This window comes from Stenotrophomonas mexicanensis, assembly GCF_032911605.1.
GTDB lineage: Bacteria > Pseudomonadota > Gammaproteobacteria > Xanthomonadales > Xanthomonadaceae > Stenotrophomonas > Stenotrophomonas maltophilia_A.
The window spans coordinates 1-86,199 of sequence record NZ_JAWJTG010000013.1 but is presented as its reverse complement, the minus strand read 5'-3'; the positions used below and the strand labels follow the sequence as shown (position 1 = coordinate 86,199).

Annotated in this window: 85 protein-coding genes; 55 read left to right on the top strand and 30 right to left on the bottom strand. The window is 66.8% G+C overall.

Annotated features, from left to right (window positions below; genetic code table 11):
* Positions 1-183, top strand: a 183-nt coding sequence (locus R1L06_RS08060; protein WP_317217393.1) for a hypothetical protein, incomplete at its 5' end; no start/stop codon positions are given.
* Here the strand turns inward: R1L06_RS08060 and R1L06_RS08055 are convergent.
* Complete coding sequence (locus tag R1L06_RS08055; protein WP_317217392.1) at positions 170-1,501, bottom strand: Nramp family divalent metal transporter; 1,332 nt, start codon at positions 1,499-1,501, stop codon at positions 170-172. The genes R1L06_RS08060 and R1L06_RS08055 overlap by 14 nt on opposite strands.
* A gap of 116 nt (positions 1,502-1,617) precedes the next feature.
* Between R1L06_RS08055 and mntR the strand changes: the two genes are divergently transcribed.
* Complete coding sequence (gene mntR / locus R1L06_RS08050) at positions 1,618-2,088, top strand: manganese-binding transcriptional regulator MntR (RefSeq protein ID WP_006372477.1); 471 nt, start codon at positions 1,618-1,620, stop codon at positions 2,086-2,088.
* Between the two features lie 67 nt (positions 2,089-2,155).
* Here mntR and R1L06_RS08045 read toward each other — a convergent pair whose 3' ends face one another.
* The 3 genes from R1L06_RS08045 to fabR all read right to left on the bottom strand — a co-directional run bounded on the left by R1L06_RS08045 (position 2,156) and on the right by fabR (position 5,780).
* Positions 2,156-2,704, bottom strand: coding sequence for a thioredoxin-like domain-containing protein (locus tag R1L06_RS08045; protein ID WP_317217391.1), 549 nt, complete (start codon positions 2,702-2,704; stop codon positions 2,156-2,158).
* Entirely contained in the window at positions 2,694-4,847 is a 2,154-nt protein-coding gene (locus tag R1L06_RS08040) for a TonB-dependent receptor plug domain-containing protein (RefSeq protein WP_317217390.1), read from the bottom strand. The genes R1L06_RS08045 and R1L06_RS08040 overlap by 11 nt, the downstream gene beginning before the upstream one ends.
* Before the next feature lie 276 nt (positions 4,848-5,123).
* Positions 5,124-5,780 (bottom strand): HTH-type transcriptional repressor FabR, encoded by a 657-nt coding sequence (gene fabR / locus R1L06_RS08035; RefSeq protein WP_005409961.1) that lies wholly within the window; start codon positions 5,778-5,780, stop codon positions 5,124-5,126.
* A 92-nt stretch (positions 5,781-5,872) separates the two neighbouring features.
* Here fabR and R1L06_RS08030 point away from each other — a divergent pair, with 92 nt between their 5' ends.
* Both R1L06_RS08030 and R1L06_RS08025 read left to right on the top strand, forming a co-directional pair.
* Positions 5,873-6,943 carry a ferredoxin reductase gene (locus R1L06_RS08030; RefSeq protein ID WP_317217389.1) on the top strand — a complete coding sequence of 357 codons (1,071 nt, stop codon included), beginning with the start codon at positions 5,873-5,875 and terminating at the stop codon, positions 6,941-6,943.
* Between the two features lie 11 nt (positions 6,944-6,954).
* The gene (locus R1L06_RS08025; RefSeq protein WP_088026244.1) at positions 6,955-8,103 is read left to right on the top strand and encodes a fatty acid desaturase family protein; all 1,149 of its coding nucleotides are present in this window, start codon (positions 6,955-6,957) and stop codon (positions 8,101-8,103) included.
* A 5-nt stretch (positions 8,104-8,108) separates the two neighbouring features.
* Here the strand turns inward: R1L06_RS08025 and R1L06_RS08020 are convergent, their stop codons facing one another.
* From R1L06_RS08020 to R1L06_RS08000, 5 genes are all read right to left on the bottom strand, one after another.
* The gene (locus tag R1L06_RS08020) at positions 8,109-8,444 is read right to left on the bottom strand and encodes a tetratricopeptide repeat protein (protein ID WP_032129997.1); all 336 of its coding nucleotides are present in this window, start codon (positions 8,442-8,444) and stop codon (positions 8,109-8,111) included.
* Positions 8,444-9,019: a flavin reductase family protein gene (locus R1L06_RS08015; protein WP_110712570.1), complete on the bottom strand. Its 576-nt coding sequence runs from the start codon at positions 9,017-9,019 to the stop codon at positions 8,444-8,446. The genes R1L06_RS08020 and R1L06_RS08015 overlap by 1 nt, the downstream gene beginning before the upstream one ends.
* Positions 9,016-9,645 (bottom strand): superoxide dismutase, encoded by a 630-nt coding sequence (locus R1L06_RS08010; RefSeq protein WP_049462787.1) that lies wholly within the window; start codon positions 9,643-9,645, stop codon positions 9,016-9,018. The genes R1L06_RS08015 and R1L06_RS08010 overlap by 4 nt, the downstream gene beginning before the upstream one ends.
* Before the next feature lie 284 nt (positions 9,646-9,929).
* On the bottom strand, positions 9,930-11,453 hold the full coding sequence (locus R1L06_RS08005; protein ID WP_317217387.1) for a thioredoxin family protein: 1,524 nt from the start codon (positions 11,451-11,453) through the stop codon (positions 9,930-9,932).
* Between the two features lie 119 nt (positions 11,454-11,572).
* Positions 11,573-12,022, bottom strand: a complete 450-nt coding sequence (locus R1L06_RS08000) for a GNAT family N-acetyltransferase (RefSeq protein WP_065723495.1) — start codon at positions 12,020-12,022, stop codon at positions 11,573-11,575.
* A gap of 66 nt (positions 12,023-12,088) precedes the next feature.
* Here R1L06_RS08000 and R1L06_RS07995 point away from each other — a divergent pair, with 66 nt between their 5' ends.
* The 9 genes from R1L06_RS07995 to R1L06_RS07955 all read left to right on the top strand — a co-directional run bounded on the left by R1L06_RS07995 (position 12,089) and on the right by R1L06_RS07955 (position 23,176).
* Positions 12,089-13,024, top strand: coding sequence for a TIGR03571 family LLM class oxidoreductase (locus R1L06_RS07995; RefSeq protein ID WP_317217386.1), 936 nt, complete (start codon positions 12,089-12,091; stop codon positions 13,022-13,024).
* 125 nt (positions 13,025-13,149) lie between these two features.
* Complete coding sequence (locus tag R1L06_RS07990) at positions 13,150-13,461, top strand: DUF3817 domain-containing protein (RefSeq protein ID WP_049401317.1); 312 nt, start codon at positions 13,150-13,152, stop codon at positions 13,459-13,461.
* Positions 13,462-13,615: 154 nt separating this feature from the next.
* Complete coding sequence (locus tag R1L06_RS07985) at positions 13,616-14,812, top strand: MFS transporter (protein WP_032129990.1); 1,197 nt, start codon at positions 13,616-13,618, stop codon at positions 14,810-14,812.
* Positions 14,809-16,002: an isochorismate synthase gene (locus R1L06_RS07980; protein WP_317217384.1), complete on the top strand. Its 1,194-nt coding sequence runs from the start codon at positions 14,809-14,811 to the stop codon at positions 16,000-16,002. The genes R1L06_RS07985 and R1L06_RS07980 overlap by 4 nt, the downstream gene beginning before the upstream one ends.
* Positions 15,999-17,651 carry a (2,3-dihydroxybenzoyl)adenylate synthase gene (locus R1L06_RS07975; protein ID WP_317217383.1) on the top strand — a complete coding sequence of 551 codons (1,653 nt, stop codon included), beginning with the start codon at positions 15,999-16,001 and terminating at the stop codon, positions 17,649-17,651. The genes R1L06_RS07980 and R1L06_RS07975 overlap by 4 nt, the downstream gene beginning before the upstream one ends.
* Positions 17,651-18,283, top strand: coding sequence for an isochorismatase family protein (locus R1L06_RS07970; protein WP_317217382.1), 633 nt, complete (start codon positions 17,651-17,653; stop codon positions 18,281-18,283). The genes R1L06_RS07975 and R1L06_RS07970 overlap by 1 nt, the downstream gene beginning before the upstream one ends.
* A complete protein-coding gene (locus tag R1L06_RS07965; RefSeq protein WP_317217381.1) occupies positions 18,283-18,540 on the top strand; it encodes a phosphopantetheine-binding protein in 258 nt (85 codons plus the stop codon). The genes R1L06_RS07970 and R1L06_RS07965 overlap by 1 nt, the downstream gene beginning before the upstream one ends.
* Positions 18,537-22,427: an enterobactin synthase subunit F gene (locus R1L06_RS07960; RefSeq protein ID WP_317217380.1), complete on the top strand. Its 3,891-nt coding sequence runs from the start codon at positions 18,537-18,539 to the stop codon at positions 22,425-22,427. The genes R1L06_RS07965 and R1L06_RS07960 overlap by 4 nt, the downstream gene beginning before the upstream one ends.
* Entirely contained in the window at positions 22,418-23,176 is a 759-nt protein-coding gene (locus R1L06_RS07955; RefSeq protein WP_317217379.1) for a 2,3-dihydro-2,3-dihydroxybenzoate dehydrogenase, read from the top strand. The genes R1L06_RS07960 and R1L06_RS07955 overlap by 10 nt, the downstream gene beginning before the upstream one ends.
* A gap of 113 nt (positions 23,177-23,289) precedes the next feature.
* On the opposite strand, the gene R1L06_RS07950 is transcribed toward R1L06_RS07955, so the two are convergent.
* The 6 genes from R1L06_RS07950 to R1L06_RS07925 form a co-directional block, all read right to left on the bottom strand.
* Positions 23,290-24,747 (bottom strand): esterase-like activity of phytase family protein, encoded by a 1,458-nt coding sequence (locus tag R1L06_RS07950; protein WP_317217377.1) that lies wholly within the window; start codon positions 24,745-24,747, stop codon positions 23,290-23,292.
* 21 nt (positions 24,748-24,768) lie between these two features.
* Positions 24,769-27,087: a TonB-dependent receptor gene (locus R1L06_RS07945; protein WP_317217376.1), complete on the bottom strand. Its 2,319-nt coding sequence runs from the start codon at positions 27,085-27,087 to the stop codon at positions 24,769-24,771.
* Between the two features lie 330 nt (positions 27,088-27,417).
* Positions 27,418-27,855, bottom strand: a complete 438-nt coding sequence (locus tag R1L06_RS07940) for a DUF2894 domain-containing protein (protein ID WP_345784961.1) — start codon at positions 27,853-27,855, stop codon at positions 27,418-27,420.
* Entirely contained in the window at positions 27,785-28,423 is a 639-nt protein-coding gene (locus R1L06_RS07935) for an OmpA family protein (protein ID WP_046986176.1), read from the bottom strand. The genes R1L06_RS07940 and R1L06_RS07935 overlap by 71 nt, the downstream gene beginning before the upstream one ends.
* Positions 28,420-30,684 (bottom strand): DUF802 domain-containing protein, encoded by a 2,265-nt coding sequence (locus tag R1L06_RS07930; RefSeq protein ID WP_317217374.1) that lies wholly within the window; start codon positions 30,682-30,684, stop codon positions 28,420-28,422. Before R1L06_RS07930 ends, R1L06_RS07935 begins: the two co-directional genes overlap by 4 nt.
* Positions 30,685-30,694: 10 nt before the next feature.
* Positions 30,695-31,348: a DUF3348 family protein gene (locus tag R1L06_RS07925; protein WP_317217373.1), complete on the bottom strand. Its 654-nt coding sequence runs from the start codon at positions 31,346-31,348 to the stop codon at positions 30,695-30,697.
* Between the two features lie 144 nt (positions 31,349-31,492).
* On the opposite strand from R1L06_RS07925, the gene R1L06_RS07920 reads away from it, so the two are divergent.
* Complete coding sequence (locus tag R1L06_RS07920) at positions 31,493-32,410, top strand: M14 family metallopeptidase (protein WP_032129976.1); 918 nt, start codon at positions 31,493-31,495, stop codon at positions 32,408-32,410.
* Between the two features lie 71 nt (positions 32,411-32,481).
* Here the strand turns inward: R1L06_RS07920 and R1L06_RS07915 are convergent, their stop codons facing one another.
* A complete protein-coding gene (locus R1L06_RS07915) occupies positions 32,482-32,697 on the bottom strand; it encodes a hypothetical protein (protein WP_317217372.1) in 216 nt (71 codons plus the stop codon).
* Positions 32,698-32,744: 47 nt separating this feature from the next.
* Between R1L06_RS07915 and R1L06_RS07910 the strand changes: the two genes are divergently transcribed.
* Positions 32,745-33,437 carry a hypothetical protein gene (locus R1L06_RS07910; protein ID WP_032129974.1) on the top strand — a complete coding sequence of 231 codons (693 nt, stop codon included), beginning with the start codon at positions 32,745-32,747 and terminating at the stop codon, positions 33,435-33,437.
* Positions 33,438-33,533: 96 nt separating this feature from the next.
* A complete protein-coding gene (locus tag R1L06_RS07905; RefSeq protein WP_317217371.1) occupies positions 33,534-34,289 on the top strand; it encodes a DUF3307 domain-containing protein in 756 nt (251 codons plus the stop codon).
* A 49-nt stretch (positions 34,290-34,338) separates the two neighbouring features.
* Here R1L06_RS07905 and R1L06_RS07900 read toward each other — a convergent pair whose 3' ends face one another.
* From R1L06_RS07900 to R1L06_RS07870, 7 genes are all read right to left on the bottom strand, one after another.
* Positions 34,339-34,731, bottom strand: a complete 393-nt coding sequence (locus R1L06_RS07900; RefSeq protein ID WP_032129972.1) for a diacylglycerol kinase — start codon at positions 34,729-34,731, stop codon at positions 34,339-34,341.
* Positions 34,732-34,813: 82 nt separating this feature from the next.
* A complete protein-coding gene (locus R1L06_RS07895) occupies positions 34,814-35,440 on the bottom strand; it encodes a hypothetical protein (protein ID WP_317217370.1) in 627 nt (208 codons plus the stop codon).
* A gap of 49 nt (positions 35,441-35,489) precedes the next feature.
* Entirely contained in the window at positions 35,490-36,026 is a 537-nt protein-coding gene (locus tag R1L06_RS07890) for a Cif family virulence factor (RefSeq protein ID WP_317217369.1), read from the bottom strand.
* 72 nt (positions 36,027-36,098) lie between these two features.
* Entirely contained in the window at positions 36,099-36,446 is a 348-nt protein-coding gene (locus R1L06_RS07885) for an RcnB family protein (protein ID WP_049423027.1), read from the bottom strand.
* A gap of 161 nt (positions 36,447-36,607) precedes the next feature.
* Positions 36,608-37,639 carry an ACR3 family arsenite efflux transporter gene (arsB, locus tag R1L06_RS07880; protein WP_293794649.1) on the bottom strand — a complete coding sequence of 344 codons (1,032 nt, stop codon included), beginning with the start codon at positions 37,637-37,639 and terminating at the stop codon, positions 36,608-36,610.
* Between the two features lie 14 nt (positions 37,640-37,653).
* Positions 37,654-38,157, bottom strand: a complete 504-nt coding sequence (locus R1L06_RS07875; RefSeq protein WP_317217368.1) for an arsenate reductase ArsC — start codon at positions 38,155-38,157, stop codon at positions 37,654-37,656.
* A gap of 15 nt (positions 38,158-38,172) precedes the next feature.
* Positions 38,173-38,502, bottom strand: a complete 330-nt coding sequence (locus R1L06_RS07870) for an ArsR/SmtB family transcription factor (protein ID WP_317217367.1) — start codon at positions 38,500-38,502, stop codon at positions 38,173-38,175.
* A 17-nt stretch (positions 38,503-38,519) separates the two neighbouring features.
* On the opposite strand from R1L06_RS07870, the gene arsH reads away from it, so the two are divergent.
* On the top strand, positions 38,520-39,248 hold the full coding sequence (arsH, locus tag R1L06_RS07865; RefSeq protein WP_317217366.1) for an arsenical resistance protein ArsH: 729 nt from the start codon (positions 38,520-38,522) through the stop codon (positions 39,246-39,248).
* Positions 39,249-39,368: 120 nt separating this feature from the next.
* Here arsH and R1L06_RS07860 read toward each other — a convergent pair whose 3' ends face one another.
* Positions 39,369-40,217, bottom strand: coding sequence for an aspartyl protease family protein (locus R1L06_RS07860; protein ID WP_317217365.1), 849 nt, complete (start codon positions 40,215-40,217; stop codon positions 39,369-39,371).
* A gap of 397 nt (positions 40,218-40,614) precedes the next feature.
* Between R1L06_RS07860 and R1L06_RS07855 the strand changes: the two genes are divergently transcribed.
* From R1L06_RS07855 to R1L06_RS07840, 4 genes are all read left to right on the top strand, one after another.
* Positions 40,615-45,273 carry an RHS repeat-associated core domain-containing protein gene (locus tag R1L06_RS07855; protein WP_317217364.1) on the top strand — a complete coding sequence of 1,553 codons (4,659 nt, stop codon included), beginning with the start codon at positions 40,615-40,617 and terminating at the stop codon, positions 45,271-45,273.
* A 94-nt stretch (positions 45,274-45,367) separates the two neighbouring features.
* Complete coding sequence (locus R1L06_RS07850; RefSeq protein ID WP_125895737.1) at positions 45,368-45,787, top strand: hypothetical protein; 420 nt, start codon at positions 45,368-45,370, stop codon at positions 45,785-45,787.
* A 180-nt stretch (positions 45,788-45,967) separates the two neighbouring features.
* Positions 45,968-46,357, top strand: coding sequence for a hypothetical protein (locus R1L06_RS07845; RefSeq protein ID WP_180838515.1), 390 nt, complete (start codon positions 45,968-45,970; stop codon positions 46,355-46,357).
* 10 nt (positions 46,358-46,367) lie between these two features.
* Positions 46,368-46,703, top strand: a complete 336-nt coding sequence (locus R1L06_RS07840) for a DUF6984 family protein (RefSeq protein ID WP_049444665.1) — start codon at positions 46,368-46,370, stop codon at positions 46,701-46,703.
* A 45-nt stretch (positions 46,704-46,748) separates the two neighbouring features.
* On the opposite strand, the gene R1L06_RS07835 is transcribed toward R1L06_RS07840, so the two are convergent.
* Positions 46,749-47,123 carry a hypothetical protein gene (locus R1L06_RS07835; protein ID WP_317217363.1) on the bottom strand — a complete coding sequence of 125 codons (375 nt, stop codon included), beginning with the start codon at positions 47,121-47,123 and terminating at the stop codon, positions 46,749-46,751.
* Between the two features lie 566 nt (positions 47,124-47,689).
* On the opposite strand from R1L06_RS07835, the gene R1L06_RS07830 reads away from it, so the two are divergent.
* Positions 47,690-48,019, top strand: coding sequence for a hypothetical protein (locus R1L06_RS07830; RefSeq protein WP_317217362.1), 330 nt, complete (start codon positions 47,690-47,692; stop codon positions 48,017-48,019).
* Here R1L06_RS07830 and R1L06_RS07825 read toward each other — a convergent pair.
* Positions 48,013-48,417, bottom strand: coding sequence for a ribonucleotide reductase subunit alpha (locus R1L06_RS07825; protein ID WP_125426583.1), 405 nt, complete (start codon positions 48,415-48,417; stop codon positions 48,013-48,015). The genes R1L06_RS07830 and R1L06_RS07825 overlap by 7 nt on opposite strands.
* Positions 48,418-48,611: 194 nt before the next feature.
* Here R1L06_RS07825 and moaA point away from each other — a divergent pair, with 194 nt between their 5' ends.
* From moaA to R1L06_RS07730, 19 genes are all read left to right on the top strand, one after another.
* On the top strand, positions 48,612-49,592 hold the full coding sequence (moaA, locus tag R1L06_RS07820; RefSeq protein WP_008265266.1) for a GTP 3',8-cyclase MoaA: 981 nt from the start codon (positions 48,612-48,614) through the stop codon (positions 49,590-49,592).
* Positions 49,593-49,600: 8 nt separating this feature from the next.
* Positions 49,601-50,596 (top strand): bifunctional molybdenum cofactor biosynthesis protein MoaC/MoaB, encoded by a 996-nt coding sequence (gene moaCB / locus R1L06_RS07815; RefSeq protein ID WP_317217361.1) that lies wholly within the window; start codon positions 49,601-49,603, stop codon positions 50,594-50,596.
* Complete coding sequence (locus R1L06_RS07810) at positions 50,596-51,849, top strand: molybdopterin molybdotransferase MoeA (protein ID WP_317217360.1); 1,254 nt, start codon at positions 50,596-50,598, stop codon at positions 51,847-51,849. The genes moaCB and R1L06_RS07810 overlap by 1 nt, the downstream gene beginning before the upstream one ends.
* Positions 51,849-52,109, top strand: a complete 261-nt coding sequence (locus R1L06_RS07805) for a MoaD/ThiS family protein (RefSeq protein WP_006371550.1) — start codon at positions 51,849-51,851, stop codon at positions 52,107-52,109. Before R1L06_RS07810 ends, R1L06_RS07805 begins: the two co-directional genes overlap by 1 nt.
* Before the next feature lie 3 nt (positions 52,110-52,112).
* Entirely contained in the window at positions 52,113-52,613 is a 501-nt protein-coding gene (locus R1L06_RS07800; RefSeq protein ID WP_110712542.1) for a molybdenum cofactor biosynthesis protein MoaE, read from the top strand.
* Positions 52,614-52,751: 138 nt separating this feature from the next.
* The gene (mobA, locus tag R1L06_RS07795; protein WP_317217394.1) at positions 52,752-53,300 is read left to right on the top strand and encodes a molybdenum cofactor guanylyltransferase; all 549 of its coding nucleotides are present in this window, start codon (positions 52,752-52,754) and stop codon (positions 53,298-53,300) included.
* Complete coding sequence (locus R1L06_RS07790; protein WP_317217359.1) at positions 53,297-53,662, top strand: hypothetical protein; 366 nt, start codon at positions 53,297-53,299, stop codon at positions 53,660-53,662. The genes mobA and R1L06_RS07790 overlap by 4 nt, the downstream gene beginning before the upstream one ends.
* Positions 53,663-53,807: 145 nt before the next feature.
* Positions 53,808-55,226: a NarK family nitrate/nitrite MFS transporter gene (locus tag R1L06_RS07785; RefSeq protein WP_317217358.1), complete on the top strand. Its 1,419-nt coding sequence runs from the start codon at positions 53,808-53,810 to the stop codon at positions 55,224-55,226.
* 72 nt (positions 55,227-55,298) lie between these two features.
* A complete protein-coding gene (locus R1L06_RS07780; protein WP_317217357.1) occupies positions 55,299-59,042 on the top strand; it encodes a nitrate reductase subunit alpha in 3,744 nt (1,247 codons plus the stop codon).
* Positions 59,042-60,586 (top strand): nitrate reductase subunit beta, encoded by a 1,545-nt coding sequence (gene narH / locus R1L06_RS07775; protein WP_317217356.1) that lies wholly within the window; start codon positions 59,042-59,044, stop codon positions 60,584-60,586. The genes R1L06_RS07780 and narH overlap by 1 nt, the downstream gene beginning before the upstream one ends.
* Positions 60,586-61,266: a nitrate reductase molybdenum cofactor assembly chaperone gene (narJ, locus tag R1L06_RS07770; protein ID WP_317217355.1), complete on the top strand. Its 681-nt coding sequence runs from the start codon at positions 60,586-60,588 to the stop codon at positions 61,264-61,266. Before narH ends, narJ begins: the two co-directional genes overlap by 1 nt.
* Positions 61,263-61,970 carry a respiratory nitrate reductase subunit gamma gene (narI, locus tag R1L06_RS07765; RefSeq protein WP_099553434.1) on the top strand — a complete coding sequence of 236 codons (708 nt, stop codon included), beginning with the start codon at positions 61,263-61,265 and terminating at the stop codon, positions 61,968-61,970. Before narJ ends, narI begins: the two co-directional genes overlap by 4 nt.
* Positions 61,971-61,973: 3 nt before the next feature.
* Positions 61,974-62,900: a peptidylprolyl isomerase gene (locus R1L06_RS07760; RefSeq protein ID WP_317217354.1), complete on the top strand. Its 927-nt coding sequence runs from the start codon at positions 61,974-61,976 to the stop codon at positions 62,898-62,900.
* Entirely contained in the window at positions 62,897-64,228 is a 1,332-nt protein-coding gene (locus tag R1L06_RS07755) for an MFS transporter (protein ID WP_317217353.1), read from the top strand. Before R1L06_RS07760 ends, R1L06_RS07755 begins: the two co-directional genes overlap by 4 nt.
* Positions 64,229-64,370: 142 nt before the next feature.
* Positions 64,371-65,585, top strand: coding sequence for an oxygen-independent coproporphyrinogen III oxidase (locus R1L06_RS07750; protein WP_317217352.1), 1,215 nt, complete (start codon positions 64,371-64,373; stop codon positions 65,583-65,585).
* Positions 65,586-65,596: 11 nt separating this feature from the next.
* Positions 65,597-66,373: a helix-turn-helix domain-containing protein gene (locus R1L06_RS07745; RefSeq protein WP_317217351.1), complete on the top strand. Its 777-nt coding sequence runs from the start codon at positions 65,597-65,599 to the stop codon at positions 66,371-66,373.
* A gap of 19 nt (positions 66,374-66,392) precedes the next feature.
* Positions 66,393-67,136: a molybdate ABC transporter substrate-binding protein gene (gene modA, locus R1L06_RS07740; RefSeq protein WP_049423005.1), complete on the top strand. Its 744-nt coding sequence runs from the start codon at positions 66,393-66,395 to the stop codon at positions 67,134-67,136.
* Between the two features lie 3 nt (positions 67,137-67,139).
* A complete protein-coding gene (modB, locus tag R1L06_RS07735; RefSeq protein ID WP_006371078.1) occupies positions 67,140-67,823 on the top strand; it encodes a molybdate ABC transporter permease subunit in 684 nt (227 codons plus the stop codon).
* Positions 67,813-68,481, top strand: a complete 669-nt coding sequence (locus R1L06_RS07730; protein ID WP_317217350.1) for a sulfate/molybdate ABC transporter ATP-binding protein — start codon at positions 67,813-67,815, stop codon at positions 68,479-68,481. The genes modB and R1L06_RS07730 overlap by 11 nt, the downstream gene beginning before the upstream one ends.
* Before the next feature lie 249 nt (positions 68,482-68,730).
* Here R1L06_RS07730 and R1L06_RS07725 read toward each other — a convergent pair whose 3' ends face one another.
* The 4 genes from R1L06_RS07725 to R1L06_RS07710 all read right to left on the bottom strand — a co-directional run bounded on the left by R1L06_RS07725 (position 68,731) and on the right by R1L06_RS07710 (position 71,971).
* Positions 68,731-70,260, bottom strand: a complete 1,530-nt coding sequence (locus R1L06_RS07725; RefSeq protein ID WP_317217349.1) for a diflavin oxidoreductase — start codon at positions 70,258-70,260, stop codon at positions 68,731-68,733.
* Entirely contained in the window at positions 70,257-70,685 is a 429-nt protein-coding gene (locus R1L06_RS07720) for a PAS domain-containing protein (protein ID WP_317217348.1), read from the bottom strand. Before R1L06_RS07720 ends, R1L06_RS07725 begins: the two co-directional genes overlap by 4 nt.
* 228 nt (positions 70,686-70,913) lie before the next feature.
* Positions 70,914-71,228 carry an AzlD family protein gene (locus R1L06_RS07715; protein ID WP_097047835.1) on the bottom strand — a complete coding sequence of 105 codons (315 nt, stop codon included), beginning with the start codon at positions 71,226-71,228 and terminating at the stop codon, positions 70,914-70,916.
* Between the two features lie 11 nt (positions 71,229-71,239).
* Positions 71,240-71,971, bottom strand: coding sequence for an AzlC family ABC transporter permease (locus tag R1L06_RS07710; protein ID WP_014037422.1), 732 nt, complete (start codon positions 71,969-71,971; stop codon positions 71,240-71,242).
* Between the two features lie 127 nt (positions 71,972-72,098).
* Here R1L06_RS07710 and R1L06_RS07705 point away from each other — a divergent pair, with 127 nt between their 5' ends.
* From R1L06_RS07705 to R1L06_RS07640, 14 genes are all read left to right on the top strand, one after another.
* Positions 72,099-72,563: an Lrp/AsnC family transcriptional regulator gene (locus R1L06_RS07705; RefSeq protein ID WP_005409896.1), complete on the top strand. Its 465-nt coding sequence runs from the start codon at positions 72,099-72,101 to the stop codon at positions 72,561-72,563.
* Between the two features lie 477 nt (positions 72,564-73,040).
* The gene (locus R1L06_RS07700; RefSeq protein WP_317217347.1) at positions 73,041-73,721 is read left to right on the top strand and encodes a TonB C-terminal domain-containing protein; all 681 of its coding nucleotides are present in this window, start codon (positions 73,041-73,043) and stop codon (positions 73,719-73,721) included.
* A gap of 16 nt (positions 73,722-73,737) precedes the next feature.
* Entirely contained in the window at positions 73,738-74,268 is a 531-nt protein-coding gene (locus R1L06_RS07695; protein ID WP_032128154.1) for an RNA polymerase sigma factor, read from the top strand.
* 69 nt (positions 74,269-74,337) lie between these two features.
* Entirely contained in the window at positions 74,338-75,318 is a 981-nt protein-coding gene (locus tag R1L06_RS07690; protein ID WP_317217346.1) for a FecR family protein, read from the top strand.
* Positions 75,319-75,376: 58 nt separating this feature from the next.
* A complete protein-coding gene (locus R1L06_RS07685) occupies positions 75,377-75,928 on the top strand; it encodes a hypothetical protein (RefSeq protein WP_317217345.1) in 552 nt (183 codons plus the stop codon).
* A 144-nt stretch (positions 75,929-76,072) separates the two neighbouring features.
* On the top strand, positions 76,073-76,633 hold the full coding sequence (locus R1L06_RS07680; protein ID WP_317217344.1) for a hypothetical protein: 561 nt from the start codon (positions 76,073-76,075) through the stop codon (positions 76,631-76,633).
* 57 nt (positions 76,634-76,690) lie between these two features.
* Positions 76,691-77,128 (top strand): type II secretion system major pseudopilin GspG, encoded by a 438-nt coding sequence (gene gspG / locus R1L06_RS07675; protein WP_317217343.1) that lies wholly within the window; start codon positions 76,691-76,693, stop codon positions 77,126-77,128.
* Positions 77,129-77,137: 9 nt separating this feature from the next.
* A complete protein-coding gene (gene gspK, locus R1L06_RS07670; protein ID WP_317217342.1) occupies positions 77,138-78,043 on the top strand; it encodes a type II secretion system minor pseudopilin GspK in 906 nt (301 codons plus the stop codon).
* Complete coding sequence (gene gspL, locus R1L06_RS07665; RefSeq protein WP_317217341.1) at positions 78,040-79,203, top strand: type II secretion system protein GspL; 1,164 nt, start codon at positions 78,040-78,042, stop codon at positions 79,201-79,203. The genes gspK and gspL overlap by 4 nt, the downstream gene beginning before the upstream one ends.
* Positions 79,200-79,727, top strand: coding sequence for a type II secretion system protein M (locus R1L06_RS07660; protein ID WP_032128120.1), 528 nt, complete (start codon positions 79,200-79,202; stop codon positions 79,725-79,727). Before gspL ends, R1L06_RS07660 begins: the two co-directional genes overlap by 4 nt.
* Positions 79,724-82,105 carry a type II secretion system secretin GspD gene (gspD, locus tag R1L06_RS07655; RefSeq protein ID WP_317217340.1) on the top strand — a complete coding sequence of 794 codons (2,382 nt, stop codon included), beginning with the start codon at positions 79,724-79,726 and terminating at the stop codon, positions 82,103-82,105. Before R1L06_RS07660 ends, gspD begins: the two co-directional genes overlap by 4 nt.
* Positions 82,102-83,535 carry a type II secretion system ATPase GspE gene (gene gspE, locus R1L06_RS07650; RefSeq protein WP_317217339.1) on the top strand — a complete coding sequence of 478 codons (1,434 nt, stop codon included), beginning with the start codon at positions 82,102-82,104 and terminating at the stop codon, positions 83,533-83,535. The genes gspD and gspE overlap by 4 nt, the downstream gene beginning before the upstream one ends.
* Positions 83,536-83,542: 7 nt before the next feature.
* Positions 83,543-84,742: a type II secretion system inner membrane protein GspF gene (gspF, locus tag R1L06_RS07645; RefSeq protein WP_317217338.1), complete on the top strand. Its 1,200-nt coding sequence runs from the start codon at positions 83,543-83,545 to the stop codon at positions 84,740-84,742.
* Positions 84,743-84,959: 217 nt separating this feature from the next.
* Complete coding sequence (locus R1L06_RS07640; RefSeq protein ID WP_317217337.1) at positions 84,960-86,153, top strand: substrate-binding domain-containing protein; 1,194 nt, start codon at positions 84,960-84,962, stop codon at positions 86,151-86,153.
* The last annotated feature ends 46 nt before the right edge of the window (positions 86,154-86,199 follow it).

Here is an 86,199-nt window from a genome sequence, read left to right as displayed (position 1 = left end):
TCAGGGGACGGCGCCGAACTCGCTGCGCTCAAACATCGGCGCCTCTTCGCCCCTGATTCCCCTGCGATGCTCGGCTCGCTCAAGGCGGACTGGAAGGTCAAGATCAACCGCAAAAGCATCCACGCATGGCGTGGATCTACTGGGGCAGGACCGACCCCGGCAACTGGCATCACCCGCCGCTGAAGGTATCCACCAGCAGCTTCACGTTCAACACCACGATCACCAGCGCGATCACCCAGGCGATCGCGCCCAGCCAGCGCGGCGCCACCAGCGCCCCCATCGTCACCTTGTCGGTCACGATCCGCACCAGCGGGATGATTGCGAACGGCAGCTGCATCGACAGCACCACCTGGCTCAGCACCAGCAGCTTCACCGCGCCCTGGTCGCCGAACAGCATGATCACCACCACCACCGGAATGATCGCCAGTGCGCGCGTGATCAGCCGACGCAGCCACGGCGGCAGGCGCAGGTGCAGGAAACCTTCCATCACGATCTGGCCGGCCAGCGTCGCAGTCACCGTCGAATTCAGGCCGGAGGCCAGCAGGGCGACGGCAAACAGCGTCGCTGCCACGCCCACGCCCAGCATCGGCGCCAGCAATTGGTGCGCCTGCTCGATGTCTTCCACATCGAAACGTCCATTGGCATGGAACACCGCCGCCGCCAGGATCAGGATGCTGGCGTTGATGAACAATGCAAGGGTCAGCGCAATGGTGCTGTCGGTCACCGCCCAGCGCAGCGCGCTGCGGCGACCTTCATCCGTGCGCGGGTAGGCGCGGGTCTGCACGATGGACGAATGCAGGTACAGGTTGTGCGGCATCACCGTGGCACCGATGATGCCGATCGCGATGTACAGCGCGTGCGGATCGGTCACCACCTGCGCACGCGGAATGAAGCCGCCCAGTACCGCCATCACCGGCGGCGCAGCCATCGCGATCTGCACCACGAAGCAGGCGAAGATCACCATCAGCAGCGCGATCACGAAGGCCTCCAGCGCACGGAAGCCGCGGTTCATCAGCAGCAGTACCAGCAATGTGTCCAGGGCGGTGATCACCGCGCCCCACAGCAGTGGCAGGTCGAACAACAGCTTCAAGGCGATCGCGGTGCCGATCACCTCGGCCAGGTCGCAGGCGATGATCGCCGCCTCGCACAGCGCCCACAACGCCAGGTTCACCGGCTTCGGGTATCGGGCACGGCAGGCCTGGGCCAGGTCCATTCCGGTGGCGATGCCGAGCCGCGCCGACAGCGCCTGCAGGATCACCGCCATCAGGTTGGAAATGAGGATGACCGACAGCAGCAGGTAGCCGAAGCGCGAACCGCCGGCGAGGTCGGTGGCCCAGTTGCCCGGGTCCATGTAGCCGACCGAGATCATGTAGCCCGGGCCGAGGAAGGCCAGCAGGCGGAACCACCAATGGCCCTTGTCGGGCACCGCCACCGAGGCGTTGAGCGCACCCAGGCTGGCCGGAGTGGAGGCCGAAGGGTCGCGGGGTGCCAGGGTGTTCATGGCTCCGAATATAGCTCCTGCTATAGTCATTAGCAATGTGAAACAATCGTCTTTATCGCGTTACTGGTCCAGAATTCAGGTTCAACACCGGAACAACCGGAAGGACAGGCGCAGGCGTGGGCAAGACCGACGATTCGACATCGCTGAAAAGCACCCCCTTGATCGAGGCCGAGCGCCAGGTCGAGAGCTTCCGGCAAGTGCGCGAGGCGCACCGGATGGAGCTGGTGGAGGACTATGTCGAGCTGATCTCGGACCTGCTGGCCGACGGCGGCGAGGCCCGCCAGGTCGACATCGCCACCCGCCTGGGCGTGGCCCAGCCCACTGTGGCGAAGATGCTGCGGCGGCTGGCCCGGGATGGCTGGGTGGTACAGCGGCCGTACCGCGGCGTGTTTCTGACCCCGGAAGGCGAGGCGCTGGCGCATGCCAGTCGCCAGCGTCATCAGACCGTGGAGCGCTTCCTGCTGGCGCTGGGCGTGGACCCGGATACCGCGCGGCGCGATGCCGAGGGTATCGAGCACCATGTAAGCGAGCAGACGCTGGCGCTGTTCGAAGCGTTCGTGCGCAAGGCCGAGGGCGAGGCGCCGTAACGGTAGCGCCGGGTCATGCCCGGCGGCTGTTCGCGCGGTGATGGAATGAGTCGAGCGTGGCTCGACTCTACAGATCGGGCGGACAATGGGCCTGCTGCTGCGCACACGCCTGCTTCGCCCATTCCTTCAACACCGGCTGCAGGCCTTCATAACGCCGGCCGTGCCAGCCATTGGCCAGCACGGCGCCGTCGGCATCGATCAGCACCAGATTCGGCGGTGCCAGCCCCGCCAACGCCTGCAGTGCCGGCATGCGCGCGGCGCGGCGCGGGTCCAGCACCGGCCACGGCATGTCCTGCGCGTGCATGTAGCGGCGCAGCGCGGCCTCGCTCTCGTCCAGGCTGACGTACACCACTTCGGTGTCGGCGCCGGCCTCGCGCAACGCATCACGCACGCTGCGCAGGGTGGGTACGAAAGCATGGCAGGGCGCGCACCAGTCGGCGCCGAAGTACAACGCCACCAGCTTCGGTGGCGATGACCATTGCATCGGCCGCAGCGAGCGCTGTTCCGGCCGCATCAGCGAGGCGGAGACCTGCGCATGCAGGTCCGCAGCCATCGCCGGTGCGGCCAGCAGCACGGCACAGGCCAGCAACAATGCTCGTAGTGGCTTAGAACGCATAGCGCAGGTTGACGTACCACGAGCGCGCGAAACGCGGCCCGTAGACATAGTCGCTGTCGCGCAGCGCGCCCACTTCCAGGTCCTTCTGGCGCTGGTCGAACACGTTCTTGACGCCCGCGGCCACCGACACTTCCTGCTGCGCCTGCGCGCCCAGGTGACGATGCCAGCGCGCACCCAGGTCGGTCACCAGGAATGAACGCGTGCGGTGCAGTTCGCCCAGCCGGTTGTTCAGCACCGACATCGGGCCGGTGTGGCGCAGTGCGACGAAGGTCTCCCACGGTTCGGCCGGCATCCAGCTGAGCTGTGCCAGGCCGGTCCAGCGTGGGGTCTTCAGGTAGTCGCGGCTTTCGATCACGGTGTCGCCGCCGTCGCCGGTGTCGTCGAAGATGCGCTGCGGTTCGCGGAAGCGCGAGCGGTACCACGAGGCACCCGCGGTCAGGCGCCACTGCGGCGACGGCTGCCAGCCGAGGTTGGTTTCCGCGCCCAGCACATTGGAACCGGACGCGTTGTAGCGCAGCTGGCTGAGCTGGCCGTCATCGCCGCGCTGGATCTCGCCCAGTGCGAAGGTGTCGCGGATGCGCGCATACGAGGCGGTGGCATCCCAGCTCCACACCGGATTGGCCGGGTCCGAGCGCCAGTCGAAGCCGAACAGGGTGGTCAACGCGCGCTCTTCCTTCAGGCCGTCGGTGTTGCGCACGCGCACCTGTTCGCCACCCAGCGTATCGACATGCACATCCTCGACGAAGATTTCCGGTGCACGGAAGCCGGTGGCAACGCCTGCCCGCCACTTCAGGTTGGGCGTGGCCTGCCAGGCCAGCGCGATGCGCGGCGAGAACACCGCGCTGTCCAGCTCCGAGCTCTTGTCCACGCGCGCACCCAGCACCAGGTCGACGTTGTCGCGCAGGCTCCACTCGTCCTGGATGAAGGCGCCGAGGTTGTGGAAGGTGGCATCTTCCAGCACCGCCAGCCGCTGGCCGTCACCGCTGCGGTTGTCGTCGCGCAGCGCCTCGTGCTTGTACTGCACGCCGAAGGCCAGCGCGTGCGCGCCCAGCCGCCAGTTCAACTGGCTGTCGATGTAGTGCAGCGGGTTGTGGGTGCGGCCGTACTGGCGCCACGAACGCGAGGCCGCGCTGCCGGCCACGTTGGGGTCCAGCTGCGACGGGTCATAGCCCGGCGCCGACGGATCGGTGACCACGTCGCCCAGGCCGCCATAGAAGCTGTCGCGGTCGATGTCGGCGAAGGCATAGGCCAGGCGGAAATCGACGTCGGCATTGATCTCCTGGTCCCACGACACGCTGCCGCGCCGATACTTCGTATCCAGCGATTCGGCGATGTTGGCCAGGTACTCGGGCTGGTCCAGGCGGTTGCCGCCGCGGCGGGTTTCATCGGTCACCTGCAGGTCCAGGCGCAGCCGCGTGCCCGGCGTGGGCGCATACCAGGCCTGCAGCCCGCCGACCTTGAGGTTCTTGCGGGTGACCTCGGTGTAGCCGTCGCCGTTGTAGTCGATGCCGCTGTTCCAGTTGCGCTGGGCAATCACCGACAGCCCGGCGTCGGCGTCCTTGGCCACCAGGTCGAGGCGCACGTCGGCGTTCTTCTGCGGCGTACCCTTCAAGACATCCACGCCGGCCTGCACATGGCCACCGCTGCGCGCCGGCAGCGGCGGGATCAGGTTGATCACTCCGGCCACCGCGCCCGGGCCGTACAGTGCCGAGCCGCCGCCCTTGACCACTTCGATGCGGTCGACGAACCCGGCCGGAATCTGTTCCAGGCCGTACACGCTGCCCAGCGTGGACAGCAGCGGGATGCCATCGAACAGCAACTGGTTGTAGGCGCCGGGCAGGCCCAGCAGCTGTACCTCGCTGGTGTTGCAGTTCTGGCAGTTGCTTTCCACGCGCAGGCCATTGATCAGCTCTGCGGCACGCGAGAAGTCGGTGGCCGCGCGCAGCGCGATGTCTTCCTTGCGCAGCACTTCGGTGCGGATCGGGACATCGGACAGCAGGCGTTCGCTGCGGGTGGCGGTGCTGACTTTCACCTGCACCCGATCCAGTTCGGTCGGTTTCGGGGTGGCTGCCACTGCGGGCAGTGGCAGGGTGAGGGCAATGGCGGCAGCCAGTGGCAGGCGGCGAAGGAGGGAAACGGGCATGAGGCGTCGTCCTTGGGGAGGGAGGGCGGCGAGGGCGACCTGGCTGGCGCATATGAAAGCAGTGGCTTATCAATATAGCAATAGCTATATAACGAAGCCGCAGCAATTTGACGAGGAGCAGCCATCCAGATGGATCATGGAGTTGTTATAACATTACATACAACAGCCGCAACCCTGCCGGTGGTCATGCACGGAGGATGGCGTTGCCGTGCGGCGCAGGGAGACGGGGTCAGAGCCCTTTCCTTTGGAAAGGGATCCGCCCCTGGGAGCGGATTGTCAGCCGCGGCGGAACGCGGCGGGGGTACGGGCGCCGACGATGATCATGCGGATCATCGTGGAGATCTGTTCGACCAGCTCCGGATCCTTCTCCGGTGGCAGGTCCATGGCGGTGGCACCCATCGCGAACACCAGCCGGGTGATGGCCTTGGCTACCAGTTCCGGGGCATGCAGTACGGCGCCATCCAGTGCGGCCAGGCGCACCAGGTCGTGCTGCAGCTCTTCCTCGAAATAGTGCAGCTCGCGTTCGACCGCGTGCTTGAAGTCGTCCGAGCCGACTGCGCCCTCGCGCAGCAGCACGTGCAGCAGCTTGTCGTCGGCGCGCAGCTGTTCCATGAAGGTCTCCACCGAGACCCGCACCACGCTGGTGGCGGTGGAGGTGGCGCGCTGCCGGGCCTCGCCGATGATGGTGCGCAGCGAGCGGCCGGCCGCATCGATCAGCGCCACGGCCAGTTCGTCCATGTCGCGGAACTGCCGGTAGAAGCTGTTCGGCGCGATGCCGGCCTCACGCGCCACTTCGCGCAGGCTGAGCGTGGACAGGCTGCGGTGCGGCCCGATCAGTTTCAGGGCGGCTGCCAGCAGATCCTCACGGCTCACCGTACGGCGGGCCGGGCTGTTGGCATCTTCGGGCGTCGACAAAGCGGTGGCGGCGGCCATGGGGGTTCCGGTGGGGCGAGGCTGAATCATACCCAATCCGGTTCAATATACACATGTATACACAGGTGTATGTGCGCCCGTATAGTGCGCCTATGAGCGCTGTCGTCCGTCCGTCCCTGTTCTCTCCATACCGCTGGGTCTCGCCGTCGCTGTTCGATTTCTGGGCGGGCCAGCTCAATCCCCTGTGGACCCTGCGCGAGCCGGTGGCCCGCCTGGTCCGGCGCGAGCCGGCCGGGGAGGGCGCGGCGACCCTGGTCCTGCGCACCAACCGGCACTGGGCCGGCATGCGTGCCGGCCAGCACGTCACCCTCGGCGTCGAGATTGAAGGGCGCCTGTGGCAGCGTAGCTACAGCCCCACCGCACTGGGGCGGCGCGAGCTGGCGATCACCGTCAAGGCGATCGATGGCGGCCGGGTCAGCCAGCACTTGGTGAACCATGCACAGCCGGGCGAGCTGTTCCGCCTCGATGCCGCCTTCGGCGAATTCCATATGCCGGCTGCGGCGCCGGTGCTGCTGCTGGCGGCCGGTAGTGGCATCACGCCGATGCGCAGCCTGCTGCGCGACACCTGCCAGCGTCCGCTGGCGGCGCCGGTGGACCTGTTCTACTGGGAGCGCGCCGCTGCCCATCTGCAGTTCCGTGATGAACTGCAGGCGCTGGCCGCAGCGCATCCGAACCTGCGCGTGCACCTGCTGACCACCCGCGAGGGTGAGGTGCCGGCCGCGCGTATCGATACCCATGATCTGCAGGTGCCCGGCGATGACACGCCGTTGGCGCAGCGCCATGTGCTGGCCTGCGGCCCGGACGGCTTCGTTGCCGCCGCGCGTGAACGCCTGGCACATCAGGTGGCCGGCTTCCAGGCCGAAGCCTTCACCCCGCCGGCGCCGCTGCGCGATGCCAGCAGCGAAGGTGAGGTGTCGCTGACGCTTGCGCGCAGTGGTCGCCAGCTGAGCGTGCCGCGTGGCCGCTCGCTGCTGGAAAGCCTCGAAGCCCATGGCATCAAGCCCAAACACGGCTGCCGCATGGGCATCTGCAACAGCTGCTCCTGTGACCGTGTAAGTGGTGCGACCCGCCACCTGCGCACCGGCGACCTGCAGTCCGAAACGGCGCAGCCGGTACGGATCTGCGTGAGCGCACCGACCACCGACCTGACCCTGGATCTCTGAGGACGCCTGCCATGACCCGCGCTACCGACCGTGCCCTGAGTACTGCCGAGATGCATGCCTTCGGTGAGGAGCTCGACGCGATCCGCGACCGTGTGATCGGCAGCCTCGGCGCCTCCGATACCCGCTACATCCGCCGCGTGGCCGCCGCCGTGCGCTGGTTCGGCGTGGGTGGCCGTGGCCTGCTGTTCCTGGCGGCGTTCTCGCCACTGTTCTGGATGCCGCTGCTGTGGCCGGCCGCGATCACCGGCACGCTGCTGCTGGCGCTGTCGAAGATCCTGGAGAACATGGAGCTGGGCCACAACGTCATGCACGGCCAGTTCGACTGGACCGGCGACCCCAAGCTCAACGGCAACACCTACGAGTGGGACATCGTTGCCACCGCCGACAACTGGCGCAAGACCCACAATTTCCGCCACCACACCTACACCAACGTGCGTGGCATGGACGATGACATCGGCTACGGCCTGCTGCGCATCTTCCCGGAACAGCGCTGGAAGCCGTTCTACCTGCTGCAGCCGATCATCGCGCCGATCTTCGCGCTGCTGTTCCAGTGGGGCGTGGCCGCGCAGGACCTGCGCCTGGGCCGTTGGCTGAAGGGCCGCATCAGTGGCCGTGCGATGTGGATGCAGACCCGCCCGGTGGCGCGCAAGATGCTGCGCCAGGTTCTGAAGGACTACGTGTTCTTCCCGCTGCTGGCCGGTCCGTTCTTCCTCACGGTGATGCTGGGCAATCTGGTCGCCAACGGCCTGCGCAACATCTGGACCTATGTGATCATCTTCTGCGGCCACTTCACCGCTGAATCGGAAACCTTCCCGAAGGAGTGCCTGCGCAATGAGTCGCGCGGTCACTGGTACCTGCGCCAGCTGCGCGGTTCGTCGAACATCAGTGGCGGTTTCCTGATCAACGTGCTGTCGGGCAACCTCAGCCACCAGATCGAGCACCACTTCTATCCGGACCTGCCGGCCAATCGCTATGCGGCCATCGCCAAGGAAGTGAAGGACATCTGCCGCCGCTACGGCCAGCACTACAACAACGGCTCGCTGCCGCGCCAGTTCGGCCAGGTGGTCTGGCGCATCCTGCGCCACGCGTTCCCGAGCAAGCCGCGCCGCCTGCCGATGTCGGACATCATGTCCGCACCGGCATCGGCCAACGCGGGCTGATCGACTCAGCCCGCTTTCGCCAGATCCGCCTGCTCGCGGTCCAGGCGTCGCAGGAACACCTGCATTTCCTTGCGTGCCTGCTGGTCGCCCTTGCTGCCGGCCACGCTCAGCCCGCGTTGCCACGCTTCGCGCGCCGCCTGCGGCTGGCCACTGGCCAGCCAGGCCTTGCCCAGCAGCTTCCACGCCGCCGAATACTGCGGATCAAGGACCACGCAACGGCCCAGATGGGTGGCCGCGCGCACCGGGTTGCCGGCATCCAGCCAGCCCTTGCCCAGGCCGAAGCGCAGCAGTGCGCCGTCCTTGCCGCTGGCCAGCATGCATTCCAGAGCCTCGATGTTCATCAGCGCACCTCCACCAGCAGCTCGGCCGGTCCCGGCTGGAAGCGGCCGCGATGGAACAGCAGCGGTGCGCCGCCGTTCTCGTGCACTTCGATGATGCGGCCGGCCAGCAACAGGTGATCGCCCACCGGCCACTGTGCGTGGCGGGTACAGGTGAGATGCGCTACCGCACCGGCGATGCGTGGCGGGGCGTCCTCGTCGTCATCCAGCAATGCCAGGCCGTCGAAGCGGTTGCGTACCTGCGGATCGGCAAAGCGCCGGGCCAGTGCTTCCTGGTCGGCGGCCAGCACGCTGATCGCAAAGCGGGTGGCGCGCTGGAAGGTGGACAGGCTCTGCGCGTGCAACGCCAGGTTCCACAGCACCAGTGGCGGCTGCAATGACACCGGCACGAACGAATTGATGGTCAGGCCGATGGGGTTGCCCTGCGCATCGCGCGCGCAGACGATGGCCACGCCGGTAGGAAAGTGGCCGAGCAGCCGCCGCAGGGCACGCGGCGGCATCTCGACCGACGGCACCGGGGCCGGGGCGGGGAAGACCCCCGCCCACGGCCCGGCGTACGGCAGTGTCTCGCCGCTCATGAGGCCCGGGCCTGGCGGTAGCGCCGGCCGACCTCGGCCCAGTTGATGATGTTGAAGAACGCACCGATGTAGTCCGGGCGGCGGTTCTGGTAGTGCAGGTAGTAGGCGTGTTCCCAGACGTCCAGTGCGAGGATTGGGGTATTGCCGGACAGGCCGACCGTTGCACCCATCAGCGGGCTGTCCTGGTTGGCGCTGCTTTCAACCTTCAGGCGGCCGTCGCGATCGCTGGTCAGCCAGGCCCAGCCACTGCCGAAGCGGGTCTGCGCGGCCTTGGTGAAGGCCTCCTTGAAGGCATCGAAGCCACCCAGATCGCGGTCGATGGCGGCGGCCAGCTCATCATCGGGCGTGCCGCCGTTGGCGCTGAGCACGGTCCAGAACAGGCTGTGGTTGGCGTGGCCACCGCCGTTGTTGCGGACTGCGCCACGCTGCGCCTCGGGCACTGCATCGAGGTTGGCGATCAGCGCCTCGACCGGCTGCTCGGCGATGCCGGCCTGCTCGATGGCGGCATTGAGGTTGTTGACGTAGGTCTGGTGGTGCTTGCTGTGGTGGATCTCCATCGTGCGCGCATCGAAATGCGGCTCGAGGGCGTCATAGGCATAGGGGAGCGGGGGAAGCGAGTACGACATCGAGGCAATCTCCGTGGGGAAGGCCAAGGGGGCTGGCCGTGGGGAGACTGTTATCGCACCTCAACATTGGTTGAGGTCAATAGATCAAGAGGTCAAGACGGAGGCATGGTAGTGCCGGCCGCTGGCCGGCATTCAGCGAAGGTCGGGTAGCCGGCCAGCGGCCGGCACTACCAGAACCCGCTTTCCGAACCCTCACCGGCGCGCTGATGCGCTGCCCCCGCCCCCTCCCACACGGATCAACAAAAGCGCCGGCAGGCGAACCAGCCGCCAGCGCTTTCATCAACTCAACTCAACCAGTCCTTGCACGCACCATCCACCTGGTCACCGCAGGCCTGCTGCATCCGCTGCTGCAGCCGTGCCAGCGTCTCCGCACCCTGGTGCTTGCCGCTCCACGCCTTCAACTGCCCGGCAAGTCGCTCGAAGCGCTGCCGGGTACGCTGGTGGTAACCCGACGGCTGCGCCTCCAGCTCGGCGATCAGCGACGCGGTCGCCTGCTCGATGCGCGGTGCATCGTCCGGCGCCAGCTTCAGCAGGCCTTCCACGTACAGCACGCCCCATTGCACGCGGGTGGCCGGGCCCTGTGCACCGTCGTAGGCGCGCTTCAGCCACTCCAGCGCACCGGCGGTGTCGCCGCGCTGCTCGGCCAGTTCGGCCAGCTCGGGCATGTAGTAGTACGGCTGTTCGCTGCGCTTCAGCTCGGCCAGCAACAGTGCCTCGGCACCCGCGTCGTCACCTACCTCGCGCAATGCGTACACCGCGCTGCTGATCGTGGCCTGGCGTGCATGCGCATCGGTGGCGGCGGCATCGGCAGCGGCCACGCGCTGCTTGACCCGCTCGACCAGCGCCGCGGGCAGTGCGCCCTTGGGCTGCTGCTGGCGGGCCAGCGATACTTCGGTCAGCGCACGCGACAACGCGTCGTCGGCGCGATCACCGCGCTCGGCATCGGCGCGCTCCAGTGCAACCAGCAATTGCTGGCCCAAGGTGTTGGACGTGGCCGGGCCTGCACTGGCCTGCTTGACCAGCTGCACGCCTGCGTAGCCGAGCAATTCACGATTGCGGCGCACTTCCGCCGGTTGTGCCAGTACGGCCTGCAGCAGCTCGCGCACTTCGGTGGGCGAGGCATCGGGCTTCTCGGCTGTGGCCAGAAGAGCCAGCAGGGCGAAACGGCGCTGCAGGGCGGCGTCGGGTGCCGCCCTGGACAACTGGCGCAGCACGTCCTGGCTCCTGCGCTCGCCGGCCAGGCGGTTGGCGTCCACTTCCCAGCCATAGTCGCCCAGCACCTGCCAGTCTTCGGCGGCCAGTCGGTCCGGCGTTGCCAGCGCGGTGGCCAAGGTGGCCGCAACAGCACTGCGGCGGCCAGCGGCGACGGTCAGTGCCCGGGTCAGTTCGGCGGCGTCATTGCCACCGGCGACGCGGGTGATTTCGTTGCGCTGTGGGTCCAGCACGATCAGGGTGGGATAGCCGCGTACGCCGAAGCGTTCGCCCCAGGCCTGCGCACCTTCCTCATCGCCGTCCAGATAGACCGGAACGAATTTGCTGGTCAGCGCGATGAAAGCCGGGTCCTTGAACAGGCCCGCCTTGAGCTGGTTGCACGGCGGGCACCAGACGGCACCCCAGTACAGCAGCACCGGCTTGCCGCTGTCGGCGGCTTCGGCGAAGGCATCGTCCACATCGCCCTGGCGCCAGGCGATGGCGGACGCCGGCGCGGGTGCCTCGGCGGAGTTGGCGGTGGATACCGGGGCCGGGGTGCAGGCGCTCAGCGCCGAAGCCAGCAGCAACACGGAAAGCGCGACGCGCATCGGCAGCATCTCGAAGGGCAGGGTGACAGACCATTGTAGGAACCGCCGGGGAGCCTGCTGATTCAGTTTGCTTATGACAGGCGTGCCGCAGGGCATGACGCCCACCGGGCATTGCCGGGCGGATGCCTTCAGGCCGCTGCCCGCACCATCTGCTGGTACACCAGCCCGTTGATCTCGCCGACCTCGCCATCCAGCACGAAGCCATAGCGCAGGTAGGTAGGCACTGCATTGAGCGAGGCGCGCACCGTCAGTACCGGCTCGCGTACCTGTGGCAGCACGGCTTCGAACAAGGCGTGCCCGATGCCCTGGCCCTGGCAGGCGGGATCGACGAACAGCATCGCCAGGTGCCGGCCCTCCTTCAGTTCGACCACGCCGACCACGCGTGCATCCTGCTCGGCCACCAGGATGTGGTTGTCACCCTGCAGGCGCGCACCAAACGCATCGGCTGCAGCGACACTGCCGAAGGTGGCGATACCGGCAGCGCTGAGCGAAGGCGCCACCGCTGCAGTGAACGCAGCCAGGCACACCGCGCTGATCGCGGGCAGGTCATCGACGTGGGCAGGGCGGATCGTCGGCATGCAGTGTTCTTCCAGTGGTGGGCGGTGCGTCATCGTCGCCGCAGGTCTGCACGCTAAGCTGGCGGCATGAGTGATTTCAATCCTGCTTATGCTGCCTTGTTTCCGCAACAGGGTCTGAGCCTGGGCCTGATGACGCCTGTCGCCGCACATGGGCTGGCCGATCCGCATGAAGCCAGGCGGATCGCACGGCTGGCTGATGATCTTGGCTTCGCCGCGCTATGGACGCGCGACGTGCCATTGATGGTGCCGCAGGGCCCGGATGCAACAGCGAGTGCGCTGGATGACCCGTTCCTGTGGCTGGGCATGCTGGCTGCCGCGACCGAGCGCATCGTGGTCGGCAGCGCGGCCATTGTGCTGCCGCTGCGGCAGCCGTTGCAGGTGGCCAAGTCGGCGCTGAGCCTGGACCGGATCAGTGCCGGGCGCTTCGTGCTGGGCCTGGGTTCGGGTGACCGCCCGGAAGAATTTGCCGCGTTCGGTGAGGATCTGGAGGGCAGGGCGGCGGCGTTCCGTGAGCGCTGGACGTTGTTGCGCGCAGCGTTGTCACCAGAGGCCGATGAAAGGACCGCCGTACTGCAGGCGACCGGTGGTTTCGACGTGTTGCCGGCGCCGGCAACGCGCATTTCGATGCTGGTGGTGGGTACTGCGCGGCAGAGCCTGCAATGGATCGCGCGTGAAAGCGAAGGCTGGGCCACCTATCACCGCGAGGAGGTTGCGCAGGAAGGACGCATCGGCCTGTGGCGGCAGGCACTGGCGCAGCGCGGCGGGCCAGGCAAGCCGTTCGTGCAGTCGATGCTGCTGGACCTGCAGGCGGATCCCCAGGCGCCAGCCGAGCCATTGCCGCTGGGCCTGAAGGTCGGCCGCGACGGGCTGCGCGACTATCTGCGGCGCGTGCATGCGCAGGGCGTGGCGCATGTGATGTTCAATCTGGTCGACAACGGACGGCCGATGGACGTGGTGCTGCGCGAGATCGGCGAGCAGGTCCTGCCGGATGTGCTCCGGTAGGTGTCCACCTTGGTGGACACGTTCCAGCAGTCGAGCACGGCTCGACTCTACATGGGGTTCGCATCTGCGTATCATTCGCATTTGATTTCCCGCTGCCGGAGCTCTGCGTGACCCAACGTTCCCCCATGCACCCGACTGGACGCCTGTTCGCGGTGGTCGCTTTCATCGAGGCCGTGACCTGGGCCGGCCTGCTCATCGGCATGTGGATGAAATACGGCCCGATGGCCAACGTGGCGCTGGTGAAGTTGTTCGGACCCCTGCACGGCGTGGCGTTCCTGGTCTATGTGGCGGTGACGCTGTTCGCGGCAGTGCGCCTGCGTTGGCCGTGGTGGGCCAGTGCCCTGGCCCTGCTGGCGGCGATCCCGCCGCTGGTGACGCTGCCGCTGGAGTGGTGGTTCAAGCGCCGTGGTCTGCTGGGCCTGCGTGCAATGCGCTGAACCCACTGTTGCATGACCATTCAAGAGAATGGGTATCAAATGCAAATACGAGCCGTTATCATTTAAGGATGGCATCGGGCCCTGAGCAGGACCGATGCCGGGCGGGGGCGTACAGACGCGCCCGGCCATCCTTTCCTGTTACGGCTGGTGTTTCATGCACGCACGTCCCGTCGTTCCCGGCTTGCCGGCGCTGGTGTTGGCTGCCCTGATCGGCACCATGGCGATGATGTCCTTCGTCGCCGTGATCGGCCCGGTGGTCCGCATGCTCGGTTTGTCCGAGTGGCATGCCGGCCTCTCGGTCACCGCCGCCGGTGTGTTGTGGATGCTGGCCGCGCGCCCGTGGGGCCAGCTCAGCGACCGCATCGGCCGCAAGCGCGTGCTGATGCTGGCGATGAGTGCCTACACCGTGGTCTACATCGCGCTGGCGGTGTTTATCGACGTGGCCCTGCAGGCGGTGCCGCCTGTGTTGGTATCGGTGCTGGTGCTGGTCGGTGCGCGTGGCCTGATCGGCCTGTTCTACGCCGCGGTGCCTCCTACCGCTGCCGCACTGATTGCCGACAAGGCACCGACCGGGCAGCGTGCGAAATTCCTCGCTCGCCTGGGCAGCGCCAACGCACTGGGCATGGTGCTTGGCCCGGCCGCCGCTGGCTGGCTGGCCTATACGAATCTGTCGCTGGCGCTGTATGTGGCCGCATTGTTGCCGCTGCTTGCTCTGGCATTGCTGGCGTGGCGGTTGCCGGCCACACCGCCGGTGGAGAGCGCTTCTGCGCAACGCCGCCAGCCGATGAGCCGTCTCGACCCGCGCCTGCGCCTGCCACAGCTGGCGGCGTTCATCGCCATGGTCTCGGTGACCATCGCGCAGGTGACGGTCGGCTTCTTCGCAATCGACCGCCTCGGCCTGGATGCAGCGGCGGGCGCGCGCATGGCCGGCATTGCACTCACAGCGGTTGGCGTCGGCCTGATCCTGGCGCAGGCGCTGGTGATGAAGCTGGAGGTGCATCCACGCCGCTGGATCGTCCTCGGCGCGCTCATTTCCGGCATCGGCTTCGCTTCGGTGGCGGGCGTGCAGCAGGCCTGGCAGTTGCCGGCGGCGTACGCGCTGGCCGCGTTCGGCATGGGTTTCGTATTCCCCTCGTTCCAGGCGCTGGCCGCCGATGCGGTGGAGGCGCACGAGCAGGGCGCCGCGGCCGGCACGGTGGCGGCCGCGCAGGGGCTGGGCATGGTGGCCGGGCCGATGCTCGGCACGCTGTTGTATCGCGGCGGGCCAAGCCTGCCTTACCTGCTGGTCGGCGCGCTGCTGCTGTTGCTGTGCGCGCTGGCCGCAGCGCATCGGATGAAGGAGACCCCATGAACGATTCCCTGATGCAGGGCGCGTGGCCGGAGGCTGCGCCAGCGCCGCAGGAGAACACCGACGACGCGTCGCTGTTCCTGCTGCAGCATGCGGGTCAGCATGTGCATGCGCGCGGTTGCCGCGCCGCGCTGCCGAGTGGCGCGCTGGCAACCCTGGCTGAGCGTGTTGCGGAGTTCTTCGCGCAGCAACGCGGCGGGCCGGGGCTGCTGGTCGGCGCGGTGCCGTTCGAGCCGCGTGCTGACGATGCGTTGTACCAGCCCGAGCGCCTGCTGCCGGCGCTGGCACTGCAACCGCAGGCCGCACCGCCGCTGGACGGCGCCCTGCGGGCCGAGCCTGTGCCACAGGACTATGCGTCAGCGGTTGCCGCGGCGGTGCAGGTCCTGCGTGCGCCCGAGCAGAACCTGCACAAGGTGGTGCTGGCGCGCAGCCTGTTGGCACGCACCCGCCAGACGCTGTCGCCGGACGTGCTGCTGGCACGCCTGGGCGCGGATCCGTCGGTGGCGACCTACGCGGTGCCGTTGCCGGTGGAGCTGGGCCAGGCGCCGGCGTGGCTGGTGGGGGCAACCCCGGAATTGCTGCTGCGCAAGCGCGGTGCCGAACTGCTGTCGCATCCGCTCGCCGGTTCAGCACGCCGCAGCGCCGATGCTGCCGAGGACGAGCGTGCCGCGCAGGCGCTGCTGGCCTCGACCAAGGACCATGACGAGCATCGCCATGTGGTGGACGCCATCGTCGAGGGCCTAGCACCGTACTGCAGCCACATCGATGCACAGCCACGGCCGGTGCTGCATGCCACCGCCAGCATGTGGCACCTGGGCACCCGCATCCATGCCACCCTGAAGGATCCGCAGACGTCTGCCGCCGAACTGCTGGCACAGCTGCACCCCACGCCGGCGGTCTGCGGTACGCCGCGGCTGGCGGCACTGCAGCGCATCCGCGAACTGGAACCGGTGCCGCGCGGTTTCTATGCCGGTGCGGTCGGCTGGCTGGACGCGCAGGGGGACGGCGACTGGTACGTGGCGATCCGCTGCGCACGCCTGCAGGGCACGCAGCTGCGCCTGTATGCCGGTGCCGGCATCGTCGCCGAATCGGAACCCGAGGCCGAGGTGGCCGAAACCGCGGCGAAGTTCGCTGCCCTGTTGAACGCGCTGGGTGTCCATGAATCCGCGCCCGCCATTGAGCCTGCCGCATGAATACCTCCATTGATTCCTCCCGCCTGCCACTGAAGCAGGTATGGCCCGATGCGCTGGCGGCGCGCTATCGCGAGGCCGGTCACTGGCGGGGCGAGACCTTCCCGGCGTTCCTGCGCGAGCGCGCGGAACGCTATGCGGATGACATCGCGGTGGTCGCCGGCGATGTCCGCCTGAGCTACGCGCAGCTGTGGCACGAAGCCGGCCGCATCGGTGCCGGACTGCTGGCACTCGGCCTGCAGCCGGGTGAGCGGGTACTGGTGCAGCTGGGCAATACCGCCGGGTTCATCACCACCGTATGCGGACTGTTTCGTGCGGGCCTGGTGCCGGTATACGCGTTGCCGGCGCATCGCATCACCGAACTGGTGCACTTCGCCAACAAGGCCGAGGCCAGTGCCTACATCACTGCCGACCTGCACGATGGCTTCGATCATCGCGGGCTGGCGCGGGCGCTGCAGGCCGAGGTGCCGGCGCTGCGCCACGTGGTCATCGACGGCGATGCGGCGGAGTTCACCGCGCTGGAGGCGCTGCAGGGCGATCGCAGCGAGCTGCCGGCCGACCCGGATCCGCAGTCGGTGGCGTTCCTGCAGATCTCCGGTGGCAGTACCGGGTTGTCCAAGCTGATTCCGCGTACCCACGACGACTACATCTATTCGTTTCGCGCCAGCAATGACATCTGCGGCATCGACCGCGACAGCGTGTATCTGGTCGCGCTGCCGGCCGCGCACAATTTCCCGATGAGCTCGCCCGGTTTCTTCGGCGCGCTGTATGCAGGCGCCCGTGTAGTGCTCAGCCCCGGCCCCGGCCCGGATGCGGCGTTCCCGTTGATCGCCCGCGAGCGCGTGACCTGCTGTGGCCTGGTGCCGCCGCTGGCGCTGCTGTGGGCGCAGGCGGCGGCAACCACTCCGCACGATCTGTCCAGCCTGCAGGTACTGCAGGTGGGCGGCGCCAAGCTGGTGCCGGAAGCTGCGCGGCGGGTGATCGACGGTCTGGGCTGTACCCTGCAGCAGGTGTTCGGGATGGCCGAAGGCCTGGTCAACTACACCCGCCTGGATGATCCGGAGGAACTGATCGTGGCCTGCCAGGGCCGGCCGATCAGCCCGGACGACGAAGTGCGCGTGGTCGATGACCACGACCAGCCGGTGGCTGAAGGTGAAGTGGGTCATCTGCTGACCCGCGGCCCGTACACCATCCGTGGTTACCACAACGATGCGGTGGCCAACGCGCGCTCCTTCACCGACGATGGGTTCTACCGCACCGGTGACCGCGTGCAGCAGTTGCCCGGCGGCTATCTGGTGGTGCAGGGCCGTGCTGGTGACCACATCAACCGCGCGGGCGAGAAGATCTCCGCCGAGGAGATTGAAGATCACCTGCTGGCCCACCCCGGCGTGTTCGACGCCGCCGTGGTCTCCATTCCTGACGAGTATCTCGGAGAGCGCAGCTGCGCGTTCGTGATCCAGCAGGGGGAGCCGATCAAGGCGCCGGCACTGAAAGCCTGGATGCGTACGCGCGGCCTGGCGGCGTTCAAGGTGCCGGACCAGGTCGTGTTCGTCGACAGTTTCGATACCACCGCGGTCGGCAAGATCAGCCGCCGCGAACTGCGTGCGCAGCTGCGTGCGCGTCATCTGCAACAGACAGGAGGAACGCGCTGATGGCGCTGCCCCGTATCACCAACTATCCCTTGCCGACCGCTGCCGAACTGCCGCAGGCGCGTGGCCCCTGGCGCCCGCAGCGTGATCGTGTCGCACTGCTGGTGCACGACATGCAGCGCTACTTCCTGGCCGCATTCGATGCCGGGAACGCACCGCTGCGGCCGGCGGTGGACAACATCGCGCGCCTGCTGGCGCATTGCCGCGCGCAGGGTATTCCGGTGTTCTACACCGCCCAGCATGGTGACCAGGATCGCCGTGACCGCGGCCTGCAGGCTGACCTGTGGGGGCCGGGCATGCGCCGCAGTGCGGATCATGAGCCGATCATCGAGGCGCTGGCGCCGCAGCCGGGTGAGCATGTGCTGGTGAAGCACCGCTACAGTGCGTTCCAGCGCAGCAACCTGGAGACGCTGATGCGGGTGCGTGGGCGGGACCAGTTGCTGGTGACCGGCGTGTATGCGCATATCGGTTGCACGGCCACCGTGGTTGAAGCTTTCCAGCGCGATATCGAGGCGTTCATCGCAGCCGATGCGGTGGCGGACTTCTCGCGTGCCGATCACGATCAGGCACTGCACTGGATCGCACGCACCTGTGGCGTACCGATGACCACCGATCAGCTGCTGGAGGTGCTGTGATGGCTGCCACGGGTGATGCGCTGGATCTGGAGCGGATGCGTGCCGACGTTGCGCGCGTGCTGGAGTGCACGCCGGCCGAGATCGGTGACGACGACAACCTGATCGACCTGGACCTGGACTCGATGCGCATGCTGGGCCTGGTCCTGGCCTGGGGCAACAACGGGTTGCCGCTGGAGTTCTCGCAGTTGGCCGAGCACACCACGCTGCGCCAGTGGTGGGGTGTGGTGCAGAAGCTGCAGGCCGCGCAGAACGCATGAACGCCGCTGCGCTGGCCACGCCGGTGGCACTGACCGAGGCCCAGTCGGGGCTGTGGTTCGCGCAGCGGCTGGCACCGGACAATCCGTCGTTCAATACCGCGCATGCGGTGTGGATCGAGGGTGCGCTGGACGTGGCCGCGTTCGTCGCCGCGGCAGACCAGGCAGCGGGCGAAGCCCAGGGCTTCGCACTGCGCTTTGCCGAGGGGGCCGACGGCCAGCCGCTGCAGTGGCATGACCCGGCACATGTGCCGCTGCTGTCGGTGCGCGATCTAGCGGGCGAGGTCGACCCGGCATCGGCGGCGCGTGCCCTGATGCAGGCCGACCGGCTCAGCGCGGTCGATCCGACCCGCGACCGCATAAGCCAGCAGGTGTTGTTTGATCTGGGTGGGCAGCGCTGGGTCTGGTATCTGCGTGTGCATCACCTTGCAGCCGATGGCTATGGCATGGCGCTGTTCACTGATCGCGTATGCGCCTTGTATGCCGGTCGTGCGGGTGAGGCACTGCCGGGACTGGCGGGCGTGCTGGCCGATGATGCCGCCTATCGTGCCGACCCGCGTCGCACGCAGGCCGGGCAGTGGTGGCGCGAGCAGATGCAGGGCGCGCCGGCGGGCGCGGGCCTGGCCGGTACGCTCGCGGCCAGTGACGACGCGCTGCGCTGGGTGCAGCCGCTCGATGCTGCATTCCGTGAGCAGCTGCTGCAGGCATCGGTGCGTTGGCTGCAGCCCTGGCCGGATGTGCTGGCCGCGTTGTCGGCCGAGTACCTGCGGCGGATGAGCGCCGCCGATGAAGTGGTGCTGGGCGTGCCCTACATGGGGCGGCTCGGCAACGCGTCGGCGCGGGTGCCGGCGATGGTGATGAACGTGCTGCCGCTGCGCGTGGCGGCCGGCGAGGGCAGCGTCGAGGCCTTTACCCGCGGCCTGGGCCGGCAGCTCAGCCAGGGCCGCAAGCACGGCCGTTACCGCGGTGAGCAGTTGCGCCGGGACCTGGGCCTGGTCGGCGCGCAGCAGCGCCTGCACGGTCCGCTGGTGAATGTGCAGCCGTTCTACAAGCCACTGGCACTGAGCGGCGTGCGGGCGACGCTGGAGGTGCTGTGCACCGGTCCGGTGGATGATCTGACGCTGGGCTTCCGTGGCGATGGCCAGCACCTGCTGGACCTTGAGATCGAGGCCAATCCCGCGTTGTACAGTCGGGACGATGTGGAGGCGCACGCGACCCGGTTGCTGCATTTCGTGTCGGCGGCGCTGGAGGCCGGAGACATCGCGGCGGTGCCGCTGGCCACCGTCGCGGAAGCGCAGCAGGTGGTGCATGGTTTCAATGCCACCGCGCATGCGCTGCCACAGACTACGTTGGTTGAACTGCTGCAGCAGGGCATGGACCGTGATCCGCACGCGCCTGCGCTGGTGTTCGGCGACACCACGCTGGACTACGCAACGCTGGAAGCGCGGAGTTTCGCGCTGGCGGCACAACTGCGTGCGATGGCGGTCGGTCCGGGCAGTGTGGTGGCGGTGGCATTGCCGCGCTCGCTGGAACTGGTGATCGCGCTGGTGGCGGTGCTGCGTGCGGGTGCCGCCTACCTGCCGCTGGACCTTGCCCATCCCGATGAGCGCCTCGCGCGCATTCTCGCCTCGGCGCAGCCGGCGTGCGTACTGGCTGCGGCAGAGGTATCGGCGCGCATGGACGGCGTGCCGGTGCTTGCCCCCGACCAATGGACCGCGCTGAGTTTCGCAGCACCGTGGGCCGATCCGGCGCCCAGCGATGCAGCCTATGTGATCTATACCTCCGGTTCGACCGGCGAGCCGAAGGGCGTCGTCATCGAGCACCGCGCCATCGTCAACCGCCTGCTGTGGATGCGCGAGCACTACGGCATCCGTTCCGATGACCGTGTTCTGCAGAAAACCCCGGCCACGTTCGATGTTTCGGTCTGGGAGTTCTTCCTGCCGCTGCTGTGCGGCGCGACGCTGGTGGTGGCGGGTCCGGACGCGCATCGTGATCCGACCGAGCTGGCACGGCTTGTGCGTGCCCACGACATCACCACCGCACATTTCGTGCCGTCGATGCTCGACGCGTTCCTTGCCGCGCCGGCCTCCGAAGGCCTGCAGCTGCGCCGCGTGTTCACCAGTGGCGAGGCGCTGGACGCATCGCTGCGCGATCGTTTCCATGGGCGCATGCAGGCCGAACTGCACAACCTGTATGGCCCGACCGAAGCGGCCGTGGACGTGAGCTACTGGCCGGCCTCGGCGCAGGACCGCTCACGGCCGGTACCGATCGGCTTCCCGGTCTGGAACACACGCCTGTACGTGCTTGACGCGCGGATGCAGCCGCTGCCGGTGGGTGTGCCGGGCGATCTGTATCTGGGCGGCGTGCAGCTGGCGCGTGGCTATCTCGGCCGCGATGACCTGACCGCCGAACGCTTCCTGGCCGATCCCTTCCTGCCAGGGGAGCGCATCTACCGCACCGGCGACGTGGGGCGTTGGCGGAGCGACGGCGCAGTCGAATACCTGGGCCGCAGCGACCACCAGGTGAAGCTGCGCGGCCTGCGCATCGAGCTGGGCGAGATCGAGGCGGCACTGCGCGAGCTGCCGGGCATGGAGCGGGTGCAAGTGCTGCTGCGCCAGGATGCACCCGGTGATGCCCGGCTGGTGGCCTATGTGCCAGCGGCGCTTGCCGATGCCGTGATGCTGCGCAGCCACCTGGCCACGCGCGTGCCGGACTACATGGTGCCGTCGGTGTTCGTTGGCGTGGATCAGTGGCCGGTGACCGCCAACGGCAAGCTCGACCGCAACGCGTTGCCGAAGCCGCCGCAGAACGAGATTGCCGGACTGGCGCCGCGCACGCCGCTGGAACAGGAGCTGGCGGTGCTGTTTGCCCAGGCACTCGGGCGTGAAGCGCCCGTGGCGGTCGATGCGGACTTCTTCAGCCTCGGCGGCGACTCGCTGTCCGCGGTGCACCTGCTGCTGGCCATCGAACAACGCTGGCGCTGCGACCTCGGCCTTGGTGCCTTGTTCGAACAGCCGACCGTGGCCGCACTGGCGACGCGTATTGAGGAGCCGCCGGTGCTGGCCGACCACGCATTGGGCCCGGTGATCTCGCTGGCTGCGACTGACGCTGATGGGCCCACTCCGTTGTTCGTGCTGCACCCGGCCGGTGGCATCGCCTGGAACTACCGGACGCTGGCGCGCGCCTTGCAGCCGGCACGCCCGGTATATGGCCTGCAGTCGCCCGCGCTGGATCCGAAGCAGCCGTTGCCGTCCAGCATCGAAGCCATGGCCAATGACTATGTGCAGCGGGTGGTCACGTTGCAACCGAAGGGACCGGTGCATCTGCTGGGCTGGTCGGTGGGCGGCATCCTCGCCCAGGCGATGGCGGTGCGTCTGCATGAAATCGGGCGTGAAGTCGGTGAACTGGTGCTGCTCGACGCCTACCCCAGCGAATGCTGGCGGGCTGAGCCGGAACCCGATGCCATCGCCGCATTGCGTGCGCTGCTGGCGATTGCAGGCCATGACCCGGAGGCGCATCCGGAGCTGGACAGCCGTGAACGCATTCTTGGTTTCCTGCGCCGTGGCGGTAGTGCGCTCGGTAGCCTGCCGGATGTAGTGCTCGATGGCGTGGTGCGTGCGGTGACCGGCACCAACCGGTTGATCCGCGAACACATCCACCAACCGTTCGACGGCACGCTGGTGCACGTGCGCGCTGGCCGGGATCATCAGACGCGGCCGCAGCTGCAGTCGGCGTTGTGGCGCACGCACGCGCGCAAGGTGCAGGCGCTGGAACTGCCGTTCCTGCATGCCGAGCTGACCGGCCGCGATGCGGTGGCGCAGCTGGCACCGTGGTTGTCGGCGCGCCTGCGCCACTGGGATGAGCAACAGGAGATCGCAACATGCAGTTGACCGGCTTTGAAGGTCGCGTGGCACTGGTGACCGGCGCCGCCGGCGGCATCGGCGAGGCCCTGGTACGGCTGTTGGCCGAGGCCGGCTGCACGGTGGTGGCAACCGATCGCGAGGCGCCCGTGGTCGCGGATGCACGTGTGCAGGCGTTTGCCCTCGATGTGACCGACAGCCCGGCGGTGGACGCCTTGGTGGATCGTGTGGAAGCCAGCATTGGGCAGATCGGCCTCGCCGCAAGCGTGGCGGGTGTTCTGCATGTGGGAGCTGTTGCGGAGACCACGGATGCCGATTGGCGCCGGGTGTTCGCAGTCAACGCCGATGGCGTGTTCCATGTTGGGCGTGCGCTGGCGCGGGTGATGTCACCACGGCGACAGGGCGCGATCGTCGCCGTCAGTTCGAATGCCGCCGGCGTGCCGCGGCACGGCATGGCCGCCTATGCCGCGTCCAAGGCCGCCGCCACGATGTTCACCCGCTGCCTCGGGCTGGAGCTGGCGCCGCTGGGCATCCGCTGCAATATCGTCGCCCCGGGTTCAACGCTGACCCCGATGCAGACCGGCATGTGGCAGGACGAGCATGGCGCAGAGCGGGTGATTGCCGGCAACCTGGAGACGTACAAGGCCGGCATCCCGCTACGCAAACTGGCCACCCCGGAGGACATCGCGCATTCGGTGATGTTCCTGCTCTCCGAGCAGGCCGGGCACGTGGCGATGAGTGACCTGTACGTCGACGGCGGCGCCACCCTGCGCGGCTGAGCTTTGTAGAGTCGAGCCATGCTCGACTGCCTTGCGGCATGAGTCGAGCATGGCTCGACTCTACAGGGTGTATCGGGTTGATCCGGTAGCGCCGGGCCATGCCCCGCGACGTCTCAGGGCAGGGTCAGGCGGTACACCAGTACGCGGTTGTCGTTGTCGAACGGGCTGTCGCAGGATTGGCCCTGCATGCGGCAGTGGCGGGCGATGAAGTCGTTGTCGTTGCCGATCAGCAACAGCACGTCGTTCGGATGCTGCGGGTCCAGCGCTGGCAGTACGTCCATGGCTTCCCACTTTTCCGAGAGCAGCCCGGCATGCGGGCCGCGCTTGGTGTTCAGGTCAAGGCCGGCACGCGCCAGCTGCGGGCGGTCGAGCAGGTTCAGCAGTTCGTCACTGCGTGCGGGCACGATGCCGTCCTTCAACACGGTGCCCGCCGGGTCGGCCAGCACCGAGGCCGTACCGGACTCATAGTTGCTTCCTGCCAGGTTGCTGGCATCGGCCACATCCACCAGCAGCACCGACTTGTAGACGATCGGGTCATCGCCCTCCTTGCCCAGACCGTTGCCATCGCGGGCCAGCAGCAGGAAGCGGTGGGCATCCAGTGCACGCAGCTCGCTCTGCGCGGCGGTACGGTCCAGCTTGCCCTTGCCGTCGTGTGCATAGGCGGGCAGGGCCATCACGTAATGGCCGATCGGTTGCTGCGGCGTCGGCGAGGCCGTCACGTCGTAGACCAGCACGCGGGTGTTGATGCGCCCGGCCGAGTTGCCTTTTGCGCTGTCCTGCAGCGTCGCGCTCTGAAGGGCCACGAACAGGCGGGTACCGTCGGGGGACAGGCCCATGCCTTCCACGCCCTGGTTGTTGCGGCGCCCAGTCTGCGGCGCCGCCAGCGAACCGAAGGCGGGCTTGCCATCGCGCTGCGGACGGATCGCCGGCGGCGCCACGATCACGCCCTGCAGCTGGCCCTGTGCATCGAAGTAGTAGACGTTGGCGGTGTACTCATCGCCGATGTAGAAGTGGCCATCGGCGGTGAACTGCAGCGACTCCGCATCCAGCGAGACCTTGCCCGCGCCTGCGCCGCTGGCCGGTGAGGGCAGCACCACCTCGCGCTGGGTGATCGTGTACTCACCCGGGTCGGCACCGGTGAACGGCTGCCCCTTGAAATCCTTAAGTACCACGCCCTTGTCGGGCACCATGCTCAGCGTGCCAAGCGCAGGCTTGCCCGGGGTAACGTCGATGCGCAGCTGCATGCGCTCCACGCGACCGGCGTAGTCGTAGAACAGGCCGGCCTCGGGATCATTACGACCGCGGTCGGGCAGGGTCCAGAGCACGCCTTCGTAGCCGCTGGCGGTGCGCTTCCAGGTGCCGGGCTGCACCGCCAGCGACGAAAACGAGCCCAGCGTATCGCCGAGGAAGTCCACCGTGCCCGCGGGCAACCGTCCGGCAGCGACCAGGCCCTTGTCCACATAGGTACGACCGCCCAGCTGCAGGGTGCGCGGTGGTGCACCCGTTGCCTCATGCGGAGCGGAGTATCCGCTGGCGGAGAGGGTGGCCAGCAGCAGGGCGGTCGTGAGCATCAGTGGACTCCGGGCGGAAGATCAGAAGCGAAGGTCGATCGTACCGAACACCTGGCGCGGTGCCGAGGCATGGAACACGTACAGCTTGCCGGCCGGGTCGCTGGGCGCGAACACGCTCGAATCCAGGTTGCTGGCGTAGCGCTTGTTGGTCAGGTTGGTCACGTTGAACGACAGGCGCATGCCCTTGGCGAAGCCGAGCTGGCCGAAGTCGTAGCCGCCGGCCAGGTCGAATACGGTGAAGCCGCCGAAGCCTTGGTCGTTGGTGTAGGTGTAGAAGCGCTCGCCGGTGTACTTGCCACGCAGGCTGGCGAACCAGCCGTTGTCGCGCCAGGTGATCTCGGTGGCCAGCAGCTGCTTGGGCGTATCGGTCTGGATCCTGCCCTTGATCTGCTGCTCGACACCGGCCTGCACGTAGTTGGAGGCGTAGGTCGAACGGTTCAGCGAGGCCGAGGTGTACCAGCTGAAGTGCTCGTTCGGGGTCCACAGCACGGTCAGCTCGGCGCCGCGGCTGTCGACGCCGCCAACGTTGTAGAAGCGGTTGCCGCAGGTCGGGCCGACCGGTTGGCGCGAGTCACAGGGGTTGTACTGCAGCAGGCGGTTGTCGAAGCGCACGCTGTAGGCCGCGATCGAGGCCTGCAGGGTATCGGTGACGAAACGGTAACCGGCTTCGAGCGAGCGCGATTCCTCCGGCTTCAGGTTGCCCTGTGCGTTCCAGGTGGCCTGGCTGACGGCCTGCGGGCCCAGCTTGAAGCCACCCTGGAACATGGCGATGTTCTCGGCGTAGCTGGCGAAGAGCTCGTGGTACTCGGCCAGGCGGAAGTTGGCACCAACGCTGGGCAGGAAATTCTTGCTGGCCTTCAACGAACCGGTGGCGAACTGGTTATTGGAGGTCGGCGAGATCGGCGTCTTCGCGTCGCCCGGCAGTGCCTGTGCATCGGAGGTGGCGTGCGGGCTCTTGGCGCCGAACTCCAGGGTCAGGCGGTCATCGAGCAGGCGCCAGGTGTCCTTCAGGAAGAACTGATGGGTCCTCCAGCGGGTGCGCTGGGCGAACACGCCCACATCGGAGGGCAGGGTGTTCATGCCACTCAGGTCACGCGGGCCGTCCACGGCGGTCTGGTAGCGCTCAGCGCTGCTGGTATTGCGCTCGTACCAGACGCCGCCTTCGATGCGGTGCGAGCCCAGCTCCCAGTCGAACGACAGCGTGCCGCCGTCGCGGTCGATGGTGTAGATGGTGTTGCGGAAGATGATCGGGATCTCCTGCGCGGTGCCTTTGTTCGACCACGCGCCGCTGTTCCAGTTGTGGCCTTCGCCACGGTCATCGTGGTGGTAGGCCAGGGCGCGCAGGCTGAAGCCATCGGCCAGGAAGAAATCGCCGGCCAGGTAGTACAGGTTGTCATCGCGCAGGATCTGCCCGGCGGTGAAGGCACCGTCGGCATCCTTGTCCGGGCCGCTGCTGTCGCACTTCTTCGCATTGAAGCTGGCGGTGTTGCAGTAGGCCTTGGCCACGGCCTTGTTCCAGTCCGGCGCGTAGCCGCCCCAGTCCCAGCCCAGGCCGCGCGACATCTCGTCCTTGGACAGGTAGAAGTAGTCCGCCTGGGTGGTGCGCGAGGTATCGACGAAACCGGTGATCTGGCCGCGGCCAAAGTTCCACACGCCCTTGGCGTTGAACTGCTTGGTGGTGGATTTGTTGTAGGCGGTCTGGTCGTTCCACAGATCGGAGACGGCATTCATGCCGGAAACGTAGCCGGAGAAGCCGTTGTACTCGCCGCTGTCCACGCGCACGAAGGTGCGGCGGTTGGCATCGCTGCCGAAGGTCTGCACCACGCGGCCACCCAACTCCTGCGCTGGGCGGTCGGAGGTGTAGGAAATGGTGCCGCCGAGGTTGCTGGTGGACGGCGTGCCGAGGCTGCCGATGCCCACCGCCAGTTCGGCGCCGGCCATGTTCTCGCTGATCAGCGCACGGTTGATGGTCAGGCCGTTGTAGTTGTTGTACGCACCGTCGCCCAGCGGCACGCCGTCCAGCGTGTAGCCGAGGCGAGTGGAGTTGAAGCCGCGCAGGCTCAGGGTCATCGACTGTTCGTTGGTGCCCAGCGCATCGGCCGACTGCGCGTTGACGCCCGGCAGCAGGTTCAGGGTCTTCTGCAAGCTGGTGCCCGGCGGCAGGATGTCGAGGTTTTCGCGGGTGATGCGCTGCACCTGGCGCGCTTCACCGCTGCCGATCACCGAAACCGCATCGAGGTTGGTGGCGGAGGGCGTGCTGGAGGTCGGGGCAGCATCCTGCGCCCAGGCCGCGGGAGCGAGCGCCAGGGACAGCGCAGCGGCCAACAAAGTCTTCGTCATGTTACGGACACTCGGGCAGGCACGAGCCACCGCACGGGCGCGGAGCTCATGGAGTTCAAAAGGGGAGACAACCGATGCGACCGGTGGCGCTGCACGCGCCGTGGATCAACGTGAAAATGGTGCGCTAGACAGATGACTGTCTGGTGACATGTTCATCCGTTGCGAGGCGCAGGCATGTAGAGCCGAGCCCATGCTCGGCTGCTTGTTCCCGGAGCCGAGCATGGGCTCGGCTCTACAAACGCTTCAGGATCACGGTAGATGCCAACCTTGGTTGGCATGCGCAGCATCATGGTGAAGGAGCGCCAACCGAGGTTGGCAGCTACCAAATGCTTACCCAGCGTTGCGGGGCTTGCGCGTGCGCTTTGGCTTTGCAGTGTCGCCGCCGCTGGCGGCGACATCCTGCAGCGCCTGCAGCCAGGACAGGGTGTCCACGTAGTCGATGAAGTGGCGCAGGTAACCGGGGCTGGTCGACTGCATCGTGTCCAGCATGCGTTGCACCAGCACCGCCGAGTTCAACGGGCCGCCATCGGCCGGGGCCTCGGTGCGCAGCGAACGACGTACCTGCAGCTCGCTGCGCAGCTCCGACCACTCGCGCTGCACCTGCTGCAGCATCGGCACCTGCGGGTAATGCGGCAGGGAGCGCGATCCCTCATCGAGATCGCGCACCAGTGCGCGCAGGCCATCCAGTGCGGGCGGCTTACTTGGCATCCGCGGCCTTCGGCTTGGGAATCGGCGCGATTTCCACGCGACGGTTGCGCGCGCGGCCATCTTCGCTGGCATTGGAGCTGACCGGCTGCTCGCTGCCGAACGCGGCGGCAAACACCGCGTCGGCCGGCACGCCATCGGCGATCAGGGTGCGGGTCACGGTCAGCGATCGCTGCGCGGACAGCTCCCAGTTGTCGGCGAAACGCCGGTTGCCTTCGCGCACCGGCGCGTCATCGGTGAAGCCGCTGACCATCAGGATCTCTTCGCGCGTGCCCAGGTAGGCGGCCAGCGGTGCGGCCAGGCTGCGCAGCAGCTCCTGGCCTTCCGGCTGCAGCTGGTCGGAGTTCAGCGCAAACAAGACGCTGCCACTGATGCCGATGCGGCCATCGACCAGGGTCACGCGACCGGCGGCCAACGGGCCGGCCAGCGCCTGTTCCAGGGTCTGCAGGCGCTTGGCTTCGGCCTGGCGCTGCTTCACTTCCTGGTCCAGCCGCTGCGACAGCTCCAGCTGCACGGCGACGACACCGACCAGTATCAGCACGAACGCACCCAGCAGCACCGACATCAGGTCGCCAAAGGCGGCCCAGATCGGGGCGTGCGAACCGCCGTCGACCTCCAGCTCGTCGCTCATGCGCTGCCGGCCTTGCCGCGGCGCGTGGCCAGCTGCTGCAGTTCTTCCATCACCTGCTTCTGCGACAGCAGGCTGAGGTCGACCACCTCGCGCGCCTGTGCCACGTAGTAGGCCAGCTGCTCGTCGCTGCGGGCCACCGAGGCATCCAGTGCGCCGCCGATCTGTTCCAGGCGGCCGGACAAGTCGGTGGAGGCGCTGCCGAACTGCGCGACCGCCTCACCGAAGGCGCCAGCCAGCTGGCCTACGTCACCGGCGCTGCCGCTGAGCGCTGCGGCAATGCCATCCAGCTTGCCGGTCTCGGCGGCGATATGATCAGTGAAGCGGTTGCCGACGCGTTCCAGCAGCTCGGCCGAACCGCCGACCAGCGCGTCCACCGCGGTGCGCTGCTCGTGCGAAGCATGGTTGATCGCATCCAGCAGGGTCTGCACGGTGGCCAGTAGGCGGCCGCGCTCTTCCAGCATCGCGTTGTCGCGCACCAGGCTCTCGGAGAGCGTGCTGCGCAGCTCGTTGATGACGTCGGCGGCGGCCTTCGGCGCAGCGGCGGCGGTCTGCAGCAGAGTGGAGACTTCGGCCAGCGTGGCACTGGCCTGGGCGCGGCCGTTCTCGCCGATCTGCTGTGCGGTGGCCGCCAGCGTGTCGCAGACCTGCTGCTGCTGCGCGGCCAGGCGTTCACCATTGGCCTGCAGGCGCTCGGCCAGATCGGTGGAAACATGTTGCAGGGCATCGCTCCAGCGCTGCAGGCGCTGTTCGTCGCCGGCCTGCAGCTGGGCCTGCAGCGCGGCGTGGGCCTGCTGCAGTTCGGCACTGACCGCATCCCAGCGCGCCTGGCGTTGCTGCTCGCGGCTGTCCAGGCTCGCCTGCAGTTCGGCGTGCGCGGTCGCGGTGGCGGCCTGCGCGGCCTGCCACTGCTGCGAGCGCTGCTCTTCATGATCCTGCAGCAGCGCCTGGCTGGCGCTGTGATGCTGTTCCAGTGCCTGCAGCAGCGCCTGCGCACGCGTGTCCAGATGCTCGCTGGCGGCCAGCAACGCCTGCTGCTGGCGTTCGACCAGCGCGGTATTCAATGCCTGCTGCTGTTCGGCGGCGGCGCGCCAGGCTTCGGCATTGCCGCTGGCATCGGCATGCAGGCGCTCGCCGATGCGTGTCACCAGTGCTTCGGCCTGCGTGCCCTGGCCATCGCTGAAGGCCTGCAGGTGCTGACGCAGATCACTGACCAGTGCCTGCTGTGTCTGGCTCTGTTCACTCAACGCCTTGGCCCAGCTGGCCTCGGTCGCCACGCGGCTGCGCTCGAAGCCTTCGCTCAGGCCAGACAACTGCTGCTGCACCGCCTGTTCGACACGGGCATGCAGCGCCTCACCATGGTGGGCCAGTCCGGCCAGGGTGGTCTCGGCCATCGGCTGCAGCGCGCCACCGATGGCGGCGGCGCTGGCCTCGGCACCTTCGCGTAGCGACTGCTGCAGCGAGACCGCCAGGCGTTCCTGCAGCGCCTGGCTCTGGGTCAGGAACTCGGCCTGGCCGGCCAGCAGGCGCTCATTGGCGGCCGCACTGTGCTGTTCGAAGCTGCTGGTCATCGCCTGCAGGCGGTCGACCAACGCCGGCAGCGCGGCGGATTGTGCCTGCAGCAGGCGCAGCGATTCGGCGCGCTGCCAGGCTTGCGAATACGGGTGCAGGTCGCCGGCAATGGCACGGTCCAGCTGCTGCACGGCCTGCAGGCGGTCACGGCGCAGCAGCGCCGCCAGCAGGCCGAGCATGGCCGAGCTGGCCACACCGGCGATCGAGGTGCCGAATGCCACGGCCAGGCCCTGCACCGGCGAGGCCAGCGAGCCGCGGATGGCGGCCATGTCGGTCGCGCTCTGCAGGGCCAGGCCGGTTCCGCGCAGCGTGTCCATCATGCCGAGCAGGGTGCCGAGCATGCCCAGCAGCACCAGCAGGCCAACCAGATAGGGGGTCAGCACTGGCGCGGGCAGGGCGGTGCGCTCGCCTTCCACGCGCAGGCGCACGGCGTTGCGCAGGCCCATCGGCACGCGCTCCAGCCAGGGGGCCAGGCTTTCCTTCGCGCTGGACAGGTCACTCAGCGCGCTGCGCAGGCCGTTGCTGGCCTGGCGGTAACGGTACAGCTCCACGCCACCAGCGATGTAGCAGGCCGCGATGATCGCCGCCACCGCTGCACCCAGCGGATGCACCGAAACGTAGCCAATGCCGATCCAGCACACGGCCAGCAGGCCGACAAGGAAAACAACGACATGGAAAGCAGTTCTGGACATGGTGTTCCGGTCAGTGGGAGCGCAGGGCGTCTTGCAGCCCTTCGATCGGGTGGAAGCGCAGCTGCAGCTCGGCAAGCAGCAGGGTGCGCATGTCATGGCGGAAGGCCGCGCGCCAGCCGGGCTGGCCGTGCACGCGTTCAAAACGGGCGCCGAGCACTGCCGGCGCAGTGGCCAGCAGGCTGTGCTCGCGCGGGGTGAGGGTCTGTTCCATCACCGCATCGACCTCGGCCAGCCGTGCCAGCTCGGGTGAAACCTGCACCAGCTGGTCGCGCAGGCGGCCGCGCAGGCGCCCGGTGGCGGTCTGGATGGCCTGCTGCAGCACCCGGTAGCGCTGGCGCAGCGAGGCGAAATTGGGTGCGGCGGCGGCTTCGGCCAGGTCGAGCAGGCGCTCTGCCTCGGCATCCTCGCTGATCGAGGCCAGCAGGCTGGCATGGGCCTGGGAGCAGTCGTCCAGCACATCCCCGGCCGCTTCGGCGGCCTCGCCCGGCTCGGGCAGGCGTCCGCCGAGCGCCCCGGACAGGGCCACGGCACGGCTCCAGTCCACCCACTGGCCGAGGCGATCGGTCAGGGCGGGACTGCTGGCCGGCATCGCGCCGTCGCTGAGACGGGCGAGCAGGCGGAGGAATTCCGGTCCACCCAGGACCGGCTGCGCTGCGTTCGCCATCAAGGGGTGAGGGGCCAAAAACCGTTGATTTTACAACCAGATGACCCGGCCTGGATGAAGGCGGTGCCGGGGTGGGGCGCCCGCAGGCGCGACAGGGCTTAGAATGTCCGGCTGCACCCATCCGTTCGACCCCTGGAGTCCCCAATGACTGTTGCGCAGTTCTACCCGATCGGCACCCCCGGACAGCCCTGGGGCGACGCGGAACGCGCACAGTGGCGGGCCCGCCAGCAGCGCCAGCGCAGCTACCACGACGACGTGGTGGCCGCCCTTGAACGCCTGGACGACAGTTTCGACGTGATTCAGTACGGCCAGCTGGACTATGCGCCGGACCATTACCCGCTGTTCGCCGTGGTCAACCACGACTGGAACCCGGCGCTGCCGACCGCGTTGATCACCGGCGGCGTGCATGGCTACGAGACCAGCGGCGTGCATGGCGCCCTGCAGTTCCTGGAACAGCAGGCCGAGCGTTACCTGGGCCGGTTGAACCTGATCGTGGCGCCGTGCGTCAGCCCTTGGGGCTACGAGCGCATCCAGCGCTGGAACCCGGATGCCATCGACCCGAACCGCAGCTTCCGTGACGGCGGCCAGATCGAGGAAGCCGCCGCGCTGATGCGCTGGGTGGCCGAGCGCAAGCCGAACCTGCTGGTGCACCTGGACCTGCACGAGACCACCGACAGCGACCTGCACGAGTTCGATCCGGCGCGCTGCGCCCGTGACGGCAAGCCGTTCGAGCGCGACACCATTCCGGATGGCTTCTACGTGATCGGCAACAGTGAAGATCCGCAGGCCGAGTTCCAGAAGGCCCTGATCGCCGCAGTGGCGCCCATCACCCACATCGCCCCGGCAGACGCCGAAGGCAACCTGGTCGGCCTGCCGCTGCAGTCGCCAGGCGTGGTCTGGGGTGAGTCGCGTTCGATCGGCGCTTGCGCCGGCTTCACCGACGCGCGCTTTGCCACCACCACCGAGGTCTACCCGGACAGCCCGCGCACCAACCCGCAGGAATGCAATGATGCGCAGGTGGCGGCGGTGTGCGCAGGCCTGGATTTCGCCCTGACGAAGTAAGGCACGTGGGTGTGCAAGCGGACCCGGCAGGTTCCTGCACGATGCGCCGGGTCATAGGATCGATTGTCGGGTTACGATCGGGCGATGACCACGATCAAGATTCTGCTCCGGCCATCACTCGTATCGGTCCTGGTGGCGACGACCGCACTCGGTGGATGCAAGCTGTCGGCGCTCGATCTGACGCCGCCGCGGGTGATCCAGCTGTCCTGCAGCAGCACAAGCGCCACGCCCCAGGCGCCGATGGTGTTGATCCTGGACTCCGGCCAGGCGTCGGTGGTCTGGGTCAACCGTAGATGTCCTGTGAGGTACAGCCTGTGCAGCCCAAGGTATGAACATGCCCGATACATCGTCTGATCTGATTGCCGTGCTTACCGGCGACCTGGTCAAGTCCACGGAGATGGACGCGGCCACCATTGATGACGTCCGTGAAGTGATTTCCGTTGCCGTGGCCCAGGCCATGGAGTGGCCTTTGCCGGGCATTGTCGGCCCCGAGTTCTACCGGGGCGACGCCTGGCAGCTGGCGGTCACCCAGCCGCACGGTTTCCTGAGGTTGGCGACCTGGATCAAGGCCAAGCTTGCCGCGTCGGAATCGCGGGCGCGCACGCGGATCGCGATTGGACTGGGTACGGTAGAGGCATTGGACCGGAAGGCGGTGTCGCGTTCGCTGGGTGAGGCATTCGTGCTGTCCGGTCGGTTGCTTGAATCCATGGGGCGCACGCAGGACATGGACGTAGCCCTGCCAGTACAACGGGAGGATCTGTACTGGTTACCGGCAGTGGTGTCTGCCTGTGATGTTATTGTCGCGCGCTGGACACGCAGTCAGGCTGAGGTGGCGTCGTTGTTTCTGATCCCCGATGCCCCCTCGCAGTTGGAAGCTGCCAATGCGTTGAACCGGCACCGACAATCGGTGAACCGGGTCTATCACGATGCTGGCGTCTTTGCCTTGCTGGCGCTGATCACCGCGGCTGAACGTGCACTGATGCAGCCGTACGGGAGCGTTCACGGTTCTGGAAAAGCAACTAAATAGCGTTGCTTTGGCTTAAGCAACTAAATTTCGTTGCTTTGGGCGGCGACTTGGCTATCGCGACGCGAGCCACAGGAAGGACTCACTGGCAGAAAGAACATGCTTGAAACGCTGCTCGTACTGTTGACCGCTCACCTTGTCGCCGATTTCGTGCTGCAGACCACGAAGATGATCGCGCGCAAGCAGGAACTGCATGGCCTGCTGCTGCACGTAGCAGTGGTGCTGCTCGCCATCGCCGCGCTGACCGGTTCGATCAACCCGTGGGTCTATCTCATCATCGGTTTCAGCCATGCGGTGATGGACTGGATCAAGGTCCATTGGCTCCCCGATGGCGTGCACGCATTCGTCATTGACCAGTTGGTGCATTTCGCCTTCATCGTGTTGATCGCGTTGATGTTCCCTCACGTTGCCCGCAATGGCTGGTACGGGATGATCCCGACCCAGGTCCAACTGTTGATGTATCAGGGCATGTCGATCGCGAGCGGCTTGATCCTGGTGGTCAACGTCGGCGGCGTCCTGGTGGAGAAGCTGCTTGCGCCGTTCACGGCAGGACTCAAGATGGGAAGCGCCGAATCGGCGCCTACGACCGCAGCCGCGCAGAGCGACGATCACAAGGGCATGCAGACCGCAGGGCGCTATATCGGGCGGCTGGAAAGAGGCTTGATCTTCATGTTCCTGCTGCTGGGCCAGCCCGAAGGCGTGGGGTTGATGCTGGCCGCCAAATCGGTGCTGCGCTTCGCCGACCGGCAGGCGCGGGCACACACCGAATATGTGATCATCGGTACCATGCTGAGCTTCGGTTGGGCCATCGCCGCAACCATGTTGACCAAGCTCGCCATCTCGCATTGGCGCTAGCGGCTGCGGCGTTGTGGCACCGGGCCATGCCCGGCGGGTCGGGCGCGAGCTAACCCAGCAGGATCACGCCCCACACCGTGCCGACCATCAGCAGTGCGGTGGTCTGGGCGGCGCTGCCCATGTCCTTGGCGTTCTTGGACAGTGGGTGGTGGTCAAGCGAGATGCGGTCGACCACCGCTTCGATGGCCGAGTTCAGCAGCTCCACCAGCAGGCTGATGAAGCAGACCGCCAGCACCACGGCGCGTTCGACCTGGCTGATGTCCAGCAGGAACGCGGTGGCGATCAGCAGCGCATGCAGCAGCAACAGCTGCCGGAAGGCGGCTTCGCCACGGAAGGTGGCGATGAAGCCGTCGCGCGAATGGATCAGCGTGTAGAAGATGCGGCGAAGGCCGGTCTTGCCATGCGGGTATTTACCGCTGTCCTTGGGGGAGGGTGGCTGCATGCCGGTCCTGCCATGAAGTGATCTCACGACAGGATGTGCAGGCGGGCGTCGGGAAAGCGTCGGACGCCCGTTGGATTTTCCTTCAGCCGGCCTGGCGCTGCGCCTGGATGGCCTGGTCGAGGGCATCCAGATCGTCGGTCGGCGAGGCCAGCCATGCCGGGTACGCCTCGGTCTCGACGAAGGCGGAGGATCGCAGCACATCATCGAACGCCGGATTGTCCTTCTCCGGGTGGCGCAGCAGGCCGGACATCAGCCCGCAGATGCGGACGGCCGCCTGGAAGGCGCCCTGCAGCGAACCGGCCGGCTCGGTGACCGTGTTGAGGAAGGCCGCATAGGCCGGGCCATCGAAGATGAAGTCCTCGCGCTGCTGGAAGGCTTCGCCGCTGAGATTGGTTTCGCCGGAGACGTGCCGGGAGAATCCCCAGGACCAGATGTCGAGGAAGCGCAGGTCATCCAGCATCCGGCGCGCATCGTCATTCAGTGGAACGGCGCCGGACAGCGCGTGCTCCAGCGTGGCCGCTGCGAACGGCTCGGTGCCCTGGTGGGCCAGGAAATCGCTCAGGCAGCGCAGTGCAGCGGGATGATGCGGGTCCAGTTGCAGCGCCCGGTAGATCACGCGGGCGCCTTCCACGTGACGGCCCTGGGCGATGAAGATGTTGAGCGCGTGGTGGGCGAGCTGGTCGGCGCTGAGGTCGGCAATCCGGGTCATCGGGTCTGGCTGGCATGGACGAACGGTGGGCACCAGTCTGACAGATCACTCATTCGGCCGGGCTGCGTGAATCGCGGATCGAATAGATCACCGAGAAGATCTTCCAGCCCTGTTCGGTACGGATCAGCTGCCACATTTCCTTGCCCCAGTTGGTCTTCACTCCATCGTCGTGGAAGCTGTAGTCAAACGACACCGAGGCCACATCGCCATCCGTTTCGATCTTCGTATTGGAGAATTTCTCCTCCTTCGGTTTCGGCGACGCAACGACGCCGTCGATCAGCGCGATGAAGTTGTTGGCGGGAATCTGCCGTGCCTTGATCGCATCGGGCTTGGCCTTGCGGATGTCCTGCAGGCGCACATCCTCGGAGACAAACTGCCAGCCGATGTCTTCCGGTTTGTCGGAGAAGAACAGGCCCATGTAGGTCGGCTTGTCCTTGTTGATCAGCGAGGTGCGGAACGATTCGACCACCTGTTCGATGGCTTTTTCATCAGCTGGACTGTGGGCTGGACTGTTGTTGCCGGCATGGCCTGGCGAGGCTGACAGCAGAAGCGCGAGGAGGGCGAGTGGTGCTCTTGATGTCTGCATCTGCAGCTTCCGGGGACAAGGGGATGCTGCCGGGGCATTTCGTTACATCAGCGCCCCGGCGCATCCCCTCATTCAACGATGCAGCGCGTCGATGATCAACCCGGTAGCAATCTCCACCAACAGGTACTCGCTATCGGACTGCCGGACCCAACGCTGGTCGCGGCCCGGCTCGCGCAGGTGGTAGCGCGCATAGTCATCCACCCAGTAACGGCGGTCCACTTCCGCCCATGGCAGGCGCTCGCCGCGACGCCAGGCCTTCTTCTGCCAGCCTGGCGGCGGCGCATCACGATTGTGCGGGCCACCGGCGTGCGGCGGTGGCCCGTTGCCGCGCGCATGGTGCGGCGGATCGGCGAAGGCGGGTGCCGCGGCCAGCGCGGCAGCCGTGGTCAAAGCAATGGCGAACAAGCGTGCGGTGTTCATCGCAACCTCCGGGCCTTGCCGCTGCATGCGGCGTCGTGCCATGGAGTATGGATCAAGGAATGTGAACGGACTTTTGAGCTGTCACCGTAGCAGCAGGGCGCATTCCGCGGCGTTGCAACTGGCGGCTCGGGCACGACGCCACCGCCTCCGGCATGGCCACCTCAAGCGCGCTCGCGCGCCTCATACCAGTTGCGTGACCGGTTCACGATCTTCACCACCGAAAGCATCACGGGTACTTCAATCAGCACCCCCACCACCGTGGCCAGCGCCGCACCGGAGTGGACACCGAAAAGGCCCACGGCCGTCGCCACCGCCAGTTCGAAGAAGTTGCTGGCGCCGATCAGTGCCGACGGCCCGGCCACACAATGCGCCACACCCAGGCGCCGGTTGAGCAGGTAGGCCAGGCCGGAGGTGAAATAGACCTGGATCAGGATCGGGACCGCGATCAACGCAATCACCATCGGCTGCTGCACGATCTGCTGGCCCTGGAACCCGAACAGCAGCACCAGCGTCAGCAGCAGCGCCGACAGTGACAGTGGCCCCAGCTGGCGCAGCGCCGTCTGCAGCCCGGATTCGCCATGGCGCGACAGGATCCAGCGCCGCAGCAATGCGGCCACCAGTACCGGAACCACGATGTACAGGCCGACCGACAGCAGCAACGTATCCCACGGTACGGTGATGGCCGACAGCCCCAGCAGCAGCGCCACCACCGGCGCATAGGCCACCACCATGATCGCGTCGTTCAGTGCCACCTGGCTCAGCGTGAAGTTGGCATCGCCGCGGCACAGGTTGCTCCATACGAACACCATGGCCGTGCACGGCGCGGCGGCCAGCAGGATCAGGCCGGCGATGTAGCTGTCGATCTGGCCGGCGGGCAGCCAATCCGCAAAGACGTGGCGCAGGAAGATCCAGCCCAGCAGCGCCATCGAGAATGGCTTCACCGCCCAGTTGATGAACAGCGTCACCCCGATGCCTTTCCAGTGCTGGCCCAGCTGGCGCATGGCACCGAAATCCACCCTCAGCAGCATCGGAATGATCATCAGCCAGATCAGCACCGCCACCGGAAGGTTGACCTTGGCCACTTCAGCCGCCGCCAGGGAGGCGAAAGCACCTGGCAGGACGTGCCCGAGCAGCGTGCCGGTGATGATGCACAGCGCGACCCAGAGCGTCAGGTGGCGCTCGAACAGGCCCATCGGTGCCCCTGTGCTCATGGCGTGCGCGCTGCCGGCAGCAGATGGCCGATCTGGTCCAGCGCCTGCTGCAGCATTCCGCGGTCTTGCCACACGTGCCCGGGCAGCGCCAGCAGGGCCTGCACGCGTGCCTTGACGATGGCATGCGCGTGGGCGAAGGCGGCGGCCTTGTCGGCATCGCTGCCCTCTGCCTCGGCCGGGTCCGGCAGGCCCCAATGGCTGCGGATGAAATCACCGAACACCACCGGGCAGGCTTCCGCTGCCGCCGCATCGCAGACGGTAATCACCAGATCCATCGGAGCCGCGTCGGCGAACTCATCCCAGGATTTGCTGCGCAGTCCCGCCACCGGAATACCTTCCGCGCGCAGCTGTGCAAGCGCGAACGGATTGACCTGGCCGGTCGGGTGGCTGCCGGCACTGTAGGCCGTGAAGCGGTCGCCGCCCCATGCGCGCAGGGTGGCTTCGGCCAGCACGCTGCGCGCGCTGTTGCCGGTGCAGAGAAACAAGATGGAGCGGGACATGGTGGCGTTTCCGAATCAGCAGCTGCAGGGATTGCCCGACGGCGTGCACTGTTCGCTTGGCGAACCGGCGCAGCAGTTGTGCGTGAGGTACTCGATCAGGCCGGTCATTGCGCTGAAATTCGCGCGGTAGCAGACGTGGCGGCCCTGGCTCTCGCTCTCGACCAGGCCGGCCTGTACCAGCTCCTTCAGGTGGAAGCTGAGGGTGGCGGGAGGAACTTGGAGCGCTGCGGCGATGTCGCCGGCCATGCGACCGGCCGGGCCGGCTTCGACCAGCAGGCGGAAGGCCGCCAGGCGGGTGGCGTGGCCGAGCGCGGTGAGCGCAGCGATTGCATTCAATGTTTCCATATTTCTAGAATAGTCGAATGAATAAGCCGATCACAAGTCCTTCGTTGCCCCATCTGAGGGAAGCCTCGCTTCCCCAGCCTGATCACCAGCGGTTGGCCGCCGAACGCCAGGGGCCGCCACGCATCCTGCTGTTGTACGGCTCACTGCGGCCGCAGTCGTTCAGCCGCAAGCTGGCACTGGAGGCCGAACGCCTGCTGCAGCATCTGGGCTGCGACACGCGCGTGTTCGATCCACATGCCCTGCCGCTGCTGGACAGCGTGGACAAGGGGCATCCGGAAGTGCAGCGGCTGCGCGAGTGGTCGCACTGGTCGGAAGGGCAGGTGTGGGTCAGCCCGGAGCGGCACGGCACGGTGACCGGCGTGTTCAAGAACCAGATCGACTGGCTGCCACTGGAAGATGGCAGCGTGCGGCCGACCCAGGGCAGGACGCTGGCGGTGATGCAGGTCTGCGGCGGCTCGCAGTCGTTCAACACGGTCAATACGCTGCGGGTGCTGGGCCGCTGGATGCGCATGCTGACCATTCCCAACCAGTCGTCGGTGGCCAAGGCCTGGCAGGAGTTCGACGAAGACGGGCGGATGAAGCCCTCGCCCTATTACGATCGTGTGGTGGATGTGGTCGAAGAACTGGTGAAGTTCACGCTGCTGACCCGTGGCCGCGCCGACTACCTCGTGGACCGTTACAGCGAGCGCAAGGGCGATGCGTTGGCGGCGGAGCTGGCGCGGGCGGCGGGCGCGACCGGCATCTGAGGGGGGGGCTGGTGGCCGCAGGTGGCGTGGAAATGACCGGGCGCGGCTGGCCGGATACTGTCGTCGGCGCAGTGATCGCCGAAGCGTGGCCGGCATGGCGGGCAGCACGCCGCCAGTGACTCAGTTGCGATGGGGCCTGCTTGGGCAGATTGCCACACGTTGGCTGCGCTGATCGATCAGCACCACTGCGTCCTGCAGCGCATGGGCACCCACCACCGCTTCGGGATAGCGGTCGGACACCCGTACGTGCAGCCCCTGCAGCGCCAGGCCACCGATCAACACGGGAACATCCAGCCGTGCACGTCCGCCATCGACCTCGCCGTGGCTGAGGGTCAGTCGATCCCCGGTGGTCGCTGCGGTACCGGCTGCCCGCCGGAAGAGTGCCGTGGGCAGCACCATCGCGACGTTGGCGCCGGTGTCCAGCTGCGCCTCTGTGGTCACTGCTCCAATCTTCACTGGGATGCGGAAGGCGCGTGAGTAGGCGAGCGTGTCCGGTTGCGCGGGCAGGAGGTCGATGTCGCGGCGGAACTGCAGGCGCCGTTGGGGGTAATCGATGATCAGCACGCCATCAGCGAAGAATCCGCGCGCAAGGATGCCGTCGAACACTGCGTCTTTGGATTGCCGTGCGTTGTAGTCGCGGGTGAGCGCGGTCACGTCGCTGTGGCGCAGCCCGTCGAGCGCGAGGGCGTTGATGCGCACCGTATCGGCCCAGGCTGTCCGCACGCCGTCGGAGTGGCGGGTGCTGGCGTCCGCGGGTAGCGCCAGTTTCCGCACCAGACGGCTGTCCGCGCGGGCCATGCCGCTGGCGCCGGTATCGATGGCGAAGCGGTACGGGCCGCTGCCGTTGACCTGCACCTGCACATGGATGCGCCCGTCGATGACGTCAAAGGGAACGTCGATGATGCGCTCGCCCGGGCGGGCGGGGAGGGTACAGGTGCTATCCGCCACGGGTGAGGCGAGGGTGGCCACGGGAAGCGTCAGCATAGTGAGGATGGCGATGGCAGTGCTGCGCCAACGGCGAGTGCCGAGTGCGGTACGGCGATGCGGGGGAATGCGCCTCATGATCCTGTTCCATGGGTGTCCAGGATCTTCTGATGCGTGAGGGATGCAGGCGGTTGCAGGTGTTTCCTGCCCGCAGGCTGCTCCGAAAGCTGTCGCGGTAATCGGCTGGATCTGGAATCCGCGCGGGTGGAAATGTGACGGATGTCGCGGGCCTTGACTTGAGTATGTCACCGTCTTCAACGATAAAGGCGGCATGTGGCAACTGCCGCATTCCGGACCAGGGACGATCCGAAGCATGACGTGGGGAACACCTCCGCGTTCTCGTTCCCGCCGGCGCTGTGTTCGTCCAGGAAGGAGAACAGGGATGTTGGAACGACTGAAGACCATTTCGTGTGCAGTGCTGGCGATCGTTGCCGTCGGCTGCTTCGCCCCTGCAGTGGCACAGGCTCAGGAAAGCAAGGTCACCTGGCGCATTTCGCAGCCCGGTGGCGATGCGACGCAATACAAGACCCAACAGGCGGCGGTGGCCGCCATCAAGAACCTGCCGGCGCCCAGCCCGTTCCCGCCGGAGTTCCAGTTCGGCTGGCAGTCTGTCGACAAGATCAAGTCGAAAGTCGTGGACTTGAACGGAAACACGTCGATCACCTACTGGATGGGGAAGGCGCAACCTTCGGATCCAGACTGGACCTATCTGGCCACGGCGGAATTTACGACCGAAGAGGCGATGGTCGCGAGCTATCTCGCGCGCGTCCAGGCCACCAATCCTGTCTGTCCGGGTGCTGCTGTGACTCCACAGGGAGACTGGTTCTCGGGTGTGCCCGAAATGGAGGGGGTGGTCGAGTCCAGGTTCTATCAGATCACGCATATGATTGGGCAGAACACGGCCGAATCGCCCTGCACGCCCCACGTGAGTCAGGCGGCCTTCGGCCGCAAGCGCCGCCTTGATTGCCCTGTTCCGCTTACGCAGTGGTCCAACAAGCACAACGCCTGCGTCAACGAGGACTTCGTTGCGACCATCACCTCGAAGTCGCAGAAGTGCGACAAGGATGGCGGCAACGGTAACTGCCCCATGTCCCGCAAGGATACAGCTGCGAACATGAGTCCGATTCCCGACAATGACCCGGCCTCCAACGGCGGTACCTGCGACGGCAATGTCGGCAACCCATGTGATGTTAAAACGGGCGAGAAGTATGAGATCGCGCCGGACTTCGATCTGGGCTGGATCGCGCTGACGCGGTTCTATCACTCCGGCATCTCCACCTCATCCGGCGGCTTTGGCTATGGCTGGACCCATTCGCTGGGCGCCCACCTGGCACTGGATGGCGTTGACAGTGTGGGCATCATTGAAAGCACCGGTTTCCAGCGTGCATTCAAGAAGATCGGCCAAGCCTATGAGGCGGACGACGACAGTGGTGATCGTCTCGTCCAGAACGGTAACTGGACGCTGTATTCGGCGGGTTCCATCTCGACCTTCGGCGCGGACGGGCGTCTGATCACCAAGCGCTTCCCGGATGCCACGTCGCTGACCTATATCTACGATGACAGCGACCGCCTTGCGGCCGTCACCCACAGCAGTGGCCGCACGCTGGAGTTCGTCCACCAGTCCAACGACTATGAGGCGCTGATCAGTTCGGTACTGGTCGAAGGCATTGCGCTCGCCACCTATACCTACACGCCGCAGAACCAGGTTGCCACGGTGACCTATGCGGGTGGCGGTGTGCGCACGCATCACTACGAGAACCAAGCTTTCCCCCAGCATCTGACCGGCATCACGGCGGAGGACGGGCGTCGCTACAGCACTTTTACCTATGATTCCGACGGCCGTGTCATTTCCAGTCAGCACGCCGGCGGTGCCGATGGCGTGACGCTGGCCTATAGCCCCAATGGCGGTGCGGTCGTGACCGACGCGCTTGGGCGGCAGACCGACTACACCCTGACACCCGGCGGCGACACTGCGCCGTCGCGCAAGGTGACCGGCCTGACGGATTCGCAGGGAACCGTCAGCCGAACCTACTACGACCAGAGTGTCGACTTCCGCCGGCGTCTGGATACCTACACCGATCGCCGCGGCATCCAGACCAAGCACACCTATGCGCAGGGCACCGATCCGGTGAGCGGTCGTGCCGTCAGCATCCATACCGTGACCGAAGCGGTCGGCCTGCCCGAACAGCGGGTGGTGACCACCGCGCGCGACGTCGAAACCAATGCGGTACTGACCACCCGCATCGGCAATCGTGAAACCCGAACGTCCTTCAATACCCGGCGACAGCCGACAACCAACACGGTGACCGACATCGCGTCCGGTCAGACGCGCATCACCAGCTACACGTATTGCGAAGCCGCGGACGTGGCTGCGGCAGGGAGCTGCCCTGTGGAAGGGCTGCTGAAGAGTGTGGATGGTCCGCGCACGGATGTGGTTGATGCCGTTACCTACGCCTACTACCCGGCGGATGATGCGGGATGCGCGGCCAATGGCGCCTGCAGCTATCGCAAGGGCGACCTGCGCAGCGTGACCAATGCGCTGGGCCAGACGGTCGAGACCTTGGACTACGACGCGTTCGGGCGGCCGTTGTCGGTCAAGGACGCCAACGGCGTGGTCACCGATTACACGTACCATGCTCGCGGCTGGCCGACCTCGATCACCGTACGCGGCGCGACCACTGCCGAGGATCGGGTCACCCAGCTGAGCTATTGGCCGACGGGCCAGGTGCAGAAGATCACCGAGCCGGATGGCAGCAGCGTTTCCTACGTCTACGATGCTGCGCTGCGCTTGACCGACATCGAGGACAACGCAGGCAACACGATCCACTACACACTGGACAATGCCGGCAACCGCCTCAAGGAAGACACGCTGGACACCGCTGGCACGCTGCGCCGTACCCTGGCACGCACGTTCAACACGCTCGGCCAGCTGACCGCGCTGAAGGACGCAGGCAATCACGCTACCGGCTTTGCCTACGATGCCAACGGCAACCCGCAGACGGTAACCGACGCCCTGCAGCGGGTGACCAGCCAGCAGTTCGATCCGCTGAACCGTCTGGCGCAGACCCTGCGGAACGTCGGCGGCGTGGCGGCGGAGATCCGCAGCCAGTACAACGCGCTGGACCAGGTCACCCAGATCACCGATCCGAAGGGACTGCACACCACCTACGCCTACAACGGGTTCGGTGACCTGACCGGCCAGGTCAGCCCGGACAGGGGCGCCAGCAGCTTCACCCTGGATGCGGCCGGCAATCGCAAGACGGCCACCGATGCGCGTGGCGTCACCGCCACCTATCACTACGATGCACTCAACCGCCTGATCGGCGTCGCCTATCCGGACCCCAATCTGGATGTGGGCTACAGCTATGACGTGGCGCCGGCTGCCTGCGCCACAGACGAGCGCTTTGCCAAGGGGCGCCTGGGGCAGGTGCTGCATGCCAATGGCAGCACCCAGTACTGCCATGACCGCTTCGGCCAGGTCACCCGTAAAGTGCAGACGATCAATGGTGTCGCCAGCACGCTGCGCTACGCCTACAGCAAGTCGGGCCGCCTGACCGCGCTGACCTACCCCGACGGCAGTGTGGCCGACTACGTGCGCGATACTCAGGGGCGCATCAGCCAGATCGGCCTGACCCGGCCCGGCCAGGCCCGCCAGATCGTGGTGAACAACGTGACCTACGCGGCCTTCGGCCCGGCGACCGGTTGGACCTATGGCAACGGCCGCCAGCTGCAGCGTCCGCTGGATCTGGACTACCGCCCTCAGGCGGTGCATGACCCGGCCGCAGGCGGCCTGTCGCTGGGCTATGGCTATGATCCGGTGGGTTCGATCACCGAACTGAAGAACGGCACAGGCTCGACGGTGCTGGCCAAGTACGCTTACGACGCGCTGGGTCGCCTGACCCAGACCCAGGACGGTACGACCGGCACACCGATCGAAACCTATGCGTATGACGCCACCGGTAATCGCACCGCGCTGACCACCTCGGCAGGTACCGCCAGCTACACCTATCCCGCAACCAGCCACCGCCTGACTGCGGTGGATGGCGAGGCGCGCACCCATGACGCAGCGGGCAACACCACCAGCATCGGCAGCAAGACGTTCACCTACAACGATGCCAATCGCATGAACGCGGTGAAGCAGGGTAACGCCACATTGGAGAGCTACGGCTACAACCATCGTGGCGAGCGCGTGTTGCGTACCCCGGCCGGTGGCGCAGCGCAGATCACCCTGTATGACGAGGCAGGGCAGTGGCTGGGCAACTACTCGGCCACGGGCCAGGCGCAGCAGCAGGCCATCTGGCTGGACAACTATCCGGTGGCGCTGATCAATGTGCCGGGCACCGGCGTGCAGGAGTTAGCCTACGTCCAGCCGGATCATCTGGGCACACCGCGCGTGGTGATCGACCCGGTGCGCGATGTGGCGATCTGGGAGTGGAGCAACAAGAGCGAAGTGTTCGGTAATCAGATTCCGAGTGCCGACCCGGATGGTGATGGTGTGGCGTTCGAGCTGGCGCTGCGCTTCCCGGGCCAGCAGGCGACGGATGCGAGTGGGTTGTTCTACAACAATCAGCGGGAGTATGACCCGGTAGTTGGGCGGTACTCGCAGAGTGATCCAATTGGGTTGGAAGGCGGAATCAGTACATTTGCCTATTCCGAATCTGATCCCGTGCTGAACATCGATCCATTCGGTGAGATGTCGGGACGTCGCGGGGAACGAAATCAGACGCGCTCGCCGGATGGGACCAACAATCCTGGAAAAAAGTGGAAGGATGATCCCAAACGCCCTGGATGGGGATGGCAGAAGGACTCCAATACGGGAAAGTCAACCTATAAGAGGAAGCCGTCGTTCCTGCTTCCACCCAAGGCAATCGGACCCACGCTCGCACTCAGAGTTGCTCTTCAGGTTGCTTGCGAGAATGGAGATGTTAACGCGTGCAAGACCCTGTGTAGTCTCTTTCCAGAGGTTTGCGGGGCGGTAGACTTCACAGAGCCGAATGTAGCAATGTGCCCTACGGATGGTTCGACGTCACTGCTCTTCTAGATGAACTGCAAGATGGGCTATGTTTCATTTGGAAAGGGCCGGGAAGATCTTCGCTTGCTGGCAGGGATGCTGGCGCTGACTTGAGGCTTACTAGGTGAAGAGGTTGCATGCGCGTGCGGTCAAGGAAATGGAGGTAGTCACTCCTGCCGGGATGAGGAAGATGGTGCTGGGCCTGTTTCATCGTCGGCATGATTACGGCGACTTTGACCTTTTGGAGGTTGTGGCTGAACTTCACAAGCTTGGGATATCAACACTGAAGCAGTTGAGGCTCCTTCTAAAAAGGCACCGTCGTTCAATTCTCCATGATGAGAAAAGGAAGATGTCTCGCGCCGAAACTGTGCACCTTCTTTCGCAATTCGATTCGCGAGGTATCGACTCGCACACTAACACTGCCTGGTTTGCGGTTCCTGGTGTTGTGCGAGAGGCCCTTGAAAAGGAGTTTGGCTGGGAAGTGGTGAAACAGTTCCATGAATACGAGCCGGAGGAGGGCTGCGATCAAGAAGGGACAGAGTGAGTTTGCGCACGTATCAATCTTCGCTGTTTTCGCTTCAATTCCATTTCGTTGGATGCGATGCGGCCTATGAATTCGGTTCTGATGAGGTTGGCGTGCCCAATAGCGTCCTTTTTGTGAGAATGGCTCTTGGCGAGGCTAGGCGCCAGGGGCTCCGTGGTTGTTTCCCCGGAGTTCCAGTCTATGAACCAAGATTTCAACTCCCTTGAATGGTGTGACGCCACGTTGCTGGCCATCAACATCAACAGAAGCAATCCTGGCGTATGCGACGAGGTAAGGGTGCGAGCGCGTTGGCCGGATGGCCGGCAGGCAACCGTTTGCTTCTCGGAAGCCTACGGGTGCTCGGCGCTCATGAACTTCGGCGTACTGGGTGACGAGGGAATTGAGTTTGCCATGGTGGATGATGACGAGCCGGGACTCGCTGATCTTCTTGATCGTTGGAAGGCGGTCGGCTATCCGCTGTCCGGTCTGAAGTGTTTTCGTATCGAGACCAGCTCGACCGGAAGCGTCATTCTCATCTACGCCAGGACATGGCGGATCGAGAATCAGCCGATGGCGGACGCGGTGCCCTGAAGGACATCCCGTGCCCAGGTTCCTCACCCCCGACGAGGTCTCCCTCATCCACAGGCTGCTGCCGGAGACGACCGAGCTGTCCGAACGGTTGTTGAAGGATCTGGCGCTCGCTCAGGTGGAGGATGTGGGTGTCGTCGGATTCGGGGGCGTGGTGTTCCTGTCCAGCACGACCCGGCTTTTCGGCAGTGACATTGCTACGGCCATGCTTGCCGATGCTGACGGCGTGCCGGTGAGAGTCACCCTGTGCCTGGATAATCACGATCAGCTCTTCGAGCTGGAGCTGTGGAAGGTGGACTTCTCGCCGATCATCGGCGTCGATCTGAGAAGCGCTTTCAGCGAGCATTGACGCCTGTTGAAAGCGGTCCTCGCTGAAGGCCGTTGCGCATGGCGTTCACCCTTCGGGCTGTAACCGGCCCACCGCCTGCGCGCACAACGACTGGCAGGCCATGACCAACCCCTCCATCACCCGGTCGCCCACGTACTGCCCGGGTTCGCCGTTCTGCCGGGTGCGTTCCGCCGCCAGCAGCATCTCCAGCACCACCCGCAACCCGCTCAACGCGCAATCGGCGTCGGCCAGGGCCAGGCAGCGCCCGGGCAGTTGATGCCGCTCCGGCCAGGGTTGGCCATCGGCCGCCGCACCGGAGCCGATGCGGTGGAGATTGGTAATGAAGGTGGTCCTGTCCACCGCAGGCGCAGCCTGCGGCGGACCGTCGTCGTGGACGGTGCTGCGGTAGGCGTGCAGGTGGGGGAAGTCCGATTCGTTCATGGCAGAACTCCGTGCAGGGCAATCGGTAGCCGCCACCCGAAAGGTGGCGGGCGGTACGTGGTTCGAATCCGGGTTGGCTTCAAGCCGGCGGGCGCGAACGCCCCCAACGCACCGCCCGCCATAGCCGGCAGACGGATTGCCAGCCGGCGCCACGCATGGTGACGCCGGCTGGCAAGCGCACTTACTCAAAGCCAACACGGGATTCGAAGCCCGGCCACCCTTTTCCGGTGGCACGCCATCTGAGCCCCTGGCGCTGTGCAATGCCAATCAGAAGAGCTGCAAACATCACTCGATTGGAGACGCTTTCGGCATTCTCCCACGCTGTTAAGCACTGCCAGTGCTGGCTGGCGTGGTGATCCGTCCACACCGTGCAATCTGCGACAGGTGTCGAGGCTGGGGGAGGGAAGGGCACGGGTGGGGCGGGGCGATGGCGACAGGCTCCGCAGGGGCCTGAGTCGAGCGTCGCTGGCCCCCTCGGCGCCAAAGCGTGACGTGCGACTCGGGTTGACGTTCCCAGCCACCAAGCGCAGGCTGGTCCGGCACGTTTCCTAACCAGAAGGAGACTTATGACCGCGACCGCTTCGCTGCACCCAACCCCCGCCACCCAAGGCCGTTCGCGCCTCTGGAGTGTGTTCTGGCTGCAGGGCGTGATTCCCAGCAACATTCTGTGGGCGGTAGCCCTCTGGGCCCTGGCCAACCAGCGCACCCCGCTGCTGCTGGGAGTGTTTGCCGTGCTGCTGCTCTATACGGGCTGGATCATCCCGGCGGTCTGGCGGGCGGCGCCCACCGCGCACAACCCCAACCTGGGCGTGGCCGCACGCGGGCTGACCGTGGCCTGGGGCCTGAACACCGTGCTGGTGATCTTCTTCCTGACCCTGCAGCTGGTGGCTCAATAGAACTGAACAGGCTCGCCGCCCCGGTCGAAGGCGGCGAAGCGGCCGATCTGACCGTCATGGATGGCGTTGACCATCAGCTGCAGTGGGCGCGCGGCCTCATCGCTGTTGGGCGCGAAACCGGCGCGGCCGTCCAGCGCCGCCACGAACACCAGGTCCCAGTCGATGCCGGTGGTAGTCGATTCCGTAGCCAGCGCCTGGAAGCTGGGCACCTCGGCCGGCAGCTTGTCCACGCACAGCACCGGCGACAGGGTGCCGCCCTCACGGCGGTCATGTCGGTCGCGCTGGTCGTCGGTGGGCGATTCGGGCAGCTCGGCGCGCACGAATACGAACAGCAAACGTTGCGGTTCAGCCTGCTGGCCTGCGGCGTGCAGCAGCTGCTGGAAATCGTTCATCATCATGAGGGTTGTCACACGCCCGCTGCACGGAAAGCCGCATGCTGCCACAACGCCTGCCGCGCGGGGCCGAAGACGATTGATTTAAGTCATGCCCATGGAACTGACGGCCGCGTACTCTGGCAATCGTTCCAGCAGACGAGGGTTTCCGGGCCGTTCCGGGTACAGGCAAGACGGTGGAGCAACAAGGTGGACCAGCCATGAGCCAACTCACCGACGGTTTCGGACGCAGCTTTCCGTACCTGCGCCTGTCGTTGACCGAAGCCTGCAACTTCCGTTGCAGCTACTGCCTGCCCGACGGTTACCAGGCCGATGGCCGCCCACGCTTCCTGCAGGTGGATGAAATCGCGCGCCTGGTGCGTGCGTTTGCCGCGCTGGGCATGAGCAAGATCCGCCTGACCGGTGGCGAGCCCAGCCTGCGCAAGGACCTGGACGAGATCATCGCCACCGTGGCGGCAGTGCCGGGCATCCGCAAGGTGGCCATCACCACCAATGGCACGCTGCTGCCGCGGCGCCTGCCGGGCTGGCACCGCGCCGGCCTGACTGCGCTGAACGTGAGCATGGACAGCCTGCAGCGCGAACGCTTCAGGACCATCACCGGGCACGACCGCCTGCCGGAGATCGAACAGGGCCTGGCCCTGGCACAGGCGCTGGGCCTGCCGGCGATCAAGCTCAACGCGGTACTGCTGCGTGGCCTGAACGACGACGAGCTGCCGCAGTGGATGGACTACCTGCGCGACCGTCCTTTCAGCGTGCGCTTCATCGAACTGATGCGCACCGGCGACAACGAAGCCTATTTCCAGCGCCACCACCTGCGCGCCGACGTGGTGATCGAACAGCTGCTGGCCGCTGGCTGGCACGAGCGTCCGCGTGCGGCCGATGCCGGCCCGGCGCGCGAGTTCGGCCACCCAGACCATCGCGGCAGCATCGGCATCATCGCCCCGTATTCGCGTGACTTCTGCAAGGGCTGCAACCGCCTGCGGGTGACCGCCAAGGGTGACCTGCGGCTGTGCCTGTTCGGCGAGTTCGGCGTGCCGCTGCGCCCGCTGCTGCAGAGCGACGATGACCACGACGCGCTGCTGGCACGCATCACCACACAGCTTGGCCTGAAAGCGGCCGGGCATGGACTGCACCAGGGCCAGACCGGGCTGACCCCGCACCTGGCCTCCATCGGAGGATGAGCAACACGATGAGTGGGGAATTGAATGCGGCCTTCCATATGGCCGATGTCCGCGACAAGCGCATCACCCGCCGCCGCGCGGTGGCGGTGGGCGAGCTGCATGCCGGTCCGGTGGCCTATCCGCTGATCGTCGAGCGCCGCCTGCCCAAGGGCGATGCGCTGGTGATGGCCGAGATTGCCGGCCTGCAGGGCGCCAAGATGGCCTCGATGCTGATGCCGCTGTGCCACCCGCTGCCGCTGGAACTGGTGCAGGTGTTCTGCGCGCCGGTGCCGGAACGGCAGGCGATCCGCGTGTGGTGCGAGTGCGCCAGCGAGGCGCGCACCGGCGTGGAGATGGAGGCACTGGCCGGCGTCAACGCGGCGCTGCTGACCCTGTACGACCTGAGCAAGCCGGTGGAGCCCGCGCTGCGCATCGAAGGCATCCGCCTGCTGTTCAAGGAAGGCGGCAAGCGCGGTGTCTGGCTGCACCCCGACGGCATGGATGATGCCGAGCGCGCGCGCTTCAAGCCGCGTGCGCCGAAGGGGCTGGAGGGCGCGGTCTGCGCGGTGATCACGCTGAGTGATCGCGCCAGCGACGGCACCTATGAAGACATTTCTGGTCCGACCCTGGTGACCGGCGTGAAAAAGCTGGGCGGCGAGGTGGTGGCGGCCGAGGTGTTGCCCGATGGCATCGAGCCGTTGGCGGGCCGTCTGCAGGCCTTGGCTGCCGAAGGCGTGCGCCTGTGCCTGTGCACCGGTGGTACCGGGCTGGGCCCGCGTGACCTGACCCCGGAGGCGCTGCGTTCCTTGAACGCACGGCCGGTGCATGGCCTGGCGCAGATGGTGCGGGCGCTGAGTGCACAGCACACGCCGATGGCCTGGCTGAGCCGCGCCGAGGTGGTGCAGCTGGGCAACATGCTGGTGTTCGCATTGCCAGGCAGCCCGAAGGCGGCGGCGCAGTGCCTGGACATCCTGGCGCCGGTACTGGGCCACGCCCTGGCGATGGTCGACGGTGGTGGCCACTGATGATTGCCTACAGCGAAGCCCTGCAGCACCTGCTGGATGCGGCCACGCCGCTGCCGGCCGAGCGCCTGCCGTTGCATGAGGCCGGCGCCCGCACTCTGGCCAGTGACATCATCAGTGAGCAGTCGCTGCCGCCGTTCGACAATTCGGCGATGGACGGCTTCGCGCTGCGCGCCAACGGCGCGACGTTCGAGGCCGGTACCGAATTCGCGGTGCAGGGCTGGCAGGCGGCCGGCGATGCCGGTGCCGAGGGCGGCGAGGGTGCCTGGGAAATCATGACCGGAGCGCGCATGCCGGTTGGGCTTGATACGGTGGTGCCCGTCGAGAACGTGGAGATCCTTACCAGCGAGGACGGCCGCCCGACCCGCATCGCATTGAAGGGCACGGTGAAGCCGGGCCAGAACGTACGCCTGCGCGGCCAGGATGTGAGCGACGGCGAGCGTGTGCTGCAGGCCGGGCAGGTGCTGGACATCAATGCGCGCACCCTGCTGCACGCCATTGGCATGGGCCAGGTGGCGGTGGTGGCGCGGCCGAAGGCGGCAGTGATCGCGACCGGCAAGGAGTTGGTGACCGAGGCGGCGCAGACGCTGGAATCCGGCCAGATCCGTGACAGCAACCGGCCGTATCTGGTGGGTCGCCTGCAGGCGGCCGGCGCCGAGGTGGTCTGGCAGGGCACCGTGGGCGATGACGTGGCTGCGTTTAATGCGGTGCTGGATGAAGCGCTGGCTGCCGGCGCGCAGCTGCTGATCAGTACCGGCGCGGTGTCGGCCGGCCGCTACGATTTCGTTCCCGATGCGCTGCGCGGCCGTGGTGCGCGCATCGTGTTCCACAAGGTGGCGATCCGCCCGGGCAAGCCGCTGCTGTTTGCGGTGCTGCCCAATGGCACGCTGTATTTCGGTCTGCCCGGCAACCCGGTGTCGGCCGCCGTGGGCCAGCGCTTCTTCGTGGAGCCGGTGCTGCGCCGCCTGCTGGGGCTGGCACCGGAAACCGTGTTGCAGCTGCCGCTGCAGGCCGACGTGCGCAAGCCGCCGGGCCTGCGCTTCCACGCGCGTGCGCGGGTGGAAGTGGACGGTCAGGGGTGCCTGAGTGCGCGCGTGCTGTCCGGGCAGGAGTCGTTCCGTTTGATGTCCATGCTGCAGGCCAACGCCTGGGTGGTGCTGGAGGCCGAGGGCGACTTGGCCACCGCTGGCACGCCGGTGCGCGTACAGGGCTGGGGTCACCATGACCCGGTGCAGCTGGCGAGCCAGGAGTCATGATGAAACAGGTGAATCTGCAGTTGTTTGGTGCCTTTTCCGATCTGGATGCCAGCCGCGAGATCGCGGTGGAGGTGGCCGGTGGCACCGTGGCCGACCTGCGCCAGGCGCTGCGCGAGCTGCTGCCTGCGCGCTGGCCGGGGTTCCGCGCGGGCCTGCTGGACTACTCGGCGTTTGCCGACCAGCAACGCGTACTGCGTGACCACGAGGCGCTGCCCGACGATGGCCGGGTGGCGATCCTGCCGCCGGTAAGCGGGGGCTGAGCGATGAGCGAAAAGATCATCGCCAAGGTGGTGGACCGCGCGCAGGCGGCGATCGATCCGGCCGAGGGCATCGCTGCGGTGTCCGATCCGGGCTTCGGTGGCATCGACGTATTCATCGGCAAGGTGCGTGATGTCAATATCGGCCGGCCGGTGACCGGGATCACCTACGACCTGTTCGAGCCGCTGGTGCTGAACGAGTTCAAGCGGTTGGCGGCCGAGGTCGAGGCCACGTTCGGTCCGAAGCTGAAGCTGTATGTAGCCCATGCCAAGGGCCGGTTGGGCATTGGCGATGTGGCGGTGGTGGTGGCTGCGGGCAGCCCGCACCGAGACGAGGCATTCCGGGCCTGCCGGCAGTTGATCGAGGTGGTGAAGCACCAGTGCCCGATCTGGAAGCAGGAGCATTACGAGGACGGCGACAGCGAGTGGAGCGAGGGCTGCAGCCTGTGCCACGCGGACAGCGAACCCGCACACGCCCATGACCATGCGCACGACCACCACCATTGAGTCCGCTGCAGCCACGCATGGCGTGGCTCTACCACCGAATGTCTGGATGGCCGTGGGGTTCAGTAGATCCACGCCATGCGTGGATGGGGCCGTTCCCGCGTATCCAACCGGCGCAGCCACGCATGGCGTGGCTCTACCATGAATGGAACCATCAACGGCATCGTGCTGGCCGGCGGCCTGTCCAGCCGGATGGGGCGAGACAAGGCGCTGCTGCCGTGGCAGGGGCGCACCCTGCTGGAACACATGCGTGGCCTGCTGCTGCAGGCCGGCGCCGAACGGGTGTGGGTGAGCGGCGACTATCCGGCCTTCGGCGGCATCCCCGATCAGGTGGCGCGCTGCGGTCCCTTGGGTGGACTGCACAGCGTGACGCAGCAGATGCCCGATAGCCCGGCCTGGGTGGTAGCGGTGGATACGCCGTTGCTGACGCCACGGCTGCTGCAACGGCTGGCTGCCGAGGGGCGGGGCGCGTGCACGATCTTTGACGGGCATCCCTTTCCCATGCGGTTGAATGTGGACAATGCCACTCGTAGCGTGCTGGCCGCGATGTTGGATGATGCGGACGGGCCGCGCTCGGTACAGGCCTTCCAGCGCCGCCTGCAGATGCACGCGCTGCTGCTGGAAAGCGTTGACGAAGCCTGTCTGGTCAACTGCAATACCCCCGAACAATGGGAGGATGTTGCGTCATGAAAGTGCAGTTGCAGGATCAATCAGTACGGCTTCGCCTGGACGAGGCCGAACTGGCGCGCCTGCTGGCCGGTGAATCGGTCGAGAACATGACCCGCTTTGGCGGCATCGAGGGCTGGGGCATGGCGGTGTCGCTGCATGGCGGCGATCAACCGGTGCTGCTCGATGGCGGCACCTTCTGCCGCCTGGTACTGCCGCGCCCGGCAGTCGAGGCCTTGGCGGCGCGGCTGCCGTGCCGGGATGGGCTGCCATTCGACATTGGCCTGGAAGATGGCGGCCAGCTTCAGCTGCAGTTCGATGTGGACGTGCGCGACAGCGTGCGCCAGCGCGGGGTGACCCGCCGCAACACCGCTTCACCGGTTTGACATTTGTCAGGGGCACGGCGGAAACCGGCCCCTGATTGATCCAGATCAACCCCGTCGTTGTTGCTGCGCGGCCTAATGGCTGCATGACGACGGGTCACAACTTGAAACGCAGTACCCACGTCATTCCACAGCCTTGGAGCCATGTATGACCGTCGGTAGCGATCCTGTTGTCCGCAGCACTGCCCGTCCGGGTCGCGTCATCAGCGACTGGACGCCGGAAGATCCCGGCTACTGGGAGCGCACCGGCAAGCGGGTCGCCACCCGCAACCTGGTCATCTCGATCCCCTCGCTGCTGCTGGCCTTCTCGGTCTGGGTGCTGTTCTCGGCGGTGTCGATCAGCCTGCCGAAGATCGGTTTCAACTTCAGCACCGACCAGCTGTTCTGGCTGGTGGCGCTGCCCAGCCTGTCCGGCGCCACGCTGCGCATCTTCTATTCGTTCGTGATCCCGATCTTCGGCGGCCGCCGCTGGACCGCGCTGTCCACGGCCTCGCTGCTGGCGCCGACGCTCTGGCTCGGCTTTGCGGTACAGAACCCGGCCACGCCGTACTGGGTGTTCGTGGCCATTGCGATCCTGTGTGGGTTCGGTGGCGCGAACTTCTCCTCGTCGATGTCCAACATCTCCTTCTTCTACCCCAAGCAGAAGCAGGGCCTGGCGCTGGGCCTGAACGCCGGCCTGGGCAATGTGGGCGTGTCGGTGGCGCAGGCGGTGATCCCGCTGGTCATCACCGTGGGCGTGTTCGGTGCGCTGGGTGGTGCACCGCAGCCCACGATGGAGGGTGGGGCGCCGTTGTTCCTGCAGAACGCCGGCTTCATCTGGGTGCCGGCCATCGCGCTGTGCGCCATCGCGGCCTGGTTCGGCATGAACGACCTGACCAGTGCGCGTTCGTCGTTCTCCGAGCAGGCGGTGATCTTCCGCCGCAAGCACAACTGGCTGATGTGCTGGTTGTACATCGGCACCTTCGGTTCCTACATCGGCTTCTCGGCCGGCTTCCCGATGCTGGTGAAAAGCCAGTTCCCGGACGTGAACCCGTTGGCCTACGCCTTCATCGGCCCGCTGCTGGGTGCATTGATGCGTTCGGTGGGCGGCAGCATGGCGGACCGCTGGGGCGGCGCACGCCTGACTTTCTGGGTGTTCGCGCTGATGATCGCCGCCGTGTTCGGTGTGCTGCACTTCCTGCCCAGTCACGGCCAGGGCGGCAACTTCTACGGTTTCCTGCTCAGCTTCATGGCGCTGTTCGTGCTCAGTGGCATCGGCAACGGCACCACGTTCCGCATGATCCCGGTGATCTTCCGCACCCTGCATGAGCGCTGGTCGGCCAACGACAACGCCGAAGGCAAGGCCACGGCCGCGCACCAGGCCAGCATCGAGTCGGCCGCGGTGGTCGGTTTCTCCGGTGCGATCGGTGCCTATGGCGGCTTCTTCATTCCCAAGAGCTACGGCTCCTCCATCACCTTGACCGGCAGCCCCGACATGGCGCTGTACGGATTCGTTGTTTTCTACGTCACCTGCCTGGCCGTGACCTGGTGGTGGTACTACCGGCGCGGTGCCGAGACACCCTGCTGACGACATGAAAACGCACCGCAGCCAGATGACACACACAGCCACGATGCCGATGTCCGCAAAGGGAGACCCCCGATGAGTTATTTCCTCGATCGCTTGCAGTTCTTCAAGCGTGACCCCCAGACCTTTGCCGATGGCCACGGATTCGCCAAGAGCGAGGGCCGCGACTGGGAAAACAGCTACCGCGCCCGCTGGCAGTACGACAAGATCGTGCGTTCCACCCACGGCGTGAACTGCACGGGTTCGTGCAGCTGGAAGATCTACGTCAAGAACGGCCTGGTCACCTGGGAAACCCAGCAGACCGACTACCCGCGTACGCGCCCGGACCTGCCCAACCACGAACCGCGTGGCTGCCCGCGTGGCGCCAGCTATTCCTGGTACCTGTACAGCGCCAACCGGCTGAAGTACCCGCTGATCCGCGGCACTTTGCTGCGCCTGTGGCGCGAGGCGCGCAAGAGCAAGGGCCCGGTCGATGCCTGGGCCAGCATTGTGGAGGACAAGGAGAAGGCGCGTTCGTACAAGACCCGCCGTGGCATGGGTGGCTTCGTGCGCCTGCAGTGGGAAGAGGCCAACGAGATCATCGCCGCCTCCAACCTGTACACGGTGAAGCAGTACGGCCCGGACCGCGTGGTCGGCTTCTCGCCGATTCCGGCGATGTCGATGGTGTCCTACGCCGCCGGCGCGCGCTACCTGTCGCTGCTGGGCGGCGCCTGCCTGTCCTTCTATGACTGGTACTGCGATCTGCCGCCGGCCTCGCCGCAGATCTGGGGCGAGCAGACCGACGTGCCCGAATCGGCCGACTGGTACAACAGCCGTTACATCATCGCCTGGGGCTCGAACGTGCCGCAGACGCGTACGCCCGATGCGCACTTCTTCACCGAGGCGCGCTACAACGGCACCAAGACGGTGGCGATCTGCCCGGACTATTCCGAGCTGGCCAAGCTGACCGATCACTGGCTGCACCCCAAGCAGGGCACCGACGCGGCACTGGCCTTTGCCTTCGGTCATGTGATCCTGCGCGAGTTCCATGTCGATTCGCCCTCGCAGTATTTCCAGGACTACTGCCGCCAGTACTCGGACATGCCGATGCTGGTGCGCCTGGAGCGTCGCGACGATGGCCGCCTGGTGGCGGGCCGCTTCCTGCGTGCCAGTGAGCTGGGCGGGCTGGGTGAAGCCAACAACCCGGACTGGAAGACCCTGGCCTACGACGAGAACAGCGGCCAGATCGTGGTGCCCAATGGCTCGATCGGTTTCCGCTGGGGTGAGAAGGGTCGCTGGAACATCGAAGAGAAGGCCAGCAACGGCGCCGACACGCGCCTGCGCCTGAGCTTGTCCGACGCCAACGACGGCATCGAGGCGGTCAGCTTCCCGTACTTCGGTGGCATCGAGTCGGAAGGTTGGACCGCCGCGCCGGCCGACGAGGTACTGGAACGCAACATCCCGGTGCGTCGACTGGCCCTGGCCGACGGTGGCGAGACCCTGGTGGCCACGGTCTACGACCTGCTGCTGGCCCAGTACGGCGTGGACCGTGGCTTTGGCGGCGGCAACGTGGCATCGAGCTTCGATGACATGGTGCCGGGCACACCGGCGTGGCAGGAGCGCATCACCGGCGTGTCGCGCGCCGAGGTGATCGAGATCGCCCGCGAGTTCGCGCGCACCGCCGACAAGACCCATGGCCGTTCGATGATCATCGTCGGCGCCGGGATGAACCATTGGTTCCACAACGATATGAACTACCGCGGCCTGATCAACATGCTGATCATGTGCGGTTGCGTGGGCCAGACCGGTGGCGGCTGGGCGCATTACGTGGGCCAGGAAAAGCTGCGCCCGCAGACCGGCTGGCAGCCGCTGGCCTTCGGCCTGGACTGGAGCCGCCCGCCGCGCCACATGAACGGCACCTCGTTCTTCTACTTCAACACCGGGCAATGGCGCTACGAGAAGCTGCAGGTGGACGAGCTGCTGTCGCCGCTGGCGGATGCGAGCAAGTACAGCGGCAGCCTGGCCGACCTGAACCTGCGCGCGGTGCGCATGGGCTGGCTGCCGTGTGCGCCGCAGCTGGACCGCAACCCACTGCAGCTGGTACGGGAGGCCGAAGCGGCCGGCGTGGCCCCGGCCGACTACGCGCTGGGCAAGTTCAAGGACGGTTCGCTGGACTTCGCCTTTGCCGATCCGGATGCACAGCAGAACCATCCGCGGATGATGTTCATCTGGCGCTCGAACCTGCTCGGTTCCTCGGGCAAGGGCCACGAATACATGCTGCGGCACCTGCTGGGTACACGCCACGGCCTGCAGGGCAAGGACCTGGGCGAGATGGGCGCGGTCAAGCCGGAGGAAGTGAAGTGGCGTGACGAAGCGCCGGAAGGAAAGCTCGACCTGCTGGTGACGCTGGACTTCCGCATGTGCACCACCGCGCTGTACTCGGACATCGTGCTGCCCACGGCCACCTGGTACGAGAAGGACGATCTCAACACGTCGGACATGCACCCGTTCATCCACCCGCTGTCGAAGGCGGTGGACCCGGCCTGGGAATCGCGCAGCGACTGGGAGATCTTCAAGGAAGTTGCCCGCACCGTAAGCGAGATGGCGCCCGGTGTGCTGGGCGTGGAGAAGGACCTGGTGCTGGTGCCGACCCTGCATGACACCCCCAACGAGCTGGGCATGCCGTTCGGCGTGGCTGATTGGAAGAAGGGCGAGTGCGAGGCCATTCCGGGCCAGACCATGCCGTCGATGACGGTGGTGGAGCGCGACTACCCCAACCTGTACCGCAAGTTCACCTCGCTGGGCCCGCTGCTGGACAAGCTGGGCAACGGCGGCAAGGGCATGAGCTGGGACACGAAGCACGAAGTCGAATTCCTAGGCAAACTCAACCACACCGTGCACGACGAGGGCGTGAGCCAGGGCCGTCCGGCCATCTCGACCGCGATTGACGCGGCCGAGGTGATCCTGCACCTGGCACCGGAGACCAACGGCCATGTGGCGGTGAAGGCGTGGGAATCGCTGGGGACCTTCACCGGCCGCGAGCACACCCACCTGGCGGTGGGCAAGGAGCACGAGGCGATCCGCTTCCGTGACATCCAGGCGCAGCCGCGCAAGATCATCTCCTCGCCGATCTGGTCGGGCCTGGAAGACGACAACGTCAGCTACAACGCCGGCTATACCAACGTGCACGAGCTGATTCCGTGGCGCACGGTGACCGGTCGCCAGCAGTTCTACCAGGACCATGAGTGGATGATCGACTTCGGCGAGGCCTTCATGGGCTACCGGCCGCCGGTCAATACGCGCACGGTGGAGCCGCTGCTGAACCAGCGCCCGAACGGCAACAAGGAGATCGTGCTGAACTGGATCACCCCGCACCAGAAGTGGGGCATCCACAGCACCTACAGCGACAACCTGATCATGCAGACGTTGTCGCGCGGTGGCCCGATCGTGTGGATCAGCGAGGACGACGCGCGCAGCGCCGGCATCGTCGACAACGACTGGATCGAGCTGTTCAACGTCAACGGTGCGATCGCCGCGCGTGCGGTGGTCAGCCAGCGCGTGATGCCGGGCATGGCGATGATGTACCACGCCCAGGAACGCATCATCAACGTGCCGGGCTCGGAAATTTCCGGCACCCGTGGCGGCATCCACAACTCGGTGACCCGCATCGTGCTCAAGCCCACACACATGATCGGCGGCTACGCGCAGCTGGCGTACGGCTTCAACTACTACGGCACGTGCGGCACCAACCGCGACGAGTTCGTGATCGTGCGCAAGATGGACAAGGTGGATTGGCTGGATGGCGAGGCCGTACCGGCCGCCGCCAAGGAGGTGGTGTGATGAAGGTCCGTGCACAGATCGCGATGGTGCTGAACCTGGACAAGTGCATCGGCTGCCATACCTGCTCGATCACCTGCAAGAACGTCTGGACCTCGCGCGAGGGCGTCGAATACGCCTGGTTCAACAACGTGGAAACCAAGCCGGGCATCGGCTACCCCAAGGAATGGGAAAACCAGGACAAGTGGAACGGCGGCTGGGTGCGCACCCGCACCGGCAAGCTGGTACCGCGTGCAGGCGGCCGTTGGCGCATGCTGGCCAAGATCTTCGCCAACCCGGACCTGCCGCAGATCGACGACTACTACGAGCCGTTCGATTTCGACTACCAGAACCTGCACACCGCCAAGGACAGCCAGCACCAGCCGACCGCACGGCCGCGCTCGCTGATCAGTGGCGAGCGCATGCAGAAGATCGAGTGGGGCCCGAACTGGGAGGAGATCCTGGGTTCGGAGTTCAGCAAGCGCTCGCGCGACTACAACTTCGACCAGGTGCAGAAGGAGATCTACGGCGCCTTCGAGAAGACCTTCATGATGTACCTGCCGCGCCTGTGCGAGCACTGCCTGAACCCGGCGTGCGTGTCGGCGTGCCCGTCGGGTGCGATCTACAAGCGCGAGGAAGATGGCATCGTGCTGATCGACCAGGACAAGTGCCGCGGTTGGCGCATGTGCGTGTCGGCGTGCCCGTACAAGAAGATCTACTACAACTGGAAGAGCGGCAAGTCGGAGAAGTGCATCTTCTGCTACCCGCGCATCGAGATGGGCGAGCCGACGGTGTGCTCGGAAACCTGCGTGGGTCGCATCCGCTACCTGGGCGTGATGCTGTATGACGCCGACCGCATCGCCGAGGCCGCTTCGGTGGCCGCCGAGAAAGACCTGTACCAGGCCCACCTGGACATCTTCCTGGACCCGAACGATCCGGCGGTGATCGCTGCCGCGCGCAAGGAAGGCATCCCGGACAGCTGGCTGGATGCGGCCAAGCAGTCGCCGGTGTACAAGCTGGCGATCGACTGGAAGCTCGCGCTGCCACTGCACCCGGAATACCGCACGCTGCCGATGGTCTGGTACGTACCGCCGCTGTCGCCGATCCAGTCCGCCGCCGAGCGTGGCCGGGTGGGCATGAGCGGCGAGCTGCCGGACGTGGCGTCGCTGCGCATCCCGATGCGTTACCTGGCCAACCTGCTGACGGCGGGCGACGAGGCGCCGGTGGTGCGCGCGCTGGAACGGCTGATGGCGATGCGTGCCTGGCGCCGGGCCAAGAACGTGGACGGCGTGGAAGACACCGCGGTGCTGGAACAGACCGGGCTGAGCATCGCCCAGGTGGAAGAGATGTACCGCTACCTGGCCATTGCCAACTACGAGGACCGCTTCGTGATTCCGACCGGCCACCGCGAGTACGCCAACGATGCCTTCGGCGAGCGCGGCGGCTGCGGCTTCACCTTCGGAAACGGCTGCAATGGTGACAGCCCGGCCGATCTGTTCGGCCAGCGCAAGAGCACCACCTTCGTGGTGGACAAGGGGCCGAACCATCGCCGCAAGGAGGTGGTGTGATGAGCGTGCTCAAGCTGGTTGGGGTGCTGCTGGATTACCCCCGTGAAGAACTGTGGCAGCACGGCGAGGAACTGCTCGCCGCCTGCGACGACCCGGTGCTGAGCGCCGCCCGCCGCCAGCAGCTGCGCAGCTTCGTGCAGCAGCTGCTGGACACCGATGCGCTGGACGCACAGGCCGCATGGCTGGCCAGTTTCGACCGCGGCCGCTCGATGAGCCTGCTGCTGTTCGAACACATCCATGGCGAGTCGCGCGACCGCGGCCAGGCCATGGTCGATCTGGTCGAAACCTACCGCCGCAACGGCTTCGAGCTGGATGCACGCGAGCTGCCGGACTACCTGCCGCTGCTGCTGGAGTTCCTGGCCCATCGCCCCGGCAGCGAGGCCCGCGAGTGGCTGCACCACATCGGCCATATCGCCGGGATGCTGGCGGCGCGTGCCGCCGAGCGTGAGCTGCCGCACCGGGTGCTGTTCGAGATCCTGGTCGAAGCCGGTGATGGCAAGGCGGATCTGCAGGCGCTGCGCCAGCGTGCCAGCGAGGAAGTCCGCGACGATACCGCCGAGGCCATGGACCGCTTGTGGGAGGAGGAGGCGGTGCGCTTCGGCGCCGAAGCCCCCGCCGAAGACTGCAAGCCGCCCGTGCGTTCGCCGGCCCGTCCTTCGCATCGAGAGGTCCAGCCATGAGTTACTCCCTGCATCAATTCGCCTTCCAGTACTACCCGTACATCGCCGTGGCGGTGCTGCTGATCGGCAGCTGGGCCCGCTATGACAAGGCCATGTACACCTGGCGCACCGGCTCCAGCCAGATGCTGTCGGACAAGGGCATGCGGATCGGCAGCAACTGCTTCCACATCGGCATCCTGGCCATCCTCGGTGGCCATCTGGTCGGCCTGCTGACCCCGCACGCGGTGTACGAGCACTTCATCACATCGTCGCAGAAGCAGATGCTGGCGATGGTGGTGGGCGGCGTGTTCGGCGCGCTGTGCTTCATCGGCATCAGCATCCTGCTGGTACGCCGCCTGTTCAATGCGCGTGTTCGGGCCACCGGCAGTTTCGGTGACACCCTGGTGCTGGTGCTGCTGTTCGCCCAGCTGTGCCTGGGCCTGTACAGCATCCGCGTCTCATCCGGCCACCTGGACGGTGGGGTGATGGTGCAGCTGGCCGAATGGGCGCAGCACATCGTGACCTTCCGCGCCGGTGCCGCCGACTACATCGAGGGCGTCAGCTGGGTCTACAAGATGCACATCTTCCTGGGCCTGACCCTGTTCCTGATCGCGCCGTTCACCCGCCTGGTGCACGTGTGGAGCATTCCGATCAGCTATCTGTGGCGGCCGTACCAGGTAGTGCGCCGCCGTCAGGCCACGCTGCGCTACGGACCGCGGGAGTAAGCCATGGGCAGCCTGCCGAAATTCCTGCCGATCACCGTGATCGACTCCAATGCCCCGGTTCCGGCCGAGGCGCATTCGCATCACCACGACGCGGCAGCGCAGGGGCCGCGCTCGCTCGGGCAGCCGGCACCGTGCCGGCTGTTCGTGGACGAGACCGCGATCAGCGAGGCCGACATCGCCCGCGAGATGCAGCACCATCGGGCGATGCGCCCGGAACAGTCGCGCGCCGAAGCGGCACGTGCACTGGTGGTGCGCGAGCTGCTGCGCCTGGAAGCGCAGCGGCTGGGCCTGCAGGCACCGGAGGGCAACCGGGTAAGCAACGAGGAAGTGCTGATCCAGCAACTGCTGGAAGATGCGATCGAAGACCGCGTGCCGACCGATGAAGACTGCCGCCGCTACTTCGAACAGAACCCGGAGCGCTTCCGCTCGCCCGATCGCGTGCGCCTGCGCCATATCCTGCTGGCGGCGCCGGCCGACGACGTGGCCGGGCGCTTCGCCGCACGCACCGAAGGCGAGCGGCTGGCCGGACTGCTGAAGGAGTCGCCGCACCTGTTCGCCGATTTCGCCCTGCGCCATTCGCGCTGCCCCTCCAGCAGCGAGGGCGGCGACCTGGGCTGGTTGCAGCGCGGGCAGACCACGCCGGAGTTCGACCGCCAGGTGTTCCGCCTGCGCGAGGGCCTGGCGGGATTCCCGGTGGAATCGCGCTGGGGCTACCACGTGGTCTGCGTCGATGCCCGCGAGGAAGGCCAGCCGCAGCCGTTCGAGGCGGTGCTGCCGCAGCTGCGTGATTACCTGGAACTGCAGGTACGCCAGCGCGAGGTGCAGGCCTACCTGCTGCAGCTGCAGGAACGCTACCCGGTGCGCGGGCTGGACGAGATCGAAGCCGACGCGGATATCGGCTGCCCCCCATTGAACGAGGAGACCCCATGAACCAGGCCCTTGCCCCCGCCAGTGCCGGGCAGCAGCAGCGTGCCCTGTGGCTGAGCACGTTCGCCTTCACCGTGTGCTTTGCGGTGTGGATGATCTTCTCGATCATCGGCATCCAGATCAGCGAACAGCTCGGTTTGAATGACACCCAGTTCGGCCTGTTGATCGCCACGCCGGTACTGACCGGTTCGGTCAGCCGCGTCTTCCTCGGCATCTGGTCCGACCAGTTCGGTGGCCGCAAGGTGATGGTGCTGGTGATGCTGTGTGGCGCAGTGGCCACCTGGATGCTGACCTATGCGCAGACCTACACCCAGTTCCTGATCGCCGCGCTGTGCGTGGGTATTGCCGGTGGCAATTTCTCGGTGGGCGTGGCCTACGTGTCCAAGTTCTTCCCGGCCAGCAAGCAGGGCACCGCGTTGGGCATCTTTGGTGCCGGCAACATCGGCTCGGCGGTGACCAAGCTGCTGGCGCCGCTGGTGATGGTGGCCGCCGGCTGGACCATGGTCGCCAAGGTCTGGGCGGTCGCGCTGGCGGTCACGGCTGTGCTGTTCTTCCTCTTCAGCAAGGAAGACCCGTCACTGGAGCAGCGCCGCCGCGAGGGCGTGAAGCCGGTGCCGTTCGCCGAGCAGATGGCGCCGCTGAAAAACCTGCAGGTGTGGCGGTTCTCGCTGTACTACTTCTTCGTGTTCGGTGGCTTCGTGGCGCTGGCGCTGTGGCTGCCGCACTATCTGGTGGGTGCCTACGGCATGGACGTGGGCCACGCCGGCATGCTGGCGGCGTGCTACTCGATCCCGGCCAGCCTGTTCCGCGTGGTCGGTGGCTGGATGTCGGACCGGATGGGTGCGCGCCGGGTGATGTACTGGACCTTCGGCGTGTCGGCCATCTGCACCTTCCTGCTGGCCTACCCGGATACCGAGTACGTGGTGAAGGGCATCCATGGCCCGATCCACTTCCATCTGGCCATCGGCGTGGTGATGTTCACCGTGCTGGTGTTCGTGCTGGGCTTCTTCATGTCGCTGGGCAAGGCGGCGGTCTACAAGCACATTCCGGTGTACTACCCGCAGCACGTGGGTGCGGTGGGCGGTGTGGTCGGGATGATCGGTGGGCTGGGTGGCTTCATCCTGCCGATCGTGTTCGGGGCATTGAACGATGCCGTGGGCATCTGGAGCAGTTGTTTCATGCTGCTGTTCGTGCTGGTGGCGGCTGCACTGGCGTGGATGCACTTTGCTATTCGCCGCATGGAGCGCCGTCACTTCCCGCAGATCGACCGCGAGACCGACCTGCCCGAAGCCATCGATGCGGCCGCCGCCGAGCGGGTGCGCGGTAGGTGAACGGGGTTGCCGGCCAGCGGCCGGCACTACCGGGTAGCGGGTGAGAGGGTAGTGCCGGCCGCTGGCCGGCATGAACCGACCGATGCGCCACGCTTGATTTCAATCAGGGCCACGCGAAGAGGAACGCCCGAAGATGTGTGCCATGAGCTTCCACGTCGATGAGAGTGAGGACACTGCGCTGCAGGCGGCATTGCTGCGGCAGCCCCGGCATGTGCTGTTCCCGGCGGCTGACCAGTTCAGCACCGGGTTTGGCGAAAGCGGCTGGCGCGCCGCCGTGCGCGCCAGCAATGAGCACCTGATCCCGCGTGGCTTGACGCTAGGCTTCCAGGCCGGTCGTGGCGGTCGCGATGTGCCGCCACAGGCGTATCTGGACACCTTGCTGCTGGCCCTGCAGCTGCAGGCCGATGCCCTGGCCGAGGACCGCGAAGTGGTGGCGATGGTGTTGCAGCTGGGATTGGCGGAGACATTGCCGCCGCCGCAGCTGGGCCAGCTGCTGGACGCCGTGCCGCAGCACCTGCGCACCGTGGCGCGCCCGCAGGTGGAAGTGCGGCTGGACGCCGGCAGCGCGCTCTCACCGGCGCAGCTGCGCGCAGTGGGTTGCACCCGCCTGAACGTGATCGACCGTGCCGATGCGCCGGGACCGACGCTACTGGCGCACGCGCGTGATGCCGGGTTCACCGCGCGCTACTACCAGCTGCGCGTGCCCGCCTGTGAGGACACCGGTTTCATCGAGCGTCTGCATGAGGTGCTGGCCGAAGCACCCGAGCGCATCCTGCTGCCGGCACCGTGCGCGCTACCGCAGCGTCCGTCGGCAGCGCATTGGCTGCAGGCCTGGCGCCTGCTGCGCGATGCCGGTTATGAACCCATCGGCGGTGACCACTACCAGCGTGGTGACCTGCCCAATCCACATGGGCCCGGCGATGGCCAGCGCCACTGCGACCTGGCCGGCGTGCCGCGCCGTGATCGCAGTGATTTCATCGGGCTTGGCCTGTCCGCCTGCAGCCAGATCGGCGAAGTGTTCTACCGGCTGGAGGACGAGCTGGGTGAATGGCGGGCGCGCCTGCAGTCCGGTCACATGGGCGTGGCCGCGGGCCTGATACTGTCCGAGGACGAGCGGCTTGCGGCCGAGGTGGCACAGAGCATCGCCTGCGACCATGCGCTCGATGCGGCCGCCTTCGAGTGGCGCAATGATGAACCGTTCGAGGAATGCTTCGCCGAACAGCTGCCGGCGCTGTCGCCGCTGCTGGCGCGCGGCTGGGCGCAGTGGGATGCACGCGTGCTGCGGCTGGCCGAAGAAGGGCGGTTGCTGTGGCGTATGATGGCCTCATGCTTCCGGCCGGCGGCCGCCATCGCTTGAGTCCTGCCCCGATGTCTTCAACTCCGCCTTCCCAGGGTCGCCTCGGCCGGTCCACGCCGAACCCCGCCGCCGCCGATGATGGCGACGCGCTGCACTTCTGCAGTACCTGTGCATTTTCCGATGCCTGCATGTCGCAGGGTTATGACAAGACCGCGCTGGGCGATCTGCACGTCCTGGTCGACCACGTCGGTCCGTTCCATGCGGGTGACTACATCTTCCGCGCTGGCGAATCGTTCGATTCGATCGCCGCGGTACGCGCCGGCATGGTCAAGACCTTCGTCGATGACAGCCAGGGCAACGAGCAGGTGCTGGGCTTCAGCCTGCCGGGCGAAGTGATCGGCCTCAATGCGATCCACGGTTCGCGCTTCCCCTGCAATGCGGTGGCGCTGGACACCGTGCACCTGTGCCGCATCTCGTTCCCCAAGCTGAGCCTGCTGGCCACACGCATGCCGGGGCTGCAGGCCAAGCTGTTCAGCCTGCTCAGTGCGGAGATCGGCAAGGTCGCCACGCTGGCCGCGAATCACCGTACCGAAGAGCGCATGGCGGCGTTCCTGCTCGACATGTCCGATCGTTACGCGCGGCGCGGTTTTTCCGCCACGCGCTTCAACCTGACGATGGCGCGTACCGAGATCGCCAACTACCTGCGGATGGCGCCGGAAACCGCCAGCCGCGTGCTGCGCCGCCTGAGCGATGATGGGATCATCGCGGTGAAGCAGCGCGAGATCCTGCTGCTGCAGCCCGAGCGCCTGGCGGCGCTGGCGGTGGCCGACGAATCCGATCCGAACTGAACCTGGCCGGGAGCCGACGATGAAACGCGCTGGACTGTTGTTGCTGGGACTGCTGGCCACGCTGCCGGCCTGGGCCGCCGAGCTGACGGTGTCGGCGGCATCGAGCCTGACCGAGAGCTTCCGTGAACTCGGCACCGCCTATGAGAAGGCACACCCGGGAACCAAGGTCGATTTCAACTTCGCCGCGTCCGGCGTACTGCTGCAGCAGATCAGCCGTGGCGCGCCGGTGGATGTGTTCGCGTCGGCCGATGAAACCACGATGGATCAGGCCCAACAGCAGGATCTGCTGGCCGCAGGTACCCGCGAGGTGTTCGCGGTGAACGCGCTGTGGGTGGTGGTGCCGCCGCAGGCCAAGGCCGCGCCGCGTACCTTGAAGGACCTGGCCGGTGCCGGTGTGCAGCGCATCGCACTGGGCAACCCGGACAGCGTGCCGGTCGGCCGCTATGCCAAGGGCGCGCTGGAAGCAGCGGGCCTGTGGCCGTCGGTGCAGGGAAAGACCATCACCACGCAGAACGTGCGCCAGTCGCTGGATTACGTGGCGCGCGGTGAAGTGGACGCCGGCTTCGTCTATGCCACCGATGCGCAGGCAATGCCCGACCGCGTGCGCCGCGCTTTCGCGGTGCCTGTGGCGGGGCGCATTGCCTATCCGCTGGCGGTGACCAAGGCCAGTACGCAACCGGCTGAAGCCAAGCGCTTCACCGCCTTCGTGCGTTCGGCACAGGGCCAGGCGATCCTGGCCAGGCACGGGTTCGGCAAGCCCTGAGGCATGGATCTCGACTGGAGCGCACTGGGGTTGTCGCTGAAGGTGGCCGGTTGGGCCACCGCGATCAATCTGGTGCTGGGCGTGGCACTGGGCGCGCTGCTGGCGCGTCGGCGCTTTCCCGGCCGTGAGCTGCTGGATTCGCTGCTGACCCTGCCAATGGTGTTGCCGCCCACGGTGCTGGGCTATTACCTGCTGGTGCTGATCGGCCGTAACGGACCGATCGGTGCGTGGTTGCAGTCGTGGTTCGGCATCAACCTGGTGTTTACCTGGCAGGCGGCGGTGATCGCTGCGGCGGTGGCCTCGCTGCCGCTGGTATTCAAGCCGGCACGCGCCGCGTTCGAGGAAGTGGACGGACAGCTGGAGCAGGCCGCACGCACGCTCGGTGTGTCCGAAGCGGCGGTGTTCTTCCGCATCACGCTGCCGCTGGCCTGGCGTGGCATCCTCGCCGGCCTGCTGCTGGCGTTTGCACGTGCGATGGGCGAGTTCGGCGCCACTTTGATGGTGGCTGGCAGCATTCCGGGCCGCACGCAGACATTGTCGATCGCCATCTACGAAGCGGTGCAGGCCGGTCAGGACGGCAAGGCCAATGCGCTGGTGATCCTGACCTCGGTGGTGTGCATCGTGATCCTGCTGCTGGCCGCACGGCTGGTGGGCGGGCGTCGCCGGGAGCTGCGCGATGTGGCTTGACCTGCAGGTGCAGCGTCGGCTGCAGGCGGCCGGCCAGGATTTCGTGCTGGACGTATCGCTGCAGTGCACGCAGCGGCAGGTAGTGCTGTTCGGGCCCTCGGGGGCTGGCAAGAGCCTGACCCTGAAGGCGGTGGCCGGGCTACTGCGGCCGGGCCAGGGCCACGTGCGCCTGCAGGGGCAGACCTTGTTTGACGCGGCGGCCGGCGTGGACCTGCCGCCGCAGCGCCGCCGGCTGGGCTACGTGTTCCAGGATTACGCGCTGTTCCCGCACCTGAGCGTGCGCCAGAACGTGGCGTTCGGTCTGCAGAAGGGCTGGTTGAATCCGCGGGCTGGCCAGCGCTTCGATGCGGTGGAGCAGTGGCTGCACGCATTCCGCATCGACACGGTCGGTGATCTTCTACCGTCGCAGGTCTCCGGTGGCCAGCGCCAGCGCACTGCACTGGCACGCGCCCTGGTGACGCAGCCGCAGGCGCTGCTGCTGGATGAGCCGTTCTCCGCGCTGGATCATGATCTGCGCCAGCACCTGCGCCAGGAGCTTGAGACCGTGCTGGACAAGACTGGTATTCCGTTGCTGTTGATCAGCCACGACCCGCAGGATGTAGCCATGTTCGGCCAGCAGGTAGCACGCGTGGTGGATGGTCGCATCGTCGGCAGTTGACCCGCGATGGACGCACTGGCGATGAATGGCTACATCTGATGGTAGTGCCGGCCGCTGGCCGGCAACCATGGAATCCGGAGCAGCCGGCCAGCGGCCGGCCCTACCGGTTCGGGGGTTCCGCGACGCTCAGGTGATGAATGGTTGCATCTGATGGTAGTGCCGGTCGCTGGCCGGCAACCATGGAATCCGGAGCAGCCGGCCAGCGGCCGGCTCTACCATTCCAGCGTTCGCGCAATCCAGTGGAATGGATCAATACAGCTCGCAGTGCGTGCGGCCTTCACCTCGTAGCGTGTCCCAATGCCCTTCGCCACTGATGGCATCGATGGCATCGCGCACCGCGCCTTCCAGGTGGCTCTTGTTGCCGCACAGGTACAGATGCCCACCGCGGGCCAATACATCGCGCACTTCGGCGGCGCGCTGCTGCAGCACATGCTGCACATAGACCTTTTCGGCGCCATCGCGCGAGAACGCGGTATGCAGGCCGGCCAGCACGCCTCTCGCGTGCCAGTCCTGCAGCTGCTCGCGATACAGGTAGTCGTGCTGGCTGTGCTTCTCGCCGAACACCAGGTGCACCTCGCGTTCGCAGGCGTTGGCCTGCAGTTCCTGCATCAGGCCCATCAACGGTGCGATGCCGGTGCCGGTGCCGACCAGCAGCAGCGGTGCATCGCCCGCGTCGGGCAGACGGAAGCCGGGATTGGAACGGCAGTACACCCGAGCGGTATCGCCGCCGTGCAGCAGACTGCCGGTGGCAGTGCCGAAGCGCTCGCGACCGCGCAGGGCGTACCGCACTTCGCGCACGCACAGGCTCAGCTGGTCGTGGTACGGGTACGAGGCGATCGAATAGGAACGCGGCAGGCGTGGTGACAGCAGCTCGCGAAGGCGGGCCAGCGGGATGCTGTCCGGGGTGGCGTGGTCCTGCAGTATGTCCAGCAGGTCCAGGCCGTGCAGGTAGGCTTCCAGCTCGCGCTTCTGGCTGACCTTCAACAGGCTCTTTAGAACGTCGCTGCCACCGAGCTTGGCCAGTTCGCGCAACACGCCCTTGCTCAGCAGGCGCAGCTCCCGATCATGCAGCGCAGCCACAGCGGCGGTGTCGCCGTACCAGATGGCCAATGCCTGCAGCAGGGCAGGGTCGTTCTCGGGTACCACGTGCAGGGTGTCGCCGGCGCGGTAGGCCATGCCACTGCCGGCAATGTCCAGTTGCAGGTGCCAGGCAGCCGGGTCGCTGCTGTTCAAGCGGCGGCGTTCGAGAATGGGGGCGGCAAAGGCATTGTCTTCGCCATAGGCAGTGACCTGCAGGTGCAGGTCCTGGCCAGCGTTCGCGTCGCCATCCAGCACCTGGCCCAGCACCGGTTGCCATTGCTGGAAGAACTGCTCGTAGCCCAGGTCGGCATCGACGCGATGCAGCAATGGCTGCGCCTGGCGCTCGCTCAGCGCCGCATCCAGTGCCTTGGTGAAGCCGCAGAAGCTGGGGTAGCCGGTGTCGCCGAGGCCGAACACTGCATAGCGCAGGCCGCTCAGTGTCGGAGTCTGGCGCAGGGTTTCAAAGAACTGTTCGCCGTTGGCCGGCGGTTCGCCGTCACCGAAGGAACTGGAGATCGCCAGCAGCACATCGCCGTGGCCGAGGCTGGCCACGTCGATGTCGTTGAACGGAAGCACCTGCGGCGCGTGCGGCTGCAGGTCCGCGCCCAGGCGCTGGGCCAGGGCGCGGGCATTGCCCGACTCGGACGCGAAGCCCACCAGCAGGCGGCTGAAGGGCGTACTGGTCGGGAGGGCGTTCACGCGGCCTCGTAGAAGTCGTCGAACTTTTCCTTGCTGAACTCGACCAGGTCGTAGTTCTGCATCAGGTCGTTCACCACGCGGCGGATGCTGATGTACGAGGTGATGTTGCCGTCGGCGTCGAACAGCGGCTGCACGGTGGTGTCGACCACGTAGAGCACGCCACCCTTGCCAAGGTTGGGCACGATGCCGGTCCAGGTCTTGCCGGCCTTGATGGTGTCCCACATGCCCTTGTAGACCGCCTTGGGCACATCAGGATGGCGCACGATGCTGTGCGGCTGGCCGATCAGCTCCTCGCGCGCGAACCCGGTGAGCGTGCAGAACAGGTCGTTGGCGTAGGTGATGTTGCCCTGCAGGTCGGTGGTGGAGATCACCATGACGTTCTGCATGGCACTCAGCAGCTGGGCGTTGTCGGGGGTGTAGCTCATCGCAGGGTCCTTGTGGAAGCCGGTAACGCCGGCGTGTTCGGGTCCTGCATAGAAATACGCCAGCACGGCGGCGGGCGGTTTGACATTGATCAAGTGGATGCCGGGATCGGCTGCGACCGGGTGTCGCAGGGAGAATCTCTGCAGAGACGAGCCCATGCTCGGCTCACGCGGCAAGCGGGAATGCCAGCAGCCGAGCATGGGCTCGGCTCTACAGGAACGGCGAGCGCGTCAGCCCATCAGATAGCGCAGTACACCCGCCGAGACCACGCCGATCAGCACCGTCGGCAGCATCGACAGCCGCGTGGCGGCCAGCAGGGTGATCGCCAGCGCGGCGAGGTCGGCGGGCTTGTCGGCGACGAAGTCGGGCGCGATCACCGAGATCAGCACGCAGCCCGGCGCGGCTTCCATCACCGTTACCGCGCGCTTGCTCAGTGTGCGGTTGCGCAGTGCGAGGAAGCCGACGATGCGGGTCAGGTAGGTGGCGGCGGCCATCAGCACGATGGTCAGTACCGAAGTCCAGTGGATCATGCCGTTGAAGATCAGGCCGTTGAAGATCATGCTGCGTCCTCCGCCAGCAGCCAGGCAGCGGCCAGGCCCGCCAGTGCGCCGCTGGCCACGTACCACGCACCCGGCACCAGCAGGTAGGTGGCAGCGGCCACCACCAGGCTGACCAGCCACGGACGCGCGGCCTTCATGCCCTGCCACATGCCACGCAGCAGCACCAGGAACACGGCGGGGAAGGCCATGTCGAAGCCGTAGGCGTGGATGTCGCCCAGCATCGGGCCGACGATCGCGCCCAGCGCGGTGCAGGCGACCCAGACCGTGTACAGGCCTGCCGACACGCCCAGGTAATAGGCCAGGCTGAAGCCGAGCGCACGGCGGCGCGCATCGGCCACGCCCATCGCCCAGCTTTCGTCGCACATGAAGAACAGCGCCGGCAGCACGCGGCGGCGCGGCAGGTGCTGCAGCAGCGGGGCCAGGCTGGCGCCCATCAGCAGGTGGCGGCTGTTGACCAGCGCGGTGATCGCCACGATCAGCGCGATATGCGGCGGCGAGGTCCACAGTTCGACGGCGGCGAACTCCGAGCCGCCGGCGAAGTTGAGGCCGGTCATCAGCGGCACTTCCAGCGCGCTCAGGCCCTTCTGGGCGGCCTGGGCGCCGAGCACCAGGGCGAAGGGAATGAAGCCGATCATCACCGGTACGGCGGCGCGCAGGCCGCGCAGGAATTCGGCGCGCGGGGCGGTATCGCAGGTATCGGGCAGGGGGAGGGTGGTACGGGCGTCCATCGAACGGCACAACGAGGTGGGGGTGGCCCATGCTAGCGGCCTGATCGCGAAATCGGGTTGCGTTGATGCCATTCGATTCGGGAATATTGAGATTCCATGCGGCCAATGTCGCCAACGGTGAAATTCCATGCAGTACCAACTCGACAACCTTGATCGCCGCATTCTCGACGCCCTGCAGCGTGACGGACGCCTGCAGAACCTGGAGCTGGCCCGGCAGGTGGGCCTTTCGCCCTCGGCCTGCCTGCGGCGGGTGCGGCTGCTGGAGGAAGGCGGCTACATCGACCGCTACGTTGCCCTGCTGAACGAGGCAAAGGTGGGGCGTGGCTTCACGGTGTTCGTGCGAGTGTGGCTGCGCGGGCAGGACGAGGACACCACCAACCACTTCATCAACAGCATCAAGTCGTTCCCGGAAGTGCTTGAATGCCATCTGATGGCCGGTGACTGCGATTTCCTGCTGCGGGTGGCGGTGGCCGATCTGGATGCCTACCGGCAGTTCCAGATGCAGCACCTGAACCGGATCGCCGGGGTGCAGAACACCAAGACCGAGATTCCGATGCAGCGGATCAAGCAGACCACCCAGCTGCCGCTTTGAGGATGGGTGGTTCCGGCCGGGTTGCACCCGGCACCCGCGGTAGTGCCGGCCGCTGGCCGGCAACCTCAGGAGCAACAGCAACCGCAACGGCGATGTTCCCAGGGCGGCGGGGCGGTGTGGCCAGGCAGGACACGCCGTAGACCCATCCATGGGGGCTCGATGGCGCCATCCATGGCGCCAACGGTCCTGCCTGCCCACACCGCCCCGCGCCTGACAGTTCCCCGCGACCTGTTGGGGTCGGATCCCGTTGCTGTGCAACGGGCTCTGACCCCGGGAGCAGATGGACATGTCTGTTCGATTCATTGATTCCTGATGCGTGACTGGGTTCACGGAGCCTGGCTCAACGCCGGGCGTAGGCAGCGGTCATCGCAATGACATCTGGCCCCGGTACGGTTTGAGCCTGCTTGCTGGTCGCGCGGGCCGGGTCTCCGGCCGTGGCGCGCGTCCACTGCAGCTGCTGTCGCTGCCGAGGGTCATGTGTTCTACGTCAGGGGGCTGAATGGACACCATGCGGTCAGAACTTGGAAGGTGGCCATCGCCGCATGGCTGCTGCTGTCTTTTGCCGCTGCCGCGCAGGACGGTGTTCATGCCTACGACATCCCTGCGCAGCCGCTGGAACAGGCGGTCGAGCGCTTCAGTGTCATCAGCGGGTGGTCGGTGATGTACCCGGGCGATCTTGCCGCCGGCCGTAGCAGCCATGCGCTGCGCGCCAGCCTTGCGCCGCTGCCTGCCTTGCAGATGCTGCTGCAGGATTCCGGTATCGAGGCCGAGGTGATCGGCGAGCAGCGCGTGGTGCTGCGCCGGGGCACGCCCGCGGCAGCCGAACCCGGTATTGGCGCCGAGCTCCCGGATGCTGAACGTCGGCGTCGCTACGGCGGCCTGCAGCAGCGGCTGCGTGCGGCGTTCTGTGACGACCCCGAGATCGCGCCCGGCCGCTATGCCGCAACGCTGCGCTTCCGCGTGGACGGCGAGGGCCGGGTGCAGCAGCCCGAGCTGCTGTCGGGCAGTGGCAGTGCCCGCCGCGATGCGCGCCTGTTGCAGGCGCTGCAGAGCCTGGTGCTGGCGCCCGAGGCCGCCGCGCTGCCGCAGCCGGTGACGCTGCAGATCCGACCTTCCGGCACCGACCACGACTGTGGCCGGCGCGCGCCCCTTCCATGACTTCAAGGATTCGAACATGAGCAACGGTACGGCTGGGGCAGTTGACCTGATGGACCACCTTCTGGGGGCCTACGACGAGCTGAAGCGCCGCCTGGTGCGCAAGCTGGGCTCGGAGGAGCTGGCCGGCGATGCGCTGCAGGACACCTGGATGCGCCTGAGTGCGCGCCGTGACCGCCTGGATGCCGTGCAGAACCCCGCGGCCTACCTGTTGCGCATGGCGATGAACACGGTGATCGACCGCCAGCGTGCCGACCACCGCCTGCTGAGCCTGGAAGAGGTGGATACGCTGATGGAGATGGCCGACCCTGCACCGGGCCCGGCGCAGGCGGCCGAACTGGATTTCGCGCTGGAGGACATGGTCGGCCTGCTGCAGCGCATGCCCGAGCGCCGACGCCGCATCCTGCTGGCGATCCGCGTCGATGGCCTGCAGCAGCGCGACGTCGCCGACCAGCTGGGCGTGTCGCTGCGGCTTGTGCAGCGCGAGCTGAAAGCGGCCCAGGACTACCTGGCCGAGCGCAGCGGGCAGGGGCGTCAGGTGCGGTTCTGAGCGGCGGCATCCGTCTACACTTTGACGCCGAGCAGAACCCCGCAGCGTGCGGGTCCGGCATGAGCCCCCATGGATCCTGACGATCGCCCGCAACGCCCGCTGGATGCCGTCGAGCGTCAGGCCCACGCGTGGGTGGTGCGGCTGACCTCGGGCGAGGCGACCGCCGTTGATGGGCGCAGGTTCCGTGAGTGGTGCGAGGCTGATCCGCGTCATCGCGAAGCATTCGGCCGTGCGCGCCGGCAATGGGAGCAGGTACGCCTGGCCGGCGAACAGCTGCCCGCCGCTGCGCGCCAGCCGGTCGCGCCGACGCCGTCCCAGCGCTGGAGCCGGCGCGCCTTCCTGGGCGCCGCGATTGCCGCACCGGCCAGCCTGGTGGTGGTGGCGGCGATCCGCCCGCCGCTGGGGCTGTGGCCCTCGGTGACGGCGATGGCGGCCGATTTCCACACCGGCACCGGTGAGCGACTGCAGATCGCGCCCTTGCCGCTGCTGAAGATCGAACTGGATACGCAGAGCAGCCTGCGCCGTCGTTCGGACACGCAGGGCGAAGGCTTCGAGCTGGTGCAAGGCCAGGCCGCGATTGAAACCCAGGCAGGCCTGCGCCTCGCCCTGTTCGCGGGGCCGGGCTGCGTGATTGCCGATGAAGGTGCGGTGCGCCTGGACGTGCGCAACACCCACGGCCAGGTACGGGTAACCTGCCTGCAGGGCAGCGCCCGCATCGAGCACCCGCAGGGCCGCCTGCAGCTGCAGGCGGGCCAGCAGACCCAGTACGACGAGCGCCTCAGTGGCGTGGTGGCCGAAGCCCTGGCCTCGGAAGTGAGCGCCTGGACCGAGGGCATGCTGGTGTTCCGCCGCGCTCCATTGCGCGAGGTGGTGGATGAAATCAACCGCTACCGCCGCGGCAAGGTGCTGCTGGGCGAATCGGCATTGGCACGGGCCCCGGTCAGCGGCCGCTTCCGCATCGATGACCCGGACGCGGCGCTGGAGCAGCTGCGACTGACGATGTCGCTGGATCTGCGTCGCTTTCCGGGTGGCATTGCCGTCCTTGGTTAGGTGAAGACGCTGGCCGTGCGCGCCGTGCAGGGCTGTTGCAAGCAGGGAGACGCCAAGGATGCGCAACGAGACCATCGGTGTGCTGGATCTGCGCCGCAACCTGTCGGCGTTGCTGGAAACCACGCAGCGACGGCCCTTGATGGTGCATCGCTACGGCTCGCCATGGGTGTGCGTGGTGTCCGACGCGCAGTGGCAGCAACAGGCCGTGCTGCTGGACTTCGATCCGCAGTCGCACCCGTTGGCGATGCTGCTGCGGCTGCAGCAGCAGGTGCTGCCCCTCGCTGAGGCCGGCACGCTGCCGCCTGCGGCGATGGCGCGCGTGCTGCTGCTGATGGGCATGCACGGCATCGGCGATCTCGTGCAACTGCACGAGCAGGTACAGCATCATCGTCTTTGGCACTGGTTCGTGGCCGGTACCCATGGCGTGATGGATGGCTGGCAGCTGCCAGCGCTGCGTGTTGCGATGGCGTCATGGCTGGATGACGTGGACATGTCCGACGCGCTGGCGGCGTTCGCGCAGCGTAGTGAGGTGGCGATTCTGGCGCGGCGCTGCGGCGGCGACGTACCGCGACTGGAGCGCGAAGCCTGCAGGCAGATGACGCTGCGATGACGTTGCTGATGAAGCGCCACGCAGCGCACAGAGATGCATTCGCGTTGTCGCTTCACCTGCCTTGCTGACGTCTTCTCCAGAGTACGACGCAGCACGCGTCGCGAAGCACGGGCGGCGCCGATGGCAGACAGTCGCAGGATCAGCATGCTGGAGCTGGACCGTCACCTGAGCCAGTCGCTGGAACAGGCACGGCATACGCCCGTGAACGTGCAGCGCTATGGGCACTCGTGGGTCTGGGTACTGTCCAGTGACGCCTGGGCAGATGCGGCGCGCTGGGCGGCACTGGATGGTAGTGCGCACCCACTGGTGGCGCTGCGAAAAGCCCTCGACCTGCATCTGCGGCCCTGGCCCGAAGCGGCCATGAACGCGCTGCCGCTTGACGCGGGCGATGTGCGGCTGCTGCAACGTGCGGCGCTGCTGGTGGTTGTGCGTGATCTCAACAGTGCGCAGCGCGTGTACGACGATCTGCGCTACCACCAGGCTTACCGGATGTTCATCGGCATCGACCATGGCACCGCGTGGTCGCCGATGCAGTGCGTGCGCCTGCTGCAGGCCTGCGCGCACCCGTTGCTGCGCGGCTGCATCGACGATGCGCTGGCCAGCGTGCCGCAGCACCTGTTCGAGTCTGCATGTGCCCCGGCTACACGTGTTGCGCCTGCACAGGCACACGCGCAGCGAATAGCAGGCGGATGTTTATCGTACTGACACATGCACCGCTGACCATGGCGCAGCGGTCTCTTCCAGGATGACGAGGGCGGAACAATGGCAAGGCAGGTGGATGGTCGCAGGGCTCGGCAGCAGGGTTTCAGCCTGATCGAGATCATGGTGGTGGTGGTGATCATCGGCATTCTTGCCGCGTTGATCGTGCCGCGGTTGATGGACCGTCCCGACCAGGCGCGCGTGGTGGCGGCGCGCCAGGACATCGCGGCGCTGATGCAGGCATTGAAGTTGTTCAAGCTGGACAACGGTCGCTATCCCAGCGCCGAACAGGGCCTGCAGGCGCTGGTGAAGCCGCCGCAGGGCGGTGGTGCGATGCCGGTGACACCGTATCTGGATCGCCTGCCGAATGACCCATGGGGCCATCCGTACCAGTACCAGATTCCCGGAACCCAGGGCGACATCGATGTGTTCTCGCTGGGTGCGGACAGCAAGCCCGGTGGCGACGCCGGGAACGCGGATATCGGCTCCTGGCAGCTGTGAGGCGTGCAGATGACAGCCCGGACGCGTTCGGTCCCGTGCACCCGCCAGCGCGGCATGGCGGTGATCGTCGCCCTGCTGGTGGTGGCATTGGTGGCGGTGATTGCCACTGCACTGCTGACCCGGCAGTCGGCACAGCTGCGTGCGCTGCGTGGCGACCAGCTGCGTGCGCAGGTGCGCATGGCGGTCGATGCCACCCTGGAGCGCGCGGCGCAGCAGCTGCGTGAGGATGTAAAGGAGCAGCTGACCACGGTGCGCGGCGGCCGTTGGGCGCGTCCGCTGACGCTGCAGTTGCCGCTGCCGGTGCAGTTGCAGCTGGTCGATGCACAGTCCATGTTCAACCTGCGCAACCTGCTGGCGCATGGCCGGCCGGACCCCGAGGCGCGACGCGCGTTCATCGCGTTGTGTGCTGGGCAGGGGCTGGGGCAGGGTGCCTGTGCATCTGCTGCCGACCACATCCAGGCGCGGCTGCGTGATGGCGACCTGCAGGCGCAGGCGCCGTTGCCGCGTGAATCGCCGATCGAGCAGGCCCTGGCGGGCGCCGACCCAGTGGCGGTGCAGGCACTGGCACGGCGCACCGTGGTGCTGCCGGCCCAGACCCTGGTCAATGCCAACACCAGTGACATCAGCGTGTTGCAGGCGGTCACTCCCGGCGTGGAGCCGGGGCGCCTGCAGGCGCTGCTCGGTGAGCGCGACGGTGGCCATTGGCTGCTCAACCGCGGTGATATCGCCAATCGACTGCAACTGAGCAGCGCGCAGATGGCCGTGGTGCCGCTTGGCATTCATAGCGAGTGGTTCCTTGCCGTCGGCCAGGTACAGGCCGATGGCAGTGCGGTCGACTTCCGGGCCCTGATCTGGCGCGAGTATCGCGATGACAGTGTGCGCGTGCAGCGTGTGTGGACGAGGATTGGAGCATGAGCGTGCAGCTGAGGGTGCGCCTGCCGGCGCTGGAACACCTGCGCGCCGACAGTACGGTCGAGTGGGCGCAGATGCACAAGGGTGGGGTGCTGGCCCATGGCCGCGAGGGCTTGGCCGTGCTCGGGCAACGTCATCCGCAGGCCGAGGTGCTGGCCTGTCTCGATCCGCAGGAGCTGATCCTGCTGGAACTGCAGCTGCCGCCACTGTCGGGCCGCAGGCTGCAGGCCGCACTGCAGGGCGAAGTAGAGGCGATGCTGCTGGATGACCTGCAGGAGGTCGCGTTGGCACACGGTGCGCAGGCGGCGGACGGCACGGTTCCGGTGGCCTGGCTCGGCCAGCAGGCAGTCCTGCAGGCGCAACAGCTGCTGGCCTCGTGCGCACTGCAGCTTCAGGCGCTGTATCCGACGCCGCTGCTGCTGCCGTGGCAGAACGGCCAGGCAACGCTGCAGGCTGACGGTGAGCATCTGCTGGTGCGCTGCGGGCGCGATCGTGGTTTTGTGCAGTGGTGCGGTGGGCGCGACACGGCGGCGGTGCTGCAGTCGCTCGCGACGCGTCTTCAGCAATCCGGGGTGCAGGCCGTGCAGTGGATCGACAGCGTGCCGTTGGCGTGGCCGGAGAACCTGCCGGCCACCGTGGTCGCGCATGAACGGCAGGCCAGCGGACCCGTGCCAGCGTGGTCGTTGCCACTGCCGGGTCGCAGCAGGCAGGCACCACGCGTGGCGATCGGCCTCGCATTGGCGGCGGTGTTGCTGGCTGCGCTTGGGCTGCAGCTGCAGGTCTCGCGCTGGCGCAGCGAGGGCGAGGCGTTGCAGCAGGACATGGTGCGGCAGTTCAGCTCGCACTTTCCGGAGATCACCGATGTGGTGGACCCGGTGCTGCAGGCGCGGCGCGCGCTGGCCGTGCCGTTGCCGGCGCCGCCGTTGCCACCGGTGCAGCGGCAGGTCGCAACGACGCTGCAGGCAATACCGGAGTTGGGCGGCCAGGTGCGCGGCCTGCACTATCAACCCGGCCAGCTGGAACTGGAGCTGGACGCCGATGCGCAGGCGGTAGCCGATGACGCGCAGCGGCTGGAGCAGTGGCAGCAGGCGGCGCAGGCGCAGGGCCTGCAGCTGGCGCGCGAGGCCGGTGGACGCCTGCGGGTGAGCGGGGGCGGACAGTGACCGCCAGAGCCGTGCGCTTGGGCGAGGGTGTGGCCGGTCTGCAGCGACGCTGGCAGCACCTGCCGCCGCGCGACCGCTGGATGCTGTGGGTGATGGTGCTGGCGCTGCTGGCAGCGGGGCTGTGGTCATTCTGGCTGGAGCCGCTGCTGAAACAGCGTGCGCACTGGCAGGCTGAGCTGCCGCGGCTGCAGGCGCAGGCGCGCGCACTGGCGCCGCTGCTGCGTGCACGCGAACGCCAGCAGCAGGTGCAGGGGCAGCGCCCGACGCTGGCCGCGCTGCGTAATGGAATCAAGTCCGCCGGCCTCGCCGATGGACTGCATGTCGAAGCACGCGACGGGCGTTGGCACCTGCAGGTGCAGGCCGTACCTGCTGACGCACTGTGGAACTGGCTGCTGCCCGTGCTGGCCGATCCGGCCATCGAACTGCAGCAGCTGCAACTGACACGCACAGGGGATGCGAACATGCCGGCGGCACGGATATCCGGAAACATCGTGATGGCACTCACTGCGGGTGGCCATTCATGAGGGCGATGCGCAGCCTTGCCTGCAGCACTGTACTGGCCCTGATCGTGGGTGGCGCTCACGTTGTTGCACCGGCACAGGCGCAGGATGCCCCCGATGAACCGGTGCAGTTGAACCTGGTGGATACCGATATCGGCGGCGTACTGCGCATGGCGGCGCGCTTCACCGGTCGCCAGTTCCTGGTCGACCCGCGGGTGACCGGCAAGATGACCGTGGTCTCTGATGGCCCGGTCAGCCGTACCCAGGCGTACCAGTTGCTGCTGGGCGCACTGCGCATGCGTGGCTTTGCCGTGGTCGAGAACGGCGGTGTCAGCCGGGTGGTGCCGCAGGCCGAGGCCAAGCTGCTCGGTGGCCGTGTGGGCGCGGGCGGGGCCGGCGGCGAGGTGGCCACGCGCACCTTCGCGCTGCGCTACGAGAATGCCGCCGCGCTGGTAGCGGTGCTGCGGCCGATGATCAGCCCGGACAATCCGATCACTGCCAACCCTGGCAACAACACCCTGGTGATCACTGACTATGCCGACAACCTCGAGCGCATCGCGCGGGTGATCGCCACCGTCGACACGCCGGCAGGCATGGACACCGACGTGGTCAAGCTGCAGCAGGGCATTGCCGTTGACGTGGCAGCGATGGTCGCACCGCTGCTGGATGCGCAGGGCGCCGAGCCCAGCCAGAAGGTGGTGGTGATGGCTGACCCCCGCAGCAACAGCGTGCTGCTGCGTTCCAGCAGCCCGGGCCGAACGCGCCTGGCGCGGCAGTTGGTGGAGAAGCTGGACCGCGCGCAGGACGAGTCCGGCAACCTGCATGTGGTCTACCTGCGCAATGCCCAGGCCAATCAGCTCGCCGGCGTGCTGCGCGGCGTGGTGGCCGGGCAGAGCGATGCACCGGCAATGGGCAGCAACGAAGGCATCACGCCACTGCCGGGTGACGCCAACCGCGCCACACCGGCGCAGCCGTCGCAGCCGCAGCAGGCCAAGACCGGTGGCAATGCGCTGGAATCGCAGCGGCTGGACCCGAACCGCCGCGACCCGATCGACGCCGGTAGCACCGGCTTCAGCCAGAACGGAATTTCGGTGCAGGCCGACGTGGCCACCAACACGCTGCTGATCTCCGCCCCCGAGCCGGTGTACCGCAACCTGCGGCGGGTGATCGACCAGCTCGACCAGCGCCGTGCACAGGTGCTGGTGGAAAGCCTGATCGTGGAGGTCAACCAGACCGACGCGGCCGAACTGGGCGTGCAGTGGATGCTGGGCAATGGCCGCACCTTCGGCGGCACCCACTTCGGCGGCACCACCGGTGGAAGCGGGCTGAACACCGCCGCACGCACCACCCTGGACGTGCTGCCCAAGGATGGTCTGAAGATCGGCGTGATCGACGGCACCATCAACCTGCCCGGCGTCGGCCAGATCCTCAACATGAAGGCGTTGGCCAACGCGCTGCAGAGCAAGGGCGGTGCCAACATCCTGTCCACGCCGAACCTGATGACGCTGGACAATGAAGCGGCCAGCATCATGGTCGGGCAGACCGTGCCGTTCGTCAGCGGCCGCTACGTGACCGACGGCGGTGGCGGCAGCAACAACCCGTTCCAGACCATCGTGCGCGAGGACGTGGGCCTGAAGCTGCGGGTGCGCCCGCAGATCTCCGAGGGCGGCACGGTGAAGCTGGACATCTACCAGGAAGTCAGCAGCATCGACGCGCAGAGCGCGAACAGCACGGCCGGCATCATCACCAACAAGCGCGCCCTGGATACCAGCGTGCTGCTGGACGATGGCCAGATCATGGTGCTGGGTGGCCTGCTGGAAGACAGCGTCAGCCATGGCCGTGACGCGGTGCCGGGGCTGGGAAAGATCCCGGTGCTGGGCGCCTTGTTCCGCAGTGATACGCGCAAGCGTTCCAAGACCAACCTGATGGTGTTCCTGCGCCCGCACGTGGTGCGTGATCCGGCCGCCGGCCAGCGCCTGACCCGCGACCGCTACGACTACATGCGCAACGCGCAGGCCGGTGCGCAGCCGGTGCAGAGCTGGGCGCTGCCGGCGCTGTCGGCACCGCAGCTGCCGCCGCAGGACCTGTCTGTACTCGGCCAGGGCAATGCGCGCGATGGCCAGGGCCAGCCGCTGCAGAACAGCAGCCTGGCGGCGCTGTACCCGTCCGGTGACGGCGATGCGCAGCTGGTGCAGTTCGCGCAGGGGTTGGACCCCGCGCGTGCCAGCCAGGGCGTGGCGCAGGTGCGGGCGCTGGGCCTGCAGGCCTATGCCGAGGCGACGCCCGGCGAGAGCGGGCAACGCCTGCGCGTGCGATTGCCGCGCGATCCGGCGACGCTGGACCCGGCGCTGCAGCAGCTGCGCGGGCTGGGCTATACGCCGGAACTGGTGATCGGGCCATGAGCGCCGCTGCGCCACTGCCGTACGCCTGGGTGCGCAGCCATGGCGTGATGCTGTCCGAAGTTGGCGGCGAGTCGGTGCTGCTGGGCACTGCCGAAACCGCGGCGTGGGCCGTGGCCGAACTGCGCCGTCGGCATGGTCCGCTGCCGTTCCAGGTACTGGATGCTGCGACCTGGCAGCAGCGGCTGGGTGAGCAGTACCGTGACGGCGGCGACGCCGCTGCCGTGGTCGGTGCTGCTGAAAGCGAAGTCGATCTGGACCGGCTGATGCAGGACATGCCGGAAGTCACCGATCTGCTGGACGCGCAGGACAATGCGCCGGTGATCCGCATGATCAACGCGCTGCTGGCACAGGCCGCACGCGATGGCGCCAGCGACCTGCACATCGAGCCGTTCGAGACCCACTCGGTGGTGCGCTACCGGGTGGACGGCACCCTGCGCGACATGGTGCAGCCGCGGCGCGCACTGCACGCGGCGCTGGTGTCGCGCATCAAGATCATGGCCCACCTGGACATTGCCGAGAAGCGGCTGCCGCAGGACGGGCGCATCGCGATCCGCGTGGGTGGGCGTCCGCTGGACATCCGTGTCTCCACGGTGCCGACCGGGCATGGCGAGCGTGCTGTGCTGCGCCTGCTGGAGAAGGATGCCGGCCGTCTGCAGCTGCAGCGGCTGGGCATGGCCGATGACACCCTGGCCACGTTCACCGGATTGATCCGGCAGCCGCACGGCATCGTGCTGGTCACCGGCCCGACCGGCAGCGGCAAGACCACCTCGTTGTATGCGGCGCTGGGCCAGCTCGACAGCAGCACCAGCAACATCCTCACAGTGGAGGACCCGGTGGAGTATGACTTCGCCGGCATCGGCCAGATTCAGGTCAACGCCCGTATCGGCATGAGCTTCGGCACGGCGCTGCGCGCGATTCTGCGCCAGGACCCGGACACCATCATGATCGGTGAGATCCGCGACCTGGAGACCGCGCAGATTGCGGTGCAGTCGTCGCTGACCGGCCATGGCGTGCTGGCCTCCCTGCACACCAACGACGCGATTTCGGCGGTGACGCGCCTGGCCGACATGGGCGTGGAACCGTTCCTGCTGGCCTCGTCGCTGCGCGGCGTGCTGGCGCAGCGGCTGGTGCGGCGGCTGTGCACGCAGTGCCGGCGCGCCGAGGTGGACGACGATGGCCGTACCGTGTGGCGTGCGGTCGGCTGCGCGGCCTGTGCCAACAGCGGCTACCGGGGGCGTACCGGCATCCACGAGCTGTTCGTGGTGGACGATCGCGTGCGTGCGCTGATCCATGAAGGGCAGGGTGAACCTGCGCTGCGCGAGGCGGCGCGGCGTGCCGGCATGCGGACCTTGCGCCAGGACGGCCAGCGTTGGGTCGACAGCGGGGTGACCACGCTGGAAGAGATCCTGCGCGTCACCGGCGACGACTGAGGCCTGCATGGCACTGTTCGACTACCAGGCTGCCAACGCGCAGGGCCGCATCGAGAAGGGTCAGCTGGACGCCGACAGCCCGCGCGGCGCACGCCAGCTGCTGCGCGGTCGCGGGCTGACACCCGTGCAGGTCAGCGCGGCGCGCGGTGCGGGCAGTGGCTGGGGCGCCCGCCGGCTGTCTGCCAGCGAGCTGGCCTGGGCCACGCGCCAGCTGGCCAGCCTGCTGGCCGCGAGCCTGCCGTTGGAAGCCGCATTGACTGCGGTGATCGAACAGGCCGAGCGCCCGCATGTGGCCCAGGCACTCACCGCCGTACGCGCCGACGTGCGTGCCGGCCAGCGCCTGACCGTTGCGCTGGCCGCGCGGCCGCGCGATTTCCCGCCGATCTATCGGGCGCTGGTGGGCGCAGGTGAAGACTCCGGTGACCTGGCGCGGGTGATGGAGCGCCTTGCCGACTACATCGAAGAACGCAACGCGCTGCAGGCCAAAGTACTGACCGCCTTCATCTACCCCGCGGCGATCAGCCTGGTGTCGGTGGCGATCGTGATCTTCCTGCTCAGCTACGTGGTGCCGCAGGTGGTGACCGCGTTCGTGCAGGCGCGGCAGACGCTGCCGATGCTGACCCAGGTGATGTTGGCGGCCAGTGCATTCGTTCGCAGCTGGGGAGTGGGGGCGGGGCTCGGCATCGCTGCGTTGGTGGTGGCATGGCGGTTGGCTCTGCGCAAGCCCGAGCTGCGCCTGCGCTGGGACGCGATGCTGCTGCGGGTGCCGATGGTCGGGCGTTTCGTACTGGGTGTGAACAGTGCGCGCTTTGCCTCGACGCTGGCGATCCTGCTGGATGCCGGTGTGCCACTGCTGCGTGCCTTGGAGGCGGCGCGGCAGACGCTTGGCAATGCGCTGCTGGCGCGCTGTGCCGATGATGTGTCCGCGCGCGTGCGCGAAGGTGCGGCGTTGGGTGCTGCGTTGAAGGTGCAGAAGGTGTATCCGCCTATCCTGGTGCACCTGGTGGCCAGCGGTGAGAAGACCGGCTCGCTGGCACCGCTGCTGGATCGTGCTGCACAGACGATCTCGCGCGAGATCGAACGTCGCGCGATGGCACTGACCGCGCTGCTGGAACCGACCATGATCCTGGTGATGGGCGGCGTGGTGCTGACGATCGTGCTGGCCGTGCTGATGCCGATCATGGAAATGAATCAATTGGTCCAGTGATGCGCAACGCGCATCACGGCACGCTTTCGATTCTCCACACAATCCTCCACACCTTTTTTCGATCTTCCACAGGTTTCTTAAGCGGCCTGTCATCGGCGCAGACCAGCATGGACACGTCGCCGCAGAGTGGGCTGGGAGGCCCTCGGCGGCAGCAGGCGTGTAGTGACCGTTCCTCCCTTGGCGTTTCCCTTCGCAGTAAACCCTTCAGGAGAAGATCATGAACAAGTACAAGACCCTGGCCGCGCTGGTTGCCACCGCGCTGCTCGCCACCGCCGGTGCCGCTTCGGCGCAGACTGCCGTCACCGGTGGCGGCGCCTCGCTGCCGGCCGACCTCTACAAGGGTTCGGCTGACAGCATCCTGCCGGCCAACTTCAGCTACGCCGTGACCGGCTCGGGTACCGGCAAGAAGGCCTTCCTGGAAAACAACTCGGCGCTGTTCTCCACCACCGGTACCGTGCACTTCGCCGGTAGCGATTCGGTGCTGAGCAGCACCGAGCTGAACACCTACAACAGCACCTACAACGTGTCCGGCGATGCCAACCGCTACGGCGCCCTGGTACAGATCCCGTCGGTGGCCACCTCGGTCACGATTCCGTTCAACAAGGCCGGTTCGGCCGTTGACCTGTCGGTGACCCAGATCTGCGGCATCTTCTCCGGCAAGATCAACAACTGGAGCCAGCTGGCGGGCCTAGGCCGTACCGGTGCCATCCAGGTTGTCTACCGTGGCGAGAGCAGCGGCACCAGCGAACTGCTGACCCGCTTCCTGACCAGCGCCTGCCAGCCGGCTGACGTGTCGGGCACCAACCTGAAGCTGGCCAACGGCGTGCCGGCGTTCTCGGTGCAGTCGACCTTCGCCAACCTGTTCACCAGCGTGCCGTCGAACTTCGTCGCTGCCCCGGCCACCGGCGGCACCGCGCTGTACAACGCTGTCTATGCCGTTGACGGCCGCGTCGGCTACGTCGGCCCGGACGTCATCCCGAGCCTGACCGATGCCACCAAGGTCGCCAAGGTCAAGAGCTTCTCGCCGGATGAAGTGAGCGTGCAGGCGACTCTGGAGACCGCTGCTCCGCCGACCGGCGCTGCTGCAGAGAACCCCGCCAACTGGGTGCCGGTGTTCGGCAACCCGAGCGCGGGCTATCCGATCGCTGGCTACACCAACTTCGTGTTCGGCCAGTGCTACAAGAACGCCACCGTGGGCGCCAATGTGCGCGGCTTCCTGACCCGCCATTACGGCAGCACCGTGGTCAACGGTGTGGAGCAGGGCCCGAACGACGACGCCATCCGCGCGCACAAGTTCATCCCGCTGACCAAGGCCTGGCGTGATGCCGTCCGCGCTCGTTTCGCCACCGCCACCAACGCCGGTGCGGTGAACAATCCGAGCACCTGCTCGGGAATCGGCCGTCCGCTGTAACTGCGACATAGAAGTGTTCTCCAGGTGCGCCGGCCGTCAGGCCGGC

Bases quoted from the DNA above. Each gene is read 5' to 3' on its own strand.
- R1L06_RS07970 (WP_317217382.1), top strand. From the start codon at position 17,651: ATGGCGCTGCCCCGTATCACCAACTATCCCTTGCCGACCGCTGCCGAA.
- R1L06_RS07910 (WP_032129974.1), top strand. From the start codon at position 32,745: ATGCCCGATACATCGTCTGATCTGATTGCCGTGCTTACCGGCGACCTG.
- R1L06_RS07945 (WP_317217376.1), bottom strand. From the start codon at position 27,087: ATGACGAAGACTTTGTTGGCCGCTGCGCTGTCCCTGGCGCTCGCTCCC.
- R1L06_RS07780 (WP_317217357.1), top strand. From the start codon at position 55,299: ATGAGTTATTTCCTCGATCGCTTGCAGTTCTTCAAGCGTGACCCCCAG.
- R1L06_RS08040 (WP_317217390.1), bottom strand. From the start codon at position 4,847: ATGCCCGTTTCCCTCCTTCGCCGCCTGCCACTGGCTGCCGCCATTGCC.
- R1L06_RS07930 (WP_317217374.1), bottom strand. From the start codon at position 30,684: ATGTCCAGAACTGCTTTCCATGTCGTTGTTTTCCTTGTCGGCCTGCTG.
- R1L06_RS07790 (WP_317217359.1), top strand. From the start codon at position 53,297: ATGAAAGTGCAGTTGCAGGATCAATCAGTACGGCTTCGCCTGGACGAG.
- gspD (WP_317217340.1), top strand. From the start codon at position 79,724: ATGAGGGCGATGCGCAGCCTTGCCTGCAGCACTGTACTGGCCCTGATC.
- R1L06_RS07810 (WP_317217360.1), top strand. From the start codon at position 50,596: ATGATTGCCTACAGCGAAGCCCTGCAGCACCTGCTGGATGCGGCCACG.
- R1L06_RS07805 (WP_006371550.1), top strand. From the start codon at position 51,849: ATGAAACAGGTGAATCTGCAGTTGTTTGGTGCCTTTTCCGATCTGGAT.
- R1L06_RS08005 (WP_317217387.1), bottom strand. From the start codon at position 11,453: ATGCTGCCGATGCGCGTCGCGCTTTCCGTGTTGCTGCTGGCTTCGGCG.
- R1L06_RS07825 (WP_125426583.1), bottom strand. From the start codon at position 48,417: ATGATGATGAACGATTTCCAGCAGCTGCTGCACGCCGCAGGCCAGCAG.
- R1L06_RS07935 (WP_046986176.1), bottom strand. From the start codon at position 28,423: ATGAGCGACGAGCTGGAGGTCGACGGCGGTTCGCACGCCCCGATCTGG.
- R1L06_RS07745 (WP_317217351.1), top strand. From the start codon at position 65,597: ATGTCTTCAACTCCGCCTTCCCAGGGTCGCCTCGGCCGGTCCACGCCG.
- R1L06_RS07695 (WP_032128154.1), top strand. From the start codon at position 73,738: ATGAGCAACGGTACGGCTGGGGCAGTTGACCTGATGGACCACCTTCTG.
- gspF (WP_317217338.1), top strand. From the start codon at position 83,543: ATGGCACTGTTCGACTACCAGGCTGCCAACGCGCAGGGCCGCATCGAG.
- moaA (WP_008265266.1), top strand. From the start codon at position 48,612: ATGAGCCAACTCACCGACGGTTTCGGACGCAGCTTTCCGTACCTGCGC.
- R1L06_RS07835 (WP_317217363.1), bottom strand. From the start codon at position 47,123: ATGAACGAATCGGACTTCCCCCACCTGCACGCCTACCGCAGCACCGTC.
- R1L06_RS07990 (WP_049401317.1), top strand. From the start codon at position 13,150: ATGCACCCGACTGGACGCCTGTTCGCGGTGGTCGCTTTCATCGAGGCC.
- R1L06_RS07955 (WP_317217379.1), top strand. From the start codon at position 22,418: ATGCAGTTGACCGGCTTTGAAGGTCGCGTGGCACTGGTGACCGGCGCC.
- R1L06_RS07690 (WP_317217346.1), top strand. From the start codon at position 74,338: ATGGATCCTGACGATCGCCCGCAACGCCCGCTGGATGCCGTCGAGCGT.
- R1L06_RS08010 (WP_049462787.1), bottom strand. From the start codon at position 9,645: ATGTCGTACTCGCTTCCCCCGCTCCCCTATGCCTATGACGCCCTCGAG.
- gspE (WP_317217339.1), top strand. From the start codon at position 82,102: ATGAGCGCCGCTGCGCCACTGCCGTACGCCTGGGTGCGCAGCCATGGC.
- R1L06_RS07890 (WP_317217369.1), bottom strand. From the start codon at position 36,026: ATGCAGACATCAAGAGCACCACTCGCCCTCCTCGCGCTTCTGCTGTCA.
- R1L06_RS07685 (WP_317217345.1), top strand. From the start codon at position 75,377: ATGCGCAACGAGACCATCGGTGTGCTGGATCTGCGCCGCAACCTGTCG.
- gspK (WP_317217342.1), top strand. From the start codon at position 77,138: ATGACAGCCCGGACGCGTTCGGTCCCGTGCACCCGCCAGCGCGGCATG.
- R1L06_RS07905 (WP_317217371.1), top strand. From the start codon at position 33,534: ATGCTTGAAACGCTGCTCGTACTGTTGACCGCTCACCTTGTCGCCGAT.
- R1L06_RS08030 (WP_317217389.1), top strand. From the start codon at position 5,873: ATGAGCGCTGTCGTCCGTCCGTCCCTGTTCTCTCCATACCGCTGGGTC.
- fabR (WP_005409961.1), bottom strand. From the start codon at position 5,780: ATGGCCGCCGCCACCGCTTTGTCGACGCCCGAAGATGCCAACAGCCCG.
- R1L06_RS07985 (WP_032129990.1), top strand. From the start codon at position 13,616: ATGCACGCACGTCCCGTCGTTCCCGGCTTGCCGGCGCTGGTGTTGGCT.
- R1L06_RS07855 (WP_317217364.1), top strand. From the start codon at position 40,615: ATGTTGGAACGACTGAAGACCATTTCGTGTGCAGTGCTGGCGATCGTT.
- R1L06_RS07875 (WP_317217368.1), bottom strand. From the start codon at position 38,157: ATGTCCCGCTCCATCTTGTTTCTCTGCACCGGCAACAGCGCGCGCAGC.
- R1L06_RS07975 (WP_317217383.1), top strand. From the start codon at position 15,999: ATGAATACCTCCATTGATTCCTCCCGCCTGCCACTGAAGCAGGTATGG.
- R1L06_RS07640 (WP_317217337.1), top strand. From the start codon at position 84,960: ATGAACAAGTACAAGACCCTGGCCGCGCTGGTTGCCACCGCGCTGCTC.
- modB (WP_006371078.1), top strand. From the start codon at position 67,140: ATGGATCTCGACTGGAGCGCACTGGGGTTGTCGCTGAAGGTGGCCGGT.
- R1L06_RS07750 (WP_317217352.1), top strand. From the start codon at position 64,371: ATGAGCTTCCACGTCGATGAGAGTGAGGACACTGCGCTGCAGGCGGCA.
- R1L06_RS07870 (WP_317217367.1), bottom strand. From the start codon at position 38,502: ATGGAAACATTGAATGCAATCGCTGCGCTCACCGCGCTCGGCCACGCC.
- R1L06_RS07830 (WP_317217362.1), top strand. From the start codon at position 47,690: ATGACCGCGACCGCTTCGCTGCACCCAACCCCCGCCACCCAAGGCCGT.
- narH (WP_317217356.1), top strand. From the start codon at position 59,042: ATGAAGGTCCGTGCACAGATCGCGATGGTGCTGAACCTGGACAAGTGC.
- R1L06_RS07680 (WP_317217344.1), top strand. From the start codon at position 76,073: ATGCTGGAGCTGGACCGTCACCTGAGCCAGTCGCTGGAACAGGCACGG.
- gspL (WP_317217341.1), top strand. From the start codon at position 78,040: ATGAGCGTGCAGCTGAGGGTGCGCCTGCCGGCGCTGGAACACCTGCGC.
- R1L06_RS08000 (WP_065723495.1), bottom strand. From the start codon at position 12,022: ATGCCGACGATCCGCCCTGCCCACGTCGATGACCTGCCCGCGATCAGC.
- R1L06_RS07995 (WP_317217386.1), top strand. From the start codon at position 12,089: ATGAGTGATTTCAATCCTGCTTATGCTGCCTTGTTTCCGCAACAGGGT.
- R1L06_RS07705 (WP_005409896.1), top strand. From the start codon at position 72,099: ATGCAGTACCAACTCGACAACCTTGATCGCCGCATTCTCGACGCCCTG.
- R1L06_RS07960 (WP_317217380.1), top strand. From the start codon at position 18,537: ATGAACGCCGCTGCGCTGGCCACGCCGGTGGCACTGACCGAGGCCCAG.
- R1L06_RS07720 (WP_317217348.1), bottom strand. From the start codon at position 70,685: ATGAGCTACACCCCCGACAACGCCCAGCTGCTGAGTGCCATGCAGAAC.
- R1L06_RS07900 (WP_032129972.1), bottom strand. From the start codon at position 34,731: ATGCAGCCACCCTCCCCCAAGGACAGCGGTAAATACCCGCATGGCAAG.
- gspG (WP_317217343.1), top strand. From the start codon at position 76,691: ATGGCAAGGCAGGTGGATGGTCGCAGGGCTCGGCAGCAGGGTTTCAGC.
- R1L06_RS07965 (WP_317217381.1), top strand. From the start codon at position 18,283: ATGGCTGCCACGGGTGATGCGCTGGATCTGGAGCGGATGCGTGCCGAC.
- R1L06_RS07950 (WP_317217377.1), bottom strand. From the start codon at position 24,747: ATGCTCACGACCGCCCTGCTGCTGGCCACCCTCTCCGCCAGCGGATAC.
- R1L06_RS08025 (WP_088026244.1), top strand. From the start codon at position 6,955: ATGACCCGCGCTACCGACCGTGCCCTGAGTACTGCCGAGATGCATGCC.
- R1L06_RS07925 (WP_317217373.1), bottom strand. From the start codon at position 31,348: ATGGCGAACGCAGCGCAGCCGGTCCTGGGTGGACCGGAATTCCTCCGC.
- modA (WP_049423005.1), top strand. From the start codon at position 66,393: ATGAAACGCGCTGGACTGTTGTTGCTGGGACTGCTGGCCACGCTGCCG.
- narJ (WP_317217355.1), top strand. From the start codon at position 60,586: ATGAGCGTGCTCAAGCTGGTTGGGGTGCTGCTGGATTACCCCCGTGAA.
- mobA (WP_317217394.1), top strand. From the start codon at position 52,752: ATGAATGGAACCATCAACGGCATCGTGCTGGCCGGCGGCCTGTCCAGC.
- R1L06_RS07895 (WP_317217370.1), bottom strand. From the start codon at position 35,440: ATGACCCGGATTGCCGACCTCAGCGCCGACCAGCTCGCCCACCACGCG.
- narI (WP_099553434.1), top strand. From the start codon at position 61,263: ATGAGTTACTCCCTGCATCAATTCGCCTTCCAGTACTACCCGTACATC.
- R1L06_RS07760 (WP_317217354.1), top strand. From the start codon at position 61,974: ATGGGCAGCCTGCCGAAATTCCTGCCGATCACCGTGATCGACTCCAAT.
- R1L06_RS07980 (WP_317217384.1), top strand. From the start codon at position 14,809: ATGAACGATTCCCTGATGCAGGGCGCGTGGCCGGAGGCTGCGCCAGCG.
- moaCB (WP_317217361.1), top strand. From the start codon at position 49,601: ATGAGTGGGGAATTGAATGCGGCCTTCCATATGGCCGATGTCCGCGAC.
- R1L06_RS07710 (WP_014037422.1), bottom strand. From the start codon at position 71,971: ATGGACGCCCGTACCACCCTCCCCCTGCCCGATACCTGCGATACCGCC.
- R1L06_RS08020 (WP_032129997.1), bottom strand. From the start codon at position 8,444: ATGAACATCGAGGCTCTGGAATGCATGCTGGCCAGCGGCAAGGACGGC.
- R1L06_RS07800 (WP_110712542.1), top strand. From the start codon at position 52,113: ATGAGCGAAAAGATCATCGCCAAGGTGGTGGACCGCGCGCAGGCGGCG.
- R1L06_RS08045 (WP_317217391.1), bottom strand. From the start codon at position 2,704: ATGCGTTCTAAGCCACTACGAGCATTGTTGCTGGCCTGTGCCGTGCTG.
- R1L06_RS08015 (WP_110712570.1), bottom strand. From the start codon at position 9,019: ATGAGCGGCGAGACACTGCCGTACGCCGGGCCGTGGGCGGGGGTCTTC.
- arsH (WP_317217366.1), top strand. From the start codon at position 38,520: ATGAATAAGCCGATCACAAGTCCTTCGTTGCCCCATCTGAGGGAAGCC.
- R1L06_RS07940 (WP_345784961.1), bottom strand. From the start codon at position 27,855: ATGGCCGCGCGCGCAACCGTCGCGTGGAAATCGCGCCGATTCCCAAGC.
- arsB (WP_293794649.1), bottom strand. From the start codon at position 37,639: ATGGGCCTGTTCGAGCGCCACCTGACGCTCTGGGTCGCGCTGTGCATC.
- R1L06_RS07885 (WP_049423027.1), bottom strand. From the start codon at position 36,446: ATGAACACCGCACGCTTGTTCGCCATTGCTTTGACCACGGCTGCCGCG.
- R1L06_RS07785 (WP_317217358.1), top strand. From the start codon at position 53,808: ATGACCGTCGGTAGCGATCCTGTTGTCCGCAGCACTGCCCGTCCGGGT.
- R1L06_RS07755 (WP_317217353.1), top strand. From the start codon at position 62,897: ATGAACCAGGCCCTTGCCCCCGCCAGTGCCGGGCAGCAGCAGCGTGCC.
- R1L06_RS07730 (WP_317217350.1), top strand. From the start codon at position 67,813: ATGTGGCTTGACCTGCAGGTGCAGCGTCGGCTGCAGGCGGCCGGCCAG.
- R1L06_RS08055 (WP_317217392.1), bottom strand. From the start codon at position 1,501: ATGAACACCCTGGCACCCCGCGACCCTTCGGCCTCCACTCCGGCCAGC.
- R1L06_RS07845 (WP_180838515.1), top strand. From the start codon at position 45,968: ATGAACCAAGATTTCAACTCCCTTGAATGGTGTGACGCCACGTTGCTG.
- R1L06_RS07920 (WP_032129976.1), top strand. From the start codon at position 31,493: ATGACTGTTGCGCAGTTCTACCCGATCGGCACCCCCGGACAGCCCTGG.